The organism is Streptomyces sp. NPDC021115, from assembly GCF_044333065.1.
Classification (GTDB): Bacteria; Actinomycetota; Actinomycetes; order Streptomycetales; family Streptomycetaceae; genus Streptomyces.
The window spans coordinates 1-92,246 of sequence record NZ_JBIRQF010000027.1; the positions used below are offsets into that span (position 1 = coordinate 1).

At 71.4% G+C, this 92,246-nt stretch carries 93 protein-coding genes; 35 read left to right on the forward strand and 58 right to left on the reverse strand.

From position 1 onward, the window contains the following. Window positions 1-155 precede the first annotated feature (155 nt). From ACH4TL_RS42140 to ACH4TL_RS42170, 7 genes are all read right to left on the reverse strand, one after another. Window positions 156-1,952, reverse strand: coding sequence for a hypothetical protein (locus tag ACH4TL_RS42140; protein WP_398329772.1), 1,797 nt, complete (start codon window positions 1,950-1,952; stop codon window positions 156-158). 1 nt (window position 1,953) lies between these two features. Next, window positions 1,954-3,372, reverse strand: a complete 1,419-nt coding sequence (locus tag ACH4TL_RS42145; protein ID WP_398329769.1) for an ATP-binding protein — start codon at window positions 3,370-3,372, stop codon at window positions 1,954-1,956. A gap of 82 nt (window positions 3,373-3,454) precedes the next feature. Further along, window positions 3,455-5,017 carry an SCO6880 family protein gene (locus tag ACH4TL_RS42150; protein ID WP_398329766.1) on the reverse strand — a complete coding sequence of 521 codons (1,563 nt, stop codon included), beginning with the start codon at window positions 5,015-5,017 and terminating at the stop codon, window positions 3,455-3,457. Then, window positions 5,014-6,351, reverse strand: coding sequence for a hypothetical protein (locus ACH4TL_RS42155; protein ID WP_398329763.1), 1,338 nt, complete (start codon window positions 6,349-6,351; stop codon window positions 5,014-5,016). The genes ACH4TL_RS42150 and ACH4TL_RS42155 overlap by 4 nt, the downstream gene beginning before the upstream one ends. Then, window positions 6,341-7,237, reverse strand: coding sequence for a hypothetical protein (locus ACH4TL_RS42160; RefSeq protein WP_398329760.1), 897 nt, complete (start codon window positions 7,235-7,237; stop codon window positions 6,341-6,343). The genes ACH4TL_RS42155 and ACH4TL_RS42160 overlap by 11 nt, the downstream gene beginning before the upstream one ends. A 301-nt stretch (window positions 7,238-7,538) precedes the next feature. Then, window positions 7,539-7,847: a hypothetical protein gene (locus tag ACH4TL_RS42165; RefSeq protein ID WP_009716148.1), complete on the reverse strand. Its 309-nt coding sequence runs from the start codon at window positions 7,845-7,847 to the stop codon at window positions 7,539-7,541. Between the two features lie 250 nt (window positions 7,848-8,097). Further along, on the reverse strand, window positions 8,098-8,304 hold the full coding sequence (locus tag ACH4TL_RS42170; protein ID WP_398329757.1) for a DUF397 domain-containing protein: 207 nt from the start codon (window positions 8,302-8,304) through the stop codon (window positions 8,098-8,100). A 195-nt stretch (window positions 8,305-8,499) separates the two neighbouring features. Between ACH4TL_RS42170 and ACH4TL_RS42175 the strand changes: the two genes are divergently transcribed. After that, on the forward strand, window positions 8,500-9,507 hold the full coding sequence (locus ACH4TL_RS42175; RefSeq protein ID WP_398329754.1) for an NlpC/P60 family protein: 1,008 nt from the start codon (window positions 8,500-8,502) through the stop codon (window positions 9,505-9,507). A 214-nt stretch (window positions 9,508-9,721) separates the two neighbouring features. Then, window positions 9,722-10,438 carry a phosphatase PAP2 family protein gene (locus ACH4TL_RS42180; protein WP_398329751.1) on the forward strand — a complete coding sequence of 239 codons (717 nt, stop codon included), beginning with the start codon at window positions 9,722-9,724 and terminating at the stop codon, window positions 10,436-10,438. Window positions 10,439-10,530: 92 nt separating this feature from the next. On the opposite strand, the gene ACH4TL_RS42185 is transcribed toward ACH4TL_RS42180, so the two are convergent. Next, window positions 10,531-12,120 (reverse strand): FAD-binding oxidoreductase, encoded by a 1,590-nt coding sequence (locus ACH4TL_RS42185; protein WP_398329748.1) that lies wholly within the window; start codon window positions 12,118-12,120, stop codon window positions 10,531-10,533. Between the two features lie 385 nt (window positions 12,121-12,505). On the opposite strand from ACH4TL_RS42185, the gene ACH4TL_RS42190 reads away from it, so the two are divergent. Together ACH4TL_RS42190 and ACH4TL_RS42195 are read left to right on the forward strand one after the other, a co-directional pair. Beyond that, window positions 12,506-13,408, forward strand: a complete 903-nt coding sequence (locus ACH4TL_RS42190; protein WP_398329745.1) for a hypothetical protein — start codon at window positions 12,506-12,508, stop codon at window positions 13,406-13,408. 163 nt (window positions 13,409-13,571) lie between these two features. After that, complete coding sequence (locus ACH4TL_RS42195; protein ID WP_398329778.1) at window positions 13,572-13,835, forward strand: hypothetical protein; 264 nt, start codon at window positions 13,572-13,574, stop codon at window positions 13,833-13,835. Between the two features lie 31 nt (window positions 13,836-13,866). Here the strand turns inward: ACH4TL_RS42195 and ACH4TL_RS42200 are convergent, their stop codons facing one another. Continuing rightward, entirely contained in the window at window positions 13,867-14,259 is a 393-nt protein-coding gene (locus tag ACH4TL_RS42200) for a metal-sensitive transcriptional regulator (protein WP_398329742.1), read from the reverse strand. Window positions 14,260-14,451: 192 nt separating this feature from the next. On the opposite strand from ACH4TL_RS42200, the gene ACH4TL_RS42205 reads away from it, so the two are divergent. Together ACH4TL_RS42205 and ACH4TL_RS42210 are read left to right on the forward strand one after the other, a co-directional pair. Continuing rightward, window positions 14,452-15,072, forward strand: a complete 621-nt coding sequence (locus ACH4TL_RS42205) for a DUF47 domain-containing protein (protein WP_009716140.1) — start codon at window positions 14,452-14,454, stop codon at window positions 15,070-15,072. A gap of 8 nt (window positions 15,073-15,080) precedes the next feature. Next, complete coding sequence (locus ACH4TL_RS42210; RefSeq protein WP_398329738.1) at window positions 15,081-16,079, forward strand: anion permease; 999 nt, start codon at window positions 15,081-15,083, stop codon at window positions 16,077-16,079. Window positions 16,080-16,210: 131 nt separating this feature from the next. On the opposite strand, the gene pstB is transcribed toward ACH4TL_RS42210, so the two are convergent. The 4 genes from pstB to pstS all read right to left on the reverse strand — a co-directional run bounded on the left by pstB (window position 16,211) and on the right by pstS (window position 20,300). Continuing rightward, on the reverse strand, window positions 16,211-16,987 hold the full coding sequence (pstB, locus tag ACH4TL_RS42215) for a phosphate ABC transporter ATP-binding protein PstB (RefSeq protein WP_398329735.1): 777 nt from the start codon (window positions 16,985-16,987) through the stop codon (window positions 16,211-16,213). 26 nt (window positions 16,988-17,013) lie between these two features. Further along, on the reverse strand, window positions 17,014-18,078 hold the full coding sequence (gene pstA / locus ACH4TL_RS42220) for a phosphate ABC transporter permease PstA (protein WP_398329732.1): 1,065 nt from the start codon (window positions 18,076-18,078) through the stop codon (window positions 17,014-17,016). Continuing rightward, the gene (pstC, locus tag ACH4TL_RS42225) at window positions 18,075-19,064 is read right to left on the reverse strand and encodes a phosphate ABC transporter permease subunit PstC (protein ID WP_398329729.1); all 990 of its coding nucleotides are present in this window, start codon (window positions 19,062-19,064) and stop codon (window positions 18,075-18,077) included. The genes pstA and pstC overlap by 4 nt, the downstream gene beginning before the upstream one ends. Before the next feature lie 120 nt (window positions 19,065-19,184). After that, a complete protein-coding gene (gene pstS, locus ACH4TL_RS42230; RefSeq protein WP_398329726.1) occupies window positions 19,185-20,300 on the reverse strand; it encodes a phosphate ABC transporter substrate-binding protein PstS in 1,116 nt (371 codons plus the stop codon). A gap of 387 nt (window positions 20,301-20,687) precedes the next feature. On the opposite strand from pstS, the gene ACH4TL_RS42235 reads away from it, so the two are divergent. Both ACH4TL_RS42235 and ACH4TL_RS42240 read left to right on the forward strand, forming a co-directional pair. Then, window positions 20,688-21,782: an NlpC/P60 family protein gene (locus ACH4TL_RS42235; protein WP_398329723.1), complete on the forward strand. Its 1,095-nt coding sequence runs from the start codon at window positions 20,688-20,690 to the stop codon at window positions 21,780-21,782. 356 nt (window positions 21,783-22,138) lie between these two features. After that, window positions 22,139-23,371 (forward strand): PP2C family protein-serine/threonine phosphatase, encoded by a 1,233-nt coding sequence (locus ACH4TL_RS42240; protein ID WP_398329720.1) that lies wholly within the window; start codon window positions 22,139-22,141, stop codon window positions 23,369-23,371. Window positions 23,372-23,385: 14 nt separating this feature from the next. On the opposite strand, the gene ACH4TL_RS42245 is transcribed toward ACH4TL_RS42240, so the two are convergent. From ACH4TL_RS42245 to ACH4TL_RS42255, 3 genes are all read right to left on the reverse strand, one after another. Next, complete coding sequence (locus ACH4TL_RS42245; RefSeq protein WP_398329717.1) at window positions 23,386-23,733, reverse strand: DUF2516 family protein; 348 nt, start codon at window positions 23,731-23,733, stop codon at window positions 23,386-23,388. Between the two features lie 141 nt (window positions 23,734-23,874). Continuing rightward, window positions 23,875-24,501 (reverse strand): hypothetical protein, encoded by a 627-nt coding sequence (locus tag ACH4TL_RS42250; protein WP_398329714.1) that lies wholly within the window; start codon window positions 24,499-24,501, stop codon window positions 23,875-23,877. A gap of 19 nt (window positions 24,502-24,520) precedes the next feature. After that, on the reverse strand, window positions 24,521-24,925 hold the full coding sequence (locus tag ACH4TL_RS42255) for a helix-turn-helix domain-containing protein (protein WP_398329711.1): 405 nt from the start codon (window positions 24,923-24,925) through the stop codon (window positions 24,521-24,523). Between the two features lie 117 nt (window positions 24,926-25,042). Here ACH4TL_RS42255 and ACH4TL_RS42260 point away from each other — a divergent pair, with 117 nt between their 5' ends. After that, window positions 25,043-25,597 (forward strand): GNAT family N-acetyltransferase, encoded by a 555-nt coding sequence (locus tag ACH4TL_RS42260; protein ID WP_398329708.1) that lies wholly within the window; start codon window positions 25,043-25,045, stop codon window positions 25,595-25,597. Here the strand turns inward: ACH4TL_RS42260 and ACH4TL_RS42265 are convergent. Both ACH4TL_RS42265 and ACH4TL_RS42270 read right to left on the reverse strand, forming a co-directional pair. Continuing rightward, on the reverse strand, window positions 25,530-26,321 hold the full coding sequence (locus tag ACH4TL_RS42265) for an NAD(P)H-dependent oxidoreductase (protein WP_398329704.1): 792 nt from the start codon (window positions 26,319-26,321) through the stop codon (window positions 25,530-25,532). The genes ACH4TL_RS42260 and ACH4TL_RS42265 overlap by 68 nt on opposite strands. Window positions 26,322-26,410: 89 nt before the next feature. Continuing rightward, complete coding sequence (locus ACH4TL_RS42270; protein ID WP_398329701.1) at window positions 26,411-27,016, reverse strand: NADPH-dependent FMN reductase; 606 nt, start codon at window positions 27,014-27,016, stop codon at window positions 26,411-26,413. 52 nt (window positions 27,017-27,068) lie between these two features. On the opposite strand from ACH4TL_RS42270, the gene soxR reads away from it, so the two are divergent. After that, window positions 27,069-27,530, forward strand: coding sequence for a redox-sensitive transcriptional activator SoxR (gene soxR / locus ACH4TL_RS42275; protein WP_398329698.1), 462 nt, complete (start codon window positions 27,069-27,071; stop codon window positions 27,528-27,530). A 5-nt stretch (window positions 27,531-27,535) separates the two neighbouring features. On the opposite strand, the gene ACH4TL_RS42280 is transcribed toward soxR, so the two are convergent. Together ACH4TL_RS42280 and ACH4TL_RS42285 are read right to left on the reverse strand one after the other, a co-directional pair. Then, the gene (locus ACH4TL_RS42280) at window positions 27,536-28,786 is read right to left on the reverse strand and encodes a GNAT family N-acetyltransferase (RefSeq protein ID WP_398329695.1); all 1,251 of its coding nucleotides are present in this window, start codon (window positions 28,784-28,786) and stop codon (window positions 27,536-27,538) included. Window positions 28,787-28,860: 74 nt separating this feature from the next. Then, a complete protein-coding gene (locus tag ACH4TL_RS42285) occupies window positions 28,861-29,502 on the reverse strand; it encodes an ABC transporter substrate-binding protein (RefSeq protein ID WP_398329692.1) in 642 nt (213 codons plus the stop codon). Window positions 29,503-29,647: 145 nt separating this feature from the next. Between ACH4TL_RS42285 and dtd the strand changes: the two genes are divergently transcribed. Beyond that, on the forward strand, window positions 29,648-30,073 hold the full coding sequence (gene dtd, locus ACH4TL_RS42290; protein WP_398329688.1) for a D-aminoacyl-tRNA deacylase: 426 nt from the start codon (window positions 29,648-29,650) through the stop codon (window positions 30,071-30,073). A 7-nt stretch (window positions 30,074-30,080) separates the two neighbouring features. On the opposite strand, the gene ACH4TL_RS42295 is transcribed toward dtd, so the two are convergent. The 3 genes from ACH4TL_RS42295 to ACH4TL_RS42305 all read right to left on the reverse strand — a co-directional run bounded on the left by ACH4TL_RS42295 (window position 30,081) and on the right by ACH4TL_RS42305 (window position 32,164). After that, the gene (locus tag ACH4TL_RS42295; RefSeq protein WP_398329685.1) at window positions 30,081-31,046 is read right to left on the reverse strand and encodes a YgfZ/GcvT domain-containing protein; all 966 of its coding nucleotides are present in this window, start codon (window positions 31,044-31,046) and stop codon (window positions 30,081-30,083) included. A gap of 10 nt (window positions 31,047-31,056) precedes the next feature. Continuing rightward, entirely contained in the window at window positions 31,057-31,518 is a 462-nt protein-coding gene (locus ACH4TL_RS42300) for a Fur family transcriptional regulator (RefSeq protein WP_398329682.1), read from the reverse strand. Window positions 31,519-31,600: 82 nt separating this feature from the next. Then, window positions 31,601-32,164, reverse strand: a complete 564-nt coding sequence (locus ACH4TL_RS42305; protein WP_398329679.1) for an FABP family protein — start codon at window positions 32,162-32,164, stop codon at window positions 31,601-31,603. Between the two features lie 274 nt (window positions 32,165-32,438). On the opposite strand from ACH4TL_RS42305, the gene ACH4TL_RS42310 reads away from it, so the two are divergent. Further along, a complete protein-coding gene (locus tag ACH4TL_RS42310) occupies window positions 32,439-32,801 on the forward strand; it encodes a DsrE family protein (RefSeq protein WP_009716112.1) in 363 nt (120 codons plus the stop codon). Between the two features lie 15 nt (window positions 32,802-32,816). Here ACH4TL_RS42310 and ACH4TL_RS42315 read toward each other — a convergent pair whose 3' ends face one another. The 7 genes from ACH4TL_RS42315 to ACH4TL_RS42345 all read right to left on the reverse strand — a co-directional run bounded on the left by ACH4TL_RS42315 (window position 32,817) and on the right by ACH4TL_RS42345 (window position 37,078). Further along, complete coding sequence (locus ACH4TL_RS42315; RefSeq protein WP_398329676.1) at window positions 32,817-33,074, reverse strand: DUF3099 domain-containing protein; 258 nt, start codon at window positions 33,072-33,074, stop codon at window positions 32,817-32,819. A 109-nt stretch (window positions 33,075-33,183) separates the two neighbouring features. Continuing rightward, window positions 33,184-33,471 (reverse strand): DUF1416 domain-containing protein, encoded by a 288-nt coding sequence (locus ACH4TL_RS42320; RefSeq protein ID WP_361490272.1) that lies wholly within the window; start codon window positions 33,469-33,471, stop codon window positions 33,184-33,186. A 36-nt stretch (window positions 33,472-33,507) separates the two neighbouring features. Beyond that, window positions 33,508-34,347: a sulfurtransferase gene (locus ACH4TL_RS42325; protein WP_398329673.1), complete on the reverse strand. Its 840-nt coding sequence runs from the start codon at window positions 34,345-34,347 to the stop codon at window positions 33,508-33,510. Window positions 34,348-34,504: 157 nt separating this feature from the next. After that, window positions 34,505-34,585 (reverse strand): putative leader peptide, encoded by an 81-nt coding sequence (locus ACH4TL_RS42330; protein ID WP_350962106.1) that lies wholly within the window; start codon window positions 34,583-34,585, stop codon window positions 34,505-34,507. Window positions 34,586-34,772: 187 nt separating this feature from the next. Beyond that, window positions 34,773-35,459: a DUF2993 domain-containing protein gene (locus ACH4TL_RS42335; RefSeq protein WP_398329670.1), complete on the reverse strand. Its 687-nt coding sequence runs from the start codon at window positions 35,457-35,459 to the stop codon at window positions 34,773-34,775. An 84-nt stretch (window positions 35,460-35,543) separates the two neighbouring features. Then, a complete protein-coding gene (locus ACH4TL_RS42340; protein ID WP_398329667.1) occupies window positions 35,544-36,791 on the reverse strand; it encodes a hypothetical protein in 1,248 nt (415 codons plus the stop codon). Window positions 36,792-36,802: 11 nt separating this feature from the next. Beyond that, the gene (locus ACH4TL_RS42345; RefSeq protein WP_398329664.1) at window positions 36,803-37,078 is read right to left on the reverse strand and encodes a MoaD/ThiS family protein; all 276 of its coding nucleotides are present in this window, start codon (window positions 37,076-37,078) and stop codon (window positions 36,803-36,805) included. 123 nt (window positions 37,079-37,201) lie between these two features. Between ACH4TL_RS42345 and ACH4TL_RS42350 the strand changes: the two genes are divergently transcribed. Continuing rightward, window positions 37,202-38,947, forward strand: a complete 1,746-nt coding sequence (locus ACH4TL_RS42350) for an ABC transporter ATP-binding protein (protein WP_398329661.1) — start codon at window positions 37,202-37,204, stop codon at window positions 38,945-38,947. Between the two features lie 37 nt (window positions 38,948-38,984). Next, window positions 38,985-40,940 carry an ABC transporter ATP-binding protein gene (locus ACH4TL_RS42355; RefSeq protein ID WP_398329658.1) on the forward strand — a complete coding sequence of 652 codons (1,956 nt, stop codon included), beginning with the start codon at window positions 38,985-38,987 and terminating at the stop codon, window positions 40,938-40,940. Window positions 40,941-40,955: 15 nt separating this feature from the next. Here the strand turns inward: ACH4TL_RS42355 and ACH4TL_RS42360 are convergent, their stop codons facing one another. Next, window positions 40,956-41,855 carry an alpha/beta hydrolase gene (locus tag ACH4TL_RS42360; RefSeq protein ID WP_398329655.1) on the reverse strand — a complete coding sequence of 300 codons (900 nt, stop codon included), beginning with the start codon at window positions 41,853-41,855 and terminating at the stop codon, window positions 40,956-40,958. Window positions 41,856-42,118: 263 nt separating this feature from the next. On the opposite strand from ACH4TL_RS42360, the gene ACH4TL_RS42365 reads away from it, so the two are divergent. From ACH4TL_RS42365 to ACH4TL_RS42390, 6 genes are all read left to right on the forward strand, one after another. Further along, window positions 42,119-42,922 (forward strand): response regulator transcription factor, encoded by an 804-nt coding sequence (locus ACH4TL_RS42365; RefSeq protein ID WP_398329652.1) that lies wholly within the window; start codon window positions 42,119-42,121, stop codon window positions 42,920-42,922. 23 nt (window positions 42,923-42,945) lie between these two features. Further along, window positions 42,946-43,968 carry a LacI family DNA-binding transcriptional regulator gene (locus ACH4TL_RS42370; RefSeq protein WP_398329649.1) on the forward strand — a complete coding sequence of 341 codons (1,023 nt, stop codon included), beginning with the start codon at window positions 42,946-42,948 and terminating at the stop codon, window positions 43,966-43,968. Between the two features lie 99 nt (window positions 43,969-44,067). Beyond that, a complete protein-coding gene (locus ACH4TL_RS42375; RefSeq protein WP_398329646.1) occupies window positions 44,068-45,198 on the forward strand; it encodes a S1C family serine protease in 1,131 nt (376 codons plus the stop codon). A 76-nt stretch (window positions 45,199-45,274) separates the two neighbouring features. Beyond that, window positions 45,275-46,015, forward strand: a complete 741-nt coding sequence (locus tag ACH4TL_RS42380; protein ID WP_398329643.1) for a response regulator transcription factor — start codon at window positions 45,275-45,277, stop codon at window positions 46,013-46,015. Next, entirely contained in the window at window positions 46,012-47,430 is a 1,419-nt protein-coding gene (locus ACH4TL_RS42385) for a sensor histidine kinase (RefSeq protein WP_398329640.1), read from the forward strand. Before ACH4TL_RS42380 ends, ACH4TL_RS42385 begins: the two co-directional genes overlap by 4 nt. Window positions 47,431-47,495: 65 nt before the next feature. After that, window positions 47,496-48,236: a response regulator transcription factor gene (locus ACH4TL_RS42390; protein WP_398329637.1), complete on the forward strand. Its 741-nt coding sequence runs from the start codon at window positions 47,496-47,498 to the stop codon at window positions 48,234-48,236. A 1-nt stretch (window position 48,237) separates the two neighbouring features. On the opposite strand, the gene ACH4TL_RS42395 is transcribed toward ACH4TL_RS42390, so the two are convergent. From ACH4TL_RS42395 to ACH4TL_RS42415, 5 genes are all read right to left on the reverse strand, one after another. Continuing rightward, window positions 48,238-50,202, reverse strand: a complete 1,965-nt coding sequence (locus ACH4TL_RS42395) for an ABC transporter ATP-binding protein (RefSeq protein WP_398329775.1) — start codon at window positions 50,200-50,202, stop codon at window positions 48,238-48,240. A 121-nt stretch (window positions 50,203-50,323) separates the two neighbouring features. Then, window positions 50,324-50,452 carry a hypothetical protein gene (locus tag ACH4TL_RS42400; RefSeq protein WP_391185112.1) on the reverse strand — a complete coding sequence of 43 codons (129 nt, stop codon included), beginning with the start codon at window positions 50,450-50,452 and terminating at the stop codon, window positions 50,324-50,326. A 269-nt stretch (window positions 50,453-50,721) separates the two neighbouring features. After that, a complete protein-coding gene (locus ACH4TL_RS42405) occupies window positions 50,722-52,113 on the reverse strand; it encodes a DUF2993 domain-containing protein (protein WP_398329633.1) in 1,392 nt (463 codons plus the stop codon). A 120-nt stretch (window positions 52,114-52,233) separates the two neighbouring features. Further along, window positions 52,234-52,494 (reverse strand): RNA recognition motif domain-containing protein, encoded by a 261-nt coding sequence (locus ACH4TL_RS42410; RefSeq protein ID WP_398329630.1) that lies wholly within the window; start codon window positions 52,492-52,494, stop codon window positions 52,234-52,236. Window positions 52,495-52,611: 117 nt separating this feature from the next. Continuing rightward, window positions 52,612-53,742: an NADH:flavin oxidoreductase gene (locus ACH4TL_RS42415; protein WP_398329627.1), complete on the reverse strand. Its 1,131-nt coding sequence runs from the start codon at window positions 53,740-53,742 to the stop codon at window positions 52,612-52,614. A 94-nt stretch (window positions 53,743-53,836) separates the two neighbouring features. Here ACH4TL_RS42415 and ACH4TL_RS42420 point away from each other — a divergent pair, with 94 nt between their 5' ends. Further along, a complete protein-coding gene (locus ACH4TL_RS42420) occupies window positions 53,837-54,193 on the forward strand; it encodes a MerR family transcriptional regulator (RefSeq protein ID WP_398329624.1) in 357 nt (118 codons plus the stop codon). A 30-nt stretch (window positions 54,194-54,223) separates the two neighbouring features. Here ACH4TL_RS42420 and ACH4TL_RS42425 read toward each other — a convergent pair whose 3' ends face one another. Further along, window positions 54,224-54,676: an Lrp/AsnC family transcriptional regulator gene (locus tag ACH4TL_RS42425; protein WP_398329621.1), complete on the reverse strand. Its 453-nt coding sequence runs from the start codon at window positions 54,674-54,676 to the stop codon at window positions 54,224-54,226. Between the two features lie 111 nt (window positions 54,677-54,787). On the opposite strand from ACH4TL_RS42425, the gene ACH4TL_RS42430 reads away from it, so the two are divergent. Further along, window positions 54,788-55,405, forward strand: a complete 618-nt coding sequence (locus tag ACH4TL_RS42430) for a LysE family translocator (RefSeq protein ID WP_398329618.1) — start codon at window positions 54,788-54,790, stop codon at window positions 55,403-55,405. 58 nt (window positions 55,406-55,463) lie between these two features. Beyond that, the gene (locus tag ACH4TL_RS42435) at window positions 55,464-56,261 is read left to right on the forward strand and encodes a thioesterase family protein (RefSeq protein ID WP_398329615.1); all 798 of its coding nucleotides are present in this window, start codon (window positions 55,464-55,466) and stop codon (window positions 56,259-56,261) included. Here the strand turns inward: ACH4TL_RS42435 and ACH4TL_RS42440 are convergent. The 7 genes from ACH4TL_RS42440 to ACH4TL_RS42470 all read right to left on the reverse strand — a co-directional run bounded on the left by ACH4TL_RS42440 (window position 56,227) and on the right by ACH4TL_RS42470 (window position 61,471). Beyond that, window positions 56,227-56,709 (reverse strand): GNAT family N-acetyltransferase, encoded by a 483-nt coding sequence (locus tag ACH4TL_RS42440; protein ID WP_398329612.1) that lies wholly within the window; start codon window positions 56,707-56,709, stop codon window positions 56,227-56,229. The genes ACH4TL_RS42435 and ACH4TL_RS42440 overlap by 35 nt on opposite strands. Beyond that, window positions 56,703-57,524: a class I SAM-dependent methyltransferase gene (locus ACH4TL_RS42445; RefSeq protein WP_398329609.1), complete on the reverse strand. Its 822-nt coding sequence runs from the start codon at window positions 57,522-57,524 to the stop codon at window positions 56,703-56,705. Before ACH4TL_RS42445 ends, ACH4TL_RS42440 begins: the two co-directional genes overlap by 7 nt. 65 nt (window positions 57,525-57,589) lie before the next feature. Beyond that, a complete protein-coding gene (locus ACH4TL_RS42450; protein ID WP_398329606.1) occupies window positions 57,590-59,011 on the reverse strand; it encodes a sensor histidine kinase in 1,422 nt (473 codons plus the stop codon). Then, the gene (locus tag ACH4TL_RS42455) at window positions 59,008-59,745 is read right to left on the reverse strand and encodes a response regulator transcription factor (protein ID WP_398329603.1); all 738 of its coding nucleotides are present in this window, start codon (window positions 59,743-59,745) and stop codon (window positions 59,008-59,010) included. The genes ACH4TL_RS42450 and ACH4TL_RS42455 overlap by 4 nt, the downstream gene beginning before the upstream one ends. 76 nt (window positions 59,746-59,821) lie before the next feature. Continuing rightward, the gene (locus tag ACH4TL_RS42460; protein ID WP_398329600.1) at window positions 59,822-60,223 is read right to left on the reverse strand and encodes a PepSY domain-containing protein; all 402 of its coding nucleotides are present in this window, start codon (window positions 60,221-60,223) and stop codon (window positions 59,822-59,824) included. A 154-nt stretch (window positions 60,224-60,377) separates the two neighbouring features. Continuing rightward, window positions 60,378-60,569 carry a DUF397 domain-containing protein gene (locus ACH4TL_RS42465; protein ID WP_398329597.1) on the reverse strand — a complete coding sequence of 64 codons (192 nt, stop codon included), beginning with the start codon at window positions 60,567-60,569 and terminating at the stop codon, window positions 60,378-60,380. An 11-nt stretch (window positions 60,570-60,580) separates the two neighbouring features. Next, window positions 60,581-61,471 (reverse strand): helix-turn-helix domain-containing protein, encoded by an 891-nt coding sequence (locus tag ACH4TL_RS42470; protein WP_398329594.1) that lies wholly within the window; start codon window positions 61,469-61,471, stop codon window positions 60,581-60,583. A 182-nt stretch (window positions 61,472-61,653) separates the two neighbouring features. On the opposite strand from ACH4TL_RS42470, the gene ACH4TL_RS42475 reads away from it, so the two are divergent. Continuing rightward, on the forward strand, window positions 61,654-62,073 hold the full coding sequence (locus ACH4TL_RS42475; RefSeq protein ID WP_398329591.1) for an ATP-binding protein: 420 nt from the start codon (window positions 61,654-61,656) through the stop codon (window positions 62,071-62,073). Further along, window positions 62,070-62,303, forward strand: coding sequence for a hypothetical protein (locus tag ACH4TL_RS42480; RefSeq protein ID WP_398329588.1), 234 nt, complete (start codon window positions 62,070-62,072; stop codon window positions 62,301-62,303). The genes ACH4TL_RS42475 and ACH4TL_RS42480 overlap by 4 nt, the downstream gene beginning before the upstream one ends. On the opposite strand, the gene ACH4TL_RS42485 is transcribed toward ACH4TL_RS42480, so the two are convergent. Further along, window positions 62,278-65,262 carry an NACHT domain-containing protein gene (locus ACH4TL_RS42485; RefSeq protein WP_398329585.1) on the reverse strand — a complete coding sequence of 995 codons (2,985 nt, stop codon included), beginning with the start codon at window positions 65,260-65,262 and terminating at the stop codon, window positions 62,278-62,280. The genes ACH4TL_RS42480 and ACH4TL_RS42485 overlap by 26 nt on opposite strands. A 328-nt stretch (window positions 65,263-65,590) precedes the next feature. On the opposite strand from ACH4TL_RS42485, the gene ACH4TL_RS42490 reads away from it, so the two are divergent. Beyond that, window positions 65,591-66,178, forward strand: a complete 588-nt coding sequence (locus tag ACH4TL_RS42490; protein WP_398329582.1) for a M23 family metallopeptidase — start codon at window positions 65,591-65,593, stop codon at window positions 66,176-66,178. A 30-nt stretch (window positions 66,179-66,208) separates the two neighbouring features. On the opposite strand, the gene ACH4TL_RS42495 is transcribed toward ACH4TL_RS42490, so the two are convergent. After that, on the reverse strand, window positions 66,209-66,796 hold the full coding sequence (locus ACH4TL_RS42495) for a TetR/AcrR family transcriptional regulator (protein ID WP_398329579.1): 588 nt from the start codon (window positions 66,794-66,796) through the stop codon (window positions 66,209-66,211). A gap of 163 nt (window positions 66,797-66,959) precedes the next feature. Between ACH4TL_RS42495 and ACH4TL_RS42500 the strand changes: the two genes are divergently transcribed. Continuing rightward, window positions 66,960-68,591, forward strand: a complete 1,632-nt coding sequence (locus ACH4TL_RS42500; RefSeq protein ID WP_398329576.1) for an MDR family MFS transporter — start codon at window positions 66,960-66,962, stop codon at window positions 68,589-68,591. Between the two features lie 78 nt (window positions 68,592-68,669). Here ACH4TL_RS42500 and cseC read toward each other — a convergent pair whose 3' ends face one another. From cseC to ACH4TL_RS42525, 5 genes are all read right to left on the reverse strand, one after another. After that, complete coding sequence (cseC, locus tag ACH4TL_RS42505) at window positions 68,670-69,968, reverse strand: two-component system sensor histidine kinase CseC (protein ID WP_398329573.1); 1,299 nt, start codon at window positions 69,966-69,968, stop codon at window positions 68,670-68,672. Window positions 69,969-69,977: 9 nt separating this feature from the next. Continuing rightward, window positions 69,978-70,688, reverse strand: a complete 711-nt coding sequence (gene cseB, locus ACH4TL_RS42510) for a two-component system response regulator CseB (protein ID WP_398329570.1) — start codon at window positions 70,686-70,688, stop codon at window positions 69,978-69,980. A 9-nt stretch (window positions 70,689-70,697) separates the two neighbouring features. Next, window positions 70,698-71,432, reverse strand: a complete 735-nt coding sequence (locus ACH4TL_RS42515) for a hypothetical protein (protein WP_398329567.1) — start codon at window positions 71,430-71,432, stop codon at window positions 70,698-70,700. Then, entirely contained in the window at window positions 71,420-72,037 is a 618-nt protein-coding gene (locus ACH4TL_RS42520) for a SigE family RNA polymerase sigma factor (RefSeq protein WP_398329564.1), read from the reverse strand. The genes ACH4TL_RS42515 and ACH4TL_RS42520 overlap by 13 nt, the downstream gene beginning before the upstream one ends. 242 nt (window positions 72,038-72,279) lie before the next feature. Continuing rightward, window positions 72,280-73,200: an A/G-specific adenine glycosylase gene (locus ACH4TL_RS42525; protein ID WP_398329561.1), complete on the reverse strand. Its 921-nt coding sequence runs from the start codon at window positions 73,198-73,200 to the stop codon at window positions 72,280-72,282. A gap of 239 nt (window positions 73,201-73,439) precedes the next feature. On the opposite strand from ACH4TL_RS42525, the gene ACH4TL_RS42530 reads away from it, so the two are divergent. Continuing rightward, window positions 73,440-74,306 (forward strand): hypothetical protein, encoded by an 867-nt coding sequence (locus tag ACH4TL_RS42530; protein WP_398329558.1) that lies wholly within the window; start codon window positions 73,440-73,442, stop codon window positions 74,304-74,306. Between the two features lie 55 nt (window positions 74,307-74,361). Here ACH4TL_RS42530 and disA read toward each other — a convergent pair whose 3' ends face one another. After that, complete coding sequence (gene disA / locus ACH4TL_RS42535; protein WP_398329555.1) at window positions 74,362-75,420, reverse strand: DNA integrity scanning diadenylate cyclase DisA; 1,059 nt, start codon at window positions 75,418-75,420, stop codon at window positions 74,362-74,364. Between the two features lie 260 nt (window positions 75,421-75,680). Then, window positions 75,681-77,102: a DNA repair protein RadA gene (radA, locus tag ACH4TL_RS42540; RefSeq protein WP_398329552.1), complete on the reverse strand. Its 1,422-nt coding sequence runs from the start codon at window positions 77,100-77,102 to the stop codon at window positions 75,681-75,683. A 193-nt stretch (window positions 77,103-77,295) separates the two neighbouring features. Between radA and ACH4TL_RS42545 the strand changes: the two genes are divergently transcribed. Beyond that, on the forward strand, window positions 77,296-78,969 hold the full coding sequence (locus ACH4TL_RS42545; RefSeq protein ID WP_398329549.1) for a sigma-70 family RNA polymerase sigma factor: 1,674 nt from the start codon (window positions 77,296-77,298) through the stop codon (window positions 78,967-78,969). 375 nt (window positions 78,970-79,344) lie between these two features. On the opposite strand, the gene ACH4TL_RS42550 is transcribed toward ACH4TL_RS42545, so the two are convergent. After that, window positions 79,345-80,181, reverse strand: a complete 837-nt coding sequence (locus tag ACH4TL_RS42550; RefSeq protein WP_398329546.1) for a hypothetical protein — start codon at window positions 80,179-80,181, stop codon at window positions 79,345-79,347. An 86-nt stretch (window positions 80,182-80,267) separates the two neighbouring features. On the opposite strand from ACH4TL_RS42550, the gene ACH4TL_RS42555 reads away from it, so the two are divergent. From ACH4TL_RS42555 to ilvD, 4 genes are all read left to right on the forward strand, one after another. Next, window positions 80,268-81,197 carry a Ppx/GppA family phosphatase gene (locus tag ACH4TL_RS42555; protein WP_398329543.1) on the forward strand — a complete coding sequence of 310 codons (930 nt, stop codon included), beginning with the start codon at window positions 80,268-80,270 and terminating at the stop codon, window positions 81,195-81,197. Window positions 81,198-81,263: 66 nt separating this feature from the next. After that, a complete protein-coding gene (locus ACH4TL_RS42560) occupies window positions 81,264-82,109 on the forward strand; it encodes a sugar phosphate isomerase/epimerase family protein (RefSeq protein WP_398329540.1) in 846 nt (281 codons plus the stop codon). Then, a complete protein-coding gene (locus ACH4TL_RS42565; protein ID WP_398329538.1) occupies window positions 82,106-82,747 on the forward strand; it encodes a TetR family transcriptional regulator in 642 nt (213 codons plus the stop codon). The genes ACH4TL_RS42560 and ACH4TL_RS42565 overlap by 4 nt, the downstream gene beginning before the upstream one ends. 143 nt (window positions 82,748-82,890) lie before the next feature. Continuing rightward, window positions 82,891-84,741 (forward strand): dihydroxy-acid dehydratase, encoded by a 1,851-nt coding sequence (ilvD, locus tag ACH4TL_RS42570; protein ID WP_398329535.1) that lies wholly within the window; start codon window positions 82,891-82,893, stop codon window positions 84,739-84,741. Between the two features lie 48 nt (window positions 84,742-84,789). Here ilvD and ACH4TL_RS42575 read toward each other — a convergent pair whose 3' ends face one another. Then, window positions 84,790-87,024 (reverse strand): PQQ-binding-like beta-propeller repeat protein, encoded by a 2,235-nt coding sequence (locus ACH4TL_RS42575; protein WP_398329532.1) that lies wholly within the window; start codon window positions 87,022-87,024, stop codon window positions 84,790-84,792. A gap of 151 nt (window positions 87,025-87,175) precedes the next feature. Between ACH4TL_RS42575 and ACH4TL_RS42580 the strand changes: the two genes are divergently transcribed. After that, window positions 87,176-87,481: an SH3 domain-containing protein gene (locus ACH4TL_RS42580; protein ID WP_398329529.1), complete on the forward strand. Its 306-nt coding sequence runs from the start codon at window positions 87,176-87,178 to the stop codon at window positions 87,479-87,481. 70 nt (window positions 87,482-87,551) lie between these two features. On the opposite strand, the gene ACH4TL_RS42585 is transcribed toward ACH4TL_RS42580, so the two are convergent. Next, a complete protein-coding gene (locus ACH4TL_RS42585; protein ID WP_398329526.1) occupies window positions 87,552-89,087 on the reverse strand; it encodes a SulP family inorganic anion transporter in 1,536 nt (511 codons plus the stop codon). Between the two features lie 213 nt (window positions 89,088-89,300). Then, window positions 89,301-89,645 (reverse strand): hypothetical protein, encoded by a 345-nt coding sequence (locus ACH4TL_RS42590; protein ID WP_398329523.1) that lies wholly within the window; start codon window positions 89,643-89,645, stop codon window positions 89,301-89,303. Between the two features lie 340 nt (window positions 89,646-89,985). Here ACH4TL_RS42590 and proC point away from each other — a divergent pair, with 340 nt between their 5' ends. Further along, window positions 89,986-90,795, forward strand: coding sequence for a pyrroline-5-carboxylate reductase (gene proC, locus ACH4TL_RS42595; RefSeq protein WP_398329520.1), 810 nt, complete (start codon window positions 89,986-89,988; stop codon window positions 90,793-90,795). A gap of 56 nt (window positions 90,796-90,851) precedes the next feature. Here the strand turns inward: proC and trpS are convergent, their stop codons facing one another. After that, the gene (gene trpS, locus ACH4TL_RS42600) at window positions 90,852-91,871 is read right to left on the reverse strand and encodes a tryptophan--tRNA ligase (protein WP_398329517.1); all 1,020 of its coding nucleotides are present in this window, start codon (window positions 91,869-91,871) and stop codon (window positions 90,852-90,854) included. Window positions 91,872-92,246 lie beyond the last annotated feature (375 nt).

The window sequence follows — 92,246 nt, forward strand, 5'->3', positions numbered from 1 at the left end:
TGGTACTGCAGGGGGGACCCTGTGGGAGAGTAGGACGCCGCCGAACAAATTTTAGAAAGGGCCCTGTAGGGAGCTGAAAAGCTTCCTACAGGGCCCTTTCGCTTTGTGCCGTGTGCCGTGGGGACCCCCTCCGCTCTCCGCCAGCTGCGGGGCGCTTACCCGACCACCGTGCGGTGCGGCCACCGGGCTCGTGCCTGCTCCTGCGAGCGCATCAGCGCCAGCGTGGGGAGCCCTTGGGCGGCGCCCTGGGCCAGCAGGTCGGGCAGCGCCGGAAGCGGCGCCACGGCGGCCACATCGTCCAGGACCAGGGTGAGTGGTGGGTCGAGCCGACCGGAGGATGACCGTTCGGCCATGCGCCGGCCGTGCTCGACCACGTGTGAGGCGAGTGCGGTCAACAAAGGCATCGCACCCGGCTGAGTCCGGGGGTCCTCGATGGAGTCCCCCATCAGATAGAGGGTTCCCCCTTCACCGATGAATGACTCCAGAGCGAGCCCATCGGGCCGTCCCGGATTGCATGCGTCCCGGATGTGGATCGACGAGAGTGCGCCCAGCGCACGCGCCGTCAGTTCCTGGGCCATATCGCGGCGTTCGGGGTGCGCGGTGAGGGTGGCTTCCAGCTCGCCCGCCGCGCCGCCCGCCGCCTTGGAATGCGTACGGAGGATCCGTACCGGCTCATGGGCGGAACTGCCCTGCGCCCAGCGGTGTACGTGGCGGAAGGGGCGGCCGTCCACCGCGGCCGCGTGCAGCCAGCAGCGCAGCATCGTCTCCGCGGCCTCCGCCATGGGCTGGTCCATCGCGTGCGCGGGGCGTACGGGGGCCAGCAGGGCGGCGGCGCGGGCGGCCGCGACCTCGCGGGAGCCGCAGCCGTCGGCCGGGTTCCAGCGCAGCCGGGCTGGGGTGTCGAGGAGGTGGGACGGGTCGAAGACATGGGTGGGCCCGAACTTGGCGCGGGCGTCCTTGGACGCGGCCCACAGCTCGGGATCGCTGGTGACGACGAGGACCGGGCCGACCGCCTCCAGGATGGCCTGGGCGGCCGCGTTGCCGCGCTCGGCGCCGAAGAGGACGCGGGACCGGGCCGGTTCCCCGCCGGGGCGGAACAGCCCGGCGGCGAGGTCGGTGCCGGAGGTCGAGGCGGGGGCGGGGGTGGCCGGGTCCTGGGGGCCGTGCGGGGCCGGGGAGGACGGCTGGGTGCGTTCCAGGGCGACGGGGCCGGTTGCCGTCTCGTACGCGGCGGCTGACGGGGCGACCGGTACGTCGGCGGCGGAGGCCTCCACGGGAGTTTCGTGGGCCGGGAACGTAGCCGGGGCTCCCGGCGCGGTGGTCTGCTCGGGCAGGACGGGCGTGCTGTGCTCGTCGCCCGGTCTACCGGGGCCAGGGCCGGAGCGCGGAACCGGCTGAGGGGCTTCGTGGGGCGTTCTCGCCCCCGGGCTGACACCTCGCGCCGTGCCCTCAGGGGCGTACGCGGCGGGGCCGGGCGCCCGCTCCGTACCCGTGCCGTCGCCGGCGACCGCAGAGCGGGCGGCGCCCTGGGCGGCCTCCGCCCGGGCGGTGCGGCGCTTGGCACGGACCAGCCGGTAGCGGGTCAGCGTGCCGATCGCGAAGATCGCGACCACGATCAGCACCATCAGCTCGCTGATGAAGACGCCCCAGAACAGCCCGTACCCGGACAGCTGGCCCTTCGGCGTGGCGGGCCAGGCGGCCGCCAGGTTGTGCGGCTCCTCCACCAGATGGCGCAGCGCCAAGGGCGTGTGGACGAACGTCAGTCCGTCCGGCCAGGCGCCGTGGGCGAAGAGCGCGGACAGGCCGGTCGCCGACCAGATGAGGACGGTCAGCCCCAGCAGGAAGGCGATGAGTCCGAGCAGCAGCCCGTCCGGGATGCCGCCCTGGGGGGACGGCTGTCTTCCGTGGTCGCCGCGCTCCGCGGGTCCGCCGCGGTACTGCCCGCCCGCCACGTCAGGCCACCGTGGAGCCGTACGACGGACCGCCGTAGGGGTCCGCCTCCGCCGCGGCCTCGACCGCCGCTGCCGCCCGCTCCTCTGCCTCCGCCTCGGCGGCCAGCTGGACGGCGAGCCCGTCCTCGGTCATCGCCCGGTCGGTGTAGACGAGGGGGCGCTCGGCCTCGGTGATCAGGTGTTTGACGACCTGTACGTTGCCGTTGACGTCCCAGACCGCGATGCCGGGAGAGAGCGTCGGAATGATCTCCACCGCCCAGCGAGGCAGACCGAGTACGCGCCCGGTGGCCCGGGCCTCGTCCGCCTTCTGGGCGTAGATCGTCCGGGTGGAGGCCATCTTGAGGATCGCCGCGGCCTCGCGCGCCGCGGCGCCGTCGACCACGTCGGACAGATGGTGGACGACGGCGACGAAGGACAGGCCGAGCCGTCGGCCGAACTTCAGCAGCCGCTGGAAGAGCTGGGCCACGAAGGGCGAGTTGATGATGTGCCACGCCTCTTCGACCAGGAAGATGCGCTTCTTGCGGTCGGGCCGGATCCAGGTGTGCTCCAGCCAGACGCCCACGATGGCCATGAGGATGGGCATCGCGATCGAGTTGCGGTCGATATGGGACAGGTCGAAGACGATGAGCGGCGCGTCGAGATCGATTCCCGCCGTGGTCGGACCGTCGAACATGCCGCGCAGGTCACCGTCGACCAGCCGGTCCAGCACCAGGGCGACGTCCAGGCCCCAGGCCCGTACGTCGTCCAGGTCGACGTTCATCGCCTCCGCCGACTCCGGCTCGGGGTGGCGCAGCTGCTCGACGATGTCGGTCAGCACCGGCTGCCGGTCGGTGATGGTGTCGTTGACGTAGGCGTGCGCGACCTTGAGGGCGAAGCCGGAGCGCTCGTCGAGCCCGTGCCCCATCGCGACCTCGATGATCGTACGGAGCAGGGCCAGCTGACCGGTCGTCGTGATCGACGGGTCGAGGGGGTTGAGCCGGATGCCGCCGTCGAGGGCCGCCATCGGGTCGAGCCGGATGGGCGTTATCCCCAGCTCCTGGGCGATCAGGTTCCACTCGCCCACGCCGTCCTCGCCCTGGGCGTCCAGCACCACCACTTGGCGGTCGCGGAACCGGAGCTGACGGAGTACGTACGTCTTCTCCAGCGCCGACTTGCCGTTGCCTGACTCGCCGAGCACCAGCCAGTGCGGGGCGGGCAGCTGCTGGCCGTACAGCTGGAACGGGTCGTAGATGTAGCCCTTCCCGGAGTACACCTCGCGCCCGATGATGACGCCCGAGTCGCCGAGGCCCGGAGCCGCGGTCGGGAGGTAGACGGCCTGCGCCTGCCCCGTGGACGTGCGGACCGGCAGCCGAGTCGTCTCCACCTTCCCGAAGAGGAAGCTGGTGAACGCGTCGGTGACGGCGGTCATCGGATCGGCCACGGCGGAGCCCCTATCGTCCCAGTCCCAGTCGTCTCAAGCGTCTCAGGGCCGTCTCTGACGGCTATCGATCAGATGCGGTCGGCTAACGGCGGATACCGGTCGCGAACGGCAGCGTGTTCACAAACGCCCGGTGGTGCTCACGATCGCACCACTCCAGCTTGAGATAGCTCTTCCCCGCCGAGGCCCGGATGGTCCGCTTGTCGCGGGCGAGACCCTCGGGCGAGCGGGAGGAGACGGTGATGTAGCCGACCAGGTTGACGCCCGCGGCGCCGCTGGCCAGGTCCTCGCCCCGCTGGTCGAGTCGGCCGTGCGCCGCGATGTCGCGCGGGTCCACCGTACGGTTCATCTTCGCGGCGCGGCTGGCCTCGGCCTCGTCGTTGACCTTTTCGGTCAGCATGCGCTCGATCGCGATCTCCGTGGGCTCCAGATCCATGCAGACGGCGACCGTACGGATGACATCGGGGGTGTGGACGAGCAGCGGGGCGAGGAAGTTCACCCCGACCGGCGTCATGGGCCACTCCTTCACCCATGCGGTGGCATGGCACCACGGCTCGCGGGTGCTGGACTCGCGGGTCTTCGCCTGGAGGTAGGTGGGCTCCATCGCGTCCAGCTCGGCGGGCCAGGCGTTGCGCTTGGTCATCGCCTGGATGTGGTCGATGGGGTGGTCCGGGTCGTACATGGAGTGGATGAGCGAGGCCAGCCGCCCCTGCCCGAGGGGCTGGCGGACCCGGATGTCGGCCTCGGCGAGCCGCGCGCAGATGTCGGTCAGCTCGCGCGCCATGATCACGGCCAGGCCCGCGTCCTTGTCCATCCTGCCGCCACCGGCGCTGCGACGGGTGGCGCGCGCGATGGCCTGCGCCTCGGCGGCCAGGTCGCGGGTGTAGTGCATGCAGGCGACGAGATACGCGCGGTGCTGTTCGGAGGACGTGGACACCATCGACTGGAGCTGGTCGTACGAGTCCTTGAGCCAGCCAGGGGAGCCGTTGTCGCCGCGCCGCTCGACGTCCTTGGCGTGTGCGTCCGGGTCGGCGGGGAGGGTGCGGGCCAGCATCTGGAGGCGCGTCACGAAGCCGTCGCCGTTGGCCACGTGCTTGAGCAGCGTGCCGAACCGGTCGACCAGGGCCTCCTGGTCCTCGCTGTCGCGCAGGCCGACGCCCGGGCCCTCGATCTCGATCGCGGCGGTGACGGTGCGGCGGTCGGCGTGCAGCAGGACGGCGATCTCGTCCGGGCCGAACGGCGCGGCCAGCCAGTTGATCCGCCCGATGCCGGGGGGCGGGCCGACCTCCACCTCACGGCCGTCGAACCGGGTACCGGCCTCGGCGGCACCGGAGCGGTAGGCGGTGGTGCCCTTGCGGACGCTGCGCCGGTAGGAGCGGTTGATCTCGAACCAGCGGTAGAACGTGCGCCCGTTGTACGGCACGTACACGGCGGCCAGCGCGATGGTCGGGAAGCCGACGAGGGCGACGATGCGCAGCGACAGCACCGGCACCAGCAGCCCGCACATCATCCCGATGAACGCGCCCGTGATGATCAGCGCGATCTCGCCGGTCTCGCGGTTCTTGCCGACGATCGCGTTGGGGCGGGCACGCCCGATCAGATACGTGCGGCGCGGCGCGACGGCATGGGACTGGGCATCGACCGTCACCGCCGGTCACCTCCCGGGTTGTTGCCTGAGCTGTTGTTCTGCGAACGGGGGGCGGGGGCGGACCCGCCGCCCCCGGAGTTGCCGGTGCGGCTGGCGCCGGAGGCGCCTCCGCCGCTGCCGCCGCCGCGGGAGCTGTGCGCGGCGACACCGCCGGATACGGGGTTGGCGGGCTTGGCCTGGGCCGGGCGGGCCCCGCCGCCTCCGCCGTCGCCCCCGCCACGGGCGCTGTGGGTGTTGATGCCCTGCTTCACCAGGGCCGCGGGCGAGCTGATGACCGCGGCGGCCTGCCGGGACGCGGGGTCGGCGCTGGCGCTGCGGGCCTTGACGATCTCGTCGCCGAAGCCGGGCACGAAGCGGTAGATCATCGCGCTGGCGAAGATGGCGAGGATGATGATGGAGAGGCCGGAGACGACGGCCGAGAAGGCGTCGGGCTCGTTACCGGAGGTGGACAGCGCCCCGGCCAGGGCGAGGACGATCACGATGACCGGCTTGACGAGGATCACCGCGATCATGATCCCGGCCCAGCGGCGGACGTGCCCCCACATGTTCTTGTCGACGAGCCCGGCGTAGACGGCCGTGCCGAGCAGGGCGCCGACGTAGAGCAGGGCCGCGCGGATGACCAGCTCCAGGCAGAGCACACCGGCCGCGAGGATCGTCACGAGCGACACGACGATGAGCATGATGGGGCCGCCGCCGATGTCCTCGTCCCGCTTGAGGGCCTGGGCGAAGGACCCGAAGAAGGCGTCGTTGTCGGCGCCGGTGCCGGAGGCGATGGCATCCGTGACGGCGTCGGTGGCGGTGACGACCGTATAGAGGATGAGCGGGGTGAAGGCGGAGGCCAGGACCGTCAGCCACAGGAAGCCTATGGCCTCGGAGAGTGCCTCACCGAGCGGGACGCCGCGGATGGCGCGCTTGGCGACGGCGAGGAGCCAGAGGATGAGGGTGAGGACGGTCGAGGCGGCGAAGACGACGGCGTACTGGCGGAGGAAGGCCTCGTTCGTGAAGTCGACGTTCGCCGTCTCTTTGACGAGCTTCGAGAGCTTGCCGATGATCCAGGCGGCGGCGTCGGCGCAGCCGCGGGCGAGGGAGGCGGCGGGGTCGAGGGGATTCGACGGGTCGGAAGGGGCGCCGGAGCCACCGCCGCCGCTGCCCTTTTCACAGTTTTCGCGGACCTGGCCGAGGAGCGCGCTGCAATCGTCCTTGTCACTGCCGGATGGGCTCGGTGTGGGCGAAGGGGCAGCGGCCGCACGGGTCGCCAGTAGTACGGCGGCCGTTTGAACGGCCGCCAGAACGCCCGTGAGCGTGAGAGCGCGGCGGCTCGGGCTAGCGGGCATAGGTGAACCCTCCGTACTGCTCGACTGCCTTGGCGATCTCATCGGCCGTGGAGGCGGTGTTGTCGCTGTTGACGGGGGCGGGGCCGGTCTTCTGGGAGTAGCTCTCGGCCTTCCAGTCTTTGTCCGCCCAGCGCAGCTTGAGCGTCATGGTGAACCAGTCGTTGGTGACCGGATTCTTCGATCCCTCTCCCGCCGTGCCGAACACCCCGGTGCACCACACCGACACCGTCGCCGTGGTGTCCGTGAACTTTGCGATCTTGGTGCCCAAGGGGGCGGTACGCGAGATGTAGGTCATGCCGTCGGGCGCCTTGCCGTTCGCGTCCAGCCCGATCTTCTCCAGAGAGCCGGCCGAGTATGCCTTGTCGAGCTTGGTCTGGAGCGGGCCCGCGGCCGTGGCCGTGAAGATCTGCGGAAGGATCTCGTGTCGCTGCTCGCGGTTGAGCATCTCGGCAGACCCCAGCGCCACCGCATAGTTCGCCGCCGCGCTCTGTGCCCCCTGCTGGGACTTCGCGAAGCCCGACGCGATGCCCGTCGTGCCGTTCTTGCCGGTGACCGGGCGGGTGCCGGTGGGGGCGGTTGGCTGGGCTTGGGTGTCGGTGCCGCCGGAGTCGGTGTCGGACGAGCCGCCGTCGCCCTGGCCGCCGCGGTTGACGAAGGCGATGGCGGCGAGGAGCAGGACGACGACGCCGACGACCGTGATCAGGTTGCGGCTGGGCTTGGCGGTCCGGCCGGGGCCGCGGCGGGGCGGGCCGTAGGGGTCCTCGTCGCCTTCGGGTAGCCGGGTGCGCGTCAGGTGGCCGCCGGAGGCCGTGCCGCGGGTGCGGCCGGCGTCGTGGCCGTCGTAGTCGTAGTCACCGCCGTAGCCGCCGTCGCCGCCGAGACTCATCGCGTGCTCGCCCCTTCAACCGTGCCGACCCTGCTGCCGTCCGTGGTCGCTGTTCCACCACGCTGGTACGACGGTAGCGGCGTGGACCGACGTGTGGGCGTGGTGGTGTGAGTGGACATCAGACTGACACGACCTCGGCGACGGGGGCGGCGGGTGCGGGCATCAGGAAGCAGCCTCGGGTACGGAGGGTGGGGCCGGTAGGGGGGATCGGGGGCGGAGGCTCGGGGGCGGGGGCGTGCGCCGCGCGTGGGGGGCGGCTCCGGTGCGCGGGGGCGCAGGCCGGGGCGTGGCGGGTGCGTGGCTAGATGGCCATGCCGTACACGATCGTGAAGAGCGTGCCCAGTGAGCCGATGATGAACACGCCGGTGAGCCCCGCGACGATCAGTCCCTTGCCCTGCTCCGCGCTGAAGGTGTCGCGCAGCGCGGTCGCGCCGATGCGCTGCTTGGCCGCGCCCCAGATCGCGATGCCGAAGCACAGCAGCAGCGCGACGGCCATGACGACCTCGATCATCACGCGGGCCTCGCTGCCCAGGCTCCCGAAGGGGCCCCAGTCTGGGGCGATTCCGCCGATGATGGTGTTGATGTCGCCCTTTTCGGCCGCTAGGAACATATTGAACTCACCGCCCCTTATGGGTAGTTGTGTGCCCCGCCGGGTCGGCGTGGGTCGGTCTCTATCTTCGCTGACGATTCCGCTTCCGCATGTCGACTGGGCGGCATTTCTTGGCGGATCTCGTACGTGTTGTGGACCACGGTGACCTGGCAGGAGGACGAGCCATGTCCATCAGGGTCCGTCAGGTGCCCTATGGTCACTCTGTGTATCACGCGGGTGGGCGCCGGGCAACGATCGGTAGCAGAGCCCTTCATTCCTCCGCGAAGTCGTCGAACTCGCCCGCCTTGACCCCCTTGAGGAACGCCTCCCACTTGGCCTGGGTGGTGACGACGACCGTCTCCGGGGCGTTGCTTTCGCGCATGTAGATCCGGCCGTCGGGGCCCGCGGCCACCTCCAGGTAGGCGCCCGCCCCCTCGTCCTCGTCGGTCGAGGCCCGCTGCCAGTCCAGCTGCGTCATCCTTGTTCCTTGGGGTCCATGGGGTGTGAGGTGCTCGGTCGGGCCGGACTTTACGCGGTCCACGGGGGTGCGCGGAGGCGGTACAGAGGGCGCACGCCACCGGTCGCCCGTAGGGTTTCGGCTGGCGAGCGGCTGATTTTCGCCGTGCGTACGGAAACACGTTCGTACCGAGGGCTGATGGGGGAGGATGGCCGGGTGCGTAAGGTCTGGCTGGGTGTCAGTGTCGGTATCGGAGTCTGTCTTTCCTTCGTCGTCCTGCTCGTTCTCGGCACTTACCTGGTCGCCGCGAACCTCGCGGGCGGTGGCGGCGGCACCAGTGTCGGACTGGCGAAGGGCGCCGTCCCGGCGTCGTACGCGCCGCTGATCCAGCGGTACGGGAACTCCTGCCCCGCCCTCAACCCGGCCCTGCTCGCCGCGCAGCTGTACCAGGAGAGCGGCTGGAACGAGAAGGCGCAGAGCCCGGCCAACGCCAAGGGGCTGGCCCAGTTCATCCCCGCCACCTGGGCGTCGCACGGGGTGGACGGCGACAAGGACGGCAAGCGGGACATCTGGAATCCGAACGACGCGATCCCGTCCGCGGCCGCCTACGACTGCTCGCTCGCGAAGTATGTGAAGGACGTGCCGGGCAATCTGACGCACAACATGCTGGCGTCCTACAACGCGGGCGCGTACGCCGTGATCAAGTACAACGGTGTGCCGCCGTACCGCGAGACCCAGAACTACGTGAAGACCATCACCAACCTGGCCAAGAGCTTCGAGGCGCCCACGCAGACCGTGCAGCCGTCGCGGCAGTCGGCCGCGGCGATCTACTTCGCGCAGAAGCAGCTCGGGAAGCCCTATCTGTGGGGCGGCAACGGGACGCCGGACCAGGACGGGCGGTTCGACTGCTCGGGGCTCACGAAGGCGGCGTACAAGACGGTGGGGATCGAGCTGCCGCGCGTCGCCAACGACCAGTGGAACGCCGGGCCGCATCCCAAGCGCGACGAGCTGCTCCCCGGCGATCTGGTCTTCTTCGCGTACGACCTCGACGACCCGAGATCCATCCACCACGTGGGGATCTACGTGGGCGGCGGGAAGATGATCAACGCGCCCTACACTGGTGCGGTGATCCGCTTCGACCCGATCGACTCCCCGGACTACATCGGGGCGACGAGGGTGACGCAGGATGGCGCAAAAGCGCTGCCCAAGCCCGACGCCGCGTAAGGATTCGCTCTGAGCTGCGGCGATGGGTCACCCTTCGGTAACGTCCCGGTGATCGTTGGGTAGCGAACGGAACGCTTGGCGCGATGAGGGCGTTTCCTGGAAGTGGATCGGCGGCACACCCTTCGGCATCGCTCGCCGGGGCCGCCGGTCGTGGGGAATCACGGGGGTCGGCAGCTGTACGTAGCGACAGGTGAGAGATAAGGGGCCGCGGCACATGTCTGGACTCGCACTGGACGGGTCGAACCCCGATGTCAGCCTCCTCTACGACATCAACGGGCTCGCGAAGGACGCCCCGCACTGGTTCGACCGCGTGATGGAGTTCGTCGGCGAGTACGGGATCGTCATCGGGCTCGTTCTGGTGGGCCTCGGCGCCTGGTGGAGCGTGCGCAAGCGGGGGCAGGACGCGCCGTCGGCCGTCGCCGGGCTGATGTGGGCGCCGCTGGCGGCCGGGATCGCGCTGATCGCCAACATCCCGATCCGCGAGTTCGTCCAGCGCCCCCGGCCGTTCAAGGACCATCAGCTCGAGGTCCTGGTGGCGGGCAAGACCGACTTCTCCTTCGTCAGCGACCACGCGACGCTCACCATGGGGCTCGCCGTCGGGGTCTTCATGGCCCACCGGCGGTACGGGCTGGCCGCGATAGGGCTCGCGCTGCTCGAAGGGTTCTGCCGCGTCTACATGGGCGTGCACTATCCGACGGACGTCATCGGCGGGTTCGCGCTGGGCACCGCGGTCGCGCTGCTGCTGGCGCCGCTGGCGATGATGCTGCTGACGCCGCTCACCACGACGATCGCCGGGTCGCGGGCCGGTTGGCTGATACGGGCCGGGGGTCCCGCTCCGGCGGCCGCGGCGGGCGAGGGGTTCCCGGAGTTCCCCGAGGCCGGGACCCGTTCGCCGGGTACGGGGCGCGGCAGCAAGGACCTCGCGGCCTGACGCGAAGAGCTGAAACGGGCGGTCCGGCAACGTGCCGGGCCGCCCGTCGTACGTGGAGAAGGACTCGTACGTAAACAGAGGTCAGGCCGTGCTCACAGCGCCTGCGGGAAGTCGAAGAGCCGCTTCGGGTCGTAACGCTTCTTCAGCCCCGCCAGCCGGTCCGCGCCGGAGCCGTAGTACGCCGAGCGCCAGTTCTTGAGCGTGGCGTCGGTGTAGTTCTGGTACGCGGCCCCGGAGGCGTAGCGCCGCATCGCCGAGTGCGCCGAGTCCAGCCAGGCGTTCTGCGGGGCGCCCGCGCCGCCCGCCGCCCAGGAGGCGGTGTACTGCGCGAGGAACCGCGAGCGGCGGTGGACGAAGGCGGTGGCCCGCGGGTCGACGCGGTTCACGGCGCCCCCGAGCGCGGTGAGCGCGATGCTGACCGCGCCGCCGCCGCTGGTGCGCCGCCCGAACCGCTCGACCTGGTCGAGCATGGCGCGCACCCCCGCCTGGCTGAGCGAGCGGTCGAAGAAGTCGGACCGCGCCGCGTACGTCTCCCGCTTCAGCACCCCGTCGGCGCTGCGGCCGGGCTTGTCGCCGGGCAGATGGCAGCGGCTGGTCGAGGTGTCGCCGCAGCCCGCGTACATGCGCATCGCGTCGACGTACCCCCGGCGGCGCAGGGTCACCCGGGAGGCCGGGCCGGGGCCGCCGGGGCCGTCGGCGAGCCGGTCGACCGCGTTCTGGAGGTCGCCGTAGGTGCCCAGCGAGAAGCAGCTGATGGAGACGGTGGGGGTGTGGCCGGGGGCGGCCGACAGATGCAGCGCCGACCAGATCTCGTCGGGCTGGTCGGGGCCCCACTTCTGCCACGCGCTGAGCACCTTGGCCGCCTTCGACCAGGGCCAGGACATGTAGGCGGTGACGCCGTCGCCGGGCTTGCGGGTGCGGAAGCGCAGCTCGGTGACGACGCCGAAGTTGCCGCCGCCCGCGCCGCGCAGCGCCCAGAAGAGGTCGGGTTCGCGGTCCTTGGAGACCTGGAGGGTCTTGCCGTCGGCGGTGATGAGGGTCGCGCCGGTGAGGTGGTCGGAGGTGAGCCCGTACGCCCGGGAGACCACGCCGTGGCCGCCGCCGAGGGTGAGCCCGGAGATGCCGACGCTCGGGCAGGAGCCGCCGGGGACGGTGACGCCGTGGGCGCCGAGGGTGGTGTAGACGTCGATGAGCTTGGCGCCGCCGCCGATGCGGGCCTCGCCGGTGGTGGTGCGGATGGAGCGGAGCGCGGAGACGTCGATGACCAGGCGGCCGTCGCCGCTGGAATAACCGGCGTAAGAGTGGCCGCCGTTGCGGATGGCGACGGGGGTGCCATGGCGCCGGGCGAAGTCCAGACATGCGGTGATGTCAGATGTATTGCCTATATAGGCGACACCGGCAGGCCGCAGATCGTCGAAACGGGTGTTGTACAGGCGCCGGGCGGCGGTGTAGTCGGCGTCGCCGGGGCGCACCAGATCGCCGTGCAGCGCCCTGCCGAGCGCGCTCCAGTCGGCGGCCTTCGGCTTGCCGTCGATCGCGGCGGGCCGGGCGCCCGAACCCGAGACGAGGGACGTACGGCCGCCGGCGGCGCGTCCCGTGGTGGTGTTGCTGCTGCACGCCGCGGCCCAGGTGGCCGTGGACGCCAGCCCCGCGCTCGCTGCCAGCAGTGTCCGCCGGTGCATGGCGGTGTCCCCTCCCTGTCGACCTTGTCCCCTGGGTCGACCGGGCCACCGCCGTTACCGCGTATACCGCCCGGTCTCCTGGTCAGAGGGCAGGGCGGGCGGTGGGGTTGCGTCCGTGGCGGAAGAGTGACGGTCCGTCGTATGGGCGCTCGCGTCGTCGCGGGCCGCGGACCGGGCGCGGCGGGCCGGGCCGGTCCAGCCGCAGGTGCATCGGGCGAGGCAGAAGGCCCCCTTCTCCACGGTGGTGGTGCGGGCTTGGTCGGGGCCGGTGTCACCTGAGTCGAGCACATGACCACGCTACCGGGCCGTGACGGGTGGCCGGAACGGGTCGTTAAACGAACAAGTATCAAGGCGTGGACGAGCGTGGCCAGGGGGTCGACGGTCGATGGTGGTTCAGCGGCGCGGTGGAAGGAGACGGGCGAGGGCGGTCGCCGGGTGCGTGGCGGGTGGCCTGCTGGCCGGGTTGCTGGCGACCGTCAGCGGCTGCTCGTCCCAGACGGTGGCGGACGAGCGCCCGGGCGGTGCCCCCGGGGCGGCGGCCGCGGTCGCCGCGCTCCAGCAGGCCGCGGATGTGCTGGTGAGCTCCGGGAGTTCACGGGTGCGGACGACCCTGGAGACGGCGACCGGCGGCACCCGGGTGTCGATCGAGGGCCGCGGGGCGTACGACTTCGAGCAGCGGCGGGGGCGGCTGCGGCTGGCGCTGCCGCGGGACGCGACGGGCGCGGCCGAGCACGGGCCCATCACCGAACTGCTGGCGCCCGGTGCGCTCTTCATGCGCAACCGCGGCGCGGGCATCCCCAGCGACAAATGGGTACGGGTGGACACCGCGGGCATTCCGGACGGCAACCTGGTCACCGGCGGGGCGACCGATCCGCTGGCCGCCGCCGAACTGCTGCGCGGGGTGCGGCGGGCGAGCCTGGTCGGCGAGGAGGGGCTGGACGGCGCCGTGGTGCGGCACTACCGCGGCACCACGGACATCGGCCGGGCGGCCGAGGTGGCCTCGCACGGCGTACGGGGGCCGCTGCGCGCCGCGGCGAAGGGGTTCACCGACCCCCTGGTGCCCTTCGACGCGTATCTGGACGGGCTGGGACGGCTGCGGGAGGTGCGCCACCGCTTCACCGTGACCAGCAGGGCGAGCGGTCCGCGGCCCGCCGCGAGCGCGGACGGGCGGCGCGCGGTGGGGGTGGCCTCGACGACGGAGCTGTACGACTTCGGGGTGGAGACCGCCGTTCAGCTTCCCAAGCCCGCGGATATCTACACAGGAAAGGTCGGATCGCCTCAGAAGTAGTCGGAGGGGCCCGCTCTCCCCTTCGAAATGGCCCATCCGTGCCATGCGCGGAGTGTGTACCGATCCCTACGCTGGGAAGCTGCTGCTCGAAAGTGCTCGATGGTGCTCGCAGGAGGAGGTGAAACACGTGGTTGCGCGTCGCGGCTCACCGGGCCCGGACCCCGTGGCCCTCGTCGAGATCGATCTCTACGGTGAATTGATGATCGCGGCAGCGAGCGTGGACGAGGACAGGCTCAGTCCGGACCGCATCGACGAGGTGCTCCGGGTGGAGGCCGACCGGTCGGCCTCGCTCGACAGATCGGCCTCAGTCGATCGATCACCTGACCGATCGAATTCGGCCAACCGCTCGCGGGGGCGGAAGGACGGTCACCGGGAGCGGACGGAGCGCCCGGAGCGGCCGGAAACCGACGGTCCGCCCGCCGGGTAGGCCGACCGCGCGGCCGACAGGGCCGCTCCCCTCAGGTCCGCAGCAGCCGGGCGATGGCCGCCGTCGCCTCGGCGACCTTGGCGTCCACCTCGTCCCCTCCGTCGCCGCCCTCCTTGGCGGCGCTCTCGATGGCCGCGCTGGCCACGCAGTGCCGCAGATGCTCCTCGAGCAGCTGGAGGGCGAAGGACTGGAGGGCCTTGGTGCCCGCGGAGACCTGGGTGAGTATGTCGATGCAGTAGACATCCTCTTCGACCATCCGCTGAAGACCCCTGATCTGGCCCTCGATCCGGCGCAGCCGCTTCAGGTGCTGGTCCTTCTGGTGGGCGTACCCGTGCCCGCCGTGGGTAGGGGAAGCCTGGCCGGACGCCTGGCCCCGCTCATCGCCGCCGGTGGGCGCGGTGGTGCCGGCTGCCGTGGTGGTCATGGCGTCCTCCCGTTGTTCACTATCGGTGCACATATACCCCCAGTGGGTATATGGTAACGGCTTTTCCGGCCGAACCGGGCCCCTGTGAAGAGCACACCGCTCGATGGGCGACACTGGGGACGCCGGTTACCGTGGCCGGAAGATGCGCCTAGCATCGTCGAGTCCCCATCCGCCGCATCCCGAGGATCCCCAGTGCGCTTTCGTCTGACCCCCAGGGAGACGAGCTTCTACGACATGTTCGCCGCCTCCGCGGACAACATCGTGACCGGCTCCAAGCTCCTGATGGAACTGCTCGGGGCGGACTCCGCCGCTCGTGCCGAGATCGCCGAGCGGATGAGGGCCGCGGAGCACGCGGGGGATGACGCCACGCACGCGATCTTCCATCAGCTGAACTCCTCGTTCATCACGCCGTTCGACCGCGAGGACATCTACTCCCTCGCCTCGTCCCTCGACGACATCATGGACTTCATGGAGGAGGCCGTCGACCTGGTCGTCCTCTATCAGGTCGAGGAGCTGCCCAAGGGCGTCGAACAGCAGATCGAGGTGCTGGCGCGGGCGGCCGAGCTGACTGCCGAGGCCATGCCGAACCTGCGCACCATGACGAACCTCACGGAGTACTGGATCGAGGTCAACCGGCTGGAGAACCAGGCCGACCAGATCCACCGCAAGCTGCTGGCCCACCTCTTCAACGGCAAGTACGACGCGATAGAGGTGCTCAAGCTCAAACAGATCGTGGATGTGCTGGAAGAGGCGGCCGACGCCTTCGAGCACGTGGCCAACACGGTCGAGACGATCGCCGTCAAGGAGTCCTGAGCCCCGGCATGGACACCTTCGCGCTCGTCGTGACCATCGCGGTCGCGCTCTTCTTCACTTACACCAACGGCTTCCACGACTCGGCGAACGCCATCGCCACCTCGGTCTCCACCCGGGCCCTGACCCCGCGGGCCGCGCTCGCGATGGCCGCGGTGATGAACCTCGCGGGTGCCTTCCTCGGCAGCGGGGTCGCCAAGACCGTCAGTGAGGGCCTGATCGCCACCCCGACCGGCAAACAGGGCATGATCATCCTGTTCTCCGCCCTGATCGGCGCGATCGCCTGGAACATGGTCACCTGGTACTACGGACTTCCGTCCTCCTCCTCGCACGCCCTGTTCGGCGGCCTGGTGGGCGCGGCGCTCGCCGGTGCCAGCACCGTTCACTGGAGCGGTGTGGTGGAGAAGATCGTCCTCCCGATGGTCCTCTCGCCCGTCATCGGCCTGGTGCTGGGCTACTTCGTCATGGTCGCCATCCTCTGGATGTTCCGGAACTCCAACCCGCACAAGGCGAAGCGCGGCTTCCGGATAGCGCAGACCGTGTCGGCCGCCGGTATGGCGCTCGGACACGGTCTCCAAGACGCCCAGAAGACCATGGGTGTGGTCGTGATGGCCCTGGTCATCGGTGGTGTCGAGGACCAGGGGGACGCGATCCCGGTGTGGGTGAAGATCGCCTGCGCCGCGATGCTCTCGCTCGGCACGTACGCGGGTGGCTGGCGCATCATGCGCACCCTGGGCCGCCGGATCATCGAGCTGGACCCGCCGCAGGGCTTCGCCGCCGAGACGACGGCGGCCTCGGTCATGTACACCGCGTCGTTCATGTTCCAGGCGCCGATCTCGACGACGCACGTCATCACCTCGGCGATCATGGGTGTGGGGGCGACCAAGCGCGTGAACGCGGTGCGCTGGGGGGTCGCGAAGAACATCATCCTCGGCTGGTTCATCACCATGCCCGCGGCGGCCGGGGTCGCCGCCCTCAGCTACTGGATCGTGGACCTGGCCTTCGGCTGACCCGCCCATAGACGCAGATACGAAAGCGGGCCCGCCCCCGGTAGCCGGGGGCGGGCCCTTTCGTCGTGCGGTGGCACCGCCATGCAGCACCGCAGGACGCCGTTCCTCACCCGAGGGTGAGGGGCTTCGCGTCAGCCGAAGCGGCCGGAGATGTAGTCCTCGGTCGCCTGGACGGACGGGTTGGAGAAGATCCGCTCGGTCTCGTCGATCTCGATGAGCTTGCCGGGCTGGCCGACCCCGGCCAGGTTGAAGAAGGCCGTGCGGTCCGAGACGCGCGCCGCCTGCTGCATGTTGTGCGTCACGATGACGATCGTGAAGCGCTCCTTGAGCTCACCGATCAGGTCCTCGATGGCGAGGGTCGAGATCGGGTCCAGCGCCGAGCAGGGCTCGTCCATCAGCAGCACGTCGGGCGCGACCGCGATGGCGCGGGCGATGCACAGCCGCTGCTGCTGACCGCCGGAGAGCCCGGCGCCCGGCTTGTTCAGCCGGTCCTTGACCTCGTTCCAGAGGTTGGCGCCCTTGAGGGACTTCTCGACGACGTCCGACAGCTCGCTCTTCTTGTACGAGCCGTTCAGCTTCAGCCCGGCCGCGACGTTCTCGAAGATGGACATCGTCGGGAACGGGTTGGGGCGCTGGAAGACCATGCCGACCGTGCGGCGCACGGAGACGGGGTCGACGCCGGAGCCGTACAGGTTCTCGTCGTCGAGCATCACCTTGCCCTCGACCCGGCCGCCGGGGGTGACCTCGTGCATCCGGTTGAGGGTGCGCAGGAAGGTCGACTTGCCGCAGCCGGACGGGCCGATGAAGGCGGTCACCGAGCGGGGTTCGACGGTCATCGAGATGTCCTCGATGGCCTTGTGGCTGCCGTAGTAGGCCGTAAGACCGCTGACGTCGATGCGCTTGGCCATGTGAATCACTTCTCTTCTTCTTGGCCTCAGCGGCCGGTCTTCGGGGCCTTCCAGCGGGCGATGCCGCGGGCCACCAGGTTCAGGATCATGACGAAGGCGATGAGCACGAGCGCCGCGGCCCAGGCACGGTTGAACGAGGCCTCGTTGCCCAGCTGCCACTGCTCGTAGATGTAGTACGGCAGCGACGACTGGGCGCCGTCGAAGGGGTTCGGGTTGATCGCCTGGGAGCCGAAGACCAGCAGCACGATGGGGGCCGACTCACCGGCGATACGGGCGACCGCGAGCATCACACCCGTGGTGATCCCGCCGATCGAGGTGGGCAGCACCACCTTGAGGATGGTGCGCCACTTGGGCACACCCAGCGCGAGGGAGGCCTCGCGCAGCTCGTCGGGTACGAGCTTGAGCATCTCCTCGGTGGAGCGGACCACGATCGGCATCATCAGGATGGCCAGCGCCATGGCGCCGGCGATGCCGGAGTAGCCGAAGCCCAGGATGATGATCCAGAAGCTGAGGATGAACAGGCCGGCCACGATCGACGGGATGCCGGTCATGACGTCGACGAAGAAGGTCACGGTCTTCGCGAGCTTTCCGCGCCCGTACTCGACCAGGTAGATGGCGGTCAGCAGGCCGATGGGGGCCGCGATGAGGGTCGCGATGCCGACCTGCTCCAGGGTGCCGAGGATCGCGTGGTACGCGCCGCCGCCGGGCAGGATCGTCTGGACGCCGTCCATGGAGTGGCTGAGGAAGTAGCCGTCGAGCACGGTCTTGCCGCGGTTGACGGTCTCCCAGATCAGCGAGAGCAGCGGGACGACCGCGAGTACGAAGCAGAGCCACACCAGGCTGGTGGCCAGCTGGTTCTTGGCCTGGCGGCTGCCCTCGACCGCGGCCGTGACGCCGTAGGAGAGGACGACGAAGAGCAGCGCGGCGATCAGGCCCAGCTGGAAGGGGTTGGCCATGCCCACTGCGCTGCCGGCGCCGACGCCGGCGGCGATCGAGACGACGGCCAGGCCCAGCGGGGCCCAGCGGGGCAGTCGCGCCTGGGCGAGGGTGGACGCGCGCGGCGTGGTGGTGTCGGTGGTCGTGTCGCTCATGCTGCGGTCCCCGAGTACTCCTTGCGGCGGGCGATGATCATTCGCGCGGCGCCGTTCACCAGCAGGGTGATGACGAACAGGACCAGACCGGAGGCGATGAGCGCGTCACGCCCGTTGTCGTTCGCCTCCTTGAAGTGGCTGGCGATGTTCTGCGCGAAGGTGCCGCCGCCCGGGTCCAGCAGGCTGGCGTTGATCAGGTAGCTGGGGGACAGCACGGTGGCGACCGCCATGGTCTCGCCCAGCGCGCGGCCGAGGCCCAGCATCGAGGCGCTGATGATGCCGGAGCGGCCGAAGGGGAGGACCGACATGCGGACGACCTCCCAGCGGGTCGCGCCGAGCGCCAGCGCGGCCTCCTCGTGCATCTTCGGGACCTGCCGGAACACCTCGCGGGACACGCTGGTGACGATCGGCAGGATCATGATGGCCAGCAGGATGCCGACGGTGAACAGCGACCGCGCGGCGCCGCCCTGGTACGAGAGGATCTTGGTCCAGCCCAGGTACTCGTCGAGCCAGGTGTACAGGCCCGTCAGGTGCGGCACCAGGAACAGCGCGCCCCACAGGCCGTAGACGATGCTGGGGACGGCGGCGAGCAGGTCGATCACGTACGCGACCGGGGTGGCCAGCCGCCGCGGGGCGTAGTGCGAGATGAAGAGCGCGATGCCGACGGCGATCGGGACCGCGATGACCATCGCGATGATCGAGCTGACGACCGTGCCGTAGGCGAGGACCGCGATGCCGAAGCGCATCGGGGTCGAGCCGGTGTTCCACTCGAACGCGGTGAGGAAGTTGGCCTCGTCCTTGGAGATCGCGATGGCGGCGCGGTACGCGAGGAAGCCCGCGATGGCCGCCATGATCACCAGGAGGGCGATCCCGGAGCCCCGGGAGAGGCCGAGGAAGATCTTGTCACCGGCGCGGCCGGTGGAGCGGTTCGCGATCTCGGGGGGTGCCCCGGTGGCTGAGGATGTGGGTTCTATGTCCGTTTTCATGGGTTCTCCGGTCTGCGGAGCCGGATGGGGGTCGAGGCTCCTGGTGCGGCGGTGCACCGGACGGTGCGGCCTGCTCTGCCCCGGCGGGTGGCCGGGGCGGAACAGGCCGCACCCTTCAGGTCAGGAGAGGCTGGAAATGCTGTCCCGGACCTTCGTGGCGATCGCGTCGGGCAGCGGGGCGTAGCCCAGCTCCTTCAGCGCGGACTGACCGTCCTTGCTCGCGGCGTAGTTCAGGAAGGACTTGGCGGCCTTGAGCGTGCCGGCCTTGTTGCCCTTGTCGCAGGCGATCTCGTAGGTGACCAGCGTGATCGGGTAGGCACCGGCCGCCTTGGTGTCGTACGCCAGGTCGAGGGCCTGGTCCTTGCCGGTGCCGGCGGGCTTGGCCTCGGCGATGGCCTTGGAGGCGTTCTCGACGGTGGCCTGAACCGGCTTCGCGGCACCGGTGTTCAGGTCGACGGTCTTGATGCTGTTGGCGGTCGCGTACGACAGCTCGAAGTACGAGATCGAGCCGGAGACCTGCTTGACCTGCGAGGAGACACCGGAGGAACCGTCGGCGGACTGACCGCCCTTGCCCTCCCACGCCTTGCCCGGCTCGTGCGGCCACGCCTTCGGGGCGGCGGCCTTGAGGTACTTGGTGAAGTTGTCGGTGGTGCCCGACTCGTCCGAGCGGTGGAACGCCTGGATCTTGAGGCTCGGGAGCTTCACGCCCGGGTTGAGCTTCTTGATCGCGGGGTCGTCCCACGTCTTGATGTCCGAGTTGAAGATCTTGCCGAGGGTCTCGGCGTCGAGCGTCAGCTTGTCCACGCCGGGGACGTTGAAGCCGATCGCGATCGGGCCGCCGACCATCGGCAGGTTGATGCCCTGGCCGCCCTTGCAGATCTTCTTCGAGGACGCGACCTCCTCGGGCTTGAGCGCCGAGTCGGAGCCCGCGAACGCGGTCTTGCCCTGGAGCCACTCCTGGATGCCCGCGCCCGAGCCGGTGGCCTTGTAGTTGAGCTTGACGTCCTTGCAGGCCGCGCCGTAGTTCTTCGTCCACAGGTCCATGGCGTTCTTCTGCGCGGACGAGCCGGAGGCCAGCAGCTGCCCCTTGCCATCGCACTTGATGTTGCCGGTGGACTGGGCGCCACCGCCCCCGCTGTTGTTGTCCGAACCGCAGGCGGTGAGGACGAAGGCGCCGGACAGGGCGAGGGCACCGGCAGCGATGGCGCGAAGCCGGTTGTTGCGCTGAAGCTTCACTTTCGGAGATTCCTTCCAGAAGCCGCCGGTGTGGGGACGGCGCGCGACGTAGTGGTGCGCAGGGATGGATGTGCGCTGGGCCGTGGGGCCGGGCACAGGGCTCGGCCCCCTCTCAGTAGGGCTGAAATTAGGCAGATCAGATGAAGCGACCGAAGGGGAAGAGTTAACGAGCGGTGAACCTCGGCCGTCAGTGTGGTGGCCGGGTAACGGCGGGGTCACGGCGTGCTCGCGGCCCGGAATCCCGCCTGTTTCCGCCCGCTTCCGTCCACTTCCGTCCTCGCGGAACCCCGGATCGCGTCGCGTGTGGGGCCGGTCGGCGCGTGGCTCTGTCGGATTGCGGTACGGCATGTCACTATCCGTCCCTACTTCGACGAGAGGAGGCCGCGGGTGAGGCGGGACGGGAGAGGGAGGGGTACGGGCGTCGCCGCGGCCGCGGCGCTCGTCTGCGCGCTGGGGGCATCGGCGTTACCCGGGCCCGCGGCGTACGCGGCGCCCGGCGAACCGGAGCCGGCATCGGGCGGCGGGGGAGGCACCGCGTCCGGCAAGGGGCGGCTGGAGAAGGTCCGCGCGGACGTGGACGGCCTCTACCGGCAAGCGGAATCAGCCACCGACGCATACAACCTCGCGCGGGAGAAACAAACGCGCCAGGAGAAGGCGATCGTCAAGATCGCGCGGGCCGTGGTGGCGTCACAGAAGGAGATGACCGGGCTGCGGGAGCGCGCCGGGGCGCTGGCCCGGGCCCAGTACCGCGGCGGCGGGATGCCGCCCGAGGCGAAGGTGCTCCTCGGCGACGACCCCGGCGACGTCCTCGACGGCTTCACCCTCGCGCGCAAGGGCGAGAAGGCGGCCCGCGGGCTGATGAACCGGCTGGAGCACACCCGGGAGGCGCTCGACCGGTACGCCGCGTCCGCGTCCCGGGAGTGGGAGCGGCTCGACCGGAGCCGGGCGAAGAAGGCGGCGGCAAGGGCGGAGATCACCGAAAAGCTCGCCCGCGCCCGGCGGCTGGAGTCCCGGCTGGAGGCCAGGGAACGGGGCCGGTTGCGGCAGCTCCAGGAGGAGCGGGACCGGGCATCCCAGGCGAAATGGCTCAAGACCGGCATACTGCGGGAGGTCGGCGGACGTTCGAGCGGCGTGGGGCGGCGCGCGATCGACTTCGCGTCGGCCCAGATCGGCAAGTCCTATGTATGGGGCGCCGCCGGCCCGGACGCCTTCGACTGCTCGGGGCTGACCCAGCGGGCCTGGGCCTCGGCCGGGCGGGCCATCCCGCGGACCTCGCAGGAGCAGTGGCGGCTGCTGCCGAAGGTGGACACCGCCCGGATGCGCCCCGGCGACCTGGTCATCTACTTCAAGGACGCCAGTCATGTGGGGATCTACGTGGGCGACGGCGCGATCGTCCACGCCCCGCGCCCGGGGCGCCAGGTGACCCTGGCGGGGGCGGGGTCGATGCCGATCCTGGGCGTGGTGCGCCCGGATGCCTCCTGATCGGGGCCGATTTCATGCCACGAGCATGATTCAGCTGATATGTCCGCCTCGCCCCGGTGTGGTTGAGGCGCGATACGCGGTATCCGTGTTCGGTTCCACAAAACGGCGACGAGTTCGCGTGACCTTTGTCATCCCGGGCCCCGCTCGGATATCCCCAAGTCGCCCTGGGCGTGGGGCATATGACAAAAGTGGCCGCCGGAAGGTCATTCCACGGGGCCCGGACCGGGCGCTAAAGTCGCCTGGCAGTATCCGGCTTGCATGCCCTGAAACCGACCAGTCGGTGTGTGAGCCGGTTCGTGCGGTCCGCCGGTCGGCGGCGGGCGCCGCGCCCTCGGGGGGAGGGAAGGAATCGAGCGATGTCCGTACCCGTGCCGAGGCAGCGGGAGGCCGTGGCCACCGAGGCCCGGCCGGCCGCCCTGCCCGACAGCGGGCTCACGCTGCTGGTGATCGAGGACGATCCGGCCGGCGCCTTCACGGTCCCCGAGATGCTGGACACCGAGGGCAACCGGGTCCGCATCCGTACGGCCCGTAACCTCACCGAGGCCGCCCGGCTGCTCACCGACGGTGTGCAGTGCATCCTGCTCGACCTTGCCCTGCCAGGCCCCGAGCACGAGGCGGAGGACGCGCTCGACACGCTGCGCTCCGTACTGAAGCTCGCGCCCACCCAGGCCGTCCTGGTCCTCACCGCCGAGGACGACGCCGAGCGCGCCGCCGAGGCGGTACGGGTCGGGGCGCAGGACTTCCTCTTCCGCGGCGAACTCGACGGCCGCATCCTCAGCCGCGCCATCCGGTACGCGGTCGAGCGAAAACGCTCCGACCTCGCCCAGCGCCAGCTCACCGAGTCCCGGCTGCGCGCCCAGGAGAACGCCCGGCTGGAGCGCGGACTGCTGCCCACCCCGCTGCTCGAGGGCTCCGGACTGCGCTTCGCCGCCCGCTACCGGCCCGGCCGCAGCCGCGCCCTGCTCGGCGGCGACTTCTACGACACCGTCCGCACCCCGGACGGCACCGTGCACGCGATGATCGGCGACGTCTGCGGCCACGGCCCCGACGAGGCCGCCCTCGGCGTGGAGCTGCGGATCGCCTGGCGCGCCCTGACCTTCGCCGGGCTCTGCGGCGACCAGCTGCTCGGCACCCTCCAGCAGGTGCTGGAGAACGAGCGCCCGGACGACGAGATCTTCGCGACCCTGTGCACCGTCGACATCGCCCCGGACGGCCGCCGGGCCGGGGTCTGCCTCGCCGGACACCCCTCACCGCTGGCCGTACGGCCCGGTATGGCGCCCCGGCTGCTGCCCACGGACGAGAACGGCCCCGCGCTCGGCCTGCTGCCGAACGCCCGCTGGCCGCGCCGCCAGGTCGAGCTGGGCGGTGCCTGGAGCCTGATGATGTACACCGACGGGCTGATCGAGGGCCGCGTCGGAACCGGGGTGCAGCGGCTCGGCCAGGAGGGGATGGTCGAGATCGTCGCCCGCCAGATGGCGACCGGGCTGCGCGGCGAGGAGCTGCTGGATGCCACGGTCACCGAGGTGCGGGCGCTGAACGGCGGCGAGCTGACCGACGACCTGGCGGTGCTCCTGCTGGACCGCGGCTAGCTTCCGGCCGCGGCTTACCGGCCGCCGTTGAAGGGCCCGTACGGACCGTCGGAGCTGGAGCCGCGCCCCCGCGGCCAGCCGCGGCCACCGCCGGAGATCTGCCGCAGCGCCGGGCGTACGTCGACCATGTACACGATCGTCGCGATCAGCCCGATGATCGGCAGGAAGCTCATGATGCCCATGAAGAAGTTCACCGCGGCCGCGAGCCCCAGGATGATCATCCAGAACCACTTGTTCTGCTTGTCCGCGGCCCGGTAGGCGTCCTCGCGGCGGATCGCGGAGTCGACGAAGGCGAACAGGCTGAACAGGAGCAGGCCCCAGGAGACCCAGTACAGCAATTGTCCGAATCCTTGCACCAGCACGCTGTCCACCGCCCAGAAGAGACGTCTAGAGGAAAAGAGGGATAAGCATTACGGGCCACCGTACCCGCTGACAGGGCCGGGCACGCCCGCTGCGTACCCGGCCCCATTGTGCGCCTCCGACAAAACCCCGTGAGAGAGGCCTCAGTGGGACGGCTTGGTGTCCGTCTTCTTGGTGGTGGCGGCCGGCTTGCGGGCCGGGGCCTTCTTGGCGGCCGGGGTGGACGGCTTGGCCGACGCCTTCGGCGCCTCCTTGGCCGGGGCGGAGGACGGCTTGGCGGAGTCCACCGCGACCGGCTGCGACGGCGCCTTGGGGGCGCTCTTCTCCTCGTGGGGCTCGATCGCGGAGGCGATGTCGACGACCTCGTCGGCGGCCTCGCCGCGCCAGGTCTTCACGACCTCCTGGCCGTGCTCGGCGACCTCGTCGTACCGCTCGCGCGCCTTGACGGCCAGCTCGGCCGCGCGGCCGACGCCCTGGAGGGCGAGGTCCTGCGCCGTGTCCCGGAGCCGCTTGAGGTCGGTGTCCAGGGAGCCCAGCACCTCGTTGAGCTTGCCCTGGGCGTCCTTCGCCTGCTGGGTGACCCGGTCCTGGACGGCCTTCGGGTCGGTGTTGCGCACCTGGTTGAAGCGGTCGGGGGCCTCCGCGACGATCTTCTCGACCAGCGTCGGCACCTCCTTGAGCTTCTGGGCTGCGAGGTCGGCCGTGCCCGCCACGAAGTAGAGCGGGGTCGGGTCGGTGAGGGTCTTGCGTACGTCGTCGGTGATGGCCATGGTTTCTGGTCCTCCCGGATCAGTTCGAGGGTGTGGCGACGTCGGCGTCGGCGGTGGGGGTGTCCTCCGGGGCGGTCCCGTGTCCGTTCTCCTTGCGGAAGGACTCGTAGATCTGGAGCAGCACCTGCTTCTGCCGCTCGTTGATCGTGGGATCGGCGAGTATCACGCTGCGCACCTCGGTCTCTTCCCGATCGCGCTCATCGAGGATCCCCGCCTGTACGTACAGGGTCTCGGCGGATATCCGCAGCGCCTTCGCGAGCTGCTGGAGGATCTCGGCGCTCGGCTTGCGCAGTCCGCGCTCGATCTGGCTGAGGTACGGGTTGGACACCCCGGCGGCGTCGGCCAGCTGCCGCAGCGAGAGCTGGGCGCTGCGCCGCTGCTCCCGCAGGAAGTCGCCGAGGTTGCCGACGTTCAGTGATGCCATGTCTTCGATGCTGCACCAGGAGTGCTAACTATTGCAAGCAAGATGCTTGCAATAGTGGCGTGTGCCACCCATGCTCGGATGTCGGTCGGGGGAGGACGCGACGGCGGGAGACGGCGGATGTCCCAGGGGAGCGGTCTGGTGGGGGTACGGCTGGAGCCGTGGGCGGACACCCCGTCCCACCTGGAGCTGCTGCGGCGCAACAACAGCCCGGAGATGATGGCGCACCTGGGCGGGCCGGAGACCGAGGAGCAGCTGCGGGTGCGGCACCGGCGCTACGCGGAGCTGCCCGGGCGGGGCGGGGGCCGGATGTACCGGATCGTGCTGGCGCGGGAGGCCGAGGTGGTGGGCGCGATCGGTTTCTGGGAGCGGGAGTGGCGCGGGGAGGGTGTGTACGAGACGGGCTGGGGCGTGCTGCCGGAGTTCCAGGGCCGGGGCATCGCGGCCGCGGCCGCCCGGGAGGTCGTGCGCGCCGCGGCCGCGGAGGGCGTCCACCGCCATCTGCACGCCTATCCGTCCATCGGCCATACCGCGTCGAACGGGGTGTGCCGCAAGGCCGGGTTCACACTGCTCGGCGAGTGCGACGTCGAGTATCCGCCCGGCTCCCTCATGCGGTGCAACGACTGGCGGCTGGAGCTGCGGAGTGCACCGCGAGACCGGAGTGCCCCGGCATGACGTCGGGGCGCAGCACCAGGTTCTCGTCGTAGTCCCCGCCGTTCTGGCGGCGGAAGGGGATCGGGTCGGCGGTCGGCAGCGCGGCCAGCCGCTCCCGCAGCGCGGCGGCGTAGCCCCGGTACTCCTCGGCGGAGAGCCGGTCCGCGCCGTAGACGACGTGCGGCGGCAGGACGGACATGCCGCTGTACCAGAGCGTCCCGTGCTGGAGCGGGAACAGCAGCTGCCCGATGTCGCCGTTGACGCCGCGCGGACCGGCTGCCGCCTCGGGTGTCCCCGCGGTGAGCAGGACCATGGCCCGCTTTCCGGCCAGCCTGCCGTCCCCGTAGCGCAGGGTGCGGCCGTCGGGCCCGGTGACGCCGAAGGCGAAGCCCTTGACGAAGACGCGGTCGAACCAGCCCTTGAGGATGGCGGGCATCCCGTACCACCACAGCGGGAACTGGATGATCAGCGCGTCTGCCCAGTCGATCTTCTCCTGTTCGGCCCGGATGTCCTCGCTCAGCCTCCCGGCGTCGTACGCGTCGTGCGACGCGGCGCCGACGATCAGCCGCTCCGGGCCGTCGTGCCGGAAGTCGGCGCCGTCCACGACCGGGTTCCAGCCCATGGCGTAGAGGTCCGACATCCGGCACTCATGACCCAGCTCCCGCAGGGCGCGCAGCCCCTCGTCCCGGAGGGAGCCGCTCAGCGAGCGCGGTTCGGGGTGGGCGAATATCCACAGCACGTTCATGCCGGTCAGCGTCGCAACGCCGTCGCCCGGCGGCGAGTGGCCGGATGGCCAGGATGTGTGAGGATCTGGCCACCCGGTCCTCCCGGCGCTCAGCTTCCGTACGGGTGGGCCTTACGGGCCGTGCGGAGGGCCTCGGCCCACCAGACGAGCTGGTCGAGCATGGCCGTGGCGGCGGTGTTCGGGCCGTGGGGGTCGGTCGGCCGGCCGTCCGGGCCGAAGGCGTCCCAGGCGGCGTGGAAGCTGACCGTGTCGCGCACGGTGACCGCGTGGACCTCGGCGAAGACGGGCCGCAGATGCTCGACCGCGCGCAGGCCGCCCGAGATGCCGCCGTAGGAGACGAAGCCGACCGGCTTCGCCTGCCATTGGCTGAAGTGCCAGTCGATCGCGTTCTTCAGCGGGGCGGGGTAGCTGTGGTTGTACTCGGGGGTGACGACGGCGAACGCGTCCGCCGCGTCCAGGCGGGGCGTCACGGCCTCCAGGGCCTTGACGTCCTCGGGGCCAGGGCGATGGGTGAGGGCGTGCGGGAGCGGGGTGTCGGCGAGGTCGACGACGTCCACGCTCATGTCGTCGCGCAGCGCGGCGCGGCCGGTGAACCAGTCCGCGACCTTGGGGCCGAAGCGGCCCTCGCGGGTGCTGGCGACGATGACGGCGAGACGGATGGGGGTGCGGGTGGGAAGCGCGGTCGCGGTAGTCATGAGAAGAGACTCGGACTTAAACAAAGGTTGAGGTCAAGCTACCCTCGGCAGCATGACGCACCTCACCTGGAAGACCCATGAGCTGACGGTCGGCGAGCTGTCCCAGCGCAGCGGAGTTCCCGCCTCCGCGCTGCGGTTCTACGAGCGCGAGGGGCTCATCCACAGCCGCCGCACCTCCGGTAACCAGCGCCGCTACACCCGCGACACGCTCCGCAGGGTGGCCTTCGTGCGCTCCTCGCAGCGGGTCGGCATCCCGCTGGCGAGGATCCGGGAGGTGCTGGCGCTCTTCCCCGAGGACCACGTCCTGACCAAGGAGGACTGGGCGCGGATCTCGGAGTGCTGGCGCACGGACCTCACCGAGCGCATCGAGCAGCTGGAGAACCTCCGCGACCGTCTGACCGACTGCATCGGCTGCGGCTGTCTGTCGATCGACAAGTGCGCGCTGGCCAACCCGTACGACAAGCTCGGCGAGGAGGGCGCCGGCGCCCGGCGGCTGCTCAAGTCGAACTGCTGACGGCCTCAGAACATGTCCGGGCACCACGGGCGGCGCGGGGTGCGCAGCAGGGTGTCGGCCAGGGCCGCGGCGCCGGGGCGCTGCTCGTCGGCCCGGCCCAGGGCGGTGAGGCGGACCAGCGACTCGTCGCCCAGCCAGACGGTGCCCAACTCGCCGATGTCCATGGCCAGATCGGCCGGGCGGGCGGTGGGGGCGCAGGTGGCGCCGTCCGGGCTCGCGTCCAGCAGGTAGCGGCCGCCCGCCAGCCCGGCCCGGTCGCGCAGGTCGAGGACGAGCGAGCCGGACGTCGGGTACGTACGGGCCTCCAGCAGCGCGGGCACGTCCAGCGGGCGCAGCCACAGGTAGTCGGCGTGGGTGGTGGGCCGGGCCGCCCGCGGGTCACCGAGCAGCAGCGGGAGCAGATCGTCGGGGGCGCGTCGGCCGGTGGCGACGTACAGGACCCAGTCGACGGAGCACAGGAAGTGCCACAGGGCGCGTTCGGCGGCCGGGGTGACGCCGAACAGGTCGAGGACCGTGGCGGTGTTGTGCGGCCGTTTGTTGCCCTCCCAGCGGTCGTCGACGGTGAAGACGAGCAGGCCGTCGACCGAGCCGTCGGGGGAGCGGTAGAGGACGTAGAAGGGTTCGGCGGACCAGTCGTCGCCCGGGTACCGGAGCTGGCCGGTGTTGAGCTGCCACCAGCGCTCGGTGCGGTCGACGGCGCCGTGCACCCGGGCGCGCAGCCGCTCGTGCAGGGCGGGGCCCAGCGCCCGTACCTCGTCGGCGTCGGCGTAGTCGACCCGGCCGCCGCACCCGGGCCCGGCGTAGCGGGGATCGAGACCGGCGCGGGCGACGTCCACCGTCCACTGGGTGACCCAGGTGGCCGGGCCGAAGCCGTACCGCCCGTAGATCGGGTACTCGGCGGCGAGCAGTGAGGCCACCGCGTCGCCCCGCTCCTTGGCCGCCCGCAGGTCGTGCTCCATCATCCGGCTGAGCAGGCCCCGGCGGCGGTGGGTGGGGGAGACGGTCACATTGGTGATCGCGTCGGCCGGTACGCCGGCCCCGCCGACCGCCGTCAGCCGCTGCGCGAAGCTGCGGAAGGTGGCGACGCAGCGGCCTCCGTCGAACGCCCCCTGGGCGCGGTCCAGGTCGATGCCGGTCCGCCGCACCTCCACCTCCTCCTTGGAGACGTCCGGCGACCGCAGAAAGCCGATGTGTGACGCGCGGATCCAGTCGGGGACGTCGGACGTGTCGAGGGAGGTGCGGATGTGGGCGGCCATGCTGTCACGCTAGGCGGCTCCCGGCGTCGGCCGCACGCGAATATTTGTCCCCAGCCTGTGGATGGTTCGGGGGGCTACGAGAGCAGGTCGTCGACCTGGGCCTCGCCCTCGCGGTACCGGCGCGCGATCTCGGCGCTGCACTGGTCGGCGGTGCGCTGGAGCCCCTGCCGCCGCCGGGACACCTGCTGCTCGTACCCCTCCAGGCGGCCCATCGCGCCGTGCAGCTCCTCGTCCGTGCGCGCCGGGAGGTCCGACAGGCCGACCTCGGCCAGCATCTCCTCGGCCAGCCGCTCGCACTCCGCGCTGTGCGGGGTGCCGAGGGTCACATGGCGGGCCGAGGTGCGGTGCCGGGACGGTACGTCCGCCAGGATCTCGGGCAGCAGCTCGACCAGCTCCACGGCCTCCGCCGGTTGCCCGTCCGCCGCCACCTGCGGCGCCCCCGGTGCGCGGCGGCGGGCCAGCTCGGCGCGGAGGATGTCGATCCGGCCGTGCAGCAGTCTGCGTACGTAGCTCAGGTCCGCCTCCTCGCGCTGTGCGGAGCGCCGCAGCGCGCGCAGCTCCGCCAGTCGCAGACCGCCCATCGTGGCCGGAGCCGCCCCCGCCCCCGCCGACGGCACGGTCTCGGCGTCGGCCAGCCGCCCGCCGCGCTGGCTCGGCGGCCGCGCCGGCAGACGGCTCTCGGTGGCCATGGGCCGCTCGGTGCCCGGTGTGATCATCCTTGTCCGTCCCCTCCTGCGATGCGTCATTCCCGCAGTTCCTGCCCACCTGCACCGCCTGCACGCATCGTGCCACTCCGAATGGCCCCTGTGCAGCGGCCGTCCACCCGATCGGCCCCGATGGGCGCAGGGCATGATGGTGCGTATGCGTGCTGTGGTACAGAGAGTGGACGGGGCGAGCGTCGTCGTGGACGGCGAGACGACCGGGGAGATCGTCGGGCACGGGCTGTGCGTCCTGGTCGGCGTGACGCACGACGACACACCTCAGAAGGCGGCCCAACTGGCCCGCAAGCTGTGGTCCGTGCGCATCCTGCCGGGCGAGAAGTCCTGCTCGGACCTGGGCGCTCCGCTGCTGGTCATCAGCCAGTTCACGCTGTACGGGGACGCCCGCAAGGGCCGTCGGCCCACCTGGCAGGCGGCGGCGCCAGGCGAGGTCGCCGAACCGCTGGTGGACGAGGTGGTGGCGCGGCTGCGGGAGCTGGGCGCCCCGGTGGAGACGGGCCGGTTCGGAGCGGACATGAAGGTCTCGCTCACGAACGACGGCCCGTTCACGGTGATCGTCGAGGTGTAGGGGGCGCCTACGGCTCGACGACGGTCTCCTGCGAGGCCGCCGTGGAGTCCGCGATCAGCGCCGCGTCCACCGGTACGTTGCGCTTCACCAGCGCGAGCGCGATCGGCCCCAGCTCGTGGTGGCGGGCCGAGGAGGTGACGAAGCCCAGCTGGCGGCCCTCCTCGCCGTCCGCGGCGAGCCGTATGGGCGCGCCGTGGCCCGGCAGCTTCACCTCGCTGCCGTCCAGGTGCAGAAAGACCAGACGGCGCGGCGGCTTGCCCAGGTTGTGCACCCGGGCGACGGTCTCCTGGCCGCGGTAGCAGCCCTTCTGGAGATGGACGGCGGTGCCGATCCAGCCCAGCTCGTGCGGGATCGTCCGGTGGTCGGTCTCCAGGCCGAGCCGCGGCCGGTGGGCCTCGACGCGCAGCGCCTCGTACGCCAGGACGCCGGCCGGCGGGCCGCTCGCCGCCGCGAAGGACTCCAGGTCGGCGCGGGGCAGGAACAGATCGCGGCCGTGCGCGGTCTCGCGGGCGACGGTGCCCTCGGGGGTTTCGGCGATGCTGCCCGCCGGGAGGTGGACGACCGCGTACTCCTCGGTGCGGTCCGCGATCTCGACCCGGTAGAAGAACTTCATGCTCTCCAGGTACGCGATCAGCTCGTCCTGGCTGCCGGGCTCCACATGGGCCCAGGTGGTCTCGCCGTCGTCGACGAGGTAGAGCGCGTGCTCGATGTGGCCGTGCGCGGAGAGGATCAGGGCCTCGGTGGCCTCACCCGCGGGAAGGTCGCTGACGTGCTGGGTGAGCAGCAGATGCAGCCAGCTCAGCCGGTCGGCACCGGTGACCGTGACCACTCCGCGGTGCGAGAGGTCCACGAAGCCGGTGCCGTCGGCGAGCGCGCGCTGCTCGCGGAACAGGTCGCCGTAGTGGGCGGCGACACCTTCGTCGGGGCCCTCGCCGGGGACGGCGCCGGGCAGCGACAGCAAAGGGCTCTTCATGAGCTTCACCCTACGACGTGGCCGTTCGGCTCTGGTCCGTGTCCTTCGCGCGGTGCGCGGCGGAACAGGAGGCGCAGCGGCCGAAGATGGCGAAATGCTTCATGTCGGTGTCGAACCCGAACGACGACCGCAGCTGCCGGGTGAAGGACTCCGCGACCGAGACATCGGCCTCGATGACCTCCGTGCAGTCCCGGCACACCAGATGGAGATGGTGGTGCCGGTCGGCCAGGTGGTACGTGGGGGCGCCGTGCCCGAGGTGGGCATGGCTGACCAGGCCCAGCTCCTCCAGCAGCTCCAGCGTGCGGTAGACGGTGGAGATGTTCACACCGCTCGCGGTACGGCGCACCTCGGTGAGGATGTCGTCCGGAGTGGCGTGCTCCAGGCTGTCGACGGCTTCGAGCACGAGCTGGCGCTGCGGGGTCAGCCGGTAGCCGCGCTCCCGCAGATCGGTCTTCCAGTCGGTGGTCGCCACGGTGCCAGTGTAGGCGGCACGGCGCCGGGCCGCGGTCGCGCTCGGCCGGAGCGGCCGGGGCCCCGGAGGGCCTGGCGGCCGCTCAGCGGAAGAAGGCGATCCCGTCGTCCGGCAGGTCCTTGAGGTCCTTGGCCCACTCGCGCGGGTCGACGACCTTCTTCAGGTGCGCGGACATGTACGGGCGCAGCTCGACCTCGGGGGTGGCCTTCTCGCCGACCCACATCAGGTCGCTCTTGACGTAGCCGTACAGCCGCTTGCCGCCCGAGTACGGGCCGGAGGCGGAGGTGCGCGCCACGGCGTCGGTCGCGAGGTCGATCTGCGGCTTGCCGTCCGCCAGCTCGCCGTACCAGACCTCGACGACGCCCGAGTCGCGGATCATCACGACCTCGACCTTGCGGTCCTTGTCGATCCGCCAGTATCCGGACTCGGATTCCAGCGGGCGGACCTTCTTGCCCTCGGAGTCCAGGACCCAGGTGTGCGAGATGTACTCGATGAAGTCGCGGCCGTCGTGGGTGAAGGTCGCTTCCTGCCCGAAGTTGCACTTCTCGGCACCGGGGAAGTCCGATACGCCGGCGCCTTCCCAGTTGCCGAGGAGGAAGGCCAGCGGCACCAGGTCCGGGTGGAGGTCGGAGGGAATCTCGATCATGGGTTCAGACGATCCGTCGCTAGGCGGGCGGGGGCGTTGTCAGGGGCGGGAGCGCTCAGCGCTGGCCCTGGTACAGCTTCTTCCAGGTCAGCCCGACGAAACCGAGGCTGGCCACGATGACCAGGATCAACAGGGTGGTGAAGACTGCCTCAAGCACGAGCTGCTCCTCGCAGGGGATGACGGACCGGCTCCGATTCTAGTCGCCGGTTCCGGCCGCCGGTCGGGTGGGCGGCTCCGGGCCGTACGGCGCGGCGGAATGCCTAGGCTGTACGGCATGGCGAACAAGCTGGTGATCAAGGTGACGGCGGGCGCGGACGCGCCCGAGAGGTGCTCGCAGGCGTTCACGGTGGCGGCGGTGGCCGTGGCGAGCGGGGTCGAGGTCTCGCTGTGGCTGACCGGCGAGTCGACGTGGTTCGCGCTGCCGGGCCGGGCCGCGGACTTCTCGCTGCCGCACGCGGCGCCGCTGCCGGAGCTGATCAGCGGCATTCTGGCGGGCGGGACGATCACGGTGTGCAGCCAGTGCGCGGCCCGGCGGGAGATCGACGAGGCGGATCTGATCGAGGGCGCGCGGATCGCGGGGGCACAGGTCTTCGTGAGCGAGATCATGCCGGACGGCGTGCAGGCGCTCGTCTACTGATTCTCGGCGCGGATCTCAGTGCCGGTGGTGGTGTTCGTCCAGCTCCCGCCACCACCGGTCGGACTCCGGGTCGCCCGACTCGTCCCACCAGCGGTCCTGTGGACCCCGGCGGTTGGCGACGATGGCCGCGAACGGCGGGATGACCATCGCGACGATGCACATCGCTACGGCGGCGGGGACGGACCACAGACGCACAAAGGCCCAGGCCGAGATGAAGAGCGTCAGACACGCGCCCATCAGGAAGAAGTATGCGTGGCGGCGTCGCGCGTACATATGGCCAGGATACGTCCGGGGGCCCCGCGCCGACAGGCGGAAGGGCCGCATCCCGCCGAGGCGTCCAACCCCGGGATGCGGCCCTTCTGCGGTACGACGCGTGGTGGCGTCAGACGGTGATGGCGACCTCCGCCAGACCGCCCTTCTGCGCGACGACCGTGCGGTCGGCGGTGCCGCCCGGGACCAGGGCGCGGAGCGTCCAGGTGCCCTCGGCGGCGTAGAAGCGGAACTGTCCGGTCGCGGAGGTGGGAACCTCGGCGGTGAACTCGCCCGTGCTGTCCAGGAGGCGCACGTAGCCGGTGACGGGCTCGCCGTCGCGGGTCACCTGGCCCTGGATCGTGGTCTCACCGGGCTTGATGGTCGAGGCGTCGGGGCCGCCTGTCTGCGCTCCACACATGTGTCTGTCCTTACGTTCTTCGGGGGAGGAGAGGGGTCAGCTGCCGGAGCCGAGCTCGATCGGCACGCCCACCAGCGAGCCGTACTCGGTCCAGGAACCGTCGTAGTTCTTGACGTTGGTCTGGCCGAGCAGCTCGTGCAGCACGAACCAGGTGTGCGCGGAGCGCTCACCGATGCGGCAGTAGGCGATGGTGTCCTTCGACAGGTCGACGCCCTCGCCCTCGTACAGCTCCTTGAGCTGGTCGTCGGACTTGAAGGTGCCGTCGTCGTTGGCCGACTTCGACCACGGGATGTTGGCGGCGCTCGGGACGTGGCCCGCGCGCTGCGACTGCTCCTGCGGGAGGTGCGCCGGGGCGAGCAGCTTGCCGGAGAACTCGTCGGGCGAGCGGACGTCGACGAGGTTCAGGTTGCCGATGGCCGCCACGACGTCGTCGCGGAAGGCGCGGATCGAGGTGTCCTGCGGCTTGGCCTGGTACGCGGTCTTCGCGCGGGTCGGGACCTCGGCGACCAGGTCGCGCGAGTCCAGCTCCCACTTCTTGCGGCCGCCGTCGAGCAGCTTCACGTCCTGGTGGCCGTAGAGCTTGAAGTACCAGTAGGCGTACGCCGCGAACCAGTTGTTGTTGCCGCCGTAGAGGACGACGGTGTCGTCGTTGGCGATGCCCTTCTCGGACAGCAGCTTCTCGAAGCCCGCCTGGTCCACGAAGTCACGGCGCACCGGGTCCTGGAGGTCCTGCTTCCAGTCGATCCGGACGGCGTTCTTGATGTGGTTCTTGTCGTAGGCGGACGTGTCCTCGTCGACCTCGACGATGACCGTCTTGGGGTCATCGATGCGGGCCTGTACCCAGTCGGCGTCCACCAGGACGTCACTGCGGCTCATGTATCTCTCCTCCGGGGCAGTTGCGGCGGTACGGGCGCTCGACGCGCGGCGCTGCGCGGAGCCTGGTCGCGAGCGTACGAGCGGAGTGCGGGGAGGCCCGGCAGACGGGCCGGAGGGGCGGGGCCGAAGCTGCGGTGGCCGTGCGCGCCCTCGGTTTTCAGACGGCGCGACAGAGCATGGCGGCGACGCGGCACAGGTCGACTGCCCGCCGCTTCGTGAGGTCCGCCTGTCGCTTCATGTGTCCGATCGTAAGGACGGACGGGCGGGCATGTCACCGGTGTGTCGCATAATGAGACGACTGTGTCCGCGATGTGGACAACAGGGGGTGCGGAAGGCCACGCACAGCGGCCGCCGGGGTCTCCGGCGGCCGTCGGTGTCTGTCATCGCGGACGTGATCGTCTCAGTGGCTGGACGACTGGTCGGGATCAGCCCGTCAGTGCGACGTTATTACCCGTGACGGAGACGTCTATGCCGTCCGGGCCGGTCTTCACCGTCTCCAGCCGCATGCCCTTCGGCATGCCGTCGATCTTCCGCTCCATGTCGGTGCGCTCGCGCACCTTGTCCTCCCACTGCGGGATGGAGCCGCCCGGGATGCGCTCGGCGTGCAGCCGGATCGTGTCGCCGTTCACGATGGTCACCTTGGAGCGGGCGCTGAGGCTGAAGCCCAGCAGATTCCCGGTGATCTTGACCTGGTTGTTCCCCGCCGGGTCGTAGCCCACCGTGACCCCGGGGCCCGCGGCCCGTGAGAGGTCCGCGTAGGAGATGTGGGCCGAACCGCTTGCCCGGTTCGCGGTCGCCGTCGAGAAGTTCCCCCCGATGCGGACGTCGCGCAGCTGGGCGTTCAGCTCGGAGACGCGGACGGTGGTCCCGCCGCCCGCGTCCGTCGTCAGCCCGTCCAGCCCGACGTCGACCTCGTCCAGCTCCTTGCCCACGACCTGGGTCAGGAACGGGAATCCCTTGATGGAGACGCTGGGGGCGTTGGTCAGCCCCTCCGAACTCTTGATCTTGTCGGCGGCCTTGGACTCGGCCATGGACACCGCCAGCCGGTCGGCGCCGACGAAGAGGCCGCCGAGTATGACGGCGACGATCAGTGTGATGCGTAGTGCGCGCATGTACGTAGATCCCCCAGGCTCTCGCTCAGGCCCTCGCCTGATGCAGCGAGCCTAGCCGGAGCGGACACCCGGGGGCATTGCGCATCAGACCAGGGCGCGGCCGAGGACGTAGACGGCGGGGGCGGCGGCCGCGAGCGGCAGCGCGACCCCGGCCGTCATGTGGACGAAACGGGACGGGTAGTCGTACGCCGCTACCCGCAGCCCCACCAGCGCACACGCCCCGGAGGCGAGCCCCAGCACGGCGGCGGCGCCGGTTCCGGTGCCGGTGAGCTGCCCGGCCCCGACGCCCGCTCCGGCCGCCGCGAGCAGCCCGAGCACGACGGCGGCGGGCGTCGGCAGCGGCAGCGCGCGGGCCAGCACGCCCACGGCGACCGCGGCCGCGCCCACCACCACGGCGTCCGAGGACTCGGCGGCCGCGGCCAGATGCCCGGCCGCGATCACCGTGACGGCGGTCGAGGCGACCGCGGCGGTCAGCCCGTACAGCCGCTCGTCCGCCGAGGCGTGGCTGCGCAGCTGGAGGACGATCACCAGCAGCAGCCAGACGCCGAGCGTGCCGATGAGCACCGTCGGGGCGTGGGCACGGCTGGTGGCGAGCAGCCCGGCGTCGGCCGCCAGACCGCCCAGGAAGGCGAGCGCGATGCCCTGCCGGGCGGGCCACATGCCGTTCAGCCGGAACCATCCGGCCGCCGTGACCGCCTGGAGCAGCGCCACGACCACGGCGACCGCGGGCGCGCCGAGCGGCGCGGTGGCCGCGAGCAGGCCGGCGAGCACGGCCGTGAGGGCGGCGGGCTGGAGCCCGGGGTCGACGATCTGCGGGCGGCCCTCGGCGCGGGCCTTCTCGGCGGCGGTCATCGGCCGGTCGGGCTCGGGCGGGGCGGGCTGCTGTGCGGCAGGCTGCTGTGTGGCGGGCGCGGGATGCTGTGCCTGCGGGGCGGGCTGCGCCTGGGGTCCGGGGTGCGCCGGGCGCTGTGCCTGGGCGGGCTGCTGGTACTGGGGGTGCTGCTGCTGTGCGTAGTGCTGCTGCTGGTCCCAGCCCGCCGCGTACTGCTGCTGTTGCTGGCCCTGGTACCCCTGCTGCGCGGCGGCGTACGGATCGGCGTACGGCTGCTGCTGGTACTGCTGTTGCTGCGGCTGCTGGGGCTGGTGTCCGTAGTGCTGCTGCTGCGGGTAGCCGTACCCGGGCTGGCCCTGGCCCTGGTCGTACGAGCCGTACGCGCCGTACGCGCCGTAGGGATCGGCGGGCGGTTGTTGCTGCTGCTGTCCCTCGTACGGCGGCGGGTATGCCCCGTACGGCTGCTGTGGGTCGTGTGGCTGATGCGGCTGGTTGCTCATGACGTCGTAGGTCACCCTCCTGCGAACGGCGGAAGCACCTCGACCGTGCCGCCCTCGGCCAGTTGGACCGTCTTGTGATCACGGGTGCCGACGGGCGCGCCGTCGACCAGGAACGAGCAGCGCAGCAGGACCCGGGCGAACTCCGGGCGCAGGGCGTGCCGCTCGCGGGCCGCGTCGAGCGCGTCGGCGAGCGTCGCCGCCGCGTACGGCTCCTCGGGCGTGCCGGCCGCCGCCCGGGCCGCGGCCCAGTACCGGATGGTTCCGGCGGGCGTGTTCTTCAGCGCCATCGCGTGTCCCTCTCCCGTCTTCTGCCGCCCTCCATGATGACGGGTGCGGAAGGGCCCCGGGGACGCCGTACGCCCTGGGGAAATCCCGGGCCGTTCCGGATCCTGCTCGCTTAAGGTTTCGGTGTGCTGTTCCGACTCATACGGGCGTATCTGCGGCCCTACACCCGAACGATCAACGTGATCGTGCTACTGCAGCTCGTACAGACACTGGCGACCCTCTATCTGCCCACCCTCAACGCCGACATCATCGATGACGGCGTCGTCAAGGGGGACACCGGCTACATCCTCACCCTCGGCGGTCTGATGATCGCCGTGACCCTGGTGCAGATCGTGTGCGCCATCGGCGCCGTCTACTTCGGCGCCCGCACTGCCATGGCGCTCGGCCGGGACATCCGGGCCGACGTCTTCGACCGGGTGCAGTCCTTCTCCGCCCGCGAACTGGGCCACTTCGGGGCTCCCTCGCTGATCACCCGCACCACCAACGACGTGCAGCAGGTGCAGATGCTGTGCCTGATGTCGTTCACGCTGATGGTGTCGGCGCCCATCATGTGCGTCGGCGGCATCGCCATGGCGCTCAATCAGGACGTGCCGCTCTCCGGGCTGCTGCTGCTGATCGTGCCGGTGCTGGGCATCGCCGTCAGCCTCATCGTGCGCCGGATGCGCCCGCTGTTCCGGCACGTCCAGGAGCGCATCGACACCGTCAACCGGGTGCTGCGCGAGCAGATCACCGGCATCCGGGTGATCCGGGCGTTCGTCCGCGACGGCCATGAGCGGGACCGGTTCACCGGCGCCAACACCGCGCTGATGGACGTGTCGCTGCGGGCCGGGCGGCTGATGTCGCTGATGTTCCCCACCGTGATGCTGGTGGTGAACGTCTCCAGCGTCGCCGTGGTGTGGGCGGGCGGTCACCGCATCGACAGCGGCGGGATGCAGATCGGCGCGCTGACCGCGTTCATCAGCTACCTCATGCAGATCCTGCAGTCGGTGATGATGGCCACCTTCATGTTCATGATGGTGCCGCGCGCCGAGGTGTGCGCCGAGCGCGTCCAGGAGGTGCTGGACACCGGGACCAGCGTCGTCCCGCCGCTGAAGCCGGTCGCGCCCCGGGCGGGGGCCGACGGCAGCCGCGGGCTGCTGGAGCTGCGGGGCGTGGAGTTCCGCTACCCGGGCGCCGAGGAGCCGGTGCTGCGGGACATCTCGCTCACCGCCCGCCCCGGCCAGATGACCGCCGTCATCGGCTCCACCGGCAGCGGCAAGTCCACCCTGCTCGGTCTGGTGCCCCGGCTGTTCGACGCGACCGACGGCAGCGTCCACCTCGACGGGGTGGACGTGCGCGACCTCGACCCCGCGGTGATGACCAGGTCCATCGGCCTCGTACCGCAGAGGCCGTACCTCTTCTCCGGCACCGTCGCCTCCAACCTGCGGTACGGCAAACCGGACGCCAGCGACGAGGAGCTGTGGCAGGCCCTGGAGACCGCACAGGCCCGGGACTTCGTGGAGGCCATGGAGGGCGGTCTGGAGGCGGCCATCGCTCAGGGCGGCTCCAATGTCTCCGGCGGGCAGCGGCAGCGGCTGGCGATCGCCCGCGCCCTGGTCCTGAGGCCGTCCGTCTACCTCTTCGACGACTCCTTCTCGGCGCTCGACTACACCACCGACGCCCGGCTGCGGGCGGCGCTGGGGGACGAGACGGGCAACGCGACCGTCGTGGTCGTCGCCCAGCGGGTGTCCACCATCCGCGGCGCGGACCGGATCGTGGTCCTGGACGAGGGGCGGGTGGTCGGCAGCGGTACCCACACCGAGCTGATGGCCGGCAACCGGACCTACCGGGAGATCGTGCTCTCCCAGCTCACCGAGCAGGAAGCCGCATGAAGCGGCCGCGCCGACCGTGTCGACCGAAGGGCAGCGTATGAGTACCCCGGCACCCCGCAGGGGCCCCGCGCCCGCCGCCGGTCCCGGCCGCTTCATGGGCGGCCAGCCCGTCGAGCGGTCCATGGACTTCCGCGGCTCAGGACGCCGTCTGCTGGGAGCCCTGCGCCCCGAGCGCGGCATCGCGTTCGCCGTGCTGGCCCTGTGCACGGTCAGCATCGCGCTGACGGTGCTGGGGCCCAAGGTGCTCGGCCACGCCACCGACCTGATCTTCGCGGGCATCATCGGGCGGCAGCTCCCCGAGGGCGCCACCAAGGCCGAGGCCGTCCAGCATCTGCGCGACAGCGGCCAGGGCACCGTGGCCGACATGGTCGCCTCGATGAACGTGACGCCAGGCCAGGGCATCGACTTCGGCGCCGTGGGCTCCGTCCTGCTGTGGGCGCTGGGCCTGTACGTCGTGGCCTCGCTGCTCAACCTGATCCAGGCGCGGGTGGCCACGACCGTCGTCCAGCGCGCGGTCTTCCGGCTGCGCGAGGACGTCGAACACAAGCTGGCGCGGCTGCCGCTGTCGTACTTCGACAAGCAGTCGCGCGGCGAGGTGCTGTCGCGGACCACCAACGACATCGACAACATCCAGCAGACGCTCCAGCAGACCCTCAGCCAGATCATGGCCTCGCTGCTGACCCTCGTCGGCGTGCTGGCCATGATGTTCTGGATCTCGCCGCTGCTCGCGCTGGTGGCGCTGGTCACCGTGCCGGTTTCGGTGCTGGTCGCGACGCGCGTCGGCAAGCGCGCCCAGCCCCAGTTCGTCGAGCAGTGGAAGACCACGGGCCGGCTCAACGCCCACATCGAGGAGATGTACACCGGCCACTCGCTGGTGAAGGTCTTCGGGCGGGAGCGGGAGTCCGCCGAGGTGTTCCGGGCGCAGAACGAGAAGCTGTACGCGGCGGGCTTCCGCGCCCAGTTCATCTCCGGGCTCATCCAGCCCGCGATGACGTTCATCGGCAACCTCAACTATGTGCTGGTCGCCGTGGTCGGCGGGCTGCGGGTGGCGAGCGGGGCGCTGTCGATCGGCGATGTGCAGGCGTTCGTCCAGTACTCCCGGCAGTTCAGCCAGCCGCTCACCCAGGTGGCGTCCATGGCCAACATGGTCCAGTCCGGCGTCGCCTCCGCCGAGCGGGTCTTCGAGCTGCTGGACGCGGAGGAGCAGAGCCCGGACCCGGAGGGGCCGGTCGGGCCGCGGACCGTGCTCGGCCAGGTCGAGTTCGAGGACGTCGCCTTCCGCTACCAGCCCGAGACGCCCCTCATCGAGGGTCTTTCGCTGTCGGTGAGCCCCGGCCAGACCGTGGCCATCGTCGGCCCGACCGGCGCGGGGAAGACCACCCTGGTCAATCTGCTGATGCGGTTCTACGAGGTCAGCGGCGGCCGCATCACGCTCGACGGCGTCGACACCGCGACCATGCCGCGCGAGGAGCTGCGCTCCCACATCGGCATGGTCCTCCAGGACACCTGGCTGTTCGGCGGCACGATCGCGGACAACATCGCGTACGGGTCGGAGGGCGCGTCCCACGAGGCGATCGTGGAGGCGGCGAAGGCCACCCATGTGGACCGCTTCGTACGCACCCTGCCGGACGGCTACGACACGGTGATCGACGAGGAGGGCGCGAACGTCAGCGTCGGCGAGAAGCAGCTGATCACCATCGCCCGCGCCTTCCTCTCCGGGCCGTCGATCCTGGTGCTGGACGAGGCGACCAGCTCCGTCGACACCCGCACCGAGGTCCTGATCCAGCACGCCATGGCCTCGCTGCGCACCGGCCGCACCAGCTTCGTGATCGCGCACCGGCTGTCCACGATCCGGGACGCGGACGTGATCCTGGTGATGGAGTCGGGCCGGATCGTGGAGCAGGGCAGCCATGACTCCCTGGTGGCGGCCGGTGGCGCGTACGCACGGCTGTACGCGGCCCAGTTCGCGGAGCCGGTGGCCGAGCCGGACTAGCGGCCGTGGACCGGGTCAGAGGGAGGCCAGGGCCCAGCCCGCGATCCGGTCCAGCAGCTCCGCCGGGGCCGCCGTCTCCGCGTGGCCGAAGCCCGGCTCGATCCACAGCTGGGCGGACGCCCGGTCCGCCGCCGCCATCAGCATCCGCGGATGGTCCAGCGGGAAGTACGGGTCCCGGTCGCCGTGCACGATCAGCAGCGGTGTCGGCGCGATCAGCGGGACCGCCGCCACCGGGGGCAGCGGTTCCGTCCGCCAGCCGCGGGCGTCGATCCGGGTGCGCAGCCCGTAGCGGGAGACCAGGCGGCCCGTCGGCCGGGTGACCGCCCAGTGGACGCGGCGCATCGGGGCCGTCCCCCGGTAGTACCAGCGCGCGGGGGCGCTCACCGCGACCACGGCGTCGGCTTCGGCGGTGTGCGCCCCTGTGCGCCCCTCGCGCTCCTGGTCCGGGTCTGGCTTGTTCTGCTCGTTCTGCTCGTTCTGCCTGTTCTGAGCGGTCAGCGCCGCATGGCGGAGCACCACCGAGCCGCCCATCGAGAAGCCGACCGTGATCACCCGCCGGTGGCCCAGGCTCCGGGCCCAGCGCACCGCGGCCGCCAGGTCGAGGACCTCCCGGTCCCCGACGGTGGACCGCCCGCCGGACCGGCCGTGGCCCCGGAACGAGAACGTGATCACGGCCGTGTGCTGGGTGAAGGCCGACGCCACCCGGCGCAGCGCGGGCCGCTCCAGGGAGCCGGTGAAACCGTGAGCGACCACGATCACAGGGGCCCGCGCGGATAGCCCGCCGCCCGCCAGGGAAGGCTCGTAACGGGTCTCGATCGGGACCCCGTCGTCGGTGAGCAGCGTGGCTCTCCGAGCGCCCGTGGCGGCCGGGGGAAGGAAACGGCGAGCAGATTCAGCCTCTCCACCGGGTGTCATGTGGGTTATTCTGCTGGGTGAAGGATCCGGGCAATGTCGCCCCCGGGTCCTTTTGTGCTTTCAGGGGCACCGCGCGCGTATGAGCGCTGAGACGCGCGTTTGCCCCGGGGAGTGCGAGCAGACCGTACGAAGCAGTAGCCGCAGACTCCCCCGGGTGAGGCCCGGGAGGTGCCCCTCTCGCAAGGGACCGAGGAGGAAACCGAGGCAATGGGCGAGCGAAGCGTGCACAACATCACGATCACGGCCGGGGCGGGTGGTGGACGATGAGTTCCCTCCTGCTGCTGACCAACGCACTCCAGCCCTCGACGGAGGTGCTCCCCGCCCTCGGCCTGCTGCTGCACAGCGTGCGGGTCGCCCCCGCGGAGGGCCCGGCCCTGGTGGACACCCCCGGAGCCGACGTCATCCTGATCGACGGCCGCCGCGATCTGCCGCAGGTGCGCAGCCTGTGCCAGCTGCTGCGGTCGACCGGCCCCGGCTGTCCGCTGGTCCTGGTGGTGACCGAGGGCGGGCTCGCCGCCGTCACCGCCGACTGGGGCATCGACGACGTGCTGCTGGACACCGCGGGCCCGGCCGAGGTCGAGGCCCGGCTGCGGCTGGCCATGGGCCGCCAGCAGATCACCACCGACGACAGCCCGATGGAGATCCGCAACGGTGATCTGTCGGTCGACGAGGCCACCTACAGCGCCAAGCTCAAGGGACGCGTGCTCGACCTCACCTTCAAGGAGTTCGAGCTGCTGAAGTACCTCGCCCAGCACCCGGGGCGGGTCTTCACCCGGGCGCAGCTGCTCCAGGAGGTCTGGGGCTACGACTACTTCGGCGGCACCCGCACGGTCGACGTCCACGTACGGCGGCTGCGGGCCAAGCTGGGCCCGGAGCACGAGTCGCTGATCGGGACCGTCCGCAACGTCGGCTACCGCTTCGTCACCCCGGAGAAGGTCGAGCGGGCCGAGCGGGCCGCCGCCGAGGACCGGGCCCGGAAGGCGTCCCGGGGGACCGGCTCCGGTCCGTCCGGCGACGGTGCGCGGTCCGCGCCGGAAGCGGGGCCCGCACGACCGGTCAAGACCTAGCTGGACCCGCGTAGACTTCGCGCGTGGCCAAGGTGACGCGTGATGATGTGGCAAGGCTGGCGGGAACCTCGACCGCGGTCGTCAGTTACGTCATCAATAACGGACCCAGGCCGGTCGCCCCGGCCACGCGCGAGCGGGTACTCGCCGCGATCAAGGAGCTGGGCTACCGGCCCGACCGGGTCGCCCAGGCGATGGCGAGCCGGCGGACCGACCTCATAGGGCTGATCGTCCCGGACGCCCGCCAGCCGTTCTTCGCCGAGATGGCGCACGCCGTCGAACAGGCCGCCGCCGAGCGCGGCAAGATGGTGCTGGTCGGCAACTCCGACTACCTGGACGAGCGCGAGGTGCACTATCTGCGCGCCTTCCTCGGGATGCGGGTGTCCGGGCTGATCCTCATCAGCCAGGGCCCCAGCGAGAACGCCGCCGCGGAGATCGAGGCGTGGGACGCCCGGGTGGTGCTGCTGCACGAGCGGCCCGAGGCGATCGACGACGTGGCCGTGGTGCTGGACGACATCGGCGGCGCCCAGCTCGCGGTGCGCCATCTGCTGGAGCACGGCCACGACTATGTGGCCTGCCTCGGCGGCACCGAGATAACCCCGACCGTCGGCGACCCGGTGACCGACCACGTCGAGGGGTGGCGCCGGGCGATGCGGGAGGCCGGGCGGTCCACGGAGGGGCGGCTGTTCCAGGCCCCGTACAACCGGTACGACGCCTACCAGGTCGCCCTCGGCCTGCTGGCCGGTCCCGACCGGCCCCCGGCGATCTTCTGCGCCACCGACGACCAGGCGTTCGGGGTGCTGCGGGCGGCGCGCGAGCTGCGCATCGACGTCCCCGGTGAGCTGGCGGTCGCGGGCTTCGACGACGTCAAGGAGGCGGGTCTGACCGACCCGCCGCTGACCACGGTCGGCTCCGACCGGCCCGCGATGGCGCGCGCGGCGGTCGACCTGGTGCTGGACGACGGGCCGCGGCTGGCGCTCTCGCGCCGGGAGCGGGTGCGGCAGTTCCCGTGCGCGCTGGTGGTGCGGCGCTCCTGCGGCTGTTCGTAAGCCCTGCCGGCCGTTCCTTATACCGGGCATACCGACTTCTGCCCTGGTTCTCAGCGGTCCCTCAGCTGGCTCTCATATTTCCGCCGCACAGTCATAGACATGACCGACAGCCAACGCCGTAGCGGCGATCACGAGCCCTATCCCTACGCGTATGGTGACGCGGCGGCCTACCCGCCTCCGCCCACTCATGAGCCGCAGACGCCGGTGACCACCCCCTCCGGGGTCACCGTGTGGCCGGGCGGCGGAACCGGCGGCCACGGCGGCATCGGTGGCGCGGGCGGCACCGGCGGTGGCGACACCACGGGGATACCGCACCCCGGCGGTGGCCGCCGCAAGCGGCGGCTCTCCCGGTCGGCCGGGCTGATCGCCGCGGTGGCGGTGGTCTCGGCGCTGGTGGGCGGCGGTACGGCGACCCTGGTCGGCCAGGCAGCCGACAGGGGCGACACGGCCGTCTCGACCCCCGTCGTCAACGCCAACTCCGCCAGCAGCGGCAACGGCGTGTCCGCGGTGGCGGCGGCCGTGAGCCCCAGCATCGTGGAGATCAGCGCGACGTCCACGGACGGCGAGTCCACCGGTTCCGGCGTGATCGTCACCAGCGGCGGCGAGGTCATCACCAACAACCACGTCGTCTCCGGCGCCGATTCGATCAAGGTGACGTTCAGCGACGGCAGCTCGAAGAGCGCGTCCGTCGTCGGCACCGACAGCGGCAAGGACCTGGCCCTGATCAAGGTGCGGGGCGCCAGCGGACTCAAGGCCGCTTCGCTCGGCGACTCCAGTCAGGTCAAGGTCGGCGACCAGGTCGTGGCCATCGGCTCGCCCGAGGGGCTGACCGGCACCGTGACCAGCGGCATCGTCTCCGCGCTCAACCGCGACGTCACCGTCTCCACGGACGAGAACCAGGGGCAGCAGCAGGACGGCGGCGGTCAGTGGCCGTTCGAGTTCGGCGGCGGCCGCTACAACGGCGACGTCGGCCAGTCGACGACCACGTACAAGGCCATCCAGACCGACGCCTCGCTCAACCCCGGCAACTCCGGCGGCGCGCTGATCAACATGAAGGGCCAGATCATCGGGATCAACTCCGCGATGTACGCCCCGGCGTCCGGCTCCGGCCAGAGCAGCAGCGCGGGCAGCATCGGGCTCGGCTTCTCGATCCCGGTCAACACCGTCAAGGCCGACCTCTCCGCCCTGCGCGACGGCGGCAGCGGCAGCGGCAGCGGCAGCAACAGCTGAGCCGCCCCGGAAGCGGCTGGTCGTGCGAGGCTGACAGCATCGCTCCCCGCCCCGCCCACCGTGAGGAAACCGATCCATGAGCCCCGCCGACCACGGCGATCAGCCCGCCCGCATCCTGATCGTCGACGACGAGCCGGCCGTCCGCGAGGCGCTTCAGCGCAGCCTCGCCTTCGAGGGCTACGCGACCGAGACCGCCGTCGACGGGCTGGACGCCCTGGAGAAGACCGGTACCTATGACCCGGAGCTGATCGTGCTCGACGTGCTGATGCCCCGCATGGACGGGCTCACCGCCGCCCGGCGGCTGCGCGCCACCGGGGTGACCGTGCCCGTCCTGATGCTCACCGCACGCGACACGGTCGGCGACCGGGTCACCGGCCTCGACGCGGGCGCGGACGACTACCTCGTCAAGCCGTTCGAGCTGGACGAGCTGCTGGCCCGCATCCGCGCCCTGCTGCGCCGCAGCTCGTACGCGGCCGCGGCGGGCGCGCCGGTCGCCGACGACGACTCCATGTCCTTCGGCGACCTGCGCATGGACCTGACGACCCGCGAGGTCACCCGGGGCGGGCGGCGCGTGGAGCTGACCCGCACCGAGTTCACCCTGCTGGAGATGTTCCTCGCGCATCCGCGCCAGGTCCTCACCCGCGAGCAGATCCTGAAGGCCGTATGGGGCTTCGACTTCGAACCGTCGTCCAACTCGCTGGACGTGTACGTGATGTATCTGCGCCGCAAGACGGAGGCGGCCGGGGAGCCGCGGCTCGTCCACACGGTGCGCGGCGTGGGGTACGTCCTGCGGTCGGCGGACGGCGAACCGTCGTGAGGTTCCGCGGACTCCCGCTGCGTTCGCGGCTGGCCCTGCTGACCGCGGTGGCGGTGGCGGTCGCGGTCGCGGTGTCGGCGTTCGCGTGCTGGCTGATCGTCCGCGAACAGCTCAGCGCCCAGCTCGACTCGTCGCTGCGCAGCGTCAAGGTCGACGAGCGCAACGTGGTGAGCATCCTGGACGCCTGCCAGAACCCCGACGGCGCCGACGGCCACACCCCGCGCGCCCTCGGCTCGTACTCCGTGCAGATCGTGCTGCCCGACGGCAGCCGCTGCACCCAGCCCGGGGCGGCGGAGCTGCCGGTGAGCGCCGCGGACGTGGCGGTCGCCACCGGGCAGCAGCCCACCGCGCTGCACGACGCGACCGCCGACGACGGCCGCGACATGCGGGTCTACACCTACCGGCCGTCCGGCGGCCCCGACAGCCCGCTGCCGCGCGGCATCGCCGTCTCCATGAGCCGCCCGCTCAGCGAGGTCCAGGACCCGCTGAACACGCTCACGCTCGTCCTCGCCCTCGTCACGGGCATCGGCGTCCTCGGCGCCGGGGCGGCCGGGCTGTGGATCGCCCGCACCGGGCTGAAGCCGGTGGACCGGCTGACCCATGCCGTCGAGCACGTGGCCCGCACCGAGGACCTGGCCGTCCGCATCCCCGCCGAGGGCGACGACGAGATCGCCCGGCTGTCCCGGTCGTTCAACGCCATGACCGCCGCCCTCGCCTCCTCCCGCGACCGCCAGCAGCAGCTGATCGCCGACGCCGGGCACGAGCTGCGCACCCCGCTCACCTCGCTCCGCACCAACGTCGAACTCCTCGCCCGCAGCGACGAGACCGGCCGCGCCCTGCCGCCGGAGGACCGCAAGGCGCTCATGAGCAGCGTCAAGGCGCAGATGACCGAACTGGCCGCGCTCATCGGCGACCTCCAGGAGCTGTCCCGGCCCGACGCGCTGCCCGGCGCCGGACCGCTCCAGGTGGTCGCGCTGCACGAGATCGCGAACACCGCCCTGGAGCGCGCCCGGCTGCGGGGCACCGGGCTGACCCTCGACGCCTCGATCGAGCCCTGGTACGTACGCGGCGAGGCGGCGACCCTGGAACGGGCGCTGGTCAACCTCCTCGACAACGCCGTGAAGTTCAGCCCTTCGGGTGGTGTCGTCGATGTCGCGCTCAGAGGAGGCGAGCTGACGGTGCGGGACCATGGCCCCGGCATTCCGGACGATGAACTCCCGCACGTCTTCGAGCGGTTCTGGCGCTCCCCGTCCGCCCGCAGCCTGCCCGGCTCCGGGCTCGGGCTGTCCATCGTCGCCCGTACCGTCCAGAGTTGCGGCGGCCAGGTGGGGCTGCGGCCCGCACCGGGCGGCGGCACCGTCGCCTGGCTCCGACTCCCCGGCGCCCCGACCGCCCCGCCCGAACTCGACGCCTGACCTTCTCAGCCCCCGGACACGCCGGACCCAGCGGGCGCACAGCCTCGGGCACCAGGTTTGAGCCCATGCACGAGACTTCCCGGATCCTGGTCGTGGACGACGAGCCTTCGGTGCGCGAAGCCATCGGCAGAGCCCTGCGCTTCGAGGACTACGAGGTCGACACCGCGGGGGACGGCGTCGAGGCGCTGCGGCGCATCGAGGCGGAGCCGCCCGACCTGGTGCTGCTCGACGTGGTGCTGCCCGGCCTGGACGGGCTGGCCGTCACCCGCCGCGTCCGGGCCTCAGGACGCACCGTGCCGATCATGATGGTCACCGGGCGGGACTCGGTCGGCGACCGCATCGTCGGCCTCGACAACGGCGCCGACGACTACCTGGTCAAGCCGTACGCGGGCGAGGAACTGCTCGCCCGCGTCCGCGCGCTGCTGCGCCGCGGCCGCACCGCCGCCGCCGCGCCGCCCGTCGTCACGCCGTCCCCCTGGCAGGCCCCGGCCCGCCCGGAGCCGGGCGCGCGGCTGGCCTTCGGGGACATGACCCTGGACACCCTCACCCGCCAGGTCACCCGCTCCGGCCGCCGACTCGACCTCACCAAGACCGAGTTCACCCTGCTGAAGCTCTTCCTGACCCGCCCCCGCCAGGTCCTCAGCCGCGCCGCGATCCTCCGCGACGTCTGGGGCTTCGACTTCGAGCCGTCGTCCAACACCCTCGACGTGTACGTGATGTACCTGCGCCGCAAGACGGAGGCGGGCGGCGAACCCCGCCTGGTCCACACGGTGCGCGGCGTCGGCTACGTGCTGCGGACGGACTAGGTCAGGACGACGGGCCGAGCTGGATCGTGGGGTGTGATCCGGTGTCCGTCAGGGAGCCGTTCTGGGAGCCGTGGAGGCGGGCGTAGGCGCCGTCGCGGGCGAGGAGTTCGCGGTGGGTGCCGGTCTCCACCAGGCGGCCGTGGTCGAGGACCAGGATGCGGTCGGCGTCCGGGGCCAGGTTGAGGTCGTGGGTGATCATGATGGTCGTACGGCCCGCCATCAGCCGCCGCAGCGGCCGCACCACGCGGCGCGCGGCCAGCGCGTCGAGGCCGGTGGTGGGTTCGTCCAGGACCAGGACGGGCGCGTTGCGCAGCATGGCGCGGGCGATGGCGATCCGTTGCAGCTGACCGCCGGAGAGCTGGGCCGTGTGCGGGTCGATCGGGGTGTCGTAGCCCTGCGGCAGGGCGCGGATGAACTCGTCCGCGGCCGCGTCCTGCGCCGCCCTGACGATCTCGTGGTCGCTCGCGCCGGGCCGTCCGCACGCGATGTTCTCGCGGATCGTGTCGTGCAGGATCAGCGTCTCCTGCGGCAGCAGGGTCACGTGGTCGCGGAGGAAGGTGAGCGGGAGGGCGTGCAGCGGCACCCCGTCCAGCCGTACGTAGCCCTCGCCCGGGTCGTAGAAGCGCAGCAGCAGCTTGGAGACGGTCGACTTGCCCGCCCCGCTCGCCCCGGTGATCAGGACGAACTCCCCCGGACGGGCGGTCAGCGACACCCCGGCCAGGGTCGGCCGCTCGGCGCCCGGGTAGCGGAAGCCGACGCGGTCGAACTCCACCGTGCCGTGCACCCGCCACGGCGCGACGGCCGCGCCCGGCGCGGGGTCGCGTACGGCCGGTTCGGCGTCGAGGACCTCCAGCAGCCGTTCGGCGCCCGCGGTCGCGGCGGTGAGGGTCAGGCCCAGCTGTCCGAGGTTGCGGATCGGCGGGTAGAGGTAGCCGAGGAAGGCGGCGAAGGCGAGCAGCTGGCCGATCGTCATCCGGTCCTGGGAGATCTCCCAGGCGCCGAGGCCGATGACGGCGAGCACGCACAGCGTCTCGATGACCTCCACCAGCTGCTCGTACAGCTCGCTCATCCGCGCCCCGGACACCGAGGCCCGCATCCACGCCCCCGCCTCCCGCCGCAGCCGGTCCTCCTCGGCGGACTTGCGGTTGTACGCCTGGGTCAGCACGACGTTGGCCAGGGACTCCTCGACCACCGAGGTGATGGCGCCGTCGGCGACCCGCTCCTCCCGGGCGACCGACTTGATGCGGCCGGAGAAGCGCCGCGCGGCCAGCCAGAACAGCGGCGCGAGGACGAAGGTGGCAAGCGCCAGGTCCCAGCGGAGCGTGAAGGCGGCGACCGAGAAGAAGACGGTGCTGAAGATCGCCGACACGGTGCCCACCACCCCGGACACCACCATCTGCTCGATGGCGTCGATGTCCCCGGTGAGCCGTTCCAGCAGATCGCCCTGGCGGTGGCGGGAGAAGAAGTGCGGCGGCAGGTCCTGGACGTGCCCGAAGACCCGGGCCCGCAGCCGCATCACGAAGCGTTCGGCGGTCCAGACGGCGAGCGAGTTACCGGCGTAGCCGACGCCCGCGCCGAGGACGGCGACCGCGAGCCACTGCGCCGCGGGGCTCCAGAACGCGCTGAGCGACCCCTGCCGCAGGGCGTTGTCGGTGAGGTCGGAGAAGAGCAGGATCGCGGCGGTCTCGGCGAGCGCAGCGGCGATCACACAGACGCAGATCAGCACGATCCAGCGGCGGTCGCCCCTGGTGAGCGGCCAGAACCGGCGGAACGCCAGCCGCGCCGGAAGCTGCGGCGCGGCCGGTGCGGCCTCCTCGCCGTCCTCAGCCGCCACGGGGGCGTACGCGTGCTCCTCGGGCAGCGGCTGCACCGCCCGCTGGTGGCGGCCGTACGGGCGGGGCCGCCCGGAACGCCGGTGCCGGCCGCGGCCGGTGGCGGCGTCGGGCGCGACCAGGCGCAGCTGCATGGTGGCCTGGTCGTCGTACGGGGGTGGGGGCGGGGGTGTGGTCACTGGGTCTCCCGGGTCCGGAAACGGCCGAGGCGGGCCCGTGGCGCGATTGCCACGGGCCCGCCTTTCAGGGGGTGGTTCAGCCGCCGATGGGGCGACGGGGCTGCTTCTTGTGCGGGGGCTTCGGGGCGCCCGGCTTCGGGTGGTGCTTCTTCTGCGGCGCGGGCTTGCGGGCGGGCTTGACCGGGGCGATCTTCTTGAAGCTCATGATGTTTTCCTCTCGGGAATTCTCGGATTCTTGTGTCTTCGCCGTTCGGCCCTTTTTTCTGGGCCGTTCGGCTTCGACACGGAAAACATTAGGAGCGCTTTCCGTGAGCCAGTTCGGTCTCCGCTGTGCGTAAGCCAAGAACCGACTGACGGATTTCTCAGGAGAGCGCGGGAACCGCCGCGCGGCCGGGTGCGTCCATGACGAAGGGGCCGGTGGCATGTCGCCACCGGCCCCTTCGACGGGTCACCTCGCCATGGGAATTACGGCCGTTACGGCCTCTTGCCGAAGCCCATCTTCGTGCCGGTCAGATCGGCCACGATCCCGTCCGGCTCCACCCCGATGTTCTCGATCTTGATGTCCTTGGCCTTTTCCGGCAGCTGGAACGAGAGCGACAGCTTCTCCGACAGCTCGGGCAGCTTGTACCTGGTGAGCGCCGCGGCCACCGTCGGGTCGATGCCGAGCTTCTTGACCAGCTCGGGGTGCTCGTTCGTCACGTCGACGAGATTGACCTTCGTCAGCGCGGGCACGAACTCCGGCGACCCGGTGATCTTGTCCAGCTGGCGGTCGTCGTTGCGCGCCCGCCCGGCCGGTTCGGGAGCGATCCCCAGCCGCTCCGCCACCGACGGGACCTCCAGCAGCGCCCTCGCCTTCGCGGTGTCGTCGCTGATCTTCTTGGCCGCCTTGGGGTGCAGCCGCAGCCCGGCGTTCTTGCCCGGCCGGTAGGTGGCGATCCCGGGGATCTCCAGCCGCATGTCCGTCACCTCGGTGGAGATCCCCCGGTCTCCCTGGCGCCGGATGTGGGCCATGGCGTGGAGCAGTACGTCCTGCCCGGCCACCGGCAGCTTGCCGTCCGCGCGCACCGAGTTGGGGCCGTACGCCCGGAACCGCACCTGGGAGGCGCCGAGTTCCCGGTCGAGGTCCTCGAAGGCGAGCAGCACGTTGCCGCGCATGCGCTCCACCACGGCGCCCTTGATGGAGGTGGGCAGGTCGGCGTTCAGCCGGATGTCCTGGGCCTGGACGTTCACCTCGGCGAGCGAGACGCGGTCGGCCGCCACGTCGGGCACCGCCACGTCGACCTGGTCCAGCTTCTTGTCCAGCACCTGGGTGAGGAACGGGAAGCCGTGGATGGTCACGTTGGGCGCGGTGGCCAGCTTGAGCTTCTTCTGGAGCGCGGCCTCCGCCTTGCGCTCCACGTACATCACGGCGACCCGGTCGGCCAGCACCGCTATCGTCGCGAGCACCAGCACGCCGATGACCAACTTCGCGGTGAGCGGCACCGCTTTGAAGCGGCCACGGCCGCGCCGCCTGCCGCGCCGGGAGCGGCCGTGGTCGGGCGGCGACCACGGCTCGCCGTCCACTCCGTCCGGGCCGTCCTTGCCGGTGCCGCCGCCCGCGCTGCCGAGGTCGGAGGTGTCGTCGTCGTCCGGCTTCAGTCCGAGGCCGAGCGGGTCGTCCGGGTCGTACGGATCGGCCAGCTCGGCGAGTTCCTCGTACGGGTTGTTGTACGAGGTGCCCGGCTCGCGGTACGGCTCGCGGTGCGCGTCGTTCCGCGCCGCGTCGTACGGGGCGTTGCCGGGCGCGGCGCTCTGCGACTCGTGGGGAGTCGAGTCGCTGTGAGAATTGTGGGGACGAGGTGAAGATATGCGTGTGGGGGATCGCATCGACCAATCCCACCACGCCACATGGCTCCGCCCGCAAGTCCTAGCGGCGATACGTGGCGAACCGCACGCTCGCGCGGAGGCCGCCGCAGTGCCCTCGACTGATCGTCCCCACGCCCCCGTTCACCGCCCGCCGCGCGAAACCGCCCGCGCCTCGGTGACGGTGACGCTCCGTCCGTTCATCTCCTGTCCATCCAGCTGGGCCATGGCCTTCTCGGCGGCCATGTCCGCCATCTCCACGAACCCGAACCCCCGTGAGCGCCCGGTGTCCCGGTCGGTGATGACGGTCGCGTCCATCACCTCGCCGAACTGCCCGAACCACTTCTCCAGGTCGTCCTTCGTGGTCTGGTAACTCAGATTGCCCACATGCAGCCGCTTCGACATGACCCGCTCTCCCTGCCTGTTCCGGGACGCCGTCAAGGGGGCGCCAATCGGGTCAATCGTCGCAGTGAGGGAGAAAGCGGGCCATCGCGATGGGGCCGAACCGGTGACCCGGCGAGGTCAGTGCAGGGTCTGGAGCTGGTCGGTGGAGAAGGGGATCAGGGCCTCGGTGTCCCCGGTGAGCACCTTCCGGGCCCACTCCGGGTCGGCGATCAGGGCGCGGCCGATCGCGATGAGGTCGAACTCGTCCCGCTCCAGCCGCTCCAGCAGCTTCTCGATGCCCGTCACCCCGGTCCTGGCCCCGGCCTGGAACATCGCGGGGTCGAACTCCTTGTCCAGGCCGACCGAGCCGACGCTGATGGTGGGCTTGCCGGTGAGCTTCTTGGTCCAGCCCGCGAGGTTCAGGTCCGAGCCCTCGAACTCCGGTACCCAGTAGCGGCGGGTGGAGGAGTGGAAGGCGTCCACCCCGGCCTCCGCGAGCGGGGTGAGGATCGCCTCCAGCTCCTGCGGGGTCCCGGCGAGCCGCGCGTCGTAGTGGAACGCCTTCCACTGCGAGGTGCGCAGGACGATCGGGAAGTCCGCGGAGACGGCCTTCCGGCACGCGGCCACGATCTCGGCGGCGAAGCGGGTACGGGCGACCGGGTCACCGCCGTAACCGTCGGTGCGGTGGTTGGTGCGCTCCCACAGGAACTCGTCGATCAGGTAGCCATGGGCGCCGTGCAGTTCGACGCCGTCGAAGCCGGTGCGTTCCGCGGCCGCCGCGGCCTCGGCGAAGGCGGCGATCACGTCGTCCAGGTCGTCCTGGGTCATGGCCCGGCCCGCCGGGTTGCCGTCCAGGCCGATGCCCGACGGGCCGACCGTCGGGGCGTCCGGGGACGGGCCCGAGCCCTCGGCGCGCGTCGCCCCGACGTGCCAGAGCTGCGGCATGATCCGGCCGCCCGCGCGGTGCACCTCGGCCACCACGTTCTTCCAGCCCGCAAGGGCGTCCTCGCCGTGGAAGCGCGGCACCCGGACGCTGTCCCCCGCCGCGTCGTGGCCGACGTACGTGCCCTCGGTGATGATCAGCCCGACCCCACCGGCCGCCCGGCGCGCGTAGTACCGCGCCACATCGGCGCCGGGGACGCCGTCCGGCGAGAACTGGCGCGTCATCGGCGCCATGGCGATCCGGTTCGGCAGGGTGAGCCCGCCCAGGGTGAACGGGCGGGACAGGGTCTGAGCCGCGCGGTCGGCGGCAGCGCTGCTGGCAGGCACGTGAATGCTCCTCGAAGCAGGATGGTGATTCGCGGAGCTAAGCTAAAACCTGACGTTGACGTCAGGGGCAAATGTCGCAGGGAGGAACCCGTCGGTGCGCATCGGTGAACTCGCCACCAGGGCAAGCGTGAGCGTACGCGCGCTGCGCTACTACGAGGAGCAGGGCCTGCTCAGCGCGGCGCGCAGCGCCAGCGGTCAGCGCCACTACCCGGAGAGCGCGGTCGGCCGCGTCCGGCTGATCCAGCAGCTGTACGCGGCGGGGCTGCCCAGCCGGACCATCGTCCAGCTGCTGCCGTGCGTCGACACGGGCTCGGCGACCCCGGCGATGATGGAGCTGCTGCTGGCCGAGCGCGACCGCATCGTGCGCCAGATCGGCGAGCTGGCCGACGCCCGCGACCGGCTCGACGTCGTCATCGCGAGCACGAAGGACCACGCCTGCGCGCCCCAGTAGTCACAGCCCGAGTCGTCACAGCCCGAGTCGTCACAAGGGGAGTGCCCGGTCCTCCACGACCGCCTTCATGACCAGGGTCGAGCTGAGCCGCTGCACACCGGGGAGCGTCGCCAGCCGCTCGTCGTACAGCTGCTGGAAGGCGGGCAGATCGCGGGTCACGACGCGCAGCAGGTAGTCGGGGTCGCCGAACAGCCGCTGCGCTTGAAGGACGTTGGGGATCTCGGCGACGGCCTGCTCGAAGTCGGCGACGGTGTCGCCGGACGCGTCGCGCATCGTGATGAAGACCAGCGCGTCGAAGGTCAGCCCGAGGGCGTGCGGGTTGAGGTGCGCGCGGTAGCCGCTGATCGCGCCGGAGCGCTCCAGCGCGCGCAGCCGCCGGTGGCAGGGCGAGAGGCTGAGGCGCACGCGCTCGGCCAGTTCGGTGACGGTCAGCCGCCCGTCTTTTTGAAGCTCGGCAAGGATTTTCCGGTCCATGTCGTCCATGGGGAAGATTCTCCCTCACAGCGTGCGATCACGGGGTAAAGAAGGGAACACTTTCGGGCAGATCCGGCCTAACCTTCCTCTCGCAAGGAAGCACGTGAGAGGGAACGAACGATGGACACGACGACGCTGGCGGCATTCCTGGCAGTGGATCTCCTGCTGGTGTTCACCCCCGGCGCGGACTGGGCCTACGCGATCGCGGCGGGTCTGCGCGACCGGTCGGTCGTCCCGGCCGTCGCCGGGCTGATAGCCGGATACGCGGGGTACACCCTGCTCGCCGTCGCGGGTCTGGTGGTGATCGTGGCGAGTTCGGCGACCCTGCTCACCGCCCTGACCGTCGCCGGGGCCGGGTACCTGGTGTGGCTCGGCTGGGGCGTGCTGCGGCAGCCCGCCACCGTGGCGGCGTCCGAGGAGGCCATGGGCTCCTCCCGCTTGCAGATCATGCTCAAGGGGGCCGGGATCAGCGGCCTGAACCCGAAGGCGCTGCTGCTGTACTTCTCGCTGTTCCCGCAGTTCATCAAGGTGGGCACGGGCTGGCCGGTCGCCGCGCAGACGGGGCTGCTCGGCGGGCTCCACATGGCCGCCTGCACCGTCGTCTACCTCGCCGTCGGCCTCCTGGCCCGCACCGTGCTGAAGACCCGGCCGTCGGCGGCCCGCGCGGTCACCCGGGCCTCCGGCGCCATGATGATCGTCATCGGTGGGTTCCTGCTGGTGGAACGGCTGGCCGGTTAGGGGCGTCTGCCCGCCCGCCTATGTTTGTATCCGTCAACGACCGCCGAGGAGGAACCCGTTGGACAGCTACTTCGAGCGCACCGACGAACACCGCTACAAGCCCACCGGCCACGTCGGCGGCGCCTGGGCCACCGACGAACAGCACTTCAGCCCGCTCGGCGGCCTGATCGTCCACGCCATGGACCGCCACGTGGCCGAGCACCGTCCGGACGCCTCCGGCATGGTCCTGAGCCGCGTCAGCTTCGACATCCTCGGGCGGCTCGCCATGGACGAGTGCGAGATCCGGGTGGAGACCGTGCGGCCCGGCCGCACCATCGAACTCCTCGAAGCCACCGTGCGCATAGCGGACCGTACGGTGGTCCGGGCCCGCGCCTGGCTGCTGGCCGCCCTGGACACCGCCGCCGTCGCGGGCGGCGGCGCCGACCGCCTCACCCCGCCCGACGCGCTCGCCCCCTGGGCCCTGTCCAGCGTCTGGCCCGGCGGCTACGTCGCCTCCCTGGACGTCCGCCCGCTCGCCCCGCCGCAACCGGGCCGCGCAACCATGTGGATGTCCACCGGGCTGGACCTCGTCGCCGGGGAGGCGGCGGGCCCGCTGGCGTCCTTCGTCGCGCTGGTTGACACCGCCAACGGCATCGCCGTGCGCCAGTCGCCCGCCGAGTGGATGTTCCCCAACGTCGATCTGACCCTGCACTTCCACCGGCAGCCCGAAGGCCGCTGGACCGGACTGGACACCTCCGTCGCCTTCGGCCCCACCGGCCAGGGCATCACCAGCACCGTCCTGCACGACCTGGGCGGCCCCGTGGGCCACGCCCAGCAGATCCTCACGGTCCGCCCGCAGCCCGGTGAAGCGCCTTGACCATCACCTGCTCCCCGGTCCCGCCGTCGCGCCCCAGATCCACGAACCCGTTGCGCCGGTAGAGGGCGATGGCGGCCTCGTTGCCCGGGATCACCGAGAGCTTGAGCGTCGTACCGCCCGTACGGCGCGCCCAGCCCTCGACCGCGGCGATCAGCCGGTCCCCGACCCCGTGGCCACGCGCCGCGGGGCCGACCCACACCGACTGAAGTCTCCGGACGCCGTCCTCGGCGGGCACCCCGCCCGCCACGCCGACGGCCCGGCCCTCCCGGACGGCGACGACGTGAAACGCGCCCGGCATCTCCAGCCGGGCCCGCCACCGCTCCTCACCGCCCCGGTGCCAGTCCGCGAGCGTGGACCTGAACGCGTGCGGCGCGTCGGTCAACGCGGCGAGCCGCACCTCCCGCCACAGCGGCCAGTCGTCCGCCGTGAGCACCCGCAGCCTCACCACTTGGTCGCGCCGAGCGAGTACATCAGCGGCAGGCGGGGATGCCCTTGGGGGAAGCGGAAGGTGGGGCGCTCGGCGGGCCCGGTCCGCTCCAGGACCGGATACCGCTGGAAGAGCGTGGTGTCGTGCTCGTGCAGAAACTCGATCCGAAGCCCGGCCCGGGCCAGGGCCGTCACCACGGCCCCCAGCGGATGCTGCCACTGCACGGAGACGGTGCGGGTGAGCGGCGGCCCGTCGGTGTACGTGTGCGGCTCGTCCCATGTCGTGCCCCGGTCGTCGAAGTAGTCCACCTCGACGCTCTGCCCGTCGTCCCCCAGCACCTCGGTGAACGGATGGAACTCCGCGAGGTACAGCACCCCGCCGTCGTTCAGCAGCCCGGCTACGACGCGCGCCCAGCGCGGAAGATCGGGCAGCCAGCACAGCGCGCCGAGCCCGGTGTACACGATGTCGAACCGCTCACCGCCGAGCGCCTCCGCCGCGTCGTACACGTCCGCGGTGACGAACCGCGCCCGGTCCTCGCCGAGCCCCAGGTCCGCGGCCAGCTCGCGCGCCGTCCGTACGGCGGCCTCGGAGAAGTCCAGCCCGGTGACGTGTGCCGCCCCGCGGCGCGCCCAGGACAGCGTGTCCTGCCCCATGTGGCACTGAAGATGCACGAGCCGCTTGCCGCCGACGTCCCCGAGCTCGTCCAGCTCGAACCCGCGCAGCGTGCAGGCGCCCGCGCGGAACCCCGGCAGATCGTAGAAGTCGCTGCCGGCGTGCACCCGCACCCGGTCGTCCCAGTTGGCGCGGTTGTGCCGCAGCCAGTCGTCGTTCGTCATGGCCGGGACGCTAGTGGCTGCCGCTCCCGGCCCTCATCCGGATTTTCCGCGCCCGGGGACCTGCGTCAGACCCGGGCCCGGGCCCTTCTTCCCGGCGTCGGGGCGCGACGGCCGGAGGGGCGGGTGTCCTGGTCGGCGGGGCGCAGCCGGACCCGGGCGTCCAGGCCGCCGCCCGGGGCGGCGTCGAGGGTGATCCGGCCGCCGGAGGCGTGGACCAGGTGGCGGACGATCGGCAGGCCGAGACCGGTGCCGTCGTGGTGGGAGTCGGAGGCGCGCCAGAAGCGGTCGAAGGCGCGTTCCCGGTCGCCCGGCGGCATGCCGGGGCCCTGGTCGATGACGTGGAGTTCGGCGCCCGGTGCCCGGGTGAGCGTGATGGTCGTACCGGGCGGGGAGACGCGCAGCGCGTTGGCGATCAGGTTGTCGACGATCTGCTCCAGGGCCCCGGGGATCGCCCAGACCCGACCGGTCACCGGTCCGGTGACGGCCACGGCGACGTGTTGTTCGCAGGCGAGCGATTCCCACATGGCGGCCCGGTCGGCGAGGACGGCGTCCAGGTCGACCGGCTCGGGTGTGGTGGCGGTGTTCTCCAGGCGGGCGAGGGCGAGCAGTCCGTGCACCATGCGGCTGAGCCGTTCGACTTCCTCGATGGTCTCGTCGAGGCTGGTGCGGGCGCGTGGGTCGAGGTAGGGCTCGAAGTTCTCCAGCCGGAGCCGCAACGAGGCCAACGGGGTCTTGAGCTGGTGGGATGCCTCGGAGGCGAAACCGTGCTGGGCCCGCAGCAGATGCTGGAGCCGGGTGGCGGTGTGGTTGAACGAGGTGGCCAGGCGGCGCAGTTCGGGCGGACCGGTGGCGGCGTCGGGCGGGTGGTCCAGGTGCCCGTCGGCGAGCTGGGTGGTGGCCCGCTCCAGGGTGCGCAGGGGCCGGGTGATCCAGCGGGCCAGGGTGAACGCCACCAGGGCCACGGCGGCCAGGATGCCCAGTCCGCCGAGGGCGAGAGCGAGCCAGATGCGGTGCTCCCGGTCGGTGACCATCGTCATCGGGTACGTCACCCGCAGCGCGCCGCGAACGGTCGTCCCCGAGGAACCCGGCATGGTCACCGCCAGGACGTCACCGCCGCGTGCGTCCGTGCGGGTGGCGGTGGTGGCCTTGTTGCGCAGGGCGGCGGCGATGTCGGCCTGCCCGGACAAATCCGCTCCGATGGCCATGGCCCCCGCGGAGTCGGTGAGCAGGCGGCCGGTGCGGTCGACGACCACGACGCGGGCGCCGGTGTCGTCGGCGTACTCCCGCGCCAGTCCGGGCAGGGCCTCCGGGCTGCGCTTCTCGATGTTCTCCTCGGCGACTTCGGCCAGCATCGACGCGTCGCGTTCCACCCCCTGGGAGAAGCGGGACTCCTCCCCGCGGGCGTAGAAGTAGCCGAGCGGGATCTCCAGTCCCGCCAGTACCAGCAGGGTCAGCGCCAGGTAACTCAGCAGCAGGCGGCGGGTCATGACGCGGCCCTGGGCGGCGAGCCGTCATCGGGCTGCCCGGCGGGGACGGTGAGCCGGAAGCCGACCCCGCGCGCGGTGGTGATCCAGGCGGGATCGCCGAGCTTGCGGCGCAGGGCGGCGACATGCGCGTCCAGCGTTTTGGTGGGGCCGAAGAAGTGCGGGTCCCAGACCGTGTCCATGATCTGCTGCCGGGAGAGCACCGCGCCGGGGTCCTCGGCGAGATAGGCGAGCAGGTCGAACTCCCTTGGGGACAGGGCCATATCATCTCCGTCGAGGCGGACTTCCCGGGTGCGCCGGTCGATCTCCAGCGCCCCCAGCCGCTGCGGACCGGCTCCCGATGCCCCGGCGGGCGCGGGGGCGTCCGCCAGCGCCAGATGACCGGCGGTGCGGCGGGTCACGGCCCGGATACGGGCGACCAGTTCCCGTACGCCGAACGGCTTGGCGACGTAGTCGTCCGCCCCGAGCTCCAGCCCGACGATCCGGTCGGCCTCCTCACCCCGCGCAGTGATCATGATGATCGGGATCGCGGACCGGGCACGCAGCTGGCGGCAGACGTCCAGCCCGTCAATGTCGGGCAGTCCGAGATCGAGCAGCACCAGATCCGGCCCCTCGACGGCCCTCGCGAGCCCGGCGGCACCGGTGCGGGCCCGGCCGACGGTGAACCCGTAGCGTGCGAGCCCTTCGGTGATCGGACCGGCCAGCCGGTCGTCGTCCTCGATCAGTAGCAGCCGCATGGCGAAAGGCTCGCACAGCTGCCCAGCCGCGGTCGCGGTGTTCATCACAACCCGCCAGGTCGCGGGCTGCGGGGCGTCAGCCGCCGTTCTCCTTCTCCTCGGTGCCTTCCTTCTTGGTGTCGGTGACGGTGTAGCTCTTGTCGAGGTAGACCTCGACCGTCGTGCCGTCCGACTTCTTGACCTCCACCGCGTACATGCCCGGCTTCTCGACGTCCTGCTCGGACTTCAGGACGGTCCCGGGGAACTTGGCCAGCGCCGCCGCCTCCGCCTTCTTCTTCACCTCACCGGTCAGCGGCGGCTCCTTCTTCTCCCCGGCTTCCTCCCCGGCTTCCCCTCCGCCGGCGCCCTGAGCCGAGGCTTGGGAGTCCGCGGCCTTCGAGCCACCACCGGAGTCGGAACCACCGCCGCAGGCCACCAGGGTGAACATCAGGACGGCAGCGGGAGCGGCGACCAGGGCACGACGGGGCAATGCACGCATCAGGCGTCTCCAGAACAGTCGAATACGGGGTCCGGGAGCCGGACTCCCGGGGACGCACACGACCCTAGAAACACGTCATCCAAGGCAAGGCCCACAAACGACAGCACCCGTCCAGCAAACGGCCAATGTTTCGCCACGACGGCGAAACCGCTGGTCACCGCCGGTCGAGGTGACCCGCCTTGGCGGCCCGTATGAAGGCGCGGAGGGTGGTTGGGCTGGTGTGGATCACGGCGTCGGGTTCGTCGCTCTCGCGCATGCGTATGCCGTCGGCGGCGGTGGCCAGTTCCACGCAGTTTTGGTGGACGTCCGTGCTGTAGGAGGACTTGCGCCACTTGGGGTCAGACATGACCACGCTTCCTAGTAATGGCTGTAGAGGATGTGTTGGATCAGGCCGAGCGAGTCCCGCACGTCATGGCTGAGCGCGGAAGAACCACCGTCCACTGGCGGAAGGGCTACGGAACCGAGCCGGTCGAAGTGCTGCCGGTACTGGGTGACCGAGTCCGGGTCATGGAGGAACATGGACTGGCTGGCGTGGTCCATCTGGATGGTTTCCAGAATCCCGCCGTGCGAAGCGATCAGGTTGAAGGGTGTGTTCACCATGGGAACGCCGTCCGCTGTGAAGGGCAGGACCTGAATCGTCACATGCGGCAGTTCCGCCAGTTCCACGAGTCGCAGCAACTGCTTGCGCGTCACGGCCGAGCCGCCGAACCGCATGTGCAACGCAGCCTCGTGGATCACGGCATGGACAGTTGGCGGCTCTTCGCCAGTGAGCATGGCATGGCGACGCAGTCGAAACTCGACTGCCCGGTCGATGTCGACGGGGTTCGTCACCACGTCGCTGCCCCGGAAGATGGCGCGGATGTAGTCCTCCGACTGAAAGACGCCGGGGATGAACAGCGACTCGTAGGAACGCAGGCTGGTGGCCCGGGACTCAAGCTCCGCCAAGTCGAGTGCTGCGGCGGGCATGTGCTTCTTGTAGTCGCTCCACCAGCCCTTGCCCTTGGTCTCCGCGAGGCTGACGAGCGCTTCGATTATGGGTGAACTCGTGCACCCATACGATGCGCAAAGCTGCCGGAGTCGATCGGTCGGGATCGCCGTGCGACCGCCCTCGACGTGGGTCAGGTGCACCCGACCCATGTCGATGAGCGCTCCGGCCTCGTGCAACGTCAACCCTGCTTGCTCGCGCAATCTTCGAAGCTCGGCGCCCAGGCGGCGCTGTCGTTCGGTGGGGCTGGTTCGCAGTGCCAACGGGGTCTCTCCTCAGGGTGTGGGGCACAGTCTGCCGTTGGGGGGTGGGTCGGTCCACTCGTTCTCGCGAAAAGGTTGAACTTGTCATCCCAAAACTCTACCGTATGTGTGGCGGCAGTCACACAGCGGAGCTGAAGAGTGTCGCGCAATCCCCATTTCACGGAACGCCACGGAGGCGTCTCATGGGCGTACACGCCGAACTCCCGCTCCACTACACCCTCACCGCCCCCGCCCTCCCGACCGCCCCGCGACTGTGTCGCGACTTCGTACGCGCCGTCCTCGCCGCCTCCGGCCTGGGCCAACTCGCCGACACGGCGGCCATGTGCACGTCGGAGTTAGTCACCAACGTCTACCGGCACGGGAAGGGCGACGTACGGCTTGCCGCCACCATTGAGCGCACCTGGGTACGGGTCACGGTTCACGATGACGGCCCCGCCCTGCCCGCGCCCCGCCGCGCGGCCAGCGATGACACCAACGGGCGCGGGCTGTTCCTGGTCACGGCCCTGTCGGACGTCGTCGGCCTGACCGTGGACGAGCCGACCGAGGGCACGGGCAAGGCCGTCTGGTTCGAGCTGAACGTCCCGCCCGAGAGCGCCGCATGAGCCCCGCCCCCGCTGAGCGGGTCGCCGAATTCCTCTGCGACGAACTCGCCGAACACGGCGTGCGGCTGCCGGAGATACGGGCCGATCTCGCCGACCCGCAGCAGCCGCAACTTGTGATCGGCGCCGTCCCCCTCGGCACCGGCTTCGCGCTGCTGCGCCTGCTCACGGACTACCAGCGCCTACTGAAGGCCGAGCGCTCCCGGGTCAGGGGCCGAACGCCGTCACGGTGACGCCCGGAAGTGCTTGCAGGTCCAGGACGTCCGCGTTGATGACGGTGACACTATGCAGGTCGGGGAGGTCAGCGAGTGGGGACAGGTCGACGGACTGGCCGGCGAGCTGGGTGAACGCGACATTCAAATTGCGGAGCCGAGGGTTTGCGCTGGCGAGCCAGGTGGTGTCCAGCGTGTCTCCCACGACAAACAGATCCAGCGAGGTGAGCCGAGGGGGGAAGAGGATCGGGATCGGCAGTGGAGAGGGCTGGCTGATGGTTACCTTCAGCCGGTCCAGTGCCGTCAGCTTGTCCAGGCCCTCAGGGAAGGCCGCCGAGTCGTCACCAAGTCCGAGCGGTTCGTAGAACAGGGTGCGGAGGGCGAGTCGGGAGAGGGGGGTCAGGTCACGGGCTTTGGGGCATCGGGTCAGATACAGGGTTTCGAGGTTCGTCAGGTGGCTGATGGCGCCGAGGTCGGCGACGGCGTCGTTTCCCTCCAAGCGCAGCCGGGTGGCCTTGTCGCCATGGAGGCGGCCCTTGAGTTCGCTCTCGCTGAAGTCACCGCGCAGGATCAGGTATGGACGTGGGCCGGTGTCCTGGAGCAGGCGCAGGTGCTCCATGGACTCGGCCACGAAGTACAGGTCCTCCCGGTCGAGGCGCAGAATCACCTCGGTGAAGTAGCGCTCGGTGTCGAACTGCGCCCAGCTGGAGGCGAGCTGTGAGCGCACGGCGCGGTCCGGATGGGCAGCGAATTGGGACAGGTAGGGGATGGCAGCGTCCGTGCCGATGTGCGAGGCGGTGGAGACACAGCATTGCGCCTGGTCGTCCGTGAGACCGTCCGGTGGCGGCAGGAGCTCCAGGACGAGAGGGCCCACCGCGGCGAGTTCCCAGGCGCGCAGGACGTTCGGCGGTGGGATGAAGCGCATGGCGTGCCGGGTGACCTCTTCGCGTATCGCCGGATCCAGATCCGGCGCGTGCTCAAGGCAGGCCATGGCCAGCAGGAACAGACGAAGCGACGACTCCGTATCACGTTTCGCCAGCTCCAGCAGCTTGCCCAGCAACTCGGCCCGCTCACGCGGCCGTCCGTGGGCCACGGCCATGCGGATGACGTCTTCCCACTGGGAGTCGTGGGCGTTCCTGACGAGCAGGCCCACGTCCCACACCTCGACCGCCGCCTTCGCGCCCAGGTAGTCCTGGAAGGTGCGGTGGACGAACTCCACGGTGCCCACTGACGGCTCTCGCAGCAGCCCGCTGCGCAGCAGGAGATGGCGCAGGATGGCCGACGCGTCGCCGAGCGGCTGCGCCGCCGGGACGGACGGCAGGGCCTCGGCGATGATGGCCTCGGCCCGGTCGCGGTCGAGTTCGGCCTCGCCGTTGCGGATCAGGTAGTACGCCAGCCGCTGGAGGAGCTGGATCTGCGGTTCCTCGTCCAGCTGGACGTCGCCGGGGGCGTAGACGTGGCGTTCGGTGTCGCGGCGGGTGAGGAGCATGGACAGGGCCGCGTCGTACAGGGCCTTGCGGCCGGGTGGGAGGTAGCCGCGGCGGGCGCGGTGGAGGGCGCAGATGAGGCCGCACATCAGGGGGTTGGTGGCGAGGCGGCTGAGGTCCTGCTTGGTGCGGACGGCCGTGTGGAGGGCCGTCCGGTACGCGTCGAGGGGCGCGCGCTCGTCGTCCGTGCGGCAGGTCCGGCGCGCCGCGTCGTGCCAGCGGTCGATGAACGCGGCCATGTCGTCGCGGCTCATCGGGGACAGCGTGAACTCGCTGAAGTGCTGGGCGGCCAGCCAGCCGTCGGCGACGGCGGAGGGGCGGGAGGTGACGAGCCACAGGTTGCCGGGGTAGGCGAGGAGCAGGTCGGCCAGCCAGGCGCGGGTGCGCTCGCGGTCGCGTTCGGGGATCTCGTCGATGCCGTCGACCAGCAGCAGTCCGCGCCCGGCGGTCAGGACGCGGTCGGCCCAGCCGTCCGGCTGGGCGCCGTCCAGGGGGCAGTGGACGGCGCCGAGGAAGCGGGCGGGGGAGGGCAGGGCGTCCTGGCGGGCGATGGTGCGCAGGGGGAGGACGAAGGGCACGCGCCCGATCAACTGCTCAAGACCGCGCGGCGGTTCCTGCTGGGCGGCGGAGACGGCGAGCCACTGGACGAGGGTGGTCTTGCCGGAGCCCGCGACCCCGCGCAGCAGGACGCGCTCGTGGCCGGAGAGGGCCCGGTCGGCGGGGAGGGTGGCGAGCGGGGTGCCGCTTTCGAGGCCGAGGGGAGAAGCGTCCTGGGAGACGGCCTCCAGGCTGAGGTACGCGGCGTCCAGCGGCCAGGTGGCCTCGGCGTGGCTGAGGTCGATGCCGACGATGGTCAGCGTGCCGTGCTTCCTGACCGTGAAGTCGGCGTACCGGCGCTCGAACGCGGCGTCCTGCGCGGACTGCGACGGCAGCCGCTCGATCAGGATGTCGATCTTGGTGATGAGTTCGGTGAGCTGACCGCTCTGCTCGACCAGGGTGCGGGAGACGAAGGTCGAGCGCTGGGTGAAGAAGTGCAGGATGTGCAGGCAGGCGGTGTCCAGGAGGCGCCGGTAGAGGACGGTTCCGGCCTGGCTGAGGAACAGCTTGTTGCCCTGGGCGAGGGCGGTGTCGATGAGTCGGCGGGCGAGGGCCTGGTGGCCGAGCCCGACCGCCTGGACGTCGTCCATGTCGAGGTCGCCCAGGGCGTGGAGGGCCGTCGCCAGGTGGAGGGCGACCAACTCGTCCTCGTCGGCGGGGCAGGGCCGCTCGCCCGGACCGGCGTGCTGGGTGGCGTGGGCCACGAGTTCGGCGGCCAGCCTGTGGAGGTCGTTCAGCTCCAGCGTGCTCTTCTCACCGCGGAAGGAGACGAGGGACGAGATGCGGACCGGCTGGTCCACCAGCCCGGCGCCCGGCCCCTCCCGCACGAACAGTTTCTTGATGAGCGGTGCGACGGCGCTGGACGCGAGGCGCGCGCCGATGACTGCGGGATCCACGTCCCATTCCCCCCGGTAGTGGTGGCTCCTGGCCGGACAGCATAGCGGCGGCGTGGGGACTTTGGTCCCGAAACGGACACCCGAAAGTCCCTGCGAAACGGGGGCGGGGTGATATGCGGCACAGGGTTTCCCTCATCTACTACGGGAATTAGGAACCCTGCGGATAGTGGGCGTCCGGGCAGGTCAGGCGGCGCGGAATTCCGTACGGAAAAGGGTGCCGGGGCGACAAGAACTACGCATCCGCTTAGTAGAACCGCATCTTGGCCATATCGCGCGAACGGGATAACAAGGGGCGTCGACTTCACGCATTCCCCGGAGGTATCCCCCTATGGCCCCGCGCGCCACGACCCGTCGTTATCCGCATTCGTATTCCTCCCTCGCGCGGGCCCGCGCCGCCGTGATCGCCGTGGGTGTGGGCGCCTCGCTCGTGCTCGGCGCCGGGGTGACGTTCGCCGCGGACGCGAGCGCCCCGGCGAAGGCCGCCGCCAAGAAGGCCGACGGGTGGGAGACCCCGGTCGCCAAGTTCGTCCTGGGCGCCCGCTTCGGGCTCGCGGGCAACCTGTGGTCGCACAACCACAGCGGCCAGGACTTCGTGGTGCCCACCGGCACCCCGGTGCGTGCCGCGCACACCGGGGTCGTCGTCAAGGCGGGCCCGTACGGTGGCGGCGACGGTCCGGCGTACGGCAACGCCATCGTGATCAAGCACGACGACCAGACGTACTCGCAGTACGCGCACCTCTCCCGGATCGACGTACGCATAGGCCAGAGCGTGACCACCGGCCAGCAGATCGGGCTGTCCGGCGACACCGGCAACACCACCGGTCCGCACCTGCACTTCGAGATCCGCACGACGCCGAACTACGGCTCGGCCGTGGAGCCGCTGGCCTTCCTGCGCGCCCACGGCGTGAAGGTCTGACCAAGGGTCTGACCTCACGGCCCTACGGGCCTACCGGTCGCCCAGGCGCCCCGCTGGCGCGTGCGCCTGGGTCAGAAGATCGAGGGCGACTTCGAGGACTGCTTGCCGCTTCTCCTCGGGGTCGCCCTCGATCGTCTGCATCGCGAAGAGGCTCGCGTGGACGCTGAAGAGCGCGGTCGTGCAGCGGACCTGGTCGGTCAGTCCGGCGTCGGGGTCGCGGATGAGGGCGGACATCGCGATCATCCGGTCCTTGAAGGTCTGGCCGATGCTCAGCTCGCGCACCGTCGCCTGGTTCTCCTGCATGAAGCGCAGCAGCGGTTCGACTCCGGTGAGGGCCTCGCTGTAGCGGCGCACCAGCTCCTGCTTGGTCTCCAGGGTGCGGGGCTGCCGCTCGCCCCAGGCGATCAGCTCGTCGAGGGGCCTGCTCAGGTCCTGGAAGAGGCTGAGGACGATGTCTTCCTTGGTCTTGAAGTGGTAGTAGAGCGCGGCCTTGGTGACGTCGAGCTGTTCGGCGATCTCGCGGAGCGAGGTCTTCTCGTATCCCTGCTTGGCGAAGAGGTCCAGAGCGACGTCCTGGATGCGCTGACGGGTGTCGCCCCGGCGCGATGTGCTGCTCAAGATGCTCTCCTGTGGGGGTGGGGCCAGCCCTCTGAGCAGGCCGAACATAACTTACTTGACGCCCGGCTAGTTGGCGCCTTACCGTTCCACTGTACTCAACTAGCCGGGCGGCAAGTAAGTGGCAGGTCGCCGGAGCTCGTCGTAACCAGGGGGAATGGAGATCATGTCCCAGAAGCAATCACGAGGTGAAGCGTCATCCGCTTCCCTGCCCGCACAGGGCACCGCCCGGCCCGCGCCGGGCAAGCAGGGCAAGGAGCCGAAGACGCGCAGCACCAGCGTGGTGATCCTGGCGCTCATGATCGCGATGCTGCTCGCGATGCTCGACAACATGATCGTCGGCACCGCGATGCCGACCATCGTCGGCGAGCTCGGCGGGCTCGACCACCTGTCCTGGGTGGTGACCGCGTACACCCTGGCGACCGCCGCCTCGACCCCCATCTGGGGCAAGCTCGGCGACATGTACGGCCGCAAGGGCGTCTTCCTCACCTCGATCGGCATCTTCCTCGTCGGCTCGGCCCTGTCCGGCATGGCGCAGACGATGGGCCAGCTGATCGGCTTCCGGGCCCTCCAGGGCCTGGGCGCGGGCGGTCTGATGGTCGGCGTGATGGCGATCATCGGCGATCTGGTGCCGCCGCGCGAGCGCGGCCGGTACCAGGGCATCATGGCCGGGGTCATGGCCATCGCCATGATCGGTGGCCCGCTCGTCGGCGGCACCCTCACCGACCACCTCGGCTGGCGCTGGATCTTCTACATCAACATCCCGCTCGGCGCGATCGCCCTGTTCGCGATCAGCGCGGTGCTGCACCTGCCGAAGAAGCGCTTCGAGGGACGGATCGACTACACCGGCGCTGCCCTGCTGACCGTGGGCATCACCGCGCTCGTGCTGCTCACCACCTGGGGCGGCAACGAGTACGCCTGGGACTCGGTCGAGATCATCGGGCTCGGGGTGCTCGGTGTCGTGGCGCTCGCCGCGTTCCTGTTCGTCGAGAAGCGGGTCGCCGAACCCGTCCTGCCGCTGCACATCTTCCGGATCGGCAACTTCTCGCTGGTCACCGTCATCGGCTTCCTCACCGGTTTCGTGATGTTCGGCTCGATGACCTTCCTGCCGCTCTTCCAGCAGACCGTGCAGGGCGCCAGCGCCACCAACTCCGGACTGCTGCTGCTCCCGATGCTGCTCGGCATGATGGTCGTCTCGCTGGTCGCGGGCCGGGTCACCACCCAGACCGGCAAGTACAAGATCTTCCCGATCCTGGGCGGCGTCCTGATCACCACGGGCATGTTCCTGCTGGCGCAGATGGACACCGAGACCACCCGCCTCACCTCCGGCATCTACATGACGGTGCTCGGCGCGGGCATGGGCTTCCTGATGCAGACGACCATGCTGATCGCGCAGAACAGCGTCGAGATGAAGGACATGGGCGTCGGCAGCTCCTCCGCGACCCTCTTCCGCACCCTGGGCGGCTCCTTCGGCGTCGCGATCCTCGGCGCCCTGTTCACCAACCAGGTGGGCAAGACCATGGCCGAGCGCGGCGGCGCCAAGGCCGCGGCCGCGACCTCCGGCAGCGCCCAGCTCGACCCGGAGAGCATCAAGCACCTGCCCCCGCCCATCAAGGACGCCTACATGCACGCCGTGGCCAGCGGCGCCCACCAGGTGTTCCTGTGGGGCGCGGTGATCAGCATCGTGGGCTTCCTCGCGGCCTGGTTCATCAAGGAGGTCCCGCTGCGGACCGCCCCCTCCAAGGCCACCGACGGTGAGGCCCCGGCCGATGCGACGCCGGTCGCCGAGCCCGTCTGACCCGCAACGGAACCACAGCGAGCCGCCCGCCCCTGCCGAGGGGCGGGCGGCTCGCGTCATGTCTCCAGCCAGGGGCGGTCAGTCCGGCACCTCGATGACGGGGAAGCTGCCGGTGTTGGTGGGCGCCGACTCCGGCAGCCAGAGCACCGCCACCGCGCCGTCCCCGTCCTCGGCCGCCGGGTCCGTGTTACGGAACGTCAGCCGCGCGCCCAGCACCCTGGCCTGGCCCGCGGCGATGGTCAGGCCCAGCCCGTGGCCCTTGCCCGCCCGGTCCTTGCTGCCGGTACGGAACCGGCTCGGCCCGTCCTTCAGCAGCGCCTCCGGGAAGCCAGGACCGTGGTCGCGGACCCGCAGCACCCGGCCCTCCACGGTGACCTCGAACGGCGGCTTGCCGTGCCGGGCCGCGTTGGCCAGCAGATTGCCCAGGATGCGCTCCAGCCGCCGCGGATCGGTGGAGACGTAGGCGTCCCGGGCCACCGTGACCACGGCGTCCGGGGACACCACGCGCACCCGGCGGGTGATGAACTCGGCCAGCTCTATCTCCTGGAGTTCGGCGCGCTCGGCGAAGCCGTCCAGCCGGGCCACCTCCAGTACGTCCTCCACCAGCGTGCGCATCGCCTGCGCCCGGTCCCGCACCAGCTCGGTGGGGCGGCCAGGGGGCAGCAGCTCGGCGGCGGTGAGCAGCCCGGTGACGGGGGTGCGCAGCTCGTGCGCGATGTCGGCGGTGACCCGGCGCTCCGCCTCCAGCCGCTCCTGGAGCGCCTCAGCCATGCCGTCGACGGCGCGCGCCAGGTCGTCGGTCTCGTCGCGCACCCGGCCGCCGATGGCGTCCCGTACCCGCACCTCGGAGTCGCCCTCGGCGAGCTTGCGGGCCGCGGTGGCGGCCTTGCGCAGCCGTCGCGAGAGCTGGTCGCCGATGAGCACGCCGAGCGCGATGCCGCCCAGCACCACGGAGACCGAGCCGAGGATCAGCACCCGGTCGAGGTCGTCCAGGACGGCGAAGCGGTCCTGGAAGCGGGTGTGGACGGAGAGCACCTTGCCGTCGCGCAGCGGCACCGACGCCCACACCTCGGGGCTGCCGGTGCCGGAGTCCTCCAGATAGGTGGCGCGCTGCCCGCGCGCCGCGAACTTCCGCAGGTCCTCGGGCAGCCGCGGGTCGTCCAGCTTGGCGCCGAAGCCCAGCACCCGGGACTCCTCGTACCACTTCTGGGCGACCTTGACCCGCTCGTCCATCACGGTGCGGCTGTTGTCGAGCATCGAGACCCGGGCCGCGTTGTGGACGACGAGGCTCAGCGCGACCGCGACCAGCGCGCTCACCGCGGCGATCGCCAGGCTGACCTTCCAGCGCAGTCCGGAGCGGAGCGCGAGTCCCACCATGGTCCTGCTTCAGCCCCTGAGCTTGTAGCCGAAGCCGCGGACCGTCTCGATGCGGTCCTGGCCTATCTTTCCGCGCAGCCGCTGGACGTGGACGTCCACCACCCGGGTGTCCCCGCCCCAGCCGTACTCCCACACCCGCTCCAGCAGCCGGTCGCGGGAGAGCACGGTGCCGGGCGCGGTCGAGAACTCCAGCAGCAGCCGCATCTCGGTCGGCGTCAGCGCGACCTGCTCACCGCCCTTGCGGACCTCCATGCCCTCCGGGTCGACCTCCAGGTCGCCGAAGCGCAGTACCCCGCCCTCGGGCTCCTCGGGTCCCGGCTGCTCGCCGCCGCGGCCGCCGGGGCCGCTGGCGTGGCCGAAGCGGCGCAGCACGGCCCGGATGCGGGCGACCAGCACGGCGCCGTCGAAGGGCTTGGTGACGTAGTCGTCGGCCCCGGCCTCCAGGCCCAGCACCACGTCGATCGAGTCGGCGCGGGCCGACAGCATGATCACGGGCACGGTGGACTCGTCACGGATCCGGCGGCACAGGCTGACCCCGTCCAGGCCCGGCACCATCACATCCAGCAGCGCGATGTCGGGCCGGTCGGCGCGGAACCGCTCAAGTCCGGTCAGCCCGTCGGGCGCGGCGGTCACCAGGAAGCCGTCGCGCTCCAGGGCGAGCTGGGTGGCCTCGCGGATGACGTCGTCGTCCTCGACGAAGAGCACATGGGTTTCGGCCACAGCGTCGGTTCAGCCTTCCGTTCCGTCGTCCTCGCCGCCGTTCGTCGCGGAGGCGCTGGGAGCGGGCTCGTCCGTGGGGCTGCTCTTGCTGTAGTCGGTGTGCTTGTGCCGGATCACGGTGAACGCCTGCCTGCTCGCAGCCCAACGGTAGGTGATGACGTCCTCGCGCGAGGGACAGCAGACGGTGTCCCCCGAGGCGTACGTGAGCTTGGTGACGCTCAGATCACCCTTGACCACGTCGGCGTAGACCGGCGGCTGCTCGTCGCTGAAGACGTTCTCGTACCCCTGCCCCACCTTGCGGTACACATACGAGCCGATGCCGAAGCCGTCGTCGCAGGTCGTGACGTTGATAACGAGATCGGACGCGGTGGGTCCGGTCAGCTTCCCCCGGGCCACCTCCACCGGGTAGCCCTTGACCGGCTTCGCCTTGGTGGCCTTCGCCGTGCACGGCTGGAGGTGCGCCTTCAGATCCCGGCCGACCTTCGGGTCGTCCTTGATCAGCCGCACCGCGTCGGCCTTCTGCACGGCGGGCGGCTTGCTCGTCCCGCTGCTGCCCGCGTACGAGCCCTGGTCCTGGGCCGGTGAGGAGGTCCACTGGGTGCGCGCCGGGCCCTCCGTACGGACGCCCTGGCTGCCGGATCCGCATCCGGCCAGCATCCAGCCCCCGGCGGCCGCGAGGCCCACGACCGCGCCGCCGGTGATGATGGCATTCCTGCCGGGAGTGGCCTTGATCAGGCCGCGCACCGTTCCTGCCCCCGCTCCTGGCGGTCACGCCGGACCTTGTTCCCCGCCCGGAGCGGCTTCGCGGCGGCGGGCTCGCCCGCCGGCTCGCGGCCGAGCGCGCGGGCGTCCAGCTCGCGGCTCTCCAGCTCCTGCCGCAGCCGCGCGAGCGCCCGGTGCAGCGTGCTCTTGACCGTGCCGGTCGACATACCGAGCGCCTCCGCCGTCTCCTCCGTCGTCATCTGCTCCCAGTGTCGCAGCACCACGACACTGCGCTGCTTGGGAGCCAGCACTCCGAGGATGTCCATCAGCAGGGCCCGGTCGGCGTGCTGCTCGGTGCCGTCCTCGACGCTGGCCTCCGGCAGCTGCTCGGTGGGCACCTCGTCCAGCTTGCGGGCCCGCCACCACTCGGTCCGGGTGTTGATCATGACGCGGCGGAGATACGCGTCGGCGAGGGACTTGTCGGCTATCCCGTCCCAGCGGCCGTAGGTGCGCACGAGCGCGGTCTGGAGGAGGTCCTGCGCCTCGATCGGGTCCGGAACCAGGCGGCGGGCGCTGCGCAGCAGCGCGTCCTGCCGGTTGCGCACGTACTCCTCGAAGTCCAGAACCTTGCCGCTGCTGCCGGTCATCGTGCAGCCCTCCATCCCGCGTCTTCCCCACGTTGGATCCCGGCCGCTCGGCCGGAACGAGAAGGACGCTACGGAGGCGCTGTTGCGGCGCCATGTTCGTCAGCACCTCGGGATGCGCACAGCTGTCCATAGGTTGTGTAACAGTGGAACCCGGTTCGACGGTGTGTCAGAACCGGGTCCTCGAAGTGTCACAGCTCTGTCACAGGATGCCTGGTGAGGCCGTGAATTCGGTCAGTCCGACATCACGTCAGGGGCAGCCGGTAGAGGCCGCCGGCGAGCGGTTCGACGAGACCGTCGGAGACCAGCCCGTCGAGTGCCCTGGCCCGCTGCACCGGCTCGTTCCACACCTGGTCCAGCGTCGCCTGCGGCACCGGCGCGACCGCCTCCCGCAGCACCGCCAGCAGCTTGCCGCGCACCTGACGGTCCGTCCCCGCGTACGTCTGGGCGCGCCGCGGCGGGCCGTCGTGCTCCGGCGAACCGGCCCCGCGCCAGGCGCAGGACGCCGCGATGGGGCAGCGGGCGCAGTCGGGGGTGCGGGCCGTGCAGACCAGCGCGCCCAGCTCCATCGTGGCCGCCGCCCAGCTCGCCGCCGTCCGCTCGTCGTCCGGCAGCAGGGCGCGGGCGAGCTTGCGCTCGGCGGCGGTCGTGGCGTTCGGCGGGTACTGGACGCCGCCGATCGCCCGCGCGAACACCCGGCGGACGTTGGTGTCCAGCACCGGATGGCGCTGTCCGTACGCGAACGAGGCCACGGCCGCCGCCGTGTACTCGCCGACCCCCGGCAGCGCGAGGAGCTGCGCGTGCTCCTTCGGTACGTCACCGCCGTGCCGCTCCCTTATGGCCGCCGCGGCGCCGTGCAGCCGCAGCGCGCGGCGCGGATAGCCGAGCCGCCCCCAGGCGCGGACCGCCTCGCCGGGCGGTTCGGCGGCCAGGTCGGCGGGGCGCGGCCAGCGGGCGAGCCACTGCTCGTACACCGGCAGCACCCGGTTCACCGGCGTCTGCTGGAGCATGAACTCGCTGACCATCACGCCCCACGCACCGGCCTCCGGGCGGCGCCAGGGGAGGTCGCGGGCGTGGGCGTCGAACCAGTCGATGACGGGCCGGTGGAGCTCGGCACCGTCGGGGGTCGGGATAGCGGCGGCCGGGGCGGCGGAAATGGCAGTCATCACATCCGATCCTGACACGGTGGAACGCCGGATGGGGGCCGAGGGCGCGGGCGTTCGGGTCGAGCCGTGTCAAATACGTTCAAATCGGCGTAATTCTGCCCCGGTCGCGCGGCGGGTGGCCGGGGACCGCCCGGCCCGCTGTCGCCCAGCTGGCCGATCCGGTCGGATGATGAGAAAAGTAGTGAGTCCAGCGGCGGTTATTGGCGGGTGTCGGGGGCGATCTCCCATAGAGTTTCCGCGTGGGATCTCTGCGCAATCCGATCGGGCCGCTTCCCTCCTCCATCTACTGGCGGCGGAGGGCTGTTGCGCTGGCCCTGCTCGCCGTCATCGCGCTGCTCGTCATCTGGGCCTTCGGCTGGGGTGGTTCGGGCGGCGGCGGAAGCGACGAGGGCAAGGGGCCGGGCGGCGGCGGACCCGCCCGTACGATCACCCCCGGACCGACCTCCTCCGGGCCGGTGAACAGCGAACGGCCGGGCGGGCGCGACGAGTCGGACACCGGCGGCACCGGCGACGGCCCGGGCTCGGGTTCCGGCTCCGGCTCCGATGACTCCGGCGGTGACGGCGGTACGGGCACCGGGTCCGGCGGCGCGGCGGGCGACGGTGGTACGGGCGGCACCGGGGCCACCGGCGGCACCGGCGACGGACTCGGCGAGGGCGACGGCCGGGGGCTGCCGGTCGGGTCGAGCCTGGCGGAGTGCAAGCGCGGCGACGTCGAGCTGAGGGTGCGCAGCGTCAAGGACGCGAAGGTGAAGAACACGTACGAGCCGGATGAGAAGCCGACGTTCGAAATCACCGTGAAGAACTCCTCGAACAGCTCCTGCGCGGTGGACTTCGGCCGGGACGCCGCCTCACTCACCATCACGGACGCGGACAACCAGCACGTCTGGGCGTCGGACGACTGCCCCAAGGGCACCGCCACCGCCCTGATCGAGGTGCCCGCCTCCGGCGAGACCAAGCGCACCGTGGAATGGGACCGCGAGCGCAGCGCCGCCCACTGCGCGACGCCGAAGGGCGGCAAGACCGCCGCCGCGGGCACCTATCTGGTCGAGGCGGAGCTGGACGGCCTGGGTACGGACAAGGTCTCCATCGTCCTCGCCAAGGATTGAGCACAGAAGAGGGGGCCGGAACCGCCGACGCGGTTCCGGCCCCCTCAGCCGTGTCCTATACGTACCGCTCGAGGATCGACGACTCCGCCAGCCGGGACAGGCCCTCGCGGACCGAACGCGCCCGGGCCTCGCCCACGCCGTCGACCATCTGGAGATCGTCCACGCTCGCGGCCAGCAGCTTCTGGAGCCCGCCGAAGTGCTCCACCAGCCGCTCGATGATCGCCCCCGGCAGCCTCGGCACCTTGGCCAGCAGCCGGAAGCCGCGCGGGGAGACCGCCGAGTCCAGCGTCTCGGGGGAGCCCGAATACCCCAGGGCGCGGGCCACGATGGGAAGTTCGAGCAGCTCGGTGTGGGTGAGCCGGTCCAGCTCGGCGAGCGCGTCGGCGACGGTGCGGGTGCGCTTGGCGGTCGGCTCGGGCACGTAGTCCCGTACGACCAGCTCCCGCTCCGGCTCGACGCCCGCGATCAGCTCGTCCAGCTGGAGCGACAGCAGCCGTCCGTCCGTGCCCAGCTCCACCACGTACTCGGCGATCTCGGTCGCGATGCGGCGCACCATCTCCAGCCGCTGCGCGACCGCGCTGACGTCCCGGACGGTGACCAGGTCCTCGATCTCCAGCGCGGAGAGCGTGCCCGCGACCTCGTCCAGCCGCAGCTTGTAGCGCTCCAGGGTGGCCAGCGCCTGGTTGGCGCGGGACAGGATGGCCGCCGAGTCCTCCAGGACCCGCCGCAGCCCGTCCACGTACAGCGCGATCAGCCGCATGGACTGGCTGACGGACACGACCGGGAACCCGGTCTGGATGGAGACGCGCTGCGCGGTGCGGTGCCGGGTGCCGGTCTCCTCGGTGGCGATCGCCGCGTCAGGGACGAGCTGCACCCCCGCCCGCACGATCTTGGTGATGTCCTTGTCGAGTACCAGCGCCCCGTCCAGCTTGCACAGCTCGCGCAGCCGGGTGGCGGTGAACTCGACGTCGATGACGAAGCCGCCGGTACACAGCGACTCCACGGTCTTGTCGGTGCCGAGCACGATGAGCCCGCCCGTGTTTCCACGGAGAATGCGCTCAAGGCCGTCGCGCAGCGCCGTGCCCGGCGCGACGGCGCTCAGAGTGGCACGCATCAGACTGTCGGCTTTGCCGGGATTCGATGCCCGGTCGCCTGCTGCCACTGCACTCCTCCGTCACAAGGTCTGAATCGGTGCCGCGAGTCGCCCCTCCGCGCCCCTGTACGAGGCCACGTACGGGCGAGACCAGGGCAAAGTCTACCGGCGGTCCCCGGCCTCCCGTGGGGTCTCCCGGCGTACGCCCCCGGGCGGGAACCGGAGCGCGGCTCCTCCTGCGGTCCGGATCGCCGCGCTCACCACCGCGTTCGCCCCGCGGATCACCCCTGGTCGGGGGCGTCGGCGCGGCTCCTGTCGGCACGCTCGCGCCGGGGCAGTACGCGCAGTGCGTCCCCTATGTCCGCCACCTCCAGCACCCGCATGCCGTCGGGCACGCGCCCCGGGTCGGTGGGCACCAAGGCGTGGGTGAAGCCCAGCCGGGCGGCCTCGGACAGCCGCCGCTGCACCCCCGTGACCCGCCGGACCTCGCCCGCGAGCCCCACCTCGCCGATCGCCACCAGGTTCTTCGGCAGCGGGGTGTCGCTCGCGGCGCTCGCCAGCGCGAGCGCCACCGCGAGGTCCGCCGCGGGCTCCGACAGCTTCACCCCGCCCACCGTGGCGCTGTAGATGTCGCGCTTGCCCAGCGCGTTGATCCGGCCGCGCTGCTCCAGGACGGCCAGCATCATCGAGACCCGGGAGGTCTCAAGCCCTGAGGTGGTGCGGCGGGGGGAGGGGATCTGCGAGTCGACCGTGAGCGCCTGCACCTCGGCCACCAGCGGGCGGCGGCCCTCCAGGGTGACGGTCAGACAGGTGCCGGGCACCGGCTCGGCGCGCCGGGTCAGGAACAGGCCCGAGGGGTCGGCGAGGCCGGTGATGCCCTCGTCGTGCAGCTCGAAGCAGCCCACCTCGTCCGTCGCCCCGTAACGGTTCTTGACGCCGCGCACCAGCCGCAGCCGGGCGTGCCGGTCGCCCTCGAAGTGCAGCACCACGTCGACCAGGTGCTCCAGCAGCCGGGGGCCCGCGATCGCCCCGTCCTTGGTCACATGGCCGACCAGCAGCGTGGACATGCCGCGCTCCTTGGACGCCCGGATCAGCGCCCCGGCCACCTCGCGCACCTGGGCCATGCCGCCGGGCGCACCGTCGATCTCGGGCGAGGCGACGGTCTGCACGGAGTCCAGGATCAGCAGCGACGGCTTGACCGAGTCGAGATGGCCCAGCACGGCGGACAGATCGGTCTCGGCCGCGAGGTACAGATGCTCGCTCAGCGCCCCGATCCGGTCGGCGCGCAGCCGGACCTGACCCGCCGACTCCTCACCCGTCACATACAGCGTCCGGTGGTCGTCGGTGGCCGCCTTCGCCGCGACGTCCAGCAGCAGCGTCGACTTGCCGACGCCCGGCTCCCCGGCCAGCAGCACCACGGCGCCGGGGACCAGACCGCCGCCGAGCACCCGGTCCAGCTCGTCCACCCCGGTGGAGCGGGCGGTGGCCTGGCGGCCGTCGACCTGGCCGATCGGCAGGGCGGCCGAGGTGACCCGGCCGGGCGCGGTGGTCCGCACGGCGGGCGCGCCGAACTCCTCGACCGTGCCCCAGGCCTGGCATTCCGGGCAGCGGCCGAGCCACTTGGCCGTGGTCCAGCCGCATTCGGTGCAGCGGTAGGAGGGCCGGTCCTTGGCGGATGAACGGGAGGAGCTACGGGCAGCCATGGCCTCAACGCTAGCGTCGCCCGCCGACAGCGGGTCGCCCAGGCTGCTCGCAGGCTGCTTGTGGGCTCATAGCAGTTCTGCGGCACGGAAGAAGGACACCTGTCCCCTTATGAGGGAGATGGTCACCCGTAAGGGTTAAAAGTGCCGAAGTGAGGCGAGCGGGTCTGCTTCATCCGCCTACGGTCGCCGGGTGATGAGCAGCAGGTCCGAGCACTCGACACACGCCGCCGGCGCACACCGGGCGGAGCGCCGCGCGCCCCGCGTCACCACCACGCGCCCCCAGCGGCCGCCCGCGCGCTACGAGCCGTATCTGGACGGTCTGTTCACCTACTGCCTGTCGGTCCTCTGCGAGCACGACGCCGCGGCCGTCACGCTCGGCGATGTGCTGGCCGTCGCCGAGCGGCGGCTCGGCCGGGGCCGGGGGCGCGGGCGTGCGGAGGCCGAGGAGGAGCCGAGCCGCCCATGGCTCTACGCGGTCGCCCGCTGGGCCTGTCTGCGCAAGCTCGCCGAGCTGCGGGAGCGGCGGGAGCCGCAGGGGTTCGGGGAGGGTCGGGGGGTTACGGACACCGCGCTGCCCGAGCCCGTCGCCGACCGCCGCCGCCGCGAACTCGCCGCGCTCGCCTGGCCCGAGGCCGCCGGGACCAGCGCCGCGCAGCGCGAGGCGCTGGAGCTCCACGTCCGCCACCAGCTCACCCCCGCCGAGGTCGCCGCCGCGCTCGGCAAGGAGCCCGACGAGACCCGCGCCCTGCTCTCCAGCGCCGCCTGCGAGGTGGAGCGGACCCGCGCCGCGCTCGCCGTCGTGGAGCTGGGCCACTGCCCCGTCGTCGCCCGGCTCGCGGGCGACACCCAGGTGCTGCTCTCCGCCGCCCTCCGCCGCGAGCTGGTGCGCCATGTCGACGACTGCCGCGAATGCCGGCGGATGGCCGAGCGGGCCACCGCGGACGGCCCCTGGCCCGGCACCGCCGCCGCGCCCGCCGCGCTGCCGGTCGTGGAGGCGCCCCGCTCCGCCGTGCACGCCGCGATGCTGTGCGCGCTGAGCGGCCGCCCCGTGCGCGCCGCGGCCGGTCCGCGCTTCGACCGGCGCGGCTTCCCGCTGGACCCCCAGGACCGCGCCGCGCGCCGCAGCAGGCTGCGCAGCCGCGCCCTGACCACGACCGTGGTCGCCACCGTCGTGGCCGCCCCGGTCCTCGCCCTGTGGGCCGCCTACCGGGGCGCGCCCCTCGCCGGTGACGAGCACGACACGGACTCGGTGGCCGCCGCCAACGCGGACGGCGCGCACACGGCCCCGGCCGATGAGCAGGATCGGTCCGCCGGGCGGGCGTACGGGCGGCCGGGCAGCGCGCAGGACCGTTCCGGCGCGCCCCGGCTGCGCAGCCGCGCCGGTGCGGCGTCGGAGGTCACCGTCGAGGTCATCGCCGCGGACGACGCCCGTGACCAGCCCGGCAAGGCCCCCGGCCGCTCCCGGAGCGCCCCGCGCCGCCCCGGCGGCGCGTCCGCCCCGTCCCGCCCCGCCCCCGGCCCCGGGCGCCTCACCGTGGAGGCCCAGCCGAGCGGCGATACGACGCTCATCACCCTGTCCGCCTCCGGCGGCACCCCGGTGCACTGGTCGGCCTCGCCCAGCGCCCCCTGGCTCCACCTGAGCCGCACCGCCGGTGAGCTGCGCCCCGGCGATACGACGACGATCACGGTCGCGGTCGACCACGGCCGGGAGCCCCCGGGCCGCTGGCGAGCCCGGGTGACGGTCGCACCGTCGGGCGCGATGGTGGCCATCGAAGGCCGGGGCACACCCCCGACCCCCACCCCGTCCCCCTCGACCCCGCCCCCTTCCACCCCACCGCCTTCGGAACCCCCCGCCCCCAAGGGCTGACGACAGCGGGGCCGCGGTGAGCGAACGGAGCAGGCCCACGAACCGGCGCCCACCCCGTGCGCCGGAGGAGCCTCGGACCGGAGCCCAAGCACGTGCGGGACCGGGGGCGGGAGCACCCAGCCCTCCCGCCGCGCCCCGGCCCGCCGGGTGCGGGGGCATGCCGTCCCGCCCGCAGCGTCATCGGCTACCGGCCCGGCGCCCGGCACGAGCGGGCGCCCGGGGGAGCGGGCGGGGGCCGGGGCACCGCCGCGGCGGGCGCGCGGTTGTCCGAAACCGGGCCGCGGGGCTCGCGGGCGGCGCCCCCGGAAACGGGGGTACCCGGGGGGCGGAGCCCCCTGGTTACGGGAAGGGGCGGGGCGGGGGAAGAAGCCCCGCTCAGGCCGACGGATCCGCCGGGTGGGGGGCCACCAGGGGCAGGGAAGCCGCCAGCCGCGCCTCGCACAGCTCCGCCAGCCGGTCGTACCCCGCCTTGCCCATCAGCTCCGTCAGCTCCGGCCGGTACGACACGTACACCGGCTCCCCGGCCCCGTGGGCCGACACCGCCGAGGTGCACCACCAGTGCAGGTCGTGCCCACCGGGGCCCCACCCCCGCCGGTCGTATTCGCCGATCGTGACCTGGAGCACCTGCGTGTCATCGGGGCGGTCGATCCACTCGTACGACCGCCGCACCGGCAGCTGCCAGCAGACGTCCGGCTTGGTCTCCAGCGGTTCGCGCCCCTCCCGCAGCGCCAGGATGTGCAGCGAGCAGCCCGCGCCGCCCGCGAAACCGGGGCGGTTCTGGAAGATGCACGAGCCCTCGTGGCGGCGCGTCTGACGGTCGCCGTCCTCGTCCTCCTGGATCCAGCCCCGTGCGTGCCCCTCGTCGTGGAACTGCCAGATCTCCGGGGTCAGCCGGCCCATGTGGCGGGCGACCCGCTCCTCGTCCTCCTCGTCGGAGAAGTGCGCGCCCAGGGTGCAGCAGCCGTCGCTCGCGCGCCCTGCCTGGATGCCCTGGCAGCCCTGGCCGAAAACGCAAGACCAGCGCGAGGTGAGCCAGGTCAGATCGCAGCGGAAGACCTGCTCCTCGTCGGCGGGGTCGGGGAATTCGACCCAGGCGCGGGCGAAGTCCAGGCCGACCTCGTCCGCGGGCGGGGCCGCCGGGGACGGGACCTGCTCCGACTCCGGGGCGATCTTTTGGCCTTTGTCCTGCTTCGCCTTTTTCGTCTTTGCCACGGTGCAAGGGTATGCCCCCACCGTGAAAGCACTCGGAACGGGGATCCCGCGCATGGCCACGCCCGACGCACAGTAGCGTTCTGGCCATGAGACTCGGTGTCCTCGACGTGGGTTCGAATACGGTCCATCTGCTGGTGGTGGACGCACACCAGGGTGCCCGCCCGCTGCCCGCCCATTCCCACAAGGCGGAACTGCGGCTGGCCGAACTCCTCGACGGCGACGGAGCCATCGGCTCCGAGGGCGTCGACCGGCTGATCGCGGTGGTCCGTGAGGCGCTGGAGGCGGCCGAGGACAAGGGCGTCGAGGAGGTGCTGCCGTTCGCGACCTCCGCGGTCCGGGAGGCGGCCAACGCCGACGCCGTCCTCGCCCGGGTCGCCGAGGAGACCGGCGTACGGCTGCGCGTGCTCAGCGGCGAGGACGAGGCCCGGCTCACATTCCTGGCCGCCCGCCGCTGGTGCGGCTGGTCGTCGGGGCGGCTGCTGCTCCTGGACATCGGCGGCGGCTCGCTGGAGATCGCGTACGGGCTGGACGAGGAGCCCGACGCCGCCGTCTCGCTGCCGCTGGGCGCGGGACGGCTGACCGCCGCCTGGCTGCCGGGCGATCCGCCGGGACCGGAGGACATCCGCGCGCTGCGGCGCCATGTGCGGACCGAGATAGCCCGCGTCGTCGGCGACTTCAGCCGCCACAGCATGCCGGACGAGGTGGTCGCCACGTCCAAGACGTTCAAGCAGCTGGCCCGGATCGCGGGCGCGGCACGCTCCGCCGAGGGCCTGTACGTGGAGCGCAGGCTCACCCGCAAGGCGCTGGAGGAGTGGGTGCCCCGGCTGGCGGCCATGCCCACCGGGGAGCGCGCCGAGCTGCCGGGGGTGTCCGAGGGGCGGGCCCCGCAGCTGCTCGCGGGGGCGCTGGTGGCGGAGGCCGCCATGGATCTGTTCGGCGTCGACGTGCTGGAGATCTGCCCGTGGGCGCTGCGCGAGGGGGTCATTCTGCGCCGCCTCGACCACCTGCCCACATGACGCCCGCATGACGTGATCCGCAGTCGCGGTTTAGTCGCACAGAGCAGCGGCCGTACGCTGTCCCTCGTGACAGAGCCAGTGGTGCGCATCCCGGATGCGAAGGTCGCCCTGTCCACCGCCTCGGTCTATCCGGAGTCGACGGCGACGGCCTTCGAGATCGCCGCGCGGCTGGGCTACGACGGTGTCGAGGTCATGGTGTGGACCGATCCGGTCAGCCAGGACATCGAGTCGCTGCGCCGCCTCTCGGAGTATCACGGGGTGCCGATCCTTGCCGTGCACGCGCCATGTCTGCTGATCACTCAGCGGGTGTGGTCCACCGATCCATGGGTCAAGCTCCAGCGGGCCAAGGCGGCGGCCGAGCGTCTCGGCGCGTCGACCGTCGTCGTACACCCGCCGTTCCGGTGGCAGCGCAATTACGCCCGCGAGTTCGTACGCGGAATCTGGCGCATGGCGGACGAGACCGATGTGCGGTTCGCGGTGGAGAACATGTTCCCGTGGCGCTATCGCGACCGCGAGATGCTCGCGTACGCGCCGGACTGGGACGTCACCAAGGACGACTACCGGCACTTCACGATCGACCTCTCGCACACCGCGACCTCCCGGACGGACGCGCTGGACATGGTGGACCGGATGGGCGACCGGCTCGCCCATCTCCACCTCGCCGACGGCCAGGGCTCCAACAAGGACGAGCACCTGGTGCCGGGCCGCGGCAGCCAGCCCTGCGCGGAGCTGCTGGAACGTCTCGCCACCACCGGCTTCGACGGCCATGTGGTGGTCGAGGTGAACACCCGGCGGGCCATGTCCTCCACCGAGCGCGAGGCCGATCTCGCGGAGGCGCTGGCCTTCACCCGGCTCCATCTGGCCTCCCCGACCCCGGCCTCCCGGGCGGGCAGGGCGGTGCGCCGGAAGTGACCCCCGCCACACCGCCCCCGCCGCCCGCCACCGGGCCCCGGCGCGGCCGCGGCCGCCCCGCCCGCGGCAGCGCGGCCGACGGCCCGGGGGCCCGCGACCGGATCCTGACGGCGGCGCGCAACGAATTCGCCGAGCGCGGCTACGACAAGGCGTCGATCCGCGGGATCGCCAAGGCCGCCGAGGTGGACCCGGCGCTGGTCCACCACTACTTCGGCACCAAGGACCAGGTCTTCGGCGCGGCGATCGAGCTGATCCTGGCCCCCGCCATGGGCGCCCCGGACGCGGTCCACGGCGGCAGCCCGGAGGGCGCGGGCGAGCGGATGGCCCGCTACTTCTTCGCCACCTGGGAGAACCCGGTCAGCCGGCTGCCCCTGCTGGCCGTGATGCGCTCCGCGCTCACCAACGAGGCGGCCGCCGCCGTACTGCGCGGGCTGATCGAGCGGCGGCTGCTGATGCGGATGGCGCGCGACCTGGACGTCCCCGACCCGAAGTTCCGGGCGCAGCTGGCGGCCGCGCAGATCATCGGGGTCGCGATGCTGCGGTACGTGATCAAGATGGAGCCGGTGGCCTCGGCGACCGTGGACGAGATCGTCGCCATGGTGGGCCCGACGCTCCAGCGGTACCTCACCGAGAAGTGATCCGTGATTCCGTACGGTGAGCCGCCCGTCTCTGGATCCGGACACCGCATCGGGATTCGCGCCCCACAGGCGTACAGTCGGAAGACTCCGAACCATTCGCAGGTCCGCTTTCGCAGGACGCACTTACGAGGGAGCCGAGCACCGTGCCCGAGCTGAGGTCTCGCACCGTCACCCACGGCCGCAACATGGCGGGCGCCCGCGCCCTGATGCAGGCTTCCGGCGTAGCGCGCGAGGACTTCGGCAAGCCGATCGTCGCCGTGGCCAACAGCTTCACCGAGTTCGTGCCCGGCCACACCCACCTCCAGCCGGTCGGCCGGATCGTCAGCGAGGCGATCCACGCGGCGGGCGGCATCCCGCGCGAGTTCAACACCATCGCCGTCGACGACGGCATCGCGATGGGCCACGGCGGGATGCTCTACAGCCTCCCCTCCCGCGACCTGATCGCCGACTCCGTCGAGTACATGGTCGAGGCGCACTGCGCGGACGCGCTGATCTGCATCTCCAACTGCGACAAGATCACGCCCGGGATGCTGATGGCCGCGATGCGGCTCAACATCCCGACCGTCTTCGTCTCCGGCGGCCCCATGGAGTCCGGCCGCGCGACCCTCGTCGACGGCACGGTCCGCAAGCTCGACCTGATCACCGCGATCTCCGAGGCCGTCAACGACAAGGTCTCGGACGAGGACATCGCCCTCATCGAGGACAACGCCTGTCCGACCTGCGGTTCCTGCTCCGGCATGTTCACCGCCAACTCGATGAACTGCCTCACCGAGGCGATCGGCCTCGCCCTGCCGGGGAACGGCTCGGTGCTGGCCACCCACACCGCCCGCAAGGAGCTGTACGAGACGGCGGGGCGCACGGTCGTGGAGATCACCAAGCGCCACTACGAGCAGGACGACCAGACCGTCCTGCCGCGCGCGATCGGCTCCCGCGCCTCCTTCGAGAACGCCATGGCCCTCGACATCGCCATGGGCGGCTCCACCAACACGATCCTCCACCTGCTGGCCGCCGCCCAGGAGGCCGGGCTCGACTTCGGCATGCAGGACATCGACGGCATCTCCCGCCGGGTGCCCTGCCTGTCCAAGGTCGCCCCCAACATCGCCCCCGGCGGCGTCTATTACATGGAGGACGTCCACCGGGCCGGCGGCATCCCCGCCATCCTCGGCGAGCTGTACCGCGCGGGCCTCCTCAACGAGGACGTGCACTCCGTGCACTCCGACTCGCTCGCCGACTGGCTCAAGCAGTGGGACATCCGCGGCGGTTCGCCCTCCGCCGAGGCCGTCGAGATGTTCCACGCCGCGCCCGGCTGCGTCCGCTCCGCGACCGCCTTCTCCCAGTCCGAGCGCTGGGACACCCTCGACACCGACGCCGAGGGCGGCTGCATCCGCGACCTGGCGCACGCCTACTCCACCGAGGGCGGGCTCGCGGTCCTCTACGGCAACCTCGCCGAGGACGGCTGCGTCGTGAAGACCGCGGGCGTCGACGAGTCGATCTGGACCTTCGAAGGCCCGGCCGTCGTCTGCGAGTCGCAGGAGGAGGCCGTCGAGCGGATCCTGAACAAGCAGGTCAAGGAGGGCGACGTCGTCGTCATCCGCTACGAGGGCCCCAAGGGCGGCCCCGGCATGCAGGAAATGCTCTACCCCACCTCGTTCCTCAAGGGCCGGGGCCTGGGCAAGGCGTGCGCGCTGATCACCGACGGCCGCTTCTCCGGCGGCACCTCGGGCCTGTCCATCGGCCACGCCTCCCCCGAGGCGGCCTCCGGCGGCACCATCGCCCTGGTCGAGGACGGCGACCGGATCCGCATCGACATCCCGGCCCGCACGATGGAACTCCTCGTCCCCGAGGAGAAGCTGGCCGCCCGCCGCGAGGCCCTCGGCGGCGTCTACGCCCCGAAGGACCGCGAGCGCAAGGTCTCCACGGCCCTGCGCGCCTACGCGGCCATGGCCCTCAGCGCCGACAAGGGCGCGGTGCGGGACGTCACCCGCCTGGGGTGACACCCCGGGGGTGAGGGCCCGGCTCACGGACGGGGTCCGGGCCCCCGCTCACCAGCGGGCCGGATCCGTCCCGTCCACGGCGAACACCGTGCCGTCCGGGGCCGTCGCGAAGACCTTGCCCGCCGCCGCCACCGGCGAGGGCATCAGGGCCAGGAACCCCTCGCCGCCGGGGCGGTCCGCGCGGGGGCGGGTCTGGCCGAGCAGCCGGGCGCGCCGGGTGTCCACGGCCAGCAGTCGGCCGTCCGCCGACGAGAAGTACAGCCGCTCACCCGCCGCCACCAGCGGCGAGGCGTTGGCCACCGAGGTCTCCATCCGCCACCGCTGCGCCCCGCGCGCCGTGTCGACGGCCACCAGCCCGCCGTCCTCGCTCAGCAGATACACCCGGTCGCCCCGGACGGCGGCGCTGCTCAGGGACACCGGCACGGTCAGCTCGGCCCGCCGCTCCGCCCGCCGCGCCGGGTCGTACGCGACGACCGCGACGGTACGGGACTGCTGGTCGGCCTCGGTCAGCTGGAGGAGCCCGTCCGGGCCCGCCCCGACGGGGGTGAGGGTGCCGGACAGCGAGCGGTGCCAGCGCGTCGTCCCGCGCACCGTGTCGATCGCCGTGACCTGGGTGTGCCGACCGTCCGTGGCGGTGGTGAGGGCGTACGCGGTGCGGCCGTCGCCGTAGGAGAAGAAGCTCGGCTGTGCGTGCCCGGGCACGCGGTGGCTCCAACGCTCCCGGTTCGTCGCCCCGTTCACCGCCGTGACGGTGCCGTCCGCCGCGACCAGCAGCACCGTGTCGCCCGCGGAGTAGACCCGGCCCCCGTACGCGGACACCTCGCGGCTCCAACGGGCCCGGTACGTCCGCGGATCCAGCGCCTCCAGCCGCGACCCGTCCGCCGACATCACCCGCACCAGACCACCCGCCGGGACGGGCGCGGCGGGGGTGCTTTCGCCCGGGCGGCTCGTGGCGGCCGGGCGCGACCACACCACGCGGCCGTCGGCGGGGTCGATCCGGGCGGCCTGGACGCCGCGCGCCGCGCAGTACAGCGCGCCGCCCCCGTACGAACAGGTCGCGGGCCGCGCGCCCTTGGCCTCCGTCGCGGCCGTGCCGCCGCGCAGCTCCCGCTCCCAGGGCCGCCACGCGGTGGTGGTCGCGGCGCTGTTCTGCGGGTGCCGCTCCGCCGTGGCCTCGCGCTCGTTCAGCTGACGCAGCCCCACGACCGTGCCCGCGCCCAGCAGCACCGTCGCGGCGAGCGCCGCCGGAACCCACCGCCGCACACCCCGCCGCGCCGAGGGCACGGACGAGTCCGCCACCTCAGGCTCAGGCTCAGTGACCGCCTCAGGCTCAGGCACCACCTCGGCCTTGAGCACCGGTTCCGCGTCGAGCACCGGTTCCGCGTCGCGCTGCGCGGGGAGCGTCACGGCCGCGGGGGCGGGCCCCCGCGGCCCCCGCAACTCCGGGGGCTGGGGCCCGCGGACCGCCCGCAACACGGTCATCAGGGCATCCGGGGTGGGCCGTTCCGCCGGGTTCTTGGCCAGACAGCGCTCGATCAGCGGCAGCAGTTCGTCCGGCACCCCCGCCAGATCCGCCTCGTCGTGCACCACCTGGTACGCCACGATGTACGGGCTCTCGGACTCGAACGGCCCCCGCCCCGTCGCCGCGTGCACCAGCAGCGACCCCAGCGCGAACACGTCCGCCGCCGGTCCCACCGCCCGCGGCCGCTGGAACTGCTCGGGCGCCATGAACGGCGGCGTGCCGATCAACTTGCCGGTCTCGGTGCGCAGTTCGCTGTCGGACGGCCGGGAGATCCCGAAGTCGATGACCTTCGGGCCGTCCGCCGCGAGCAGCACGTTGCTCGGCTTCAGATCGCGGTGGACGACCCCCACCCGATGGATGTCGCGCAGCGCCTCCGCGAGCCCGGCCGCCAGCGCCACCACCTCGTCCGGCTCCAACGAGCCGTTCCGCTTGACGTGTTCGGCCAGGGTCGGGCCGGGGATGTAGGTGGTGGCCATCCAGGGCCGCAGGCCCTCCGGGTCGGCGTCCACGACGGGCGCGGTGAACGCCCCGCTGACCCGCCGCGCGGCCGCCACCTCCTGCCGGAACCGCGCCCTGAACTCGGGGTCTTCGGCGAACTCGGCATGGACGACCTTCACCGCGAGCCGCCGCCCCGACGCCGAGCGGGCGAGGTGGACCACGCCCATGCCCCCGGAGCCGAGGCGTGCTTCCAGCCGGTATTGCCCGGCGTACTCAGGATCTTCCGTTTCTGGACCCGTCCCGGCTCCGCGCCCCGGCGGCATGCCCCACCCCTGTGTATTCGGCCCGCTAAGCGACTCGGCGAGCCTAGTCGATGGTGCGTACGAGTCTTGTTAACCTCCGCATGTCGTGTCACATAATCCGACATCCGACATGTGCACAACGTCAGAATGAAGTTCAACGGGGGAGGGCCACATGGCCATCGATGAGACAGTCGTGCCAGAAACCGCCGCGCAGGAAACCGCCGCGCAAGCCGTCACGTATCCGACCGCGCCCGGCTACGAGGTGAACGTCCGCAGCGGTCCCGGCACCGGCTACCAGGTGGTCAAGCGGCTGCCCGCCAACACCCGGGTCGCGATCCGCTGCCAGACGCACGGTCAGCGGGTGTCAGGGCCGTACGGCTCGACGGACATCTGGGACTGCATCGCGCCGGGGCAGTACGTCTCCGACGCGTATGTGAAGACGGGAAGCGACGGCTTCGTCACCGTCGCCTGCGGCTGACCCACGAAAGCCCCGGGCCCCCGGCGCGAGGTGCGCCGGGGGCCCGGGGCTGGGTGGTGCCGTTCAGGTGTTACGCGGGTACTTTCGTGTCCTCTTCTTCGGTGGTCTCCGCGTGGCTCACCACCGCGTTGTGCCGCTCGGTCCAGGTCGCCAGCGCCATCTCGCAGGCGTGGTCCACATGGCGCAGACCCCTCAGGTCCAGCTCCACGACCCGCTCACGGGGCAGCGCTTCCAGCGAGTCCAGCAGCTTGGGCAGCCGGAGGAAGGTCGCGTTGCCGAGCACCCGCACCTTGACCGGCTCGTCCTCGTCGCCGTCCAGCCCCTTGACGTCGATGTGGACGTGCGAGGTCTCCCAGGCGGTCTTGATGACCGACAGCAGCAGACCGATGATGACGCCCTCGAACATGTCGGTGGTGACGATGGCCCCGGCGGTCACGATCAGGATGATCGCCTCGCCCCGGCGCTCCCGCCACAGCGGCATCAGGTCCTTGGTCGGGATCAGCTTCCAGCCCGCGTGCACCAGCACACCGGCGAGCGTCGCGATCGGGATGATGCCCAGCGCGGAGGGGAAGAGGACCGCGAAGACCAGCAGCCACACACCGTGCAGGATGCGCGAGAGCTTCGTCTTGGCACCGGCGAACACATTGGCCGAGCTGCGCACGATCACCGCGGTCATCGGCAGCGCGCCGAGCACACCGCACACCGCGTTACCGGCGCCCTGCGCCATCAGTTCCTTGTCGTACTCGGTGCGCGGACCGTCGTGCAGCCGGTCCACGGCCGCCGCGCTGAACAGGCTCTCGGCCGACGCGATCAGCGTGAAGGCGAGAATGGTTCCGATCACGCCCACTTCGGCCAGTTGGGTGAACTCACCGACGCCGGGGGGCTGGATGGCCTCCAGCAGACCCTTGACCTCGACCCGGGCGATCGGCAGATCGAAGCTGACCGTCACGATCGTCGCGAACATGACCGCGGCCAGCGGTGCGGGCAGGATCTTGACGCCCTGGCGGAAGCGCGGCCAGAGAACCAGGACCAGGATGGTTCCGACGCCGACGGCGACGGCCGTGAGGGAGTCGCTCGACCCGGCGACGTCGCCGATCAGCCCCGGAATCCCGAAGATCTTGTCGAGCCCGCTGCTCGGGGCCTTCATGTCACCGAGGGCGTAGAGCTGCCCGGCGATCAGTACGAGGCCGATACCGGCCAGCATGCCCTGCACCACGGCGAGCGAGATCGCCCGGAACCACCGGCCGAACCCCAGGGCGCCCATGGCCAGCTGGAGCAGTCCGGAGATCAGGACGAGAACGCCCAGCGCCGGGACGCCGTACTCCTGGACCGCCTCGAAGACCAGCACGGTCAGACCGGCGGCGGGGCCGGAGACCTGGAGGCTGCTGCCCGGCAGGAAGCCGGTGACCAGACCACCGACGATGCCGGTGATCAGGCCCAGCTCGGCCGGGACGCCGGAGGCGACGGCCACGCCCACGCACAGGGGCACGGCCACCAGGAAGACGACGAGAGAAGCGGTGAAGTCGGCGCGGAAGGTCCCGGCGCCGGGTGAAGAGCCTGCGGCGCCGCCGGCGCCGCGGAAACGGTCGAGAAGAGAGTTTCGCATGAGGGTTGCCTCCAGTGCGCCCCGTCACCGGCTCTTTGGGCAGGCGGGGGCACGGCATAGCACTTCGTCAGTGGGATCGATGGAATCGGTCGCTGGCGGTGAAGCTCGCTTGCTCACACGAAGCGTGAGGAAGCGTGAAACGTGGCGCGCGAGGGCGCACAGAAGGAGCCGTCACGGGCCGACATGGGCCGTCGGCATATGACGGCGCAGCCCTCAGCAGCGGAAAATCTGATGAATGACGGGCAGCTCGCCCGATCTCGACACGGGCACGGCCTGCCGTCCCGTCAGGGATGTACTGATCGCGGTGCGCGGCATCCGCACACCCGCGTCGCATCCGCACACACATCCGTATTTGCCGCTCGGTGTGGGTGCGGTCAGTGGAGCCCGTCCGTTGCGGAGCCCCTTGCAGTCCTCCACCCCGCTGTCATGGTGGGTGGAGAGTGCCTTGATGATCGGCTTGGGGTCCGCGGACGCGGTCGAGGCGATCGACTCGGGATGGGTGACCTGTGAGGACGTGCAGTCGGCGGCAATGAAGAGGGCGAGCAGTACGGATACCACGGCTAGCAGCCCACGAGCGGTATGCCGGACCGTCCTCACCATCGCCTCCCTCCGATACGTATCGACACTCAACTCCATTGTGTCCAGAAGCCCGTGACCATTTGCAAGTCGATATGTAACCAACTTGTGAACGGAGAAGCGTCGAACAGGACGGGTTCGTTCCGGTCACCCCGGCGGACGCCAGCGCTCACAAGCGATCGGGCCACGCCGGTTGGTCAAGGATTCGTCATGAAAAATATTATTCATCGAACAATGAATAATGCGCGGCGCGTCGCGCGGGCCCCGGTGCGAGGATGAGAGGCGTCCATCCATCGCAGCAACGCACGAGGTGAGCCGCACTATGACGGAGACGGTCGCCGTACTCGGCACGGGAAAGATCGGCGAAGCCCTGCTCAGCGGGATGATCCGCGGTGGCTGGAAACCGACCGACCTGCTGGTCACCGCCCGCTGCCCGGAGCGCGCCCAGGAGCTGCGGCAGCGCTACGGCGTCGAGGCCGTCACCAACGCCGAGGCCGCCAAGGCCGCCGACACCCTCATCCTCACCGTCAAACCGCAGGACATGAGCACCCTGCTGGACGAGCTGGCCCCGCACGTGCCCGCCGACCGGCTGGTGATCTCCGGCGCCGCGGGCATCCCCACCTCCTTCTTCGAGGCGCGCCTCGCCGTCGGCACCCCGGTGGTGCGCGTCATGACCAACACGCCCGCCCTCGTCGACGAGGCCATGTCCGTCATCTCGGCGGGCAGCCACGCCAAGGAGGAGCACCTCGTCCACGCCGAGGCCATCTTCGGCGGCGTCGGCAAGACGCTCCGCGTCCCGGAGAGCCAGCAGGACGCCGCGACCGCCCTCTCCGGCTCCGGTCCCGCGTACTTCTACTTTCTCGTCGAGGCCATGACGGACGCCGGAATCCTGCTCGGGCTGCCCCGCGACAAGGCCCACGACCTGATCGTCCAGGCGGCGATCGGCGCCGCGACGATGCTGCGCGACAGCGGCCAGCACCCGGTCTCGCTGCGCGAGGCCGTGACCTCCCCGGCGGGCACCACGATCAGCGCCATCCGCGAGCTGGAGAGCCACGGCGTACGTGCCGCCCTGATCGCCGCCCTGGAGGCGGCCCGCGACCGCAGCCGCGAACTCGCCTCCGGCAACGGCTGACCGTCCACCCGAGCCGGGGCCGAGGCCCCGGCTCCCCTTTCCCCTCTCTCCTCTCTTCAGGCCGAGGGCAGCAACCCCACCGCCGCATGGGCGGCGTCGACCCGCGGCCGGGCCAGCGCCCGGGCGCGCTCGGCCCCGGCCCGCAGCACCCCGTCCACATAACCGGGATCCGCGCTCAGCTCGGCGTGCCGGGCCCGCATCGGCCGCAGCAGTTCCACCACCGCCTCGGCCACCGCCCCCTTGAGCGCCCCGTACGAGGTGTACTCCTCGGCCAGCACCTCCGGCTTGCCCCCGGTACACGCCGCGAGCACATCCAGCAGATTGGCCACCCCGGGCTGCTCCTCAGGGTCGTACCGGACCTCGCTGCCGCTGTCCGTGACCGCCCGCATGATCTTCTTGCGCACGACATCCGTCTCGTCCAGCAGATAGACGATGCCCCTGCCCTCGCCGTGCGACTTGCCCATCTTCGACAGCGGGTCCTGAAGGTCCATCACCCGCGCCGCCACCGGCGGAGCCGTCGCCCGCGGCACGGTGAAGACCGGCCCGTACCGCTGGTTGAACCGCCGCGCCAGATCCCGGGTCAGCTCCACGTGCTGCGTCTGGTCCTCGCCGACCGGCACCTCGTCCGTCCCGTACGCCAGGATGTCGGCCGCCATCAGCGCCGGATAGGTGAGCAGCGACAGCCGTACGCTCCGGCCCCGCGCCGACTCCCGCGCGACCTTCTCCTTGTACTGGATCATCCGCCGCATCTCGCCGTCCGCGGCCGTGCACTCCATCAGATAGGACAGCCGTGCGTGTTCGTCCACATGACTCTGGACGAACAGGGTGCAGTGCGCCGGATCCAGCCCGGAGGCCAGGAACAGCGTGGCCGCCTGCCGGGTCAGCCGCCGCACCCGCGCCGGATCGTGCTCCACGGTCAGCGCGTGCAGATCGACGACGCAGAACAGCGCGTCGGCCCGGTACTGGTCCTCCTCGACCCACCGGCGCAGCGCGCCGAGGTAGTTGCCGAGGGTCAGATGCCCGGTCGGCTTGACCCCGCTGAAGATCCGGGGCCGTGCCGTCGTGGTGTGTGCCATGAGGGTGTCTCTCCCGCTGTCTCGGGACCGCCGGGCCGAACGGCCGACTCCGCGAGAGCGAGGAGAAACGGAAACGGCCGCCGGAGCGGCGGCCGTGGAAGGTGCATGCGCTGGGGGCGGCCGCCGTCAGGCGGGCCACCACTGGGCGATGTGCGCATGCTTCGTCATGTCACAAGAGACTACGCCTCACACGGCACGCTGGCACGGGTTTGAAGGCCGCCGGAGCGTCGTGTAGTGTTCTTCGAGTTGTCACGGAGCCCGCACAGGGAAACGGGACAGCCACTCGAGCCGCACCGGCGGCAAACCACTTCAGCACGACCCCCAATCGGGAACGACTTCGGCATGCCGAAATCCGGACCGAAAAGCTCGATTATG

Excerpts from the sequence above, each read along its gene's own strand:
- ACH4TL_RS42255 (WP_398329711.1), bottom strand. The coding sequence starts at position 24,925 with ATGGCATCACTGAACGTCGGCAACCTCGGCGACTTCCTGCGGGAGCAG.
- ACH4TL_RS42375 (WP_398329646.1), top strand. The coding sequence starts at position 44,068 with ATGACCGACAGCCAACGCCGTAGCGGCGATCACGAGCCCTATCCCTAC.
- ACH4TL_RS42355 (WP_398329658.1), top strand. The coding sequence starts at position 38,985 with ATGAGTACCCCGGCACCCCGCAGGGGCCCCGCGCCCGCCGCCGGTCCC.
- ACH4TL_RS42270 (WP_398329701.1), bottom strand. The coding sequence starts at position 27,016 with ATGACTACCGCGACCGCGCTTCCCACCCGCACCCCCATCCGTCTCGCC.
- ACH4TL_RS42425 (WP_398329621.1), bottom strand. The coding sequence starts at position 54,676 with ATGGACGACATGGACCGGAAAATCCTTGCCGAGCTTCAAAAAGACGGG.
- ACH4TL_RS42585 (WP_398329526.1), bottom strand. The coding sequence starts at position 89,087 with ATGCGAAACTCTCTTCTCGACCGTTTCCGCGGCGCCGGCGGCGCCGCA.
- ACH4TL_RS42410 (WP_398329630.1), bottom strand. The coding sequence starts at position 52,494 with ATGTCGAAGCGGCTGCATGTGGGCAATCTGAGTTACCAGACCACGAAG.
- ACH4TL_RS42450 (WP_398329606.1), bottom strand. The coding sequence starts at position 59,011 with ATGACCCGCCGCCTGCTGCTGAGTTACCTGGCGCTGACCCTGCTGGTA.
- pstA (WP_398329732.1), bottom strand. The coding sequence starts at position 18,078 with ATGAGCGACACGACCACCGACACCACCACGCCGCGCGCGTCCACCCTC.
- ACH4TL_RS42250 (WP_398329714.1), bottom strand. The coding sequence starts at position 24,501 with ATGGCCATCACCGACGACGTACGCAAGACCCTCACCGACCCGACCCCG.
- ACH4TL_RS42455 (WP_398329603.1), bottom strand. The coding sequence starts at position 59,745 with ATGCGGCTGCTACTGATCGAGGACGACGACCGGCTGGCCGGTCCGATC.
- cseC (WP_398329573.1), bottom strand. The coding sequence starts at position 69,968 with ATGGTGGGACTCGCGCTCCGCTCCGGACTGCGCTGGAAGGTCAGCCTG.
- ACH4TL_RS42360 (WP_398329655.1), bottom strand. The coding sequence starts at position 41,855 with ATGACACCCGGTGGAGAGGCTGAATCTGCTCGCCGTTTCCTTCCCCCG.
- ACH4TL_RS42380 (WP_398329643.1), top strand. The coding sequence starts at position 45,275 with ATGAGCCCCGCCGACCACGGCGATCAGCCCGCCCGCATCCTGATCGTC.
- ACH4TL_RS42265 (WP_398329704.1), bottom strand. The coding sequence starts at position 26,321 with ATGAACGTGCTGTGGATATTCGCCCACCCCGAACCGCGCTCGCTGAGC.
- ACH4TL_RS42155 (WP_398329763.1), bottom strand. The coding sequence starts at position 6,351 with ATGCCCGCTAGCCCGAGCCGCCGCGCTCTCACGCTCACGGGCGTTCTG.
- ACH4TL_RS42165 (WP_009716148.1), bottom strand. The coding sequence starts at position 7,847 with ATGTTCCTAGCGGCCGAAAAGGGCGACATCAACACCATCATCGGCGGA.
- ACH4TL_RS42340 (WP_398329667.1), bottom strand. The coding sequence starts at position 36,791 with ATGAGCAACCAGCCGCATCAGCCACACGACCCACAGCAGCCGTACGGG.
- ACH4TL_RS42405 (WP_398329633.1), bottom strand. The coding sequence starts at position 52,113 with ATGCGATCCCCCACACGCATATCTTCACCTCGTCCCCACAATTCTCAC.
- ACH4TL_RS42170 (WP_398329757.1), bottom strand. The coding sequence starts at position 8,304 with ATGACGCAGCTGGACTGGCAGCGGGCCTCGACCGACGAGGACGAGGGG.
- proC (WP_398329520.1), top strand. The coding sequence starts at position 89,986 with ATGACGGAGACGGTCGCCGTACTCGGCACGGGAAAGATCGGCGAAGCC.
- ACH4TL_RS42320 (WP_361490272.1), bottom strand. The coding sequence starts at position 33,471 with ATGTGTGGAGCGCAGACAGGCGGCCCCGACGCCTCGACCATCAAGCCC.
- ACH4TL_RS42390 (WP_398329637.1), top strand. The coding sequence starts at position 47,496 with ATGCACGAGACTTCCCGGATCCTGGTCGTGGACGACGAGCCTTCGGTG.
- ACH4TL_RS42280 (WP_398329695.1), bottom strand. The coding sequence starts at position 28,786 with ATGGCCGCCCACATCCGCACCTCCCTCGACACGTCCGACGTCCCCGAC.
- ACH4TL_RS42520 (WP_398329564.1), bottom strand. The coding sequence starts at position 72,037 with ATGACCGGCAGCAGCGGCAAGGTTCTGGACTTCGAGGAGTACGTGCGC.
- ACH4TL_RS42525 (WP_398329561.1), bottom strand. The coding sequence starts at position 73,200 with ATGACTGCCATTTCCGCCGCCCCGGCCGCCGCTATCCCGACCCCCGAC.
- ACH4TL_RS42430 (WP_398329618.1), top strand. The coding sequence starts at position 54,788 with ATGGACACGACGACGCTGGCGGCATTCCTGGCAGTGGATCTCCTGCTG.
- ACH4TL_RS42315 (WP_398329676.1), bottom strand. The coding sequence starts at position 33,074 with ATGTACGCGCGACGCCGCCACGCATACTTCTTCCTGATGGGCGCGTGT.
- ACH4TL_RS42365 (WP_398329652.1), top strand. The coding sequence starts at position 42,119 with ATGAGTTCCCTCCTGCTGCTGACCAACGCACTCCAGCCCTCGACGGAG.
- ACH4TL_RS42335 (WP_398329670.1), bottom strand. The coding sequence starts at position 35,459 with ATGCGCGCACTACGCATCACACTGATCGTCGCCGTCATACTCGGCGGC.
- ACH4TL_RS42185 (WP_398329748.1), bottom strand. The coding sequence starts at position 12,120 with ATGCACCGGCGGACACTGCTGGCAGCGAGCGCGGGGCTGGCGTCCACG.
- ACH4TL_RS42310 (WP_009716112.1), top strand. The coding sequence starts at position 32,439 with ATGGCGAACAAGCTGGTGATCAAGGTGACGGCGGGCGCGGACGCGCCC.
- ACH4TL_RS42285 (WP_398329692.1), bottom strand. The coding sequence starts at position 29,502 with ATGATCACACCGGGCACCGAGCGGCCCATGGCCACCGAGAGCCGTCTG.
- pstC (WP_398329729.1), bottom strand. The coding sequence starts at position 19,064 with ATGAAAACGGACATAGAACCCACATCCTCAGCCACCGGGGCACCCCCC.
- ACH4TL_RS42160 (WP_398329760.1), bottom strand. The coding sequence starts at position 7,237 with ATGAGTCTCGGCGGCGACGGCGGCTACGGCGGTGACTACGACTACGAC.
- ACH4TL_RS42500 (WP_398329576.1), top strand. The coding sequence starts at position 66,960 with ATGTCCCAGAAGCAATCACGAGGTGAAGCGTCATCCGCTTCCCTGCCC.
- ACH4TL_RS42475 (WP_398329591.1), top strand. The coding sequence starts at position 61,654 with ATGGGCGTACACGCCGAACTCCCGCTCCACTACACCCTCACCGCCCCC.
- ACH4TL_RS42400 (WP_391185112.1), bottom strand. The coding sequence starts at position 50,452 with ATGAGCTTCAAGAAGATCGCCCCGGTCAAGCCCGCCCGCAAGCCCGCG.
- ACH4TL_RS42330 (WP_350962106.1), bottom strand. The coding sequence starts at position 34,585 with ATGAAGCGACAGGCGGACCTCACGAAGCGGCGGGCAGTCGACCTGTGC.
- ACH4TL_RS42345 (WP_398329664.1), bottom strand. The coding sequence starts at position 37,078 with ATGGCGCTGAAGAACACGCCCGCCGGAACCATCCGGTACTGGGCCGCG.
- ACH4TL_RS42445 (WP_398329609.1), bottom strand. The coding sequence starts at position 57,524 with ATGACGAACGACGACTGGCTGCGGCACAACCGCGCCAACTGGGACGAC.
- ACH4TL_RS42395 (WP_398329775.1), bottom strand. The coding sequence starts at position 50,202 with ATGCAGCTGCGCCTGGTCGCGCCCGACGCCGCCACCGGCCGCGGCCGG.
- ACH4TL_RS42190 (WP_398329745.1), top strand. The coding sequence starts at position 12,506 with ATGGTGGTTCAGCGGCGCGGTGGAAGGAGACGGGCGAGGGCGGTCGCC.
- ACH4TL_RS42490 (WP_398329582.1), top strand. The coding sequence starts at position 65,591 with ATGGCCCCGCGCGCCACGACCCGTCGTTATCCGCATTCGTATTCCTCC.
- radA (WP_398329552.1), bottom strand. The coding sequence starts at position 77,102 with ATGGCTGCCCGTAGCTCCTCCCGTTCATCCGCCAAGGACCGGCCCTCC.
- ACH4TL_RS42325 (WP_398329673.1), bottom strand. The coding sequence starts at position 34,347 with ATGAGCCGCAGTGACGTCCTGGTGGACGCCGACTGGGTACAGGCCCGC.
- ACH4TL_RS42180 (WP_398329751.1), top strand. The coding sequence starts at position 9,722 with ATGTCTGGACTCGCACTGGACGGGTCGAACCCCGATGTCAGCCTCCTC.
- disA (WP_398329555.1), bottom strand. The coding sequence starts at position 75,420 with ATGCGTGCCACTCTGAGCGCCGTCGCGCCGGGCACGGCGCTGCGCGAC.
- ACH4TL_RS42260 (WP_398329708.1), top strand. The coding sequence starts at position 25,043 with ATGTCCCAGGGGAGCGGTCTGGTGGGGGTACGGCTGGAGCCGTGGGCG.
- trpS (WP_398329517.1), bottom strand. The coding sequence starts at position 91,871 with ATGGCACACACCACGACGGCACGGCCCCGGATCTTCAGCGGGGTCAAG.
- ACH4TL_RS42240 (WP_398329720.1), top strand. The coding sequence starts at position 22,139 with ATGTCCGTACCCGTGCCGAGGCAGCGGGAGGCCGTGGCCACCGAGGCC.
- pstB (WP_398329735.1), bottom strand. The coding sequence starts at position 16,987 with ATGGCCAAGCGCATCGACGTCAGCGGTCTTACGGCCTACTACGGCAGC.
- ACH4TL_RS42460 (WP_398329600.1), bottom strand. The coding sequence starts at position 60,223 with ATGCGTGCATTGCCCCGTCGTGCCCTGGTCGCCGCTCCCGCTGCCGTC.
- ACH4TL_RS42575 (WP_398329532.1), bottom strand. The coding sequence starts at position 87,024 with ATGCCGCCGGGGCGCGGAGCCGGGACGGGTCCAGAAACGGAAGATCCT.
- ACH4TL_RS42580 (WP_398329529.1), top strand. The coding sequence starts at position 87,176 with ATGGCCATCGATGAGACAGTCGTGCCAGAAACCGCCGCGCAGGAAACC.
- soxR (WP_398329698.1), top strand. The coding sequence starts at position 27,069 with ATGACGCACCTCACCTGGAAGACCCATGAGCTGACGGTCGGCGAGCTG.
- ACH4TL_RS42200 (WP_398329742.1), bottom strand. The coding sequence starts at position 14,259 with ATGACCACCACGGCAGCCGGCACCACCGCGCCCACCGGCGGCGATGAG.
- ACH4TL_RS42545 (WP_398329549.1), top strand. The coding sequence starts at position 77,296 with ATGAGCAGCAGGTCCGAGCACTCGACACACGCCGCCGGCGCACACCGG.
- ACH4TL_RS42555 (WP_398329543.1), top strand. The coding sequence starts at position 80,268 with ATGAGACTCGGTGTCCTCGACGTGGGTTCGAATACGGTCCATCTGCTG.
- ACH4TL_RS42465 (WP_398329597.1), bottom strand. The coding sequence starts at position 60,569 with ATGTCTGACCCCAAGTGGCGCAAGTCCTCCTACAGCACGGACGTCCAC.
- ACH4TL_RS42480 (WP_398329588.1), top strand. The coding sequence starts at position 62,070 with ATGAGCCCCGCCCCCGCTGAGCGGGTCGCCGAATTCCTCTGCGACGAA.
- ACH4TL_RS42305 (WP_398329679.1), bottom strand. The coding sequence starts at position 32,164 with ATGATCGAGATTCCCTCCGACCTCCACCCGGACCTGGTGCCGCTGGCC.
- ACH4TL_RS42295 (WP_398329685.1), bottom strand. The coding sequence starts at position 31,046 with ATGAAGAGCCCTTTGCTGTCGCTGCCCGGCGCCGTCCCCGGCGAGGGC.
- dtd (WP_398329688.1), top strand. The coding sequence starts at position 29,648 with ATGCGTGCTGTGGTACAGAGAGTGGACGGGGCGAGCGTCGTCGTGGAC.
- ACH4TL_RS42210 (WP_398329738.1), top strand. The coding sequence starts at position 15,081 with ATGGACACCTTCGCGCTCGTCGTGACCATCGCGGTCGCGCTCTTCTTC.